This window comes from Streptomyces sp. NPDC058576 (genome assembly GCF_042718715.1).
Classification (GTDB): domain Bacteria; phylum Actinomycetota; class Actinomycetes; order Streptomycetales; family Streptomycetaceae; genus Streptomyces.
The window spans coordinates 1-92,920 of record NZ_JBHXPF010000018.1 but is presented as its reverse complement, the minus strand read 5'-3'; the positions used below and the strand labels follow the sequence as shown (position 1 = coordinate 92,920).

Sequence of the window (92,920 nt, the reverse complement as noted above, 5' to 3'; positions counted from 1 at the left end):
TGCGGGCGGGGGGGGGGGGGGGGTGGCGTTCGTAGAGGTGTTTCTGGGTGTGCTGAGGGCGGGGGGCCGGGTGGCGGGGTCCCCGGCCGTCCGCGTCGCTCAGCGCGTCACTTGACGGTGATCTCTTCGTAGACCGGGACGCTGAACGGGTTCAGCGCGACGTTGTCGACCCGGTCCGAGTAGCCGGCGCTGCCGTTCTGGTACCAGAGCGGGATGACCGGCATCTCGGTGACGAGGATCTTCTCCGCGTCCTGGAAGGTGGTGACGGCCTTCGCCTTGTCGCTCTCGGCGTTGGCCTTGTCGACCAGGTCGTCGAACTCCTCGTTGCTCCACTTGCCGTCGTTGGACGGGGCGTTGGTGTAGTAGAGCGGCTGGAGGAAGTTCTGGATCAGCGGGTAGTCCATCTGCCAGCCCGCGCGCCAGGCGCTGGTGAGCTTCTGGGTGGAGACCTGGGCGCGGAAGTCGGCGAAGGTGCCGACGGGGCCGCCGACGCAGGCCTTGTTGTTGCCCATGACGTTGTTGATGCTGTTGCAGACGGCGTCGACCCATTCCTTGTGGGAGCCGGTGTCCGCGTTGTACGAGATCTTCAGCTGGCCGCCGGGGATGCCGCCGCCGTCGTCGATCAGCTTCTTGGCCTCGGCCTTGTTGTACGTGCACTCCTTGCCGCAGAGCCCTTCCTTGAAGCCGCCGTCCGCGCCGAGGACCGGGGAGGTCCAGTCGGAGGCGGGGGTGCGGGTCTTCTGGAAGATCTGGTCGGTGATCTGCGGCCGGTTGATCGCCATCGACAGGCCCTGGCGGACCTTGCGCGCGTCGTCGGTGTCCCACTCCGCGTCGTAGAAGGGGAAGGCCAGGGTCTGGATGATGCCGGCGGGGGTGTTGATGTACCGGTCGCCGAGGTCCGCCTCGACGTTGCGGAGCTGGGAGGCGGGCACGTCGTCGACGAGGTCGAGGTTGCCCGCGGTGAGGTCGGTGTAAGCCGTGTTGTTGTCGGTGAAGACCTTGAGGTCGACGCCGCCGTTCTTCGCCTTGTCGTCGCCCGGGTAGTCGTCCCACTTGCGCAGGTTCATCGAGGAGCCCTTGGCGTAGGACTCGATGGTGTAAGGGCCGTTCCCGACGGGCTTGGAGAGCCAGGCGTCGTGGTCGTCGTAGAACGCCTTGGGCAGCGGGACGAAGGCGGAGTAGCCGAGGGTGTCGGGCCACAGGGAGAACTTCTGGGTGAGCTTGGCGGTGAAGGTCAGGTCGTCGACGACCTTCAGGCCGGACAGGGTCTCGGCGGAGGCGGAGCCGGACTCGGGGTGGACCTGGTCGTAGCCCTCGATGTACTGGAAGAAGTAGGCGTTCTTCTGGTTGTTCTTCAGGGCCGCGCCGTAGTTCCAGGCGTCGACGAAGGACTTGGCGGTGACCTTCTCGCCGTTGGAGAACGTCCAGCCGTCCTTGAGCTTGACCGTGAAGTTCTGGGAGTCCGTCGAGTCGATGGACTCGGCGATCATGTTCTGGGCCTCGCCGGTCTTCGGGTCGTAGCGGATCAGCCCGCGGAAGACCATGTCGAGGACCTTGCCGCCCTGGACCTCGTTGGTGTTGGCCGGCTCCAGCGGGTTCTGCGGGTCTCCCCAGGAGGAGCTGACGATGCCGTCGGCGCCGCCGCTGCCGCCGTCACCACCGCCGCCGCAGGCCGTCGCTGCCAGGGCGACGGCCACCGCACATGCGGCCCACCTGACCTGTGTGGCTGCGCGCATGAAGTGCCTCCTAGAGTCATCGAGTAGCTCAATGCCTCATATCACCGCATAACGGCATGCATCGCATGTGGTGTTGCCCCGTACGGGCAGGAGGGCTCGCGGACACGACGATGCCCGGCCCCCTGGGGGAACCGGGCATCTGCCATTCAGCGACGACAAGCGACTACGCCGCGTGCACGACGTCCCGCTCCTCGGCGAAGTGGCACGCCGACTCGTGCGTGGCGGGCGTGGCTCCCGCGACGAACCGCTCGGGGATCGCCAGCAGAGGCTCCTCCGTCGCGCAGCGGTCCTCCGCCTTCCAGCACCGGGTGCGGAAGCGGCAGCCCGAGGGCGGGTTCGCCGGTGACGGAACGTCACCGGTCAGGATGATCCGGTCGCGTCCCTCACGGGCCGACGGGTCCGGAACCGGGACCGCGGAGAGCAGCGCCTGGGTGTAGGGGTGCGTCGGGTGGTCGTAGATCTGCGTGTCCGTGCCGATCTCGGCCATCTTGCCGAGGTACATCACGCCGACCCGGTCGGAGATGTGCCGGACGATGGACAGGTCGTGCGCGATGAAGAGGTAGGACAGGTTGAACTCGTCCTGGAGCTTCTCCATCAGGTTGATGACCTGCGCCTGCACCGACACGTCGAGCGCGGAGACCGGCTCGTCGCAGATGATGATCTCCGGGTTGAGCGCGAGGCCGCGGGCGATCCCGATGCGCTGGCGCTGACCGCCGGAGAACTGGTGCGGGTACCGGTTGATGTACTCCGGGTTCAGACCCACGACGTCCAGGAGCTCCTGGACCCGGCGGCGCCGGTCGCCCTTCGGGGCCACCTCGGGGTGGATCTCGAAGGTCTCCCCGATGATGTCGCCGACCGTCATCCGCGGGTTCAGCGAGGTGTACGGGTCCTGGAACACCATCTGGATGTTGCGGCGCACCGCCTTCAGCGCACGCCCGGACAGCTTGGTGATGTCCTGGCCCTTGTAGAAGACCTCGCCGGCCGTCGCCCGCTCCAGCGTCATCAGGAGCTTGGCGACCGTGGACTTGCCACAGCCGGACTCGCCGACGATGCCGAGGGTCTCACCGGCGTACAGGTCGAAGGAGATCCCGTCGACGGCCTTGACCGCGCCGATCTGCTTCTTGAAGAGGATGCCCTGCGTCAGCGGGAAGTGCTTGACGAGGTTCCGCACCTGGAGGATCGGCTCGCCCTGGCTGACGGGCGCGTCGATGGCGGCTACGGCCTCCGCCTCGGTCGCGGCGTCCACGGGCTCCACGTCGGAGACGTTCGGGGTGGCGTCCACGGGCTCCTTCTTGAGCTCAGCCATGGATCGTCTCCTTCCAGAAGTGGCACGCGCTGCCGCGGCCGACGAGCTCGAGGCCATCCTGCTCGGTCACCGGTGCGAGCGGCGGAATCTCGGTACGGCAGATGTCCTGTGCCTTGGGGCAGCGCGGGCTGAAGGCACAGCCCGCGGGGATCCGCGTGAGGTTGGGCGGGAGGCCCTTGATCGCGTAGAGCTCCTGGCCCTTCTGGTCCAGGCGCGGGATCGAGTCCAGCAGACCCTTGGTGTACGGGTGCGCCGGGCGGCTGTACAGCTCGCCGACCGGGGCCGTCTCCACGATCCGGCCCGCGTACATCACGGCGATCTTGTCCGCGACGTCGGCGACGACGCCGAGGTCGTGGGTGATCAGGATCAGACCCATGTTGTACTCGCGCTGGAGCTCGGCCAGCAGGTCCATGACCTGGGCCTGCACCGTCACGTCGAGCGCGGTGGTCGGCTCGTCCGCGATGATCAGGTCGGGCTCCAGGGCCAGCGCCATGGCGATCATGATGCGCTGGCGCATACCGCCGGAGAACTGGTGCGGGTAGTCCGAGATACGGGCCGCCGCCGCCGGGATCTTGACCTGGTCCATCAGCTCGATGGACTTGGCCTTGGCCTCCTTCTTGGACAGGCCCTGGTGCACGCGGAACATCTCGCCGAGCTGGTAGCCGACGGAGAGGACCGGGTTCAGCGAGGACAGCGCGTCCTGGAAGATCATCGCGATCTTGCGGCCGCGGATCTGCCGGCGCTCCTCGGCGGACATCTTCAGCATGTCCTGGCCGCGGAAGAGGATCTCGCCCTGCGTGATCTTCCCGGGCGGCATGTCGAGGATGCCCATGATGGTCTGCGCGGTCACGGACTTGCCGGAGCCGGACTCGCCGAGCACCGCGAGCGTCTCGCCGGCGCTGACGGTGTAGTTCACACCGTTGACCGCCTTGGCCACACCGTCGCGGGTGTGGAACTCCACGTGCAGGTCACGGACGTCGAGCAGTGGACCGTCGCCACTCACGGACTCCCGCGGTGCGGGGACGTGAGCCGTCTTGTCGATGGTGGTCACGAACGCCTCCCTCAGCGCATCTTGGGGTCGAGGGCGTTGCGGACCGCATCGCCGAACATCAGGAAGGACAGCACCGTGATCGAGACCATCACCGAGGGGATGACCAGGACGTACGGCGCGTTGCGGAGCTGGTCCTTCGCAGCGGACACATCGATGCCCCACGAGACCGTCGGTTCGGCGAGGCCGATGCCGAGGAACGACAGGGTGGCCTCGGCGGCGATGTAACCGCCGAGTGCGATGGTGGCGACCACGATCACCGGAGCGATGGCGTTCGGCAGGATGTGCCGCGTCAGGATCCGGGTGGTGGAGGCGCCGAGCGCCTTGGCGGCGACCACGTAGTCGGCCTGCTTGATCGTGATGACCGAGCCACGGGCGACACGGGCGATCGACGTCCAGCCGAGGAAGGCCATCGACAGGATGACGACCCAGACGGAGCGCTCCTCGAAGGTGGTCAGGATGACCATGGCGCCGACGATGAAGGGGACGCCGAAGAAGACGTCGGTGATGCGGGACAGGATCGTGTCGATCCAGCCGCCGAAGTAGCCGGCGATCATGCCGATGACCAGGCCGGTGATGGTGACCGCGATGGTCACGACCACGCCGACGGTGATCGAGGCGCGGGCTCCGTAGACGACACGCGCGTAGATCGAGCGTCCCTGGACGTCGTATCCGAGCCAGTCGGGGGCGAAGAAGTGGCCCCAGTTCGGGTGCTGGAGGTAGTGCTCGGCCAGGTTGGCGTCCCGCGGCGAGGCGCTGGTGAACAGCCCCGGGAAGATCGCCATGACGGCGAGCAGCAGGATCAGCACCATCGAGATGAGGAAGAGCGGGTTGCGGCGCAGGTCGTGCCAGGCGTCCGACCAGAGGCTGCGCGGCTTGCCGGGCGCGGGGCCGGCGTCCGTCGCGGCGGACGTCGCGTCGACGGCGGCCGGAACGTCGGTGCTCTTGGTGAGTGCGGTGGTGTCAGGCATACCGGATCCTCGGGTCCAGGACCGCGTAGAGCAGGTCGACGAGCAGGCTGCAGACGAGATAGACGATGACGAGCAGCGTCACGACGCCGACGACGGTCGCGCCTTCACGCTTGGACAGGGCCTCGAAGACGAGCGATCCGACGCCCTTGATGTTGAAGATGCCCTCGGTCACGATCGCGCCGCCCATCAGGGCGCCGATGTCGGTGCCGAGGAAGGTGACGACCGGGATGAGCGAGTTGCGCATCAGGTGCACGCCGATGACACGGCGGCGGGGCAGGCCCTTGGCGATCGCCGTACGCATGTAGTCGGCGCGGATGTTCTCCGCGACCGAGGTACGGGTGAGCCGGGCCACGTACGCGAGTGACAGCGACGCCAGCACGATGGCCGGCATGATCAACTCGGTGTTCGTCGGTTCGAGGCTCACGTTGGGCTTGGCGATGCCGAGCTGGAACGCGAAGAAGTACTGGACGAGGAAGCCCAGCACGAAGGACGGCATGGAGATCAGCACCAGCGTCAGGCCGAGCAGGCCGCGGTCCCGGAGGGACTCGGCCTTGAGGCCCGCGATGATGCCGAGCGAGATCCCGGCGACGACCGTGAAGACGAAGGCGAAGATCGCCAGTCTGACGGTGATCGGGTAGGCGTCGGCGATGACTTCGGCGACCGGGCGCTGCGTTCCGATCTGGTTGCCGAGGTCGCCCTGGAACAGATTGCCCAGGTAGTTCAAATACTGCTGCCAGATCGGCTGGTCCAAGCCCAGATCCGCCTTCAGGGCGGCGATCTGCGAAGCATCTACGTGCTGTTCACCGGCAAGTGCTCTGACGGGGTCGCCGGGCAGTGCGTACATCATCAGGAAGACCAGCAGGGTCGACCCGATGAAGACCGGGATCATCTGGAGCAGTCGTCGTGCGACATAGCGCCCCATGGGTGCCTCCGTGTGGGGATAACTGCGGCGCGGGGGCCGCCTCTTGGCAGAGACGACCCCCGTGCCTCCGGCCGCGCCGATGGCCAGCGCGGGCGGATGACGGCCAGTTGGGGAATGACCCGCAGGCGTTACTTGGTGGTGACGCCGGTCAGTTCGAGGTCACCGTGGAAGTCGACCTTGACGTTGTCGACGTTCTTGCCGTGGCCGCCGTTGATGGCGTAGTACCAGAGCGGGATGGCGGGCATCTTGTCCACCAGGGCCTTCTCGACCTCCTGGTAGGCGGCGACGGACTCCTCCAGGGATTCCGCCTTGTCACCCTTCGCCATCAGCTCGTCGATCTCCTTGTCGGCGAACCGACCGTTGTTCGACTCAGCCTTGGAGTGGTAGAGCTCCTTGAGGAAGTTCACGTTGACGGGGTAGTCGGCCACCCAGCCACCGCGGTAGAAGCTCTTGACCTCGTTGTTGTCACGCGCTTCGAGGTCGGTCGGGAAGTCCGGCTTGGCGTCGCCCACGCAGTCGACCCCGGTGGCGTTGCGGATGGACTCGCAGACAGCGGTCACCCACTCCTTGTGCCCACCGTCGGCGTTGTACTGGATGGCGATCTTGTTCTCCGGGACACCGCCGCCGGCCTTGATGAGCTCCTTGGCCTTGGCCGGGTTGAACTTCAGGATGTCCGAGTCGAGGGTCTGGTTGCCCTTGACCTGCGGAGGCGTGAAGCTCGTCGCCGGGATGCGCGTGCCGTTCAGGACGGTCTTCGTGATGGTGTCACGGTCGATCGCCATGGACAGACCCTGGAGGACCTTGGGGTCGATGTCCTTGAACGTCTTCGAGTAGAACGCCGGGTTCAGCGACTGGATCGCCGCGTACGGCTGGTCGATCGCGCCGTCACCGAGGTCCGTCTTGTACTTCGGGAGGTCACGCGGGCCGACCTGGCGGATCATGTCCAGGTTGCCGGAGATGACGTCGGAGTACGCGGCCTCGACGGTCGAGTAGTTCTTGAACTGGATGCCCTTGTTGGCAGCCTTGTTCGGGCCCTGGTACTCGTCCCAGGCCTTGACCTGGATGAGCTTCTTGTGGGTCCACTTCTCGAACGAGTACGGGCCGTTGCCGATCGGCTTCTGGCCGAACGCCTTCGGGTCGTCGTAGAAGACCTTGGGCAGCGGCGCGAACGTCGCGTAGCCGAGCTTGTAGTTGAAGTACGGGACCTTGTTGCTCAGCTCGATCGTGAACGTGGTGTCGTCCACCGCCTTCAGGCCGGACATCTCCTTGGCCTTGGGCGCACCCTTCTCGGGGTGGACGTCCTCGTAGCCCTTGATGTCGGAGAACCAGAACGCGTTCTGCTGCTTGTTCTCGACGTTGGCGTACCAGTTCCACGCGTCGATGTAGGACTGCGCGGTGACGGCCTCACCGTTGTGGAACTTCCAGCCGGACTTGAGCTTGACGGTCCACGTCTGGGAGTCCTCGGTCTCGACGGACTCGGCGTTCGTGAGAACGATCTCGCCCTTGTCGTCGAAGTCCAGCAGCTGGGTGAACAGCGACTGGATGACGTAGGAGCCGTTGCTCTCGTTCGTGTCGGCCGGCATCAGAGGCTTCTGGGGCTCACCGACGTCGATCGAGACGTAACCGGCGGGCTGACCTGACGTGTTCTTCTTGCCTTCGTCGCTGCTACCGCCGCCACAGGCAGTCGCGGCCAGGGCGATGACGGCCGCTCCCGCGACCCACTTGGCGCTCTTGGCACCGCGCATGGGTTTCCTCCTCATGAGTCCACTTTTGACTACAAGAAGGGCACTGGAGAGATTCACCGACACCCCTGACGGTGATCGTTCAGTGCCCCGAGTGTGCTCGTGAGTCGGCACTCCCCACAGTGCGTGACCCATTGACCCGAGCTCAATGGAGCCAACTATTGAGTACGGCCGGGCTGTAAACCACACTTAAAGGGTCTCGGTTTGACAACATCAGACCCGCCTGTGTGCCCGAAATCCGGACAAAGCGATCCCAGACAGACACGCCCGAAACGGACTGTTAACACATGTTCCGGAGAGCGACCCCCGATATCCGGACACCCTGGTCAGGAAAAGGGATTGACGAAGGCCCGGCCCACCACAGTGTCCGTGGTGGGCCGGGCCTTCTGTCAATGCCTGTGCTGACGGACCGTCCGACGGGTCCCGGAGGACGCGGCGAATCTCCGCATGCGGAGCGTGCGGCTCCAGGGCGCCCGGGCCGGTACGCAGAACCGCCCGGCAGCCCTCCAGGGGGCGTCCGGGCGGTCCTCACAGGCCTGCGGGCCTGCCGGGTCAGCCGTGCTTGGCGCGCGAGGCGGTGCGGCCGCGCTGCTTGGCGTCCAGGACGACCTTGCGGATCCGCACGGTCTCCGGGGTCACCTCGATGCACTCGTCCTCGCGGCAGAACTCCAGGGACTGCTCCAGCGACAGCTTGCGGGCCGGGACCACGTTCTCCGTGGTGTCCGCGGAGGCCGCACGCATGTTGGTGAGCTTCTTCTCCTTGGTGATGTTCACGTCCATGTCGTCGGCGCGGGAGTTCTCGCCGACGATCATGCCCTCGTAGACCTCGGTGCCTGCCTCGGTGAAGATGACACCGCGCTCCTGGAGGTTGACCATCGCGAACGGCGTGACCGAACCCGAACGGTCCGCCACCAGCGAGCCGTTGTGACGGGTGCGCAGCTCGCCGAACCACGGCTCGTGACCCTCGAAGATCGAGTGCGCGATGCCGGTGCCGCGGGTCTGCGTCAGGAACTCCGTACGGAAGCCGATGAGGCCGCGGGAGGGCACGATCCACTCCATGCGGACCCAGCCGGAGCCGTGGTTCGTCATGGTCTCCATACGGCCCTTGCGGGTCGCCATGAGCTGCGTGATGGCGCCGAGGTGCTCCTCCGGCGAGTCGATCGTCATGCGCTCGATCGGCTCGTGGGTCTTGCCGTCGATCTGCTTGGTGACGACCTCGGGCTTGCCGACGGTCAGCTCGAAGCCCTCGCGGCGCATCTGCTCGACCAGGATGGCCAGCGCGAGCTCACCACGGCCCTGGACCTCCCAGGCGTCGGGGCGCTCGGTGTCCAGGACGCGGAGCGAGACGTTACCGATCAGCTCGCGGTCCAGGCGGTCCTTCACCTGGCGGGCGGTGACCTTGTGGCCCTTGCCGCCCTTGCCGACGAGCGGCGAGGTGTTGGTGCCGATGGTCATCGAGATGGCCGGCTCGTCGACCGTGATCAGCGGGAGCGCGATCGGGTTCTCGGGGTCGGCCAGGGTCTCGCCGATCATGATGTCCGGGAATCCGGCGACGGCGCAGATGTCGCCCGGGCCCGCCACCTCGGCCGGCTTGCGGGTGAGCGCCTCGGTCATCATCAGCTCGGTGATGCGGACGTTGGACATGGTGCCGTCACGCTTGATCCAGGTGACGGTCTGGCCCTTGCGCAGCTCGCCCTGCTCGACGCGGCAGAGCGCGATACGGCCGAGGAAGTTGTCGGCGTCCAGGTTGGTGACGTGGGCCTGGAGCGGCGCGTCGGCGTCGAACTCCGGGGCCGGGACGTGCGACAGGATGGTGTTGAAGAACGGCTCCAGGTTCTCGCTGTCCGGCGGGACGGTGCCGTCCTCGGGCTTGGTCAGCGAGGCGACGCCGTCACGGGCGCAGGCGTAGACGATCGGGAACTCGATCTGGTCCTCGTCCGCGTCCAGGTCGAGGAACAGGTCGTACGTCTCGTCGACGACCTCGGCGATCCGGGAGTCGGGGCGGTCCGTCTTGTTGATGCACAGGATGACCGGCATCTTCGCGGCCAGCGCCTTGCGCAGCACGAAGCGGGTCTGGGGCAGCGGGCCCTCGGAGGCGTCGACGAGCAGCACGACCGCGTCCACCATCGACAGACCGCGCTCGACCTCGCCGCCGAAGTCGGCGTGGCCGGGGGTGTCGATGATGTTGATCGTGATCGGGTCCCCGCCGTCCTTGGGGTGATACTTCACCGCCGTGTTCTTGGCGAGGATCGTGATGCCCTTCTCACGCTCCAGGTCGTTCGAGTCCATCATGCGGTCGTCGAGGTGCTCGGCGGCGTGGGCGGCGAACGCTCCGGCCTGCTTGAGCATGGCGTCGACCAGCGTGGTCTTGCCGTGGTCGACGTGGGCGACGATGGCTACGTTACGGATGTCGTGGCGCGTGGGCATGGGTGGCTTGCGCTTCTCTCGGATCGTGGGATCAGGCGTCTCAGTCGGTCTTCGAGTCCTCGTACGCCCGCCGGGCGGCACGCCACGGCTCGTCCCATCGTACGGGCCTCGGGCGCGCCGGGCTTCCCGGGCCGATCCGCGGAAGCGGTCTTCCCGTGTGATTCAGGCGATATTCAGCCGGTGTCAAGGAGCGGCCGGGCCATCGATGTGGCCGGAACGCGGCGGAGCTGTGGGGGGTGAGGAGTGGTGAAGCGATGAACGGCCCGGGTCAGGGCAGACACCACACTGCCCGCCGGCGGAACCGGCGGGCAAGGGTTTTGAGGAGCATCTGAGCTTGGCGTCGGGAGGGTGTGGTGATTGCCCGCTACTTCTTGCGGTCTGCGGGGGAACCTGCCGCTTGCCGGTTCTTGAAGCCGATGTCCTGATACCGGGGGGCCGCGAAACCGAACGCCCCGACGTTCGCGAGCTGCTGGTCGACCGCGACGAGCTGCGGGCGCTGGAAGAGCGGAATCGATCCGGCGGCGGCCCAGATCCGGGCGTCCGCCTGCTTCATCAGCTCCCGCGCGGCCTTCTCGTCCAGCTCTGCGGCGGCCCGGTCGAAGAGCTGGTCGATGTGGTCGGTGCCGACCCGGGTGTAATTCTGCTCCACGAGGAGCGATCCGTCGGTGGCGGGCTCCGGCTTGGCGTAGATCGGGCGTCCGTCGGTCGCCGGGTAGGCGGTGGCGGGCCAGGAGTAGAGCGCCAGGTCGTAGGCGCCGGAGGCGATGTGGTCCTTGAAGTAGCTCTCGTCGGGGACCTTGGTGATCTCCGTGCCGATGCCGATCTTCTCCAGCATCACGGCGATCTTGTCGCCGACGCTGCGCAGCGACTGGGAGCCGGGTCCGGAGGGGAGGACGAAGCGCAGGGTCAGCGCCTTGCCGTCCTTGCCGAGCTGCCCCTTGGCCGCGGCGGGCGCCGGGGCGGCTGTGCCGACGGGGGCGTACGCTCCGGCGGCTCCCCCGGGCTGCTTGTCCTGGGCGGCGACGGCGCCGTCCGCACCGGCGGTGCCGGCCTGGCGGAGCAGGGCGGCGCCCTGGGTGGCGGCGGTCCGGGCGGGGGCCAGGACGTGGACGGCGGAGGCGGCGCCGGCGGAGGCCGGGGCGGGGGCGCCGGGCTTGTTGTCCTCGCCCACGATGTAGAGGCCCTCGGCACGGGAGGCGGCGCTGTCCTCGGAGGCCTGGCCGGCCTTCTCGCGCTCGGCGGCGGAGTCGGCGGAGTCCTCGGGGCCCTCCTCCGCGGACTTCTTCCCGTCCTTCTCGCTCTTGGCGTCCTTGTCCTCCTCGGCGTCCTTGTCGCCCTTCTTCTCCGCGTCTGCGTCGGCGTCCTTGTCGCCCTTCTTCTCCGCGTCTGCGTCGGCGTCCTTGTCGCCCTTCTTCTCCGCCTCGCTGCCCGCCTTGGTGTCCTTGGGCGGCTCGGCCGCGCCGCCCAAGGTCCAGCCGGCGTCGGCCAGCAGGGCCTGGGCCTCCTTGGCGTTCTGCTCACCGAGCGCCCCGCTGCCGTCCTTGTAGCCGGGCTGGCCCGCGAGGGCGAGGTGGCTGCCGAGCGGCTTGGCCGGAAGGCCCAGCGGCCCCAGCACGGTCTGGGCCAGCTCCTGGCGGTCCAGGGCGCGGGCCACCGCCCGGCGGACCCGGTCGTCGGCGAGCGGGCCGGACTCGCCGTTCAGCGCGAGCTGCGTGTAGGCGGGTTCCAGGGACTTGCGGACGGCGAAATCGCGCAGGGCCTTCTGCTCCGCGGCGTACGCGACGACGGCCTTGCGGTTCTTCTCCCGGGCGACCTGCGCGATCTCCGCGGTCTTCTCGTTGCTGCCGTGCGCCTGGGCCCAGGAGCGCAGGGCCTCGGCGGGCGTGATCTGGGAGCCCGGGCCGTGGGCGAGGGGCTGGCCGTTGTTGCCCCGGTCGCGGCGGGCGAGTGTGATGCGGTCGGCGGTGGCCGCGTCGATGTCGGCGATGTGCACCTTGCCGTCGGTGAGGGCCTGGGTGCGGTCCTCGGCGGCGACCGCCCGGAAGACGAGGGTGTCCAGCTTGGCCTTGTCGCCCCACCAGCGCGGGTTGCGGGCCAGCGTGACGGTGCCCTTGGCCTTGCTGACGGCGCGCAGGACGAAGGGGCCCGCGGTGTTCTTCAGGGCGGTGCGCGCGCCGTCGTTGAAGGCGTCCGGCGAGCCGGTGATCTCCTTCGGGTAGAGCGGCGAGAACAGCGAGCGCCAGTCCGCGTACGGCTTGGAGAACGTGACCCGCACCTGGAGGTCGTCCGCGCCCCGCTCGATCTTCTCGATCCGCTCGTAACCGGAGTTGCGGGCGGTCCAGAACGCGGAGTCCTTGCCCCTGAGAGCCCGCCACTGGGCGACGAAGTCGGGGGCCCCGATCTCCCGCCCGTCACTCCACACGGCCTGCTGGTTGAGCTTGTAGAGCACCACCTGCTTCGGCTCGCGCTCGATGACCTTCGCGGACTCCAGGTAGTCCGGGTTGAGCTTCGGCTGCCCGGACTTGTCCATCGGGAAGAGGGTCGGGAGCAGGGCTCCGGTGATCCGGGTCGTGGCGCTGTCCGCGTCCGCCTGGAAGGCGTTGAAGGTGGCGGGCAGCGCGTCGACCGCCCAGTTCACCGTGGAGCCGTCGGTGACCGTCTCGCGGGCGGCGGGTGCGATGTCCTGGGGCACGCCCCGGGAGGTCTCCTCGCCGCCGGAACTGCAGCCCGCCAGCACCGGGATCGTGAGCACTCCGGTCGTGAGGAGCGCGAGCGTTCGGCGCTTTCGAACCGTCCCGCGCGGGACGCCGACGTGGGACATGGCTGATTACCTCCGGGGACGGCCCGGACCACCCTGTACCGGAATGGACCGGATAGTGCGTATGTAGTGGCATTTGCAGTTGATCACACTGATTCCTTCCGCTTACTGAAAGCGCCCCCTCGCGCGAGAGGGCGCAGACACGGCGGGCGGGAGCCGCAAGCTCACCCGCCCGGAGGAACGTTCCGCCCGACCCGGCGGCCGGGGTCCGTGCGTACCCGGCCCCATGCCCCCGAGCACCCGGTCCCCGTGCCCCCGCGAGCGGTCCGCGTGACACCGGGTGACCTTGCTCCTCGCGCGGCCCAGGATCTAGGGTGAATGCGCTTTCACGAGCCTCGTGATCGCGTCGCCCGGCGAGCAGACCGCCGGCCCGGTACCAGCCCCGCGCCGCCGGACGTGGGCTGCGGAAGAAGCGGACGGACGGTGGGTCGAGTGAGCGCCCCCACGGTGTACGACGTCGCCGAGCGGTCGGGCGTCTCGATCGCCACGGTCTCCCGGGTCTACCGGAACCCCGATTCCGTACGCGCCCAGACCCGCGAGAAGGTCATGGAGGCGGCCCGCGAGCTGGGGTACGTGCCGAGCGGCAGCGCCCGGGGCCTGGCCAGCCGGACGACGGGCGTGCTCGGGCTGTGCTTCCCGGACTTCGCGGACCAGGACGCCGAGGCCGCCGCGGCCGCGAGCGACGCGGACGACGACCAGGCCGTCATGCTCTACTCCGACCAGATCATCCGGGGCATGGAACGGGCGGCCAGGCGGCACGGTTACGCCCTGCTGATCGCCGCCTCGCTGGACGGCGGGCCGGAGAGCCTGGTGGCGAAGGTCGCCGGGCGGGTCGACGGATTCGCCGTACTGGCGCGGACCGTGCCGACCGCGGACCTGGAGGTGATATCGCGCCGGCTGCCCGTGGTGATGCTCGCCGGGCCGCGCGAGATCGACCACCTGGACCACATCGTGGTGGCCAACGCCGAGGGCGAGCGGGAACTGACCCGCCATCTGATCGAGGACCACGGGCTGCGCCGGCTGGCGTTCATCGGCGGCGAGGAGAACTCGCCGGACGCCCAGGCCCGGTTCCGGGGCTTCCAGCAGGCCTGCCGGGACGCGGGCCTTCCGGTGCCCTCCCGGCCGGAACTGCGCGCCGGGATGATGACGCAGGCCGAAGGCGCGCTGGCGGCGGGGGCCCTGCTGGACCGGTCGGAGGGTACGGGGGTGGAGCGGCCGGAGGCGATGCTGTTCGCCAACGACCAGATGGCGGTCGGCGCGCTCCAGGCGCTGGAGCGGCGCGGGGTGCGGGTGCCCGGGGACATCGCCGTGACCGGGTTCGACGGGATCCCGCTGAGCCGGATCGTCCGCCCGCCCCTGACGACCGTCCGCCAGCCGATCCGGCAGCTGGGCGAGGAGGCGGTGGAGCTGCTGGTGCGGCGCCTGGCAGACCCGGGCCGCGCCCCGGTCTCGCTGGAGCTGCCGGTCTCGGTGACGCGGCGGGCGAGCTGCGGCTGCGGCTGAGCCGGGCCGTTCCCCGCTGCCGGGCCGTCGACACCTCGGCGCGGCCCGGACGCCTGAGCCCGTACCCGGGACGCAGCCCGGACGCCTGAGCCCCGGGGCCCCGGGGAGCGGCCGGCCCCTCAGGCCGCCGGCGTCAGCCGCTCCCCGAAGAACCGCCTCCGCCGCGCGTCGAGTTCCGCCGCCTCGGCCGCCATCCCCCGGTACGCGAAGTGCCCCGCCGTCAGCACCTGGAGCTCACGCTCCCCGGCCAGCGCGTTGTGCACCGCGAACTGCCCCGGCGGCGGCACGGACGGATCGAACAGCGCGGCCGCGACCAGCGTGGGAAGCGTCAGCCGGGTCGCCGCCGTCGCCGCGTCGAAGTAGCGGAGTACGCCGCTGACCCCGGGGTGTTCGCGGTGGTGCGCCCGGACCGCCTCCCCGCTGCCCGCGCAGGGCAGGGTCAGGCGCAGCGGGTGGTTGCCGAAGGTGGGGACCGTGAGCTGGGCCGCGCCGAAGCGGCCGTCCCAGGGCAGCGCGAGGGCGCCGAGCCCGCCGCCGAAGCTCTCGCCGAGATAGCCGAGCCGGGGCCCGCCCGGGAGGCCGGCCGACGCCAGCTCCGGTACGAGTGCGGTGAGGGCGGAGGCGGCGCACCACAGGTCGGCCGCGCAGTCCCCGATGACGTACGTGTCGCGGGAGCCGATCCCGTGCAGGACATGCTCGTCGGCCAGGTCCGGGATGTCCGCCACCCGGCCCCGCTCCCCCATGCCCCGTACACACGGCAGGATCGCGGCGGCCCCGGGCAGCGGAGCGGGCAGGTCCCGGCCGGGCTCCTGGCGGCCGCCGTAGCCGTGCCCGACGACGAATCCGTACCGGACAGGACCCTCGGCGGGCAGCGCGAGCCAGCCGCCGAGCCGCACGCCGCCCACGGAGGTGAAGGCGACGCCGTGGATGCGCACACCGTCGCGCTCCTCCTCCACCGGGCCGAGGACCGGCCGTGGGTCCACCGCGCGGGCCCGCGCGAAGCGGCCCCGCCAGAACGCGTCGAAGTCGTCGGGGGCGGGCGGGGCGGGGATGCCGAGAAGGGCGTCCGGCGCGTCGTACCCGTAGGCCGGGTCGAACGCGAAGCCGTGGGAGAGCGCGACGGATGAGGCCATGCCGCGAGGGTAGACGCCGACTCTCCGGCGGGACTCCGACCCCCGGCACGACGAATCGGTCACATCGCCTGTTGTTCCACAAACAGCGCGTTTACGGTTCAACGACAGCGCCGGAACGACGACAAGTCGCCGGGATGTCGAGCACGTTGCACGAGTGTGACCCAGCACCCTCTTGCGCATTCGCGAACGACTGGCGCAGAGTGATGTATGCGCTTACAGGCAGCGCATACATAGCGCAGCATCCGGATTGCTCAAGGAGGAGCCCTCCCATGTCCCGCATCGCCAGAACCGCTCCCGCCGGCCTAGCGCTCGCGCTCGCCGTGACCCTCTCCGCCTGCGGCTCCTCCGGCGGCGACGTCGCGGCCGACGAGAAGCAGACACTCACCGTGTGGGCCATGGGGGCCGAGGGCGAGAAGCTCGCGGACGTGGCCGAGGTCTACGAGAAGGCCAACCCGAACATCACCGTGAAGGTGACCCCGATCGGCTGGGACGTCGCCCACCAGAAGCTCGTCTCGGCAGCGGCGGCGGGCACCCTGCCCGACGTGGCGCAGATGGGCGGCAGTTACCTGGGCGAGTTCGCCGAACTGGGCGTGCTGGAGCCGGTGGACACCAAGGTCTTCGACAAGAAGGCCTTCTTCCCGGCGGGCTGGGAGCAGGGCGAGGTGGACGGCACCGCCTATGGCGTGCCGTGGTACGTCGACACCCGGGTCCTCTACTACCGCACGGACCTGGCCGAGAAGGCGGGCGTGAGCGCGGCCCCGGCGAACTGGAAGCAGCTCCAGGACCTCGCGACCGCGTACCAGAAGAAGGCCGGTACGAAGTGGGGGCTGTCCATCCAGCCCAGCGGCCTGGACACCGTGCAGAACTTCTACTCCTTCCTGTACTCGGCGGGCGGTGAGATCGTCAACGAGCGGGGCGAGGCGGTCATCGACAGCCCGGAGGCGGTCAAGGCGCTCAAGGAGTACGGCAGTTACTTCGACAAGGGCCTCTCCAACAAGTCCGTCCAGCCCGGCTACGACGTGGTGAAGGACTTCGGCAACGGACGGGTCCCGATGTTCTTCGGCGGTCCCTGGCACGTGACGCTGCTCAACGAGGGCCAGCCGCAGATCAAGGGCAAGTGGGCCATCGCAGGCGTTCCTGCGGACGCCTCCTCCACCTCGATGGCCGGCGGCTCCTCGCTCGTGGTCTCCAAGGACAGCGAACACAAGGCGGCGGCCACCGAGTTCATCCAGTACCTGACCGACACGAAGGGTCAGTCCGACTGGTACGAGCGGACGAAGGACCTGCCCGCCAACACCTCCGCGTGGGAGTCCGGCGTCCTCGCCGACGACGCCGACCTGCAGACCTTCAAGAAGCAGATGGACACCGCCAAGTCCTCCCCGTCCCTGGCCAACTGGACCGAGATCACCGATCAGGTGGACCAGGCCATCGCCAAGGTGACGCAGGGCAAGGCTTCCGCCGAGGACGCGCTGAAGACCGCGCAGTCCGAGATCGAAGGCCTCGTGAAGCAGTAGCCATGAGCACCTCGACCACCACGACCGAGAAGGACGCCCGGCCCGCGAAGGCAGGGGCGACGCCCTCCCCCGCCACCGCGGGCGGCCCCCGCCGCAAGCGGACGCTGGGCGTGCAGAACGCGGCGGGCTGGCTGTTCTCCACCCCGTTCCTCGTCCTGTTCGCCGTCTTCATGGCGTTCCCGATCCTCGCCACGCTGGCGATGAGCTTCACCGACTTCGGGCTGCGCAACGTGACGCGCCCGTGGGAGGCGGAGTTCATCGGCCTCGAGAACTACGTCGAGCTCTTCGGCGACGAGAAGTTCCTCAAGTCCCTCTTCAACACGGGATACTTCGTGGTCGTCGGCGTGCCGCTGACGATCGGGATCGGGCTGGTCGTCGCCGTCCTGCTGAACAACGGCATCGACCGGGCGCGGACCTTCTTCCGGGTCGGCTTCTACGCCCCGGTGGTCACCACCATCGTCGCGGTGGCCGTCGTCTGGCGGTTCGTGCTCGACCCGAGCGACGGGCTGATCGCCGGGCTCTTCTCCGAAGTCGGGTGGACCGCGCCGGACTTCCTCGGCTCCGAGACGCTGGCGATGCCGTCGCTGATCGTGATGGCCGTCTGGCGGAACGTCGGAACGGTCATGGTGCTGTTCATCGCCGGCCTCCAGGCGATCCCCACCGAGGTGCGGGAGGCGGCGAAGCTCGACGGCGCGAGCGTCTGGCAGGAGTTCCGGTCCATCACGATCCCCCTCCTGCGCCCGACGGTCCTCTACGCCACGGTGATCACGACGATCGGCTACCTCAACGTCTTCGAGGAGCCGTTCGTGATGACCCAGGGCGGCCCGTCCGACTCGACCCTCACGGTCTCGCTGAACATGTACCGCGAAGGGTTCAACTTCTTCCACATGGGCTACGCGAGCGCGATGGCGTACGTCCTCTTCGTGGTGATCATGGGCATCACGGTGCTCCAGCTCCGACTGCTGAAGGACAACACGAAATGAGCGCCACCAGCAGCAAGGCACCGGTCGAGCCGCTGAAGTCCCGGGCCCCGAAGTCCAGGGCCCCGAAGAAGCGGAGCGCCTCGCGCCCCGTCATCTACACGCTTCTCTCGCTCGGCCTGCTGGTCATGTCGGCGCCGTTCCTCTGGATGGGGATCTCCGCCTTCAAGACGCAGAGCGAGCTGTCGGCCAGCCCACCCGTGTGGATCCCCACCGAGTGGACCCTGACGAACTTCCGGCAGCTGCTCGACAAGCTGGACCTGCCGCTGTACTTCATGAACTCGGTGATCGTGGCGGTCCTGGTGACCGTCTCGAACCTGGTCTTCTGCTCGATGCTCGGCTACGCCCTGGCCAAGCTGAACTTCGTCGGCCGCAACAAGATCTTCGGCCTGGTGCTGGGCGCGCTGATGGTGCCCGGCAACCTGATGCTGCTGCCCCTGTTCGTGCTGATGAGCAAGCTCCAGCTGATCGACAGCTACGCGGGTCTGGTGCTGCCCTTCGCCGCCGGGGCCTTCGGGGTCTTCCTGATGCGGCAGTTCATGCAGTCGATCCCGGACGAGCTGCTGGAAGCGGCGCGGATGGACGGCGCGAGCGAGTGGTACATCTTCTGGCGGATCGTGATGCCGCTGGTGAAGCCCGCCCTCGCGACGCTCTCGATCTTCACGTTCCTGGGCTCCTGGAACAACTTCGTCTGGCCGCTGATCGCGACCAACGACCCCGAGAAGTACACCCTCCCGGTCGCCCTCGCGACCTTCGCCACCGACCCCAACAAGGCGGGCGGCTCCAACGGAATGCTGATGGCCGGGGCCTTCCTGATCGTGCTGCCGGTGTTGATCGTCTTCATCGCGCTGCAACGGCACTTCACCCAGGGCATCGCCACGGCGGGCATGAAGTAGCGCTCCCGCCCAGGCACTCCACGTAACAGAGACCGCGCCCCACCCCGTGGGAACCCCGGCGCGGCCACACCCCACACCACCACCAGAAAGACATGTCGCGATGACGAACACCCCTGCCCCGAACCAGCCGGCCACGGTCTCCGTCCCGTTCCCCGAGGGCTTCCTCTGGGGCGCGTCCACGGCCGCCCACCAGATCGAGGGCAACAACACCGACTGCGACTGGTGGGTCAAGGAGCACGCCGCCGGCACCCACATCGCGGAGCCGAGCCTGGACGCCTGCGACAGCTACCACCGCTGGCCCGAGGACATGGACCTGCTGGCCTCGCTCGGCTTCACGGACTACCGGTTCTCCATCGAGTGGGCCCGCATCGAGCCGGTCGAGGGCCACTTCTCCCGCGCCCAGCTCGCGCACTACCGCCGGATGGTGGAGGGCGCGATCGAGCGCGGTCTGCGCCCGATGGTGACCCTGCACCACTTCACCGTCCCCCAGTGGTTCGAGGCGCGCGGCGGCTGGACGGCCGAGGGCGCGGTGGAGCTGTTCGCCCGGTACGTGGCTGCGTGCGCCCCGGTGATCTCCGAGGGGGTCTCCCATGTCTGCACGATCAACGAGCCGAACATGATCGCCGTCATGGCGGGCCAGGCCAAGCGCGGCGACAACAGCTTCCCGCCCGCCGGCCTGCCGACCCCCGACGACGAGACGACCGAGGCCGTCATCGCCGCCCACCACGCGGCGGTGAAGGAGGTCCGGGCCCTGGACGCGGGCATCCAGGTCGGCTGGACCATCGCCAACCAGGTCTACCAGGCCCTCCCCGGCGCGGAGGACGTCACCGCCGCCTACCGCCACCCGCGCGAGGACGTCTTCATCGAGGCGGCGCGCGGCGACGACTGGATCGGCGTGCAGTCCTACACCCGTACGCGGATCGGCCCCGACGGACCGATCCCGGCGGCCGACGACGTCGAGCGGACGCTGACGACGTGGGAGTACTACCCGGGCGCGGTCGGCGAGGCCCTGCGCCACACGGCCGAGGTGGTCGGGGACGTCCCGCTGATCGTCACCGAGAACGGCATCGCAACCGCCGACGACAGCCGCCGGGTCGACTACTACACGGGCGCGCTGAACGAGGTCGCCTCGGCACTGGAGGACGGCCTCGACATCCGGGGCTACCTGGCGTGGAGCGCGCTCGACAACTACGAGTGGGGCACGTACAGGGCCACCTTCGGTCTGATCGCGATCGACTGGGAGACCTTCGAGCGCACCCCGCGCGACTCGGCGAAGTGGCTCGGCTCGCTGGGCCGCGCGCGTGAACTCCCGCGCACGGCAGCGTGATTCCGGCGTCTCCCGATACCGGGGGACGCCCCTGATACGGGGAGCCACCTGACGGCTCCCTCCGGCCCGGGAGCCGGCGGAACCTGACGACCGCCGGCTCCCGAGCCGCCCGCACGAGCACTGTTCCCCTCTCTCCCTTCTGCCACCAGGAGCCGGACCGATGGACCGTCGCACGTTTCTCACCGCCGCAGGGACCGGGGCCGCGGCCCTGTCGCTCGGAGCCGTGACCGCCCCCGCAACAGCAGCCGCCCCCGCCGACTCGCGCCTCCTCACGACCTGGTTCCGCGACACGTACCGCTCGATCGAGGCGATGACGACCGGCCTCGGCCTGGTCACCGACAAGATCGACCTCAGCGGCGCGGGAGCCCCCGTCCCGTCCCGCCAGACATCACCGACCAACATCGGCTGCGGTCTCTGGTCGGCGGTGGCCGCCGCGGGCCTCGGGGTGATCCGCGAGAGCACGATGGTCCGCGCCCTGACCCGTACGGTCACAGCGGTCGAGAAGCTGGAGCGACACCATGGCTTCTGGCTCAACTGGTACGACGCGCACGACGGTTCGGTGCTGACCGAGTGGCCCGGAACCGGAGCCCCGGTCCGCCCGTTCCTGTCCTCGGTGGACAACGCGTGGCTGGTGACGGGCCTGCGGATCGCCGCCGACGCCGCCCCGGCGCTGCGCCCCCGCATCGACCGCATCCTGGCCACGGCGGACTGGTCGTACTTCTACACCCCGTACGACCCGGCCGACCCGGTGGCGGGCCCGGGCCAGCTCCGGGGCGGCATCTGGACGGACACGGACGAGCCGACCCCGCATCACTACGGCGCGCTCAACACCGAGCCTCGCATGGCCAGTTACCTGGGTATCGCTGACGGGTCACTCCCCGGCGACCACTACTGGCACCTGCTGCGCACGATGCTGCCGGAGCACGAGCAGGAGCAGAAGCCGGGCGGCGGTTACGTCACGGTCGACGGCGTACGCGTGTGGAACGGCCACTACACGCACCGCGGCCGGAAGGTGGTCCCCACCTGGGGCGGCTCGATGTTCGAGGCGCTGATGGTGCCGCTGTTCGTGCCGGAGCCGGAGTGGTCGCCGCGCGCGTGGGGCGTGACCCACCAGCGTTACGTACGCGGGCAGATCGACCACGGCCTGCGGGAGGCGGAGTACGGCTACTGGGGCTTCTCCCCCGCCAACGTCCCCGAGGACGGCTATCAGGAGTACGGGGTTGACGCGCTCGGCATGCAGGTCGACGGCTACGCCTCCAACACCGACCGCACGCACACCACGGACGGCGAACCGCTCCCGCCTCCCTCGGCGTTCACCAACGGAGTCGTCACCCCGCACGCCTCCTTCCTGGCCCTGCCGTACGCCGGCCGGGAGGCGGTGGCCAACCTCCGTTCCCTGGAGAGGGACTTCGGCGCGTACGAGGACGGGCTCGGCTTCCGGGACTCGGTGAACGTGTCGACGGGCCGGGTCAGCGACTTCATGCTCGCGCTGGACCAGGGCATGATCGCCGCGGCCTTGGCCCAGGAACTGCGCCCCGGCCTGCTTCAACGGCCCTTCCGCACGGGCGGGTTCCGGAGCCGGGTACGGCCACTGCTGGAGCGGGAGCGGTTCTCGGTCTGAGGCCGAACGGCACGGAGAGGCCTTGCCGGCGCGCGGGAACGCGGGCCACGAACACGTGAACAGGCACCCGGCTGTCCGAGGTGTCCGGCAGCGGCCACGTCCCCATTGCAAGGCTCCCCGCATGGTCGTTTTCCGGCCCCGTTTCGTTCACCCTGAAACAGTTTCCACAAGGCAAGAGAGGGGACAACTCCCTCCCCATCCACGGTGATACCGGACAGCAACTCTGGCTTGTTCTGGCGCGTTTACTCGTTTCAGCACGCATAAGTGTTCGTTTCGCGTGAAGAAACCGTGGCAGCGTGTGCCGCTCCGGTGAGCGCAGCGCTCACCGCGTCTACGTATCCCGTGGGGGGATCGCATGGTTTCGCGTGCTTTCGGCACGTCGTCTCGGCGTGCCCGTATCCAGCGCAGAAGCGCGTTGACCGCCGCCCTGGTGGTGGCGGCTCTCGGAGCCTCGGCCCTGCCGTCGCTGGCGGCCCCGGGCGGAAAGCCGGCCGCCGATGGGGCGGCGACGTCCGCCTGGGGGCCGGGCGGGCCCAAGGCGGAGATCCCGCCGGTGAAGGTCGGCTCCAACAAGCCGGTCGGCAATGAGACCGAGGCGGCGCCCTCGGCGAAGAAGGCGGCCTGGCTGGAGGCCGAGGAGGAGCGCGCGACGACAGGCACGCCGCCCGCACCGGCCGCCCGAGCGGCGGCCCGGGGAGCGGCGGCGGCCGCGGCCGCGTACGTTCCGGAGGGTCAGGGTTCGGTGCCCTGGCACCAGATATCCGATTTCCGGATCACCGATTCGCTGGTGGCGCGGGTGAACTACTCCACCGGCAACCTGATGCTGGCGGGCACGGACTTCGAGATCGCCGGGGTGGGGCAGAAGCTGCGCCTCGCCCGGACGTACAACTCGCTGGACGCCCCATGGGGCAAGGTGTCGCAGCGGTGGTGGCAGGAGTACGAGCGCTATCTGAACCTCGAGAACGCGGACGAGGTGGTCCTGTACGACGCCACCGGAGCGGCGGTCCGCTTCGCGAAGGAGTCGGGTGGGGCGCTCACCACCCCGAAGGGCTATTCCAAGGACCTGAAGAAGAACGCGGACGGCACGTACACGCTGACCGACCGCAAGTCCGGCTCGAAGGACACCTACGACGCCAACGGCACGCTGACCAAGGTGACCGACAAGAACAAGGGGGCCATCACGGTCGCCCAGCACCATGAGGGCGGCGAGCACAAGGGCTTCAAGCTGACCGAGACCCGCTCCGGGCGCTGGGTGGACCTGGTCAAGACGTACCCGAACCAGTGGCAGGCCAAGGACCACACCGGCCGCACGGCCGTCTTCGACCTGAACGCGGCCGGCGACCTGGCGAAGACGACGGACACCGAGGGCAAGTCCACGGTCTTCGGCTACGACTCCTCACGCCGGCTGACGAAGATCACCACCCCGAAGGGGCGGGTGACGGTCTTCACCTACGACGACCAGAACCGCGTCACCTCGATGCTCCGGGCCACCGAGTTGGGCGGCTCCGGCCACACCGGCCCGACCTGGACCTACGCCTACTCCGCCGCCACCCCGTCGGCGGCCGGCAGGACGACGGTCACCGACCCGGAGAACCACGCGACGAAGTACGAGCACGACGCGGACGGCCAGGTCGACAAGGTCACCGACGCACTGGAACGGTCGCGCTCCAAGAAGTACGACGCGAACCGCAACGTCGAGGAGGCCGCGGACGCCATGGGCGTGGGCGGGGCCTCGGGAAACGTCACCAAGTACGGGTGGGACTCGCGGAACAACCCCACATCGTCCGAGCTGCCCACCGGTGCGACCGCCACGATGACCGGCTACCAGACGATCGCCGGGTCGGACCTGCCCGAGACGATGACCACGGCGGACGACGAGAAGACGAAGTACACCTACGACACGGCGGGCAACACCAAGTCCGTCGCGGTCCAGGGAACGGGCGGTGGCAACCAGTCCTTCGACTACAACCCCGCCACCCCCACCTGCGGCGGCTTCGAGGGCCAGGTCTGCAAGGTCACCACGAAGATGACGGAGTCGAAGTCGGTCTCCACGACGTTCACCTACGACGCCCAGGGCAACCTGAAGACGGTCAAGGCACCGGCCCCGCTGGGCACGACCACCTACACCTACGACGGCCTGGGCCGCCCGGAGACGGTGAAGGACGCCCGTGGGGTCACGATCGTCTACACCTACGACCACCGTGACCGGGTGAAGAAGGTCGACTCCTCCAACTACCAGGCCGTCACCTACGAGTACGACAGCGACGGCAACCTCATCCAGCGCTCCGACGGCACGGGAGTCATCAGGTACGACTTCGACCCCCTCTCCCGCGAGACGGCCCGCACCCTGCAGAACGGCTCCGAGACGGTCCTCGCCTACACCCCGGCGGGCAACGTCGACACCTACAAGGACCCCGCGGGCCTGACCGACTACACCTGGAACGAGGTCAACAAGCTCGCCGAGCTGAAGGACCCCAAGGGCAAGATCACCACGTACGCGTACAACAAGAACGACGTCCGCACCACGACCACCTACCCCGGTAACACGGTGCAGGAGGTCACCCCGGACAAGTCCGGCCGCCCGGAGAAGATCAAGGCCACCAGCCCCAAGGGCACCCTGGTCGACCTGGCCTACACCTACGCCCGCCCGGACGGCAAGGACGGCGGCAAGATCGGCACCACGACGGACGCGGTCGCGGGGACGAAGACGAGCTACGAGTACGACAAGTCGGGCCGCTTCGCCTACGCGGCGGAGAAGAAGGGCAGCACCCTCACCTCCTCCTGGCAGTACTGCTACGACCTCGCCGGGAACCTGACCTCGCAGGGCGTCGACAAGGGCTGCCCGCGCGGCACCACCTACACGATCAACGACGCCCAGCAGATCACCGCGAAAGACGGCTCGGCCACGAACTGGTCCTACGACAAGATCGGCAACGAGACCGCCGCCGCCTCCACCCCCGAGTCCGTCCGCACCGGGATGAAGTGGACGGACTACTCGCAGATGACGTCGATCACGACCGGCGGCAAGACGTACGCGGGTCAGTACGGCTCCACCGACCAGTCCGAGCGCATCAAGCTCGGCGACACCTTCTTCCACAACGGACCCCTCGGGCTGTCCGCCACCTCAACGGCCGGGGTGGACACGGGATTCAACCGCGAGCCCGGGGGCACGCTGAACTCCATGACCCGTGGGGGGAAGAACCACTACTACCTGACCGACGCACTCGGCAGCGTCGTCGCCCTGACCGACGAAGCGGGCACGAAGGTCAACACGTACGCCTACAGCCCCCGCGGCGTCCAGCGAGCCACCACCACCGAACAGGTCCCCCAGCCCTACCGCTTCGCCGGCGGCTACCAGGACCCCACCGGCCTCTACCACTTCGCGGCCCGCTACTACGACCCCAACATCGGCCGCTTCACCAGCCCCGACCCCTCCGGGCAGGAAGAGAACCCCTACCTCTACGCCGAAGGCGACCCCGTCAACCGCATCGACCCCACCGGGCTTCTCAGCCTGAGCGGTGTCGCAGATGCGCTCGGCCCTGTCGGCGACATAGCCACAGGAGCCGTCCACTTGGCCCAAGGAGACACCAAAGCCCTGTGGGGCGATGTCGCAGGTGTGGTTGCCGGTGGCCTGGCAGGAGGCTTGTGCGGAGCGGCAGTAGCCGCCAGCGCCGCCCCTACTCTGGGTGGATCCCTGGGAGCCACTGCTGGTTGTTACGCAATCTCCTGGAGCGCAGGGCAGATAGCTTCTAACGCGGTTGGCGGGTAACTAGAATTCTGGGTGGGAGAGGGGAATCCCCCTCTCCCACCCAGAGCACAGAAAGGAATACAGCATGTCAGATCCACACGTCGGATGGACAATGGAGCAGCGAGCCGCCGTCAAGCGGTATGTTCAGTTCGCTGCAGTGTTCGCGGTTTTGGGTATTGCATTTTCGATCTTCCTTATCGCTTCCGGAAATACTGGAGGATGGGCACTCCTGGGGATCCTTGGATGCATTTCCGTAGCGGGGTATTTTTTCATTCAGAGAGGGAAGACCGGGCGCAACTGAAAGTCGCACCGGCAGGTACAGGATCCGCGACAGGACGAGCGCAACGCAGTGATCGGCAAGTCGGTCACCCTAGTCCTCTTCCTGGGAGCAGGCGTGGTCTGTCTCATCGCGGCCGGAGCGTTCAAGGAGGTGTGCTTCCAGGATGGCGGCCGTCCGCGCGAGACGATCAGCAAGGGATCGCCGCATGACCAACGAGAAGGCAACGATAAGTAAGGTCTTCGGACTCCTGGTACTCGCCCTTACCGCGTTCATGGTGATATGCGTTGCCGTCATGCTGGCCACGGGGGCGAAATTCGTCCCGGTGATGGCCGCTCCCGTTGTTTTCCTGGGCATCGGAGTGCTGATGTACAGGTCCGGAAGGACGTCGGGGTAAGGCGCCGACGTCCCGCCCCAGCGGCCACGAAGACCGGCAGGGCCAGTTCCAGCGCGCCGAGGACGGCGAACGCCGCGAACACGGCGTACACCGGCAGCCCGACGAAGGCCAGGACGACCCACCCGACCTGGGCGACCACCGTCCAGCGGATGTTGGCCAGGCAGACGTCCCGGTACTCGGGGGCCTCCCGGGCGGCACGCGCCCACTGGAACACCATCGCGATCCGCATCACGACATACCCCGCGACCATCGCCCGCAGTTCGAGGTGCCCGCCCTCGTCGACGGAGTGGAACATCGCCGGGAGGCCGAGCGAGAAGACCACGACCCCGATCATCTGGAGCATCGTCAGGACCCGGTAGAGCCAGTCGTCGGTGGCAAACGCCGAGGCGAACCAGCTGAAGCTGATCCAGGCGACGCTGATCGCGAACATCGCCATGACGAACGCGGTGACCGCGTGCCCCATGTGTCCCTCGGCCAGCAGCTCGGCGAACTGGGACGACGCCGTACCGACCGCGACGACGAAGGTCAGGTCGAACAGCAGCTCCAGCGGTGAGGAGACCCGCCCGTCCTCCCCGGGGTCACGACCGGTCATCGGGACGAGCCGGCGTCGCGGTCGGCTGGACCCCTCGGACCTGCCGCTCCGGTCGCGCATATCGCTTTCGGGATGTTCTGACAGGCGCGCCATCATTCCCACGCCAGGCTGCCGCGACGGGGAATCACACGCCGTCACGCGGGGCGAGATGCGGGTACTCCCCCGCGAGCACGGCGTCCACCGCCGCGAGCGTCGGATCGACGATGTCCCGGTCGTGCGCGGAAGGGTGGCCCGCGAACAGCCCGCACGCGCCGTCACCCCGGGGATCGGTCCCACCGCACCACACCAGCTCCGCGAGCGTCGCCCGGTCGCCCCTCCAGCGGGCCCAGACGGCGGTCTGGTTCGCGTCGTTGTCCCACAACGCCATCGCATGGTCGCCGTTGTGGCCGGCGGCCAGCTCGCAGAGCAGGTGTCCGGCTTCCGGGCGGCTGCCGCCGCCGGCAGCGGCGAGGCGGAGCACGAAGTCCGGGGGTGGCAGCAGGGTTACGGCGGTGCACTGCTTCATGGGGCGGGAAACCTCCGGTCGCCGTCAGGGCGCGTCTGTGTCGGGTACGTCGGGGGCGTCGTCCTCGGAGACGAGTCGCCGGACCTCGCTGAGGACGTGTGCGGCGATGAGGTCGCCGAGCGGGTCGGTCACGGAGAAGGAGTGCGGCCCGGGGTGGTGATCGAAGAACGCGCACGTGGTCACCGTGCGGGTCGCCAGTTCGCGGAGCACGGCAGGGCACAGCCGCAGCGTGTCGAGCCGATGGACGCGGTGGGCGCCGGTCCCTGACCAGAGGAGCCACAGGTCCTGGTCGTCCGGGGTGTCCGCCGCCCACAGGTGCCCGGCGTGCTCGGCCGACTCGTCGTGGTCGCCCAGCTCGCACAGGAGGAAGTCCTCCGGCTCCACGGCATCGGGTGGGTGCTCGGGCCCGCCCTCCATCGTCGCGAGCGCCAGCAGCGCTTCGGCGTACGGGACGTGGGTCACGGCGGTGCATTGCAGCACGTGGTCAGGCCCCTTCCGTACGGGGCGGGAACGGGTGGTCCGCCGAGGCCTGCGCCGTCCACCCCCACAGATCCACGGGCCACGCGCCGAGGGTGACGCGCAGCCCCGCGAAGGGGTCGACCACGGTGAGCAGGGCCGGGCGCCCGGATTCCAGCGCGCCCATGGCGTGGTCCTGACTGCCGTGGTCGCCCGCCCACGCCCGGAGCGCCTCGGGAGCGTCGGAGCCGTGGAAGGCGACCGGCCGGACGTCCCTGGCCCCGAGCCACGGGGCGGCCGGGGGCAGATTCCGCCCGTGCCCGTCCGCCAGCCGCAGCGCCTGCCGCCGGAGCCAGCGGAGAACGAGCCGACGGTTCGGCAGCGCGACCCCGCCGAGCGGGAGAGCCCGGCCGCCGACCGTCACCGTGACGGCCGCGACGTAGTCCAGCACCCTCGCACGGCCCGCGCCCGGAAGGGCCGCCCTCACAGCACTTCTCCCCGGCTGCGGGCGTTGAGGCGCGCGGTACGGGCCCGAAGCTGCTCCATGAGCAACGCGGGCCGTACGTAACGGGGTTCGACCTCCCACTCGCGCCCGCCGCCGACCGGCCGGAGGGACCAGTACGGGCCGGCGACACCCTGGAACTCGCCCACGCGGTCACCGCGACTGGTGTCCGCGAGCAGAGTCCCGGGGGCGGGGACGTGTGGGGGCCGTTCCGTATTCGCGCTGGCGTTCTCGCCGTACACCGATCGCTCCTCTCTGTAGCCGAACGACTACCGGGGCGACTCAGCGTGGCCTAGCGTGGATACGTCTTCAACGTTTCGGACCTGGGGGATACGTTGGTCAATCGCAAGGAAGTGAACCCTGACGGGGGCCCGGAGGCCGCCTACGGAGCACGTCTGCGTAGGGAGCGCGAAGCACGGGACTGGAAGCAGGACGATCTCGGCGCGCGCATCGGTTACACGGGGCGGCACGTTTCCGGGGTGGAATTGTGCCACAAGTCCCCAACTCGCCAGTTCTCGATCGCCGTTGACGTGGCGATGAACTACACGGGAACCGCTGATTCGTTCGAGCGCGAGTGGCGGAAGATCAAGCACGGGGTGCTGTTGCAGGGCTTCCCGGAGTACGTGGCGCTGGAGGGCCGGGCGGCGGAGATCCGGCTGTTCGAGGTGGGCGTCGTCCCGGGGCTGTTGCAGACCCGGGAGTACGCGGAGGCGCTGGCGCGCGGGGCGGTCGACCGGGGCGTCATCACCCCCGAACAGGCCGATCAGCGCGTCTCGTTACTCATGGAGCGCCAGGGTGCGCTGTTACGCACCGTCCCGCCGATGCTGATCGCGGTGCTGGACGAGAGCTGCATCCGCCGCCCGATCGGCAGCCCTGCCGTGATGGACGCTCAGTTGCAGTATCTGGTCGACTTCGCCACGCAGTCCCACACCATGCTGCAGATCGCCCCGTACAGCATCGGTGAGCAACGGCCCTTCAATCGGGCGGTGAATCTGCTGACCCTGCAAGACCGGTCCGTGGTCTCCTACGTCGAGTCCGAGACGCAGGGCCATCTGGACCGCGAACTCAGCTCTGTCATCCCGATGGTGAGGTCCTACCATCAGTTGCAGGCTGTGTCTCTGTCGCAGACAGATACCGTGGACATGATCCACCAGCATCGAAAGGGCACCCCGTGACGACCGAATCCACGACCCCTCAGTGGGTCAAGTCCTCTTACAGCGACAACGGCGGCACCTGCGTCGAGTGGGCCCCGACCACCGCGTCCGCCACCGGCATCGTCCCCGTACGCGACTCGAAGAACCCGGGCGGCCCGGCCCTCAGCTTTCCCGCCGCCGCGTTCGCCGCGTTCGTGGCAGGCCTTCAGGCCGGGGACTTCGGCGCCGCCTGATTCCCCAGGCTCCCGTGGGCGAGGCCGGTAGCCATTCGGTGGCTCCTGGCCGAAGTTGAACCTCTACGGCAGCCCTCGCCCACCCCACGCAGCCCGGTCCCGACCCGCAAGGTGACGACCGGGCTGCGTGCTGTGCGCCGGCGCACTCGCCGCTCCTCGTTCACTCCCCGACGGTCCCGCCCGGCAACGGCTCCGGAGCCAGGACCTTGGCCACGAAGCTCGCGAGCTGTTCCCGCATCCTCTCCCGCGGAACGCGCTCTACCCCGGCCAGGTGCTCGACGAGGTCGGCCCGCGTGGCGGCGAGCAGGGCGTGGGCGGTGAAGTCGCCGTCGGCCAGGCCGGGGATCTGCTCCAGTACGGCTCGGAGCAGGCCGTGCCACCGCTCGTAGTGCCCCGCCCGGTACGGGCTGCTGCCGCTGCCGCTCTCCTCCAGGGCCAGCGCGAGGCGTCCGTTGTCGAGCTTGAAGCACAAGAGGGCATCGAGCAGGGCGAGTACGCGATCCCGCGGTGGGGTCGCGGGCCCCAGAGGTGGCGGTCCGGTCTCGACGGCCTGCCCGATCGGTTCGAGCCGCGCCTCGTACAGCGCGCGCAGCAGCCCGGCGCGATCGCCGAAGGCCCGGAAGAGCGTGCCCTTGCCGACGCCGGCCGCTGCCGCGACGTCCGCCATGGTGACGTCCTCCGGACTCGCTCGGCGGCCGAAGAGGGCATCGGCAGCCGCGAGAACCGCCTCCCGGTTGCGGATGGCGTCCTTGCGGGACGACTGGCGTTCGGACATGCCGCTCCCTCCGTTTGCAAAACGGACCCACGGTCCATATCTTTAAATGGACCCATGGTCCGGATTCTACGACTGGAGGACACCCATGCCCGCACCAGCCTCCCCGGCGGATCTCTTCCGCCACAGCCTGCGACTGCTGCTCGACAAGGACATTTCCGCGTGGGTAGCCCTGTGGGCCGAGGACGGAGAGATGGAGTTCCCGTTCGCTCCTGACGGCTGGCCCCGGCGTCTGGAGGGCAAGGAGGCCATCGCCGCCTACATGCGCCACTACCCCGACCACATCGACCTGCACGACTTCCCCGAGCTGCGGATCCACCAGACCACCGATCCGCAGACCATCGTGGTCGAGATGCGCGGGGTCGGCCGTCTGGTGGAGAGCGACGCTCCCTTCGACATGACCTACATCGCCGTCGTGACCGTTCGAGGCGGGCACATCACCTCCTACCGCGACTACTGGAACCCCCTCGCCGTCCAGGAGCCCGGCGCCGACTTCACCGGGAGCAGCCGATGACGACCGCCCGCACCACTCTGGTCATCGGCGCGACCGGCACCACCGGACGGCGCACCGCCGCGCAGCTGACGGCCGCGGGACACCGCGTCAGAGCCGCCAGCCGTCGGGCGACTCCGGTCGCCGGGGCCGAGCAGGTCCCCTTCGACTGGTACGCCCCCGCGACGCACCCGGCCGCTCTCGACGGCGTCGACCGCGTCTACCTCGTACCGCCCGTGGGCGACTCCGACCCCGCGGCGACCATGCTGCCGTTCCTCCACGAGGCCCGCGCCGCCGGCGTGCACCGCGCGGTGCTGCTCAGCTCCTCGGCCATCCCGGAGGGCGGCCCGGCGGTGGGACAGGTGCACCAAGCCCTGCCCGATCTCTTCGAGCAGTGGGCGGTGCTGCGGCCCTCGTGGTTCATGCAGAACTTCACCGGCACGCACGCGCACGCGCACAGCATCCGCGACGAGGGCATCATCTGGACCGCCACCGGAACCGGCCGGGTCGGCTTCGTCGACGCCGAGGACATCGCGGCCGTCGCCGTACGCGCTCTGACCGACGAGCAAGCCCCCAACACCGATCTCGTCCTCACCGGACCCGAGGCGCTCGGCCACGACGACATCGCCACGATCATCGCCGAGGTCACCGGCAGGCCCGTGGTCCACCGACGCCTGTCCTACGAGCAGCTGCGCGACCGCCTCTCGCTTCAGGTGCCGGTGGAGTTCGCCGCGATGCTGGCCGGCATGGACCGTGCTATCGCCGAAGGGGCGGAAGACCGCGTCACCGGCACCGTCCACCGTCTCACCGGTCGGCCCCCGCGTACCTTCCGGTCCCTCCTTGAGAAGGAGATGCGCTACAGCGGCTGATGTTCCAGGAAGATCAGGCCCGGCCACGGCAGCGAGTGGGTCATCGCGTCGCCTTTCGCAGGGCAGGCTCCAGAGCTTGCTTCACGAGGTCCGGTGCGCCCGAGAGCATGACCGTCGTCCATCCGCGCGTGACCGCGATCGTCATCATGCGGTCGGGCGAACGCAGGTCACTGTCCATCACGGTCCGCTCGTAGCCGTAGGTCTGGCCTTCCACACCCCTGACCTCGACCGCGCGCGTCTTCACGAGCAACTCGGCGTTGCCCTTGCCGCCCAGGACGAGGAGTTCGGTGTACTCGGGACAGGCGGTCAGTGCGGCGAACGCCTCGTTCATACGGCCGTGCATCAGAGCGGGCATGCGGCTGTAGAGCCGCTGGCTCAGGAACTTGCCGTCCCGGCTGAATCCCCTCGTCGCGCTGTCCTTCGTGCCGATCAGCTCGTCGATCGGGCCGTCATGGCCGTAAGGCTCCAGCGCCTCGCAGTCCTTGGGGCCGGCCCCGACCCCCCGCCGACGCCGCACACCTTGAGTCGCCACCGCAGCGCCCGGGCCGGTCCGCCTCGCCGCACTCCCGCTCATCGCACCCCGACTCCCGCCACCCGCCGGTCCGGCGCGGGGGCCGAGCAGGCGCGGATGACCTCGCTCCGCCGCTGTCCCCTCCACTCTGCAATCAGGAGCCGCATCCGCGCAGGGTCTCGGAGAAGATCGGAGGACATCGGAGGAGATCGGAGGCGACAGGCTCACGGGCCCGCGCCGGGTAGCCGTCGGATCTGGTTCTCAGGGTCCGGCTCTCGGACCTGACTCCGGGACCTGGCTCTGGGACCTGACTCTCGGACCTGGTTCTGGGACCTGACTCTCGGACCTGGTTCTCAGATCTGGTTCTCGCCCCCGTCGACGTACAGGTTCGCGCCCAGCATAAAGCTGCTGTCCGGCGACGCCAGGAAGGCCACCGCTCCGGCGACCTCCTCCGGACGGCCGATCCGGCCGATCGCCACATCCGAGCCGAGCTTCGCCTTGAACGCGTCCGCGTTCTCCGGGCCGACGAGTTCCTCGATGCCGTTCGTGTCGACCGGTCCGGGCGAGATCGCGTTGACGCGGACGCCCCGGCCGACGAGTTCGTTGGCCCAGGTCCGCGCGAACGACCGGACCGCGGCCTTCGAGGCCGCGTACGCGCCGAAGGCGTGCGTGCCGTGGTCGGCGGCCGTGGACGCGTTGAGGATGACCGACGCGCCTCCGTTGAGGAGCGGCAGCGCCTTCTGCACGGTCAGGAAGGTGCCCTTCACGTTGACCGCGAAGATGCGGTCGAACTCCTCCTCGGTGGTCTCCTCCAGCGGCACGAACGAGGCCGTGCCCGCGTTGGCGAACAGCACGTCCAGGCCCTGACCGCGTTCGCGCACCGCCTCGTACAGCCGGTCCAGGTCGGCCGGGTCCGTGATGTCGCCGCGCACCGCGGTCACCGACGAGCCGATGTCCTCGGCCGCCTCCTTCAGCTCGGCCTCGCGCCGCCCCGTGATGAAGACGTGCGCTCCCTCCGCCGCGAGCCGTGCGGCCGTCGCCCGGCCGATGCCACGCGTCCCGCCGCCCGTGACGACCGCCGTCCTGCCTTCGAGCCTGCGTGTGCCGCTTCCGAATGTGCTCATGACGCAACCCTCTCCCACATCTGTTCCGGTCGGGACAGAATGAGACCCTAGCACTTCTGTTCCGATCGGAACAGAAAGGTAGGATGCAGGGGTGAAGACGATGAGCGGGGCGGTGCGGAGGCAGTGAGCAAGGCAGGCGGCGCGCCCCTCGGCCGACCGCGCGGCTTCGACGCGGACGAGGCGGTGGAGCGGGCCATGGCCGTGTTCTGGGAGCACGGTTACGACGGGGTGAGCCTCACCGACTTGACCCGGGCCATGGGCATCACCAAGACCAGCATGTACGCGGCCTTCGGCAACAAGGAGGCCCTGTTCCGCAAGACCCTGGAGCGGTACGCGGAGGGTCCGGGCTCCTACACGACCCGCGCCGCGCACGAGGCCACCGCGCGCGAGGTCGCCGCCGCCTACCTCAACGGCTCCGTGCAGACCTCGACCCAGCCCGACCGGCCGGCCGGCTGCCTGGCCGTGCAGGGCTTTGTGGCCGCGGGCCACCTGGGCGACAACGCCTGCGAGGCGCTGACCGGGTGGCGCGAGGGCAACCGCGCCCACCTCCGCGATCGCTTCCGCCGGGCCATGGACGAAGGGGACCTGCCCGCCGACGCCGACCCGGACGCGCTGGCCGGCTATCTCATGACCCTGGCCAACGGCATCGCCGTCCAGGCGGCCGCCGGCGCGACCCGCGACGAGTTGCAGGACGTCGCCGACACCGCGCTGCGGAACTGGCCGTCCGCCTGAGCCGCAGCCCGGGCCCCCTCCGCACCACCGGCACCACCGGGGCCGGCCGGTCCGGGCCCGGCCTTCAGGCCGCCTTTCTCCTGGCGCGGGCGCGGCCCACCGACTGGCCGCCGGCCCCAGGGCGAGGCCGACGTCCGCGCGTGCGAGCAGACGCAGCCACCCGGGTCAGACACCGACACCTTCGCTGCCGACAGGTCGCCGTAGAGCCGCTCCCACGACTGATTCGTCGCCATTCCCCCCATCCCGCCACCGGCCCACCACACCCCGCCGGGGCGGCAGGCTTTCCCGCCGGGCCGGCCCCCTTGGCAGCATGTTGACATGACCTTGACACTTGCCAGTCCGCGCCCGAGGCTCGGAATCCCCCCATGGACCGCTGACGACAATGAGGTGTCACCCCCATGCGATCACGCCCCATCGGATTCCTTCTCTCCACCCTCGCCGGCGCGGCCCTGGCGTTCGGCGGCACCACCGCCACCGCCTCCGCGAGCCCGTCCCCCGCCCCGGCCGCCGGCTCCGCGTCGGCCGGCGCCGCCCGTGCGGCCGACGGCTGCTACACCTGGAGCGGAACCCTCCGGGAGGGGTCCAGCGGTGAGGCGGTACGCCAGCTCCAGATCCGGGTCTCGGGCTATCCCGGCACCGGGAACCAGATCGCCGTCGACGGGGCGTTCGGCCCGGGCACGAAGGCGGCCGTGCAGCGCTTCCAGTCCGCGTACGGGCTGGCCGCCGACGGCATCGCCGGATCCGCGACGTTCAACAAGATCTACCAACTCCAGGACGACGACTGCACCCCGGTCAACTTCACCTACGCCGAGCTGAACCGCTGCAACTCCGACTGGTCCGGGGGCAAGGTCAGCGCCGCCACCGCCCGCGCCAACGCGCTCGTGACCATGTGGAAGCTCCAGGCCATGCGGCACGCCATGGGCGACCGGCCGATGACCGTCAACGGCGGTTTCCGCAGCGTCTCCTGCAACAGCGCGGTCGGCGGCGCGGCCAACAGCCGCCATCTGTACGGCCACGCGGCGGACCTCGGCGCGGGCTCCCAGGGCTTCTGCGCTCTCGCCCAGGCGGCCCGCAACCACGGTTTCACCGAGATCCTCGGCCCGGGCTACCCCGGCCACAACGACCACACCCACGTCGCCGGGGGCAGCGGCCGCTTCTGGTCCGCGCCGAGCTGCGGCATCTGACGCCACAGCGGGCTCATGACGTACGGGGCCTCCGGTCGGCGGACCGGAGGCCCCGTACTCGTGCCCGTGCCTCCTGCCCGGACTACCGGCCCCATCCCCGCCACCACGGCCCGGCGCGGCCGGCAGAACGCACAGAGCGCCGTTGACGATCCGGCTACTGCGCGGAGCCGCGGTTCTCCGCGACCCAGTCGTCGTTCGTCTGCCAGGCGTACAGCGTGTGGTCCTCAAGCGATACGTAATAGGAGCCGCAACGGCCCCTCGCGCTGCTCGCGGCCCCCGAGGCGAACCAGGACGCGCTGATCTCGGGGTCCGGGGCGCTCGCGCCGCCGAGCGGTTCGCACGGTGCGGGGAGGCGGCCGTCGTGGAGCGTGGCCTTGAGGATGCGCTCGCCGCCGGTGGTCCGCATGGCGTACTCGACGGACGCGGCATCGTCCGGCAGCCAGCGGGGAACGGACTCACGCTCCTCCTTGGCCTTCTTGCCCGTGGCGTAGGACGAGGTCTGCTCGTGGCGTCCGTCGTACCACTCCCCGGCCGCGGGTACGGCCACCGCGGCCGCGACTCCGAGGACCGCCACGGCGCCGACGACGCCTATCAGAACGCCACGCATGTTCTCTCCCGTTCGACTACGAGCAGATCTCTTCTGTTCACCTCAATCTTCGACCGCCCATGCGCCGGAAACGTCAAACTATGGGGCATTTAGATGTACATCTCTGGTCGCACCGACCCCTAGGCCTATGCGTCGTCCTCCCGCCAGTCCTCGAGGCCCATGTTGCCCAGCGCCAGGTTGACCACCATGATCCCGGCGACCTCGGCGTCCACCCGGAAGGAGTGCCCGACCTCGTCCTCCAGAGGGACCACCCGGACGGTCTGTCCGGGCTCACGCATGGTGGCGGCGTCCGCGATCAGCACCACGTCGGAGATCAGCTCTTCCGGATCCGCGCCCGGGCGGACCTGGGCCATCACCTGCTCCGGGGTGGCGCCCGCGAAGGCCGGATCGTCGACGAAGGTGACGTATTCGGCGAAGTCCTCGATCACATCCAGCGACGCCCCTCGGCCACGGCGCACCGTCTCGGTCACGGAGGCCCAGGCCGCGTCGTCGGTGAAGTCGGTGCGGACGAGGAGATCGGCCTCCTGGACCAGCACAGGCAGCTCACGGTCCGGCGGGGTGTAGCGGGGCGGGGTGTCCAGCGCTTCCAACGCCAGGCCCGCGGGCTCGTACTCGTCCTCCTCCTCCGGGTCCGGCGCCTCCCCGTCCTCCCACTCGGCGGGCGCCTCCTCGGCGAACCCGTCAAGGGTGAAGGAGAGTCCCCGGTGCAGCGCCAGGTACGCCATGGCCGTCTGCCGCGGGGTGATCCAGAAGGCCTGCCCATCGCTGCCGCTGAAGGCCAGCAGCGGACGCGCCTCCGCGTCACGCGCGGTCCGGGCGTCGGTGAGCACCACCAGGTCGGGTATCCATGCCCCGGGGCGGTCGAAAGCCGCAGCGATCTCCTGGGGGGTGGCGCGGGTGGAGCCTCCCCAGCCGGGCTCCTGAGCCACGATCAACCGCCGGGGAATGGCCGCCCCGGCTTCGGCCGCACCGCCTGCCCCGGGCGGGCGCATACCGGGCAGCTCGCCCATGCGCTCAAGGACGTCGTTCCACGCATCGCCGTCGCTGCCGTCGTCGGTACGCAGCAGCAGGATTCCGGGCACGCGGATCGCTTCGTCGCGGGGCGGGAGGGGAAAGGGGGGACGCATCGGCGGACACCTCGTCAGGTCGGTTCCTCAGGGCGGGAGAAGACACCTCAGGTCTAACATCCGCCTCTGACAGAACGGCCGTGGAAGGCGCACGGTCGCGGCAGCCACCGCACGCCGTGCGGCGGCCCTACGCTGCCCCCGTGCACAGCATCGAGCTGCTCCCGGACGGGGCGACCGACCGAGCCGTACGGGGCGTGTGGCAGGCCCTCGCGGACGAGGGCCTGCCCAGTCAGACCGCGCACCGCCACCCGACCAACCGGCCGCACCTCACGCTCGCCACGGCCGAGACGTTCCCCGCGGAAGCCCGCACCGCGCTGGCGGAGGCCGTCGCCACGCTCCCCCTTCCCCTCCACCTGACCGGGCTGCTGCGCTTCTCCGGCCGGGTCGAGGTGCTGGCCTGGGCGGTCCGGCCCGACGCCGCCCTCCTGGAGCTGCACGAGACGGTGTGGCGGATCCTGCGGGGCACCCCCGGAGGCGACCGGTCCAACCCGCTGCTCTCCCCGGCTCGTTGGGTGCCGCACATCACGCTCGGACGGGGCCGTGGCGCGGTGTGGCCCGGACCCGACGGCCGGTGGCTCCCCTGGGGAGCCACCGGGCCGGGAACCCTGCCGGGATGGTGGGCCGGAGCCCGGTCCTACGACTCGGTGAGCCGCACGACGACCGGCATCGGACCGAGGACGCCCTGAGCCCCCGCCCGTACGCGCGGGGCGCCCAGGACGCCCTGAGCCGCCGCCCGTTCGCGCGGGGTGGGGCGGCGGAGCGCCGTACCGGACGTCAGCGCACCAGCCGGACCAGCTTGTGGTTGGCGAACTCCTCCATGCCGAACCGGCCCAGCTCCCGGCCGAACCCGGACCGCTTGACCCCGCCGAACGGCAGCTCCGCCGCGGTGCCGGACGGTGCGCCGACGAACACCATGCCGGTCTGCAGGCGCTGGGCCACCCGCTCGGCCTGGGCGTCGTCGTCGGTCTGGATGGAGGCGCTGAGACCGTAGGGCGAGTTGTTGGCGAAGTCCACGGCCTCCTCCTCGGAGCCGACCTTGAACAGCAGGGCCACCGGCCCGAACAGCTCTTCCTTGTAGGCCCGCATGTCGGGGGTGATCCCCGCGAGCACGGTGGGCTCGTACCAGGCGCCGGGGCGGTCGATGCGCTTGCCGCCGGCCAGCACCGTGGCCCCCTTGGAGATCGCGTCCTGGACCTGCTCGTCCAGGGTCTCGACCGCCTTCTCCGACGAGAGGGGCCCCATGAAGGTGCCGGGGTCGGTGGGGTCGCCGACGGTGATGCCGCGGACCGCCTCGGTGAAAGCGGTCGAGAAGCCGTCGTAGTGCTCGTCGAGGGCGATGATGCGCTTGGCGGCGTTGCAGGCCTGGCCCGCGTTGCCCATCCGGCCGATCAGCGCGTTCTTGACGACCTGTTCCATGTTCGACGTACCGAGGATCAGGTACGGGTCGGAGCCGCCCAGCTCCAGCACGACCTTCTTCAGGTTGCGGCCCGCGATCTCCGCGACGGCCGCTCCGGCCCGCTCCGAACCCGTCAGGGAGACGCCGTGGATCCGGTCGTCACCGATCAGCGTCTCGATCTGCTCGTTGGTGGCGAAGATGTTGACGTAGGCGCCCTTGGGCAGGCCCGCGTCCAGGAAGATCCGCTCCATCGCCAGCGCCGACTCCGGACACTGCGGGGCGTGCTTGAGCAGGACCGCGTTGCCCAGCATCAGGTTCGGCGCGGCGAAGCGGGCCACCTGGTAGTACGGGAAGTTCCACGGCATGATCCCCAGCAGGACGCCGACCGCCTCCTTGCGGATGACGGCCCGGCCGCCGGAGGCGACGTCCAGCTCCTCCGCCTCCAGGAAGCCCTCGCCCCGGTCGGCGTAGTAGCGGTAGATGGACACGACGATGGCCAGCTCCCCGAGGGCCTGCTTGACCGGCTTGCCCATCTCGCGGGTGATGATGGCGGCGAGCCGGTCCTTGCGCTCCTCGTAGAGGTCCGCGACCCGCCGCAGGACATCGGCCCGCTCCGCCGCCGGCCGGGCGGCCCAGGCGCGTTGCGCGTCGTCGGCCAGGGCGAGCGCGTCGCGCAGCTCCCCGTCGGTGGCGGTGGGGTACTCCTGTTCCGTTTCACCGGTGGCAGGGTTGACGACTCGATAGGTACTCATGACTTCCTTTCGCGGAGAACTCCCGGACAAAGTCCTGCGAGACGGAAACGGTCGCAGGACAACCGGGCGGACATTCAGGTACCCATCCGGCAGATGCGAACACCTCGACACTCCCATCCCGCTCGCGGTTCCGCTCGGCCGGAGGCCGGAGCGGCTGGGAGGACTCCCGCTCGTCGCGGCAACGCCGTTTCTGGTACGCCGTGGAGGACCGCGCGCACGCCGTGACGAGGGCCGTTGCCGGACTCATTGACAGCGGCGTGCCGCGCTGTCACCGTCTCGACTGACGGCGGCAGTCGCGGACCGACGCCCCACCGGTCCGCCGTACGCACTCCCCACCACCCCCACAGCTCCCTCCCCCACTGTTCGGCCGCCGCAGACTGGGAGCGCTCCCACAGAAGGGCCGCACTCATGAGAAGCACGACCGGCACGAGACGCCTGATGCGTACGCTCGTCGCGTCGGCGTTCGCCTGCCTCCTGCTCCCCCTCGGCGCGGGCCACCAGGCCACCGCAGCACCCGCCACCGCTGCGGCCGACCCGATCGGCATGACCAGCGGGTTCTATGCGGACCCGAACTCGACGCCCGCCGTCTGGGCCGCGGCGCATCCCGGTGACGGCCGGGCCGCCGCCATCCGGGACAACATCGCCTCGCGGCCGATGGCCCGCTGGTTCGGGGCCTGGAGCGGCGACATCGGTGCGGCGGTCGGCTCCTACGTGGGCGCGGCCGACGCCGCCGACAAGCTGCCCGTCCTGATCGCGTACAACATCCCCGGCCGCGACGCCTGCGGCGGCCACTCCGGCGGCGGCGCGGGCACCCCGAGCGCGTACCGCACCTGGATCTCCGCGTTCGCCTCGGCCATCGGCTCACGGCCCGCGCTGGTCGTCATCGAGCCGGATTCGCTGGGCGACTTCAGCTGTCTGAGCCAGGCCCAGATCGACGAGCGCAACGGGATGCTCCGGGACGCGCTCGACCGGTTCAGCGCGCACGCGCCCAACACCTGGACCTACCTGGACGCCGGAAACCCGGCCTGGATCGGCGCGGCCACCATGGCGCAGCACCTGGAGGGCGCGGGCGCCCGGCAGGCGCACGGCTTCACGCTGAACATCTCGAACTACTACGGCACCGGCGAGAACTCCGCGTACGGCAACGCCGTCAACGGCTCCCTGTCCGCGTCCTACGGCTACACGAAGCCGTACGTCATCGACACCAGCCGCAACGGGAACGGCTCCAACGGCGAGTGGTGCAACCCCGGTGGACGCCGGACGGGGACGGTCAGCCAGACGGGCGGCGGGGCCGAGATGCTGCTCTGGCTGAAGACCCCGGGCGAGTCGGACGGCGACTGCGGGGTCGGCGCCGGCTCCGCGGCCGGGCAGTTCCTGCCGGAGGTCGCGTACAAGATGATCTACGGGTACTGAACCTTCCCGCGCACATCCCACCTGGCCGTCCGTCTCCGTCAGACGGGCGGCCAGGAGCGCAGAGCGGCGTCGGTCATCGCCTGGAGTTCGTCGCCGCAGACTCCGCTCGCGGCCTGCACGGCGATCCCGAAGGCCAGGGTCGTCACATAGCGGGCCAGCACCCCCGGGTCGGCGTCCGGCGGCAGATCGCCCTCGTCGACGGCCCGCCGGAACCGCTCCTGGACCCGGCGGCAGCTGTCGTTCCGCCAGTCGGCGAGCAGTTCGCGGACCTCGCGCCCCGAGTCGCTCGCGACCAGCGCGCCCTGGACCCCCAGACACCCCTGCGGACCGGACGGGCGGGTGGTGGTCCGCAGGGTGCCGGCCAGGATCTCGGTGGCGACACCGAGGGCGGTCGGCTCCTCCAGGGCCCGGACCAGGTAGTCGCTCGGGCCCGTGGCGTAGCGCTCCATGGCCTTGCGGAACAGCTCCTGCTTGTTGCCGAAGGCCGCGTACATGCTGGTGGCGGAGATACCCATCGCGTCCGTCAGCGCGGCCAGGCCGGCGCCCTCGTAGCCGTGCTCCCAGAACACCAGCATCGCGCGCTCCAGCGCCGCGTCGGCGTCGAACCCCCTCGGCCGGCCGCTCGGGCTCTTCTTCCTCGTCTCCACGCCCTCATCCTACGCTTTCTGTAGTGATCGATGCGGAAGTGCTACGGTGAAGTTCTGCATCGATCACTACAGAATCTGGGGCACGCCATGACCGTCACCCTGATCACCGGAGCCAACAAGGGCATCGGTTACGAAACCGCCAAGCAGCTCCTCGCGTTGGGCCACACCGTCTACATCGGCGCCCGTGACGTCGAGCGCGGCGAGAAGGCGGCCGCCGAACTCGGCGCGCGGTTCGTCCAGCTCGACGTGACCGACGACGCGTCGGTGAAGAGCGCACTGGCGGCGATCGGCGCGGCCGAGGGCCGGCTCGACGTCCTGGTCAACAACGCGGGCCTCCTGGGACACGGGGACGTCGACGGCCCCAAGGCCCTGCGGGTCTTCGACACCAACGCGGTAGGGATCGTCCGCGTCACGGAGGCGGCGCTCCCCCTGCTGCGCGAGTCCTCGAACGCCACGGTCGTCAACGTCTCCAGCAGCGCGGGTTCGTTCTGGGCGGTGAACAACCCCGACCGGGTGGAGTCCACGCTGCCGCTGGCGCTCTACTCCGCCTCGAAGGCGGCGGCCACCATGCTCACGGTCCAGTACGCCAAGTCCGAGCCGGACATCAGGTTCAACGCGGTCGAGCCGGGCCCGACCGCCACCGACATGACCGCGGCGTTCGGCATCGGACGCTCCCCCGAGGAGAGCGCCCGGGTCGTCGTACGCTTCGCGACCCTCGACGCGGACGGCCCGACGGGAACCCTCCAGGACGAGAGCGGGGTGCTGCCCTGGTAGGCGCCCGTCGGGCCCCGCCCCGGGGGGCGGCGATCAGGCTCCGGAGCCGGCGATGGCGGTGACGCGGATCTCCACGCGCATGGCGGCGAGGCCGAGGACCGTGACGCCGGTCTCGGTCCAGATCGGCGCACGGCCGCCGAGGCGGCGGCGGAACTGCTCGGCCATGACCCGGTTGTGGTCCTCGCCGATGACGTCGTCCCCCGGCGCGACCTTGTGGTACGAGTTCACGTGGATGACGTCCTTCCAGGTGGCTCCGACCGTGGCGAGCGCGCGCTCCACGTTGTCGAAGGCCTGGACGATCTCGTCCTCCAGCGAGTCGGGGATGACCAGGTCGTCGTCGACTCCGGCCTGGCCGGAGATCTCGACCCGGTCCCCGACGCGGACGGCGCCGCTGTAGCCGAGGGCCGCGTGCAGCTTCTCGCCGTAGCCCGGAACGATGCCGAAGGTGACGGTGCTCATGATGCTTCCTCTTCCCGCGCCCCAGGGGGTGCGTTTCCGCTTCTATGACTTCACGCGTAAAGTGATAGTAGCAAGCGATGACTTCAAGCGCAAAGTCATCGCGGATCGCGTCGAAGGGACAGAGAGACCGATGAGCAGCACGAAAAGGCCCGTGGGCGACACGGACGGGCACGGGGACGGGCAGGCTGACGCGCCCGCGGACGGCGACCGGCCGCGCTGGCTCGACGAACAGGAGAAGGCGGCGTGGACGGGGCTGATCTCCCTGGTCCTGCTGTTGCCCGGCAAGCTGGAGTCGCCGCTGCGGCAGGAGCACGGCCTCACCCTGTTCGAGTACCTCGTGCTCAGCCATCTCTCCGAGGCGCCGGGGCGCAAGCTGCGGATGGGCGAACTCGCCTTCCTCGCCAGCGGGTCGCTCTCCCGGCTGTCCAACGTCATCAAGCGGTGTGAACAGCGCGGCTGGGTCGTCCGGACCCCCGACCCGGCCGACGGGCGTTACACCCTCGCCGAACTCACCGACGCGGGCTTCGGCCTCGTGCGCCGGGCGGCCCCCACCCACCTGCGCTCCGTGCGCGGCACCGTCCTCGACTCCCTCAACACGGCCGACCAGAAGGCCCTCGCCCGCATCGCGGAGAAGATGCGGATCGTCCCCGACGACTTCGGCTGACCGCCGTCACCGCCCCCTGGCCCCGTCCGTGACCCGGTCGAGGTCGTAGAGGTCGGCGACGCAGCCGCCGGGCCAGTACTGTTCCCCGCCCTTGCTGAACGGCTCCAGCATCTGACTGATCACCAGGCGCTCGTACGGCAGGACCCGTTCCCCGGCCGCCGCGCCCTCGCGCAGCCGCCGGTCCTGGGCGTCCCACTTCTCGGCCCGGGCCCGCAGTGCGGTGTCCAGGTTGGTCAGCGCGATGGCCGGGCCGACGCAGACCAGGACGCAGAGTGCCGCGCACACGGCCTTCGCCGGGGCGGTGCTGCGGGCGTACCGGCGCAGGGCCAGGCCCAGCAGGGCTCCGACGCCGACGAGGAGGAGCACGTACAGCAGGAGGTAGTCGTTCCACAGCCGGTTGGCACTCGGGTCGCTGACCCGGTCGTTGAACACCGGGTAGGCGATGACCGTGCAGAGGTAGCCGGAGACCAGGAGGGTGACCACTCCGGCGGCGGTGAGCAGCGGCCAGTGCGCGGGCGGGCGGGGCGTCGTCCCGTCCCCCCTCCGGCACAGCAGCCCGAGCAGGACGCCCACCGCGACGCCGCCCACGTACTGCCAGGTGGTGACCACGGTGACGGTGATCTCGGCGAACGCGCGCAGCGAAGCGGCGAGGGAGTCGGGGGCGAGCAGGGAGGTGGTCTCCGCGCCGAAGCGGTCCCTGCGGGTCGTGGAGCCGGGCGAGGTGAGGAGGACCAGGGCCCCGGCCGCCGTCCCGGCGATGCCCCCGGCGCACCACAGTCGGACGAACCCCCGCTCGGCGGCGGGGACGACCCGGCCGGAGACGAGGAGCGCGGCGAGCAGCACCATCACCACGACGATCGCCGTCTCCTCGGACAGCGTGGCGAGGAAGGCCGCGGCGAGCACCGCGACGGCGAGCGCGCCTACCCGCCCCCGGCGGGTGCGGGCGAGCAGGAGCGGGATCAGGGCGGCGCAGGCGAGGACGGGCGGCAGCGTGTGCGAGACGGACGCGGCGGGCCAGTAGAACGTCTTGTACGTGTTCGGCGTGACGAACAGGAACAGCGCGGTGGCCATGGCCGCGAGCAGGAGCGGCAGCCCGCGCGGGGTGCGCAGCCCGGCCCGGCGCAGCGCCAGGACGGCCAGGATCCACAGCACCACGAGCACCAGGACCCCGCTGATCAGAGGGAACCACTGGTGGCCCGCGACCTGGAACTTCGCGTACGCGCCGACCAGGAGCGCGTTGGCGACCCGCCCGTTGTCGTCGAAGTAGAACTTCCCGACCAGGCCGCTGATGCCGTCGTCCCGTACGCGCGGCAGGAAGCACCAGTCGTCCGCGCCGGGCCTCACCCACCGCCCGAACCAGGACGCGGCGGTGAGCAGGGCGAGCGGCGGGAGCGCGAGGGCGGTCACCCACACGGCCGTCCAGGGGCGGCCCGAGGGGCTCTCGGCCCGGTTCGGTCCGGCCCGGTCCGGCGTCGTCGCGTTCTGCGGGTCCGCCGGGGCGGCGGTTACGGGAAGGTCGTCGGACATCGCGGGCCTCACCGGTCCTGGGGCGAGCGGGTGGGCAGCGGTGCGGGCGCCGGGCGGCCGGGCAGCGGCTCGGCCGGACTCTTCGGTCCCCCCTCGCCGTCCGCCACGGCGGCCGCGGCCTTGGCCTGGCCCGAGGTGATCGCCCACCGCGCCAGCAGGAAGGAGATCGGCGTGACGATGACGCCGGCGGCCAGCGCGGCGAGGTTCTTGTCCATCCCGAGGCCGCTCACCGCTCCGTAGAGCAGCGCCCCCGACGCCACCAGGTTGACCACGCTGGAGAGCGGATAGCGGACGAACGCGTGCCAGGTCGGCCGCGTCCGGCAGGTGACGTAGGAGTTGAGCAGGAAGGAGCACACGATGCTGACCGTGTAGCCGATGACGTGGGCGGTCAGGTAGGGGATCCAGCGGTTCAGCGAGGCGTAGATCCCGAGGTAGACGGCGGTGTTCACGCAGCCGATGAGGACGAAACTGCCGAACTGGCGGACGGTACGGGACCGGCCCGGGGCGGCGGCGGAGCCCGGAGCGAACGTGGCGGAGCCGGAGCCGTGGACGGTGGCGGCGGAGCCCGGGCCGGCGGTGGGCGTCACGGCGTGTTCGGCCGGGCGGCCCGCGGTGAGCGCCGGGTCCTGATCCCTGGTGAGCCGCACGCGCGGCGGCGGGCTGTCCAGCAGCGCCCGGCAGGTCGCGTCGGTCTCCCGCACCACGTAGGGCGGACGGTGTTTCGCCTCGTGGTAGATGCGGCCCACGTACTCGCCGATGACCCCGAGCGTCACCAGCTGGATGCCGCTGAGGGCGACGACGGCGATGAGCAGGGTGGCGTAGCCGGGGGTGTCCACACCGTGCAGGACCACCCGCACGACGGTCCACAGGGCATAGACCAGGGCCGAGACGAAGACCCAGAAGCCGGTGTAGATCGCGAGGCGGAGCGGCCGGTTGTTGAAGGAGAGCAGTCCGTCGATGCCGTAGTTCAGCAGCCGCCTGCTGCCCCACTTCGACCGGCCCGCCACCCGCTCGCTGTTGCGGTAGCGGAAGGTGACCGTGTCGAAGCCGATCCAGGAGAAGATCCCCTTGGAGAAGCGGTTGCTCTCGGGGAGGGACAGGACGCTCTCCACCGCCCGCCTCGACAGCAGCCGGAAGTCTCCCGAGCCGTCGATCAGCTCCACGTCCATGCAGCGGCGGACGAGCGCGTAGTAGGTGTGGCTGAGGGTGCTGCGGATCAGGCCTTCGCCCGCGCGGTCGCGGCGCGGGATGACCTGGTCGTAGCCGTGCCGGTGCAGTTCGAGCATGCGGGGGATCAGCTCGGGCGGGTGCTGGAGATCGGCGTCCATGATGACCACCGCGGCCCCCTGGGACATGCGGAGGCCGGCGAGCATGGCGGCCTCCTTGCCGAAGTTGCGGCTGAAGGCGGTGTAGTGGACGCGCGGGTCACGCGCGGCGATGGCGCTGAGCAGCAGGCGGGTGCGGTCCCGGCTGCCGTCGTCCACGTAACAGATCTCGAAGCTGTCCCCGAGCGGGCCCAGGACGCCGACGAGGGTGGCGTGGAAGGACTCGATCACCTCGGCCTCGTCGAAACACGGCACGACGACCGACAGCTGAAGGCCAGTCACTCGCCACCTCCGGACTTCGGGCCTCTCGCGGGACCGTGCCTGACCGGCGCGGTGCCGTCGGCCTCCGGCGCCGGGGCCCGGGGCGCGCCACGTCCGCCCCATCTGACGACGGGCTGCGGTCTCCGTCCCTCCGTACACGCGCGGGCGGACCGCTTTCCCGCGCCCTTTCATGCGAACAGCCGACGCGGGGCGGCGGAACGCCCCTGCGGACGGCGGGCGCGGTTCGGCGGAACGCCGGGTCGCGGGGGCGAAAAAGCACACATAGCCTCGCAAAGGTGACGTCTCCTCGACTGCCAGGGACCACCGGCCGACGCGCCGACCTGTCCGCCACGCCGCCCGCCGTGCCGTTCGCCACGCCGCCCGCCGTACTGCTCGCCGCACTGTCCGCCGTGCTGCTCGCCGTGTGCTGGCTGGTGCTCCCGGCCGCCGGGACCGCCCGCGCCGACGACCCCGTCGAGCTGTCCCGGGACGGGCAGATCACCGACCGGGTCGGGGCGCTGGGCGACCGGGCGGGGCAGGTGGAGGACGCGCTCGACCGGTTGTACGACGAGCAGCGCGTCCAGCTCTTCGTGGTGTACGTACGCGACTTCTCCGGCCGGTCCGGACAGACCTGGAGCGACGAGACCGCCGACCGCAACGGCCTGGGCCAGAACGACGTGCTGCTCTCCGTCGCCACCCACGACCGGCAGTACGCCTACTCCGTCGACGCGGACGCACGGCTCACCGATGGACAGCTGCGGGACGTGGCGGGGACCGCGATCGAGCCCGCGCTGCGGGAGAACGACTGGGCGGGGGCCGCGATCGGCGCGGCCGACGGCTACGCCTCGGTCCTGGCCGGACGCCCCGTGACCGCCCCCGCGATCACCCCGGGGCCCGCCGATCCCGGAACGGGCGACTCCGGCTTCACCGGCGCACGCGACTTCATCCTGCCGGTGGCCGTCCTCGCCGGCGTCGCCGCGGTCGGCGTCTACGCGTACGCCCGGCGCAGACGGCGCACGACGACCCGCACCACCCCCGCCGCCACCGGGTGGGGGAGCACCGCGGGGGCGAGTGGTGCGCCGGAGCCGCCGACGCCGCTGCCGGAGCTGGACGCGGAGGCGAAGCAGGTGCTGGTGGACACCGACGACGCGGTGCGCACGAGCGAGGAGGAACTCGGCTTCGCCACCGCCCAGTTCGGCGAGGAGGCGGCGAAGCCGTTCACGGAGGCGGTCGCAGGGGCGAAGGACGAGCTGACGCGGTCGTTCCGGTTGCGCCAGCAGCTCGACGACGCCTTCCCCGAGGACGACGCGACCCGCCGCCGGATGCTGGAGGAGATCCTGCGGCGGTGCGCGACCGCGAACGAGGGCCTCGACACCGTCTCCGAGGACTTCGACCGGCTGCGCGCCCTGGAACGTACCGCTCCCGAGGCCCTGGCCACCGTGGACGCCACGCACCGCGACCTCACCGGCCGGGTCGCGGCGGCCGAGTCGGGCGTCGCGGCGCTGCGCGAGCGGTACGGGGAGGGCGCCGCCGCACCCGTGTCGGCCGATGTCGAGGAGGCGAAGGACCGGCTCGTCTTCGCGGGCTCGGCCGTGGAGCAGGCCCGTACGGCGGTCGAGGGCGGCGAGAACTCCCGGGCCGCGGTGTACATCCGGGGAGCCGAGGGTGCGGTGGGCCAGGCGGCCACGCTGCTGGACTCGGTGGAGCGGCGGGCGGCGGAGCTGGCCGAGGCGGCGCAGAAGCTGCCCGCCGCGCTCACCGAGACGGATACGGACCTCGCGGATGCGGGCGGGCTGCTCGAAGGGACCGCCGAGGGCGCGTCGACCGCCGATCTGCGCGGCCGGATCGCCCGCGCCGAGGCCGTGCTCACGGACGTCCGGGGCGCGATGGCCGCGGGACCGTACGACCCGATCGACGCGCTGCGCCGGGTGGAGGAGGCGGACGCGGCCCTGGACGAGGCGCTGGCGGGGGCCCGGGACCAGGAGCGCGGCGAGGCGAAGGCCCGGTCCCTCCTCGATCAGGCGATGCTCACCGCCCGGTCCGCGATCGGGGCTGCGGCCGACTACATCACGACCAACCGGGGCGCGGTCGGCAGCGAGGCCCGTACCCGGCTGGCCGAGGCACAGCGCCGGTGGGAGCGGGCCCGGGAGCTGTCGGCCACCGACGCGCAGGGGGCGCTGGCCGAGGCACGGCAGGCGGACGCGCTGGCCGGGCAGGCGACGGCCCTGGCCGAGCAGGACGTCCGCGGCTTCCGCTCCCCGCAGGGCCCGGGCGGGATGGGCGGAATGGGCGGCGGGGGCGGCGGCATGGGCGGGGCGGTGCTCGGCGGCATCATCCTCGGCGGGCTGTTCGGTGGCGGCGGCCGGGGCGGGGGTTACGGGGGCGGGTTCGGCGGGGGGTTCGGCGGCGGCCGGGGCGGGGGCTTCGGCGGCGGGCCGGGCAGTTTCGGCGGGGGCGGGACCCGGGGCCGCCGGGGCGGTGGCGGCCGCTTCTGACCCAACCGTCCTCACTGTTCACCCGTACCAGCGATCACGACTTCCAAGGAGCCATCCCATGACCAAGCAGACCATCCTCGGCCGCGTCACCCAGCTCGCGAAGGCCAACATCAACGCCCTCCTCGACCAGGCCGAGGACCCGCAGAAGATGCTGGACCAGCTGATCCGGGACTACACGAACAACATCGCGGAGGCCGAGCAGGCCGTCGCGACCACCATCGGCAACCTCCGGCTGATGGAGCAGGACCACAAGGAGGACGTCGAGACGGCGTCCGAGTGGGGCGGCAAGGCGCTGGCGGCCAGCCGGAAGGCCGACGAGCTGCGCGGGGCGGGGTCGGTCGCCGAGGCGGACAAGTTCGACAACCTGGCGAAGGTGGCGCTCGGCCGTCAGCTCCAGTCGGAGCAGGAGGCGAAGACGGCGGAGCCCACCATCGCGTCGCAGTCGGAGGTCGTGGACAAGCTGAAGACGGGGCTCGACCAGATGAAGGTCAAGCTCGGCGAGCTGAAGGCCAAGCGGGACGAGCTGGTGGCGCGTTCGAAGTCGGCCCAGGCGCAGAACCAGATGATGGACGCCGTGAAGAACATCGACGTCCTCGACCCGACGAGCGAGCTGGGCCGCTTCGAGGACAAGGTGCGGCGCGAGGAGGCGAAGGCGCTGGGCAAGCAGGAGCTGGCCGCCTCCTCGCTGGACGCCCAGTTCGAGCAGCTGGACAGCGTGGGCGACAGCGCAGAGGTCGAGGCCCGGCTGGCGGCCCTGAAGACGGGCTCGTAACCGCTTCGGGCCACCGGGGTCAGTACATGCTCAGCAGCTGCTCCACGGAGAGTTCGGCGGCCGGCGCCCCGTCCGGCAGGGCCAGTTCGAACCAGACGGTCTTGCCGCGCGGGGTGCGTCGCGAGCCCCAGGCGGCGCTGAGCAGGCCGACCAGCTGGAGCCCGCGGCCGCCCTCGTCGGTGTCGCGGGCGCGGCGGCGGCGCGGCTGGACGAGACCGGCGTCCCACACCTCGCAGACCAGGGTGCGGTCGCGCAGCAGCCGGAGCCGGATCTCGCCCTCGCCGTAGCGCAGGGCGTTGGTGACCAGTTCGCTGACGAGGAGTTCGGTCGTGTCGACCAGGTCGTCGAGGTCCCAGGCGAGCAGTTGGCTCCGGGCCAGCTCACGGGCGCGCCCGACCGAGCGGGGTTCGCGCGGCAGCGTCCAGTCCCCGACCGCCTCGGCGGGAAGCCCTTGGATGCGGGCCATCAGCAGGGCGATGTCGTCCTCGCCGTGCCGGGTGTCCAGGGTGGTCAGGACGTGGTCGCAGGCGTCCTCCAGCTCCATCTGCGGGCCGGTGAGGACGGCCCGCAGCGCCTCCAGCCCCTCGTCAAGAGGCTGGTCCCGGGACTCGACCAGGCCGTCGGTGTAGAGGGTGAGCAGGGCGTTCTCGGCGAGCTCGACCTCGACCTCCTCGAACGGCTCACCGCCGACGCCCAGCGGCATGCCCGGCGGTACGTCGATGAGCCGGGCGGGCAGGCCGGGCTCGACGACGGCCGGGGGGAGGTGCCCGGCGTTGGCGAACGTGCAGCGTCGGGTGACCGGGTCGTAGACCGCGTACACGCAGGTCGCGAGATACACCTCGGAGAGGTCGGCCTCGCGGGACTTCTGCGCGGCGCGGGAGGGCCACTGCGCTCCCCCGCTGCCGCCGAGCCCCTCGCTGCGCTCGCCGGCGCTCGGGGAGCCGAGGCCGCGGGCGACCTCGTCGAGAGCGGAGAGCACTTCGGCCGGCTCCAGGTCGAGGAGGGCCAGGGTCCGCACGGCGGTGCGCAGTTCGCCCATGGCGACGGCGGCGCGCAGGCCGCGGCCCATGACGTCGCCGACGACGAGGGCGGTGCGGTGGCCGGGCAGCTCGATCACGTCGAACCAGTCGCCGCCGACCTCGGTGGCGGTGTTGCCGGGCAGATAGCGGCAGGCGATGTCGAGTCCGGCGGCCTCGGGGTCGCCGGGCGGCAGCAGGCTGCGCTGGAGGATCAGGGCGCGTTCGTGCTCGCGGCGGTAGAGGCGGCCGTTGTCGATGCAGACGGCGGCGCGGGCGGCCAGTTCGGTGGCCAGGGCCCGGTCGCGCTCGCCGAAGGGCTCGCTGCCCTTCGTACGGGAGAACTGGACGAGGCCGACGACGGTGTCGTGGGCGACCATCGGCACGGCGAGCGTCGACTGCACGAAGCCCATCTCGTCGCCGGGGACGTCCTCGACCCGGCCGGAGCGCAGCGCCATGGCGCAGGGCGAGCCGAACGGGAAGCGGTGGACGGAGCCGAGCGCGGGCGGCAGGTCGTCCGGGCCCGGCGGCCCGCTGCCCGCCACCGCGGTGGGCAGGGCGTCGGCGACGGCGCTGGCGTGGGCCACCCGGCGCAGCTCCGCCGAGCCTCCGGCGGACTCGCGGTGGGCGGGCGCCCAACTGCCGGGCGCGGCCTCCTCACCGGTCAGGAGGCCCTGGTAGAGGTCGACGGCGGCGAGGTCGCAGAAGCCGGGGACGGCCACGTCGAGGAGCTCGCGGGCGGTGGTCTCCAGGTCCAGGGAATTGCCGATGCGGGCGCTGGCCTCGTTGAGGAGGGCGAGGTTGCGGCGGGCGCTGGCGGCCTCGCGGGCGGCGATGTGCCGGCGGGTGACGTCGGTCGCGAGCCCGGCGACCCCGACGGGGCGGCCGGCGCCGCTGTGCACTCGGTAGAGGTTCATGGACCAGTGGCGGCGCTCGGTGCCGCCGGGGGCGGTGCCGACGAGCTGGAGGTCGGTGACCGACTCCCCGGTCTCCAGGACCCGTTTCAGGGTGGCGGACAGCCGGTCGGCCTCGGCCCGCGGCAGATAGTCCTCCACCGTGCGGCCCCGGTGGTCCTCGGCGACGCCGCCGAAGACCGTGGCGAAGCGCTGGTTGGCCCGGACGACGGCGAAGTCCGTACCGAACAGCACGAAGCCGAAGGGAGATTGGCCGAATATGGCTTGTGACGCGGCGAGGTCGGTCTCGATGCGCCGCAGGGCCCGGACGTCGACGACGATGCAGAGCGCGGCCCGCTCCCCGCTGCCCGTCAGACTCGGCATCACATAGACCTCGGCGACGCCGTGCGCCCCGCCCTCGCCCGGCATCCGGAACGGGACGAGTCCCGTCCACTCCTTGCCGTCGAGGATCTCGCCGACCCGCCGGTGGCCGTCCGAGCGCAGCTCGGCGGGCATGAAGGCCTCCACCGGGTCGCGGCCGATCGCCTCGGTCGAGGTCATGCCGAACAGACCGGCGGCCCGGCTGCTCCACTGCTCGATCAGACCGTCGGGGCCGATCGAGAAGGAGGCGACCCTGATGTAGTCGTAGATCGAGCCGGGCGGGCTGCTCTGCCACACGACATCGCCGGCCGTCCCGACCACATCGCCCGTTGTCCCAGGTATTTCGCTCACGCGACCGTCCCCTCCAGCTCACGCACCGGACCGGTCCTGCCCGCAGTATTCAGCACTACGGCCCCGACCGACACGGCGTTCACGATCACAGCAAGGTCTCAGTCCCTTTCAGCCAGGTTCTGCCCGACCTCTGGTGATCGCTGTGCTTCCCTCCACTCTCCTAACCAGGGAGAGCCAGCTCGAACCACACGGTCTTGCCACTCTTTCCGCGGCGCGTCCCCCAGCGACGTGCGGAACAGGCCACGAGCTGGAGTCCGCGGCCCCCTTCGTCGTCGGGTCCAGCACTGCGTTCGGTGGGTGGATCCGGAAGCGGATCGGAGACTTCCACCAGCAGGCCCGGGGGTGCGGGAGGGTGGTCGGCGGGAAGGCGGCCGTCGAGCGGAAGGTCCCCGTCGGGGTGCGTGACGACCAGGCGTACGCCGATGGGGCCGGAGGCGTACCGGAGGGAGTTGGTCACCAGCTCACTGACGAGCAGGACCGCCAGGTCGCCCACCGCCGCGTCGAGCCCCCAGGAACCCAGCGCGCCCCGGACGGCGTGCCGGGCGGTGCGCACGGAACCGGGCTCCGCCGCGAAGGTCCACTCGGCGCAGTCGCCTTCGGTATCGATCACGCCGATCACTTCCCAGGGACGACCACGGGCGCACCCCCTTGGCAAATGGGGACTAAACAGCCCATACCCACCATTTATTGCTCACTACCGCGCAACCGGGCGTTTGGTGCAGACGGGCGTACGCGTGCGCACGATGATGCGCGCACACGACGGCCGGGGTCAGCTCAACGCGCCCGCGGCCCTGAGGTCATCGAAGAGCAACTGGTCCACGGGCGGCACGAGGGCCCGGTCGGCGAAGGAGAACCACGCCACCTCCTCGATCTCGCTGCTCGCGGCGAGCGTGCCGCGATAGTCGCCGTAATAGCAGCTCATCCGCACGACGGCGGCGCCGGGCCGGTCGTCCACGGGGGCCTCGTACGTCCCGGCGTGGACGACGGTCTCCCGGATCAGGCCGACCGTCAGCTCCTCCTCGATCTCCCGCAGGAGGGTCTGCAGATCGGTCTCCGCCCCCTCGCGCTTGCCGCCCGGGATGTAGAAGACGTCCTTGCCCCGGGGCCGCGCGCAGAGAATCCTGCCGCCCTCGATCCGCACCCACGCCACCGTGTCGATCAGCACCGACGCCACTCCGCCATCACTCCGCCCCGCTCGCCGCACCTCCGGCGGCTTCCGCGCCCCCGGTCGGGCGGGACCCTACCGCCCGGGCGGCCGATGCGCGCACACGGGCGTACGCGGGCGTGGAGGCGCTCCCGGAAGGCCCGTGGGGCCCTGGGAGGCCGAACGGCCTCCCAGGGCCCCACGGGGCCGCCCTTCACGTCAGGGCCTGCCGCCCTGACCCACGCGCTCCACCCGGTAGACCTGGTGGCGGTGGCGGTCGTCGAGTCCGTCGGCGACCTTCTGCGCCTCGGCCTGCGTGGCGTACCTGCCCACGCGGTAGCGGTTGCCGCCGTCGTCCTGCCGTATCACCTGCCAAGGGAGGACGGCGCCGCTCTCGCTCATCGTGTCGCTCCCCCGCATATCGCCCCTCTTCCCACCGGCGTGCACGTCTCTAAGGATCCCCAGGAAACCGCAGTACGCATATGCCCGAGCGTACGCCTGACCTTCACTCAGTGCAGGCGGCTTTGCACAAAGAGATACACATCCGGCCATCAGGAAAGGGGCGCATCCGCAGAATGCGCCCCTCATGCCCCCACCGCCCCGGCCGACACACCTCACCCGGCCCGACGAAGCGTCACCCCACCACCCCGGCCCGACGGGGCGTCACCCCACGTCATCCGGGCCTCATCTGACCGGCAGGTGGTACGCGACGCGGTACCGGTCCGCCGGCACCACCACGTCGGCCGTCTCCACGGCCCGGCCCGAGGCGTAGTACGTACGCCCGATGACGATGACCACATGGCCGGGCACACCGCCGAGCGCCAGGAGCTCCTCCGCCAGCCCCGGGCGCGCGCCCACCTCCTCGGCGACGTTGTCCACGACGACGTCGATCGCGGCCATCCGGTCGACCACCCCGCAGCCGCCCAACGGGCCCTCCTCCGGCAGCATCACGGGCGTCCGGCCCGTGACGGCGAGCGGCTCCCAGGAGGTGGAGAGCATGATCGGCTCGCCCGCCTCCCGGAAGACGTAGTGCGTGCGCATCACCCGGTCACCCGGCTCGATGCCCAGCCGCTCGGCGACCTCGGGGCTCGCCCCCTCCTGCTCGCTGCGGGACTCCCAGGTCCCGCGCGCCCCCTCGGCCGTCTGCTCCTGCCGGAACGGACTGGCCCCCTTGTCCGGCCGGTAGCCGGAGCGGGCGATCATGCGGGGCACGGGGCGCTCGCGCACATACGTGCCGGAGCCGGAGCGCCCCTCGACCAGCCCCTCCGCCATCAGGACCTTCCGCGCCTCCAGGGCGACGGTGTCCGAGACCCCGTACTCCTCCCGGATGCGGGCCTGCGACGGCAGGCGGGTATGGGGCGGCAGCGCGCCGTTGACGATCTTCTCCCTGAGATCGCTCGCCACGCGCAGATAGGCGGGCTGCTCACCGAAAGTCACAGGCCACTCCCAACAGGTTGACAGTCTGCGACAGCCTGACAACCGTGGGTTGTGCACCGCAAGCATGGGCCAGAGTTTCACCCAATGTGATGATCTTGTGGGGGTTCACGCATACCCCCAGGCCCCCGCATCATGCCCACCGACGCGGCAGCCGAGTCCGACAACTCCCGGGCTCTTGACCATTTTTGGTCCAGACCAATACCTTCCTGTGCACAGCACGGCTCCCGACTTTCCTTCCGCCTTCCTTCCGCTCTGCCTCCGCACCGGATCACGCACAGGAACGAGCCCCATGCCTCGAAGAAACCTGTCCCGTATGACCATCGCCGGCGTCGCCCTGGCCCTGCTGGCAGGCGTCGCACCCGCGGCCACCGCCAGCGCCGGCCCCGACCGGAACGACGGCGGCGACCGCGGCAAGGGCCACCACCGCCCGGCGTACAAGAGCATCGGCTACTTCACCCAATGGGGCGTCTACGGACGCGACTTCCAAGTCAAGGACCTGGACACCAGCGGGGCCGCGGCCAGGCTGACCCACATCAACTACGCCTTCGGCAACGTCAGCGCCGAGGGCACGTGCTTCACCGGCAACATCCCCGGCCAGGCCGACGCCTGGGCGGACTACGCCCGTCCGCTCGACGCCGCGAACTCGGTGGACGGCGTCGCCGACACCGACACCCAGCCGCTCGCGGGCAACTTCAACCAGCTGCGCGAGCTGAAGGCCAAGCACCCCGGCCTCAAGGTCATGATCTCGCTGGGCGGCTGGAGCTGGTCCACCCACTTCTCCGACGCGGTCCGCACCGAGGCCTCCCGCAAGGCGCTCGTCGCCTCCTGCGTCGACCTGTACATCAAGGGCAACCTCCCGGTGGACGGGGCGCGCGGCGGCGACGGCGCGGCGGCCGGCCTCTTCGACGGCATCGACGTCGACTGGGAGTGGCCCGGCTCGCCCGCCAACGAGGGCACCGTCTTCCGCCCGGAGGACAAGAAGAACTTCACCGCCCTGATCAGCGAGTTCCGCAGCCAGCTCGACGCCCACGCGAAGAGCGAGGCGAAGGCCGAGGAGAAGGCGGCGAAGGGGAAGGGCCACGGGCACGGCAAGCCGAAGCCCAAGCACTACGACCTGTCGGCGTACGTCCCGGCCAACCCGAAGGCCATCGACGCGGGCTTCGACGTGAAGCGCCTCATGAAGGACTTCGACTTCGTCAACATCCAGGGCTACGACTACCACGTCTCGGGCGAGAAGAAGACGGCCCAGCAGTCCGCCCTGTACGCGCGGAACGACTTCAGCGTCGACCGGACCGTGCGCGACTGGGTGCGGCGCGGCGCGCCCAAGCACAAGATCGTGATGGGCATGCCGACCTACGGCCAGGGCTGGACCGGAGTGACCGGCGGCGGTACGGGCCTGGGGCAGCCGGCGACGGCCCCGGCTCCGGCCACCTGGGCGGCGGGCTACGAGGACTACAAGGTCCTCAAGAAGCTGGCCGCTGCGGGGACGTACAAGGTCCACCGTGATGTGAAGAACGGCCACGCGTGGCTGTTCGACGGTACGACGCTGTGGACGTACGACGACCCGCAGGTGCTGCGCGCCAAGGCCTCGTACATCCGGGACAAGGGGCTCGGCGGGGCGATGTTCTGGTCGCTGGACGGCGACACGGAGAACGCCGAGCTTCTCACCGCGGTCGACCGCGCGCTCAACCGCCGCTGACACCACCGGCATCGCCGAGATCCCGCCGAACGGCCGAAGGGGCCGGGACGGTCGCACGACGCGACCGTCCCGGCCCTTCTCACGGTGTTCGGTGGTGCACCGCCGGGGCGGGACCGGTCAGAACTGGAGCGCCCAGCTGTTGATCCGGCCGGTGTCGGCGTTCGCGTTGTCGCTGACCCGGAGCTTCCAGGTGCCGTTGGCGACCTCGGAGGAGGCGTTGACGGTGTACGTGGTGACCACGTTGTCGCTGCTGCCGCCCGAGCCGTACGCCTTCACGTTGTAGACCGAACCGTCGGGCGCGACCAGGTCGATCCTCAGGTCACCGATGTAGGTGTGGGAGATGTTGACCGGGACCTGGAGCGCGGCCGGGGCGTTGCCGGTGATCCCGGTGACGGTGACCGGCGACTCGACCGTGGCGTTGTCGTTGATCGCGTAGCCGGTGGTGTTCTCGAACTTCTTGCCGGGCGGCGGGGTGGTGCCGCCCGCGCCCACGTACAGCAGGCGGTTGGGCGAGCCGGTGCCGGGGTTGGTCACGACGCCCGGGGTGGAGGCCGCGACGAGGCCCGCGGAGACCTGGGCGGGGGTCGAGCCCGGGTTGTCGGCGAGGTAGATGGCGGCCGCGCCGGCGACGTGCGGGCTGGCCATCGACGTACCGGAGATGGTGTTCGTGGCGGTGTCGCTGGTGTTCCACGCCGAGGCGATGGAGGAGCCCGGGGCGAAGATGTCCACGACCGCGCCGAAGTTGGAGAAGCTGGAGCGGGCGTCGGTGTTGGTCGTCGAGCCGACCGTGATGGCCTCGGCGACGCGCGCCGGGGACTTGGTGTTCGCGTTGGTGGACTCGTTGCCCGCGGCGACGGCGTAGGTGATGCCGGCGGCGATGGACCGCTGGACGGCCGCGTCGAGGACCGCGTCGGCGCCACCGCCGAGGCTCATGTTGGCGACGGCGGGCTTGACGGCGTTGGCCGTCACCCAGTCGATGCCGGCGACGACCTGCGCGGTGGTCCCGGAGCCCTGGTTGTTCAGCACCCGGACGCCGACGACCTTCGCCTTCTTGGCGACGCCGTAGGCGGTGCCCGCGACGGTCCCCGCCACGTGCGTGCCGTGGCCGTGGCCGTCCTGCGCGACGTTGTCGTTGTCGATGGCGTCGTAGCCGTTGGCGGCCCGGCCGCCGAAGTCGCTGTGGCTGATGCGCACCCCGGTGTCGATGACGTACGCGGTGACGCCCTCACCGGCCTTGTCGGGGTAGGTGTAGCGCTGGTCCAGCGGGAGGCTCCGCTGGTCGATGCGGTCGAGGCCCCAGGAGGGCGGGTTGTTCTGGGTGGCGGAGACCGTGAAGGTGCGGTTCTGCGAGACGGACGCGACGGCCGGGTCGGCGGCGAACTTCTTCGCCTCCGCGGCGGACGCCTCGACCGCGTAGCCGTTGAGGGCCGCGCGGTAGGTCCGTTCGATGCTCGCACCGTACTTCTTCGCGAGGGCCCTGCCCTGGGCGGAGTCCGACTTCGCGGCCGAGTCCTTCAGCGTGACGATGTAGCTGTCGCTGATGGTGCCCGGAGCGCCCGCGTTCAGAATCACGCCTTCGGGAGCGCGCTCGGCCGCGGTCGCCGGGAGCGACGCGGTGCCGAGTGCGACGGCGGCTGCGGTGGCTATGACGGTCGCCGCGGCGAGTCTTCGACGGGCGTGGGGGGTGTGACGCATCACTGACATGTGAGGGGTCCTCCTCATCGGCGGTGCTCTGGTGGGGGGTGGTACCGGAGCCGAACGGCCAGCTCCCGACAGGGGCATGACAAATCAGCCGTCCGAACGCCCCGCTTTCTGCGTCGTCCGGTGTGCGGCATGCCCTGCTGCCAGCGAAAGATTGACCGATCCATGACGAACTCACAAGGGTGCCTTGGGGTGCGCCATACGCACGCCATTCACCTGCCATATGCCTGACATCCTGGCGGACATGACGACCTATCACTGCCCGGTGGACGGGACCCGGTCCGAGACCACCGCCCTGACCTGGTGCTGCCCGGTCTGCCGGGGACCGTGGGACCTGGACTTCACCCCCGCCCGGGGCATCACGCCGAACGCGCTTTCCGGGCGGGCCGATTCATTGTGGCGTTACAAGGAATTCCTGCCACTCGCCGACCCGGCGATCTCCCTGGGCGAGGGGCGCACACCGCTCGTCGGGCTCACGGACACCGTCTCGGCGAAACTCGACTACCTCATGCCGACGCTCTCCTTCAAGGACCGCGGCGCGGTGATGCTCGCGGAGCTGGCCCGGCGGCTGGGCCCGGACCGGGTCGTCGCGGACAGCACCGGAAACGCGGGCACGTCGGTCGCCGCCTACTGCGCGCGGGCCGGGCTCGCGTGCACGGTGTACGTCCCCGAGGGCACCTCGCCCAAGAAGACCGAGCAGATCCGGGCCCACGGCGCGCACCTGGTGGCCGTACCCGGCGGCCGGGAGGCGACGGCCCTGGCCGCCCGGGCGGCGGCGGACGAACCGGGGGTCTTCTACGCCTCGCACGTCTTCAACCCGTACTTCCTGCACGGCACGAAGACGTACGTGTACGAGCTCTGGGAGGACCTCGGGGGCCGGCTGCCGGACGCGCTGGCCGTCCCGGTCGGCAACGGCACCCTGCTGCTGGGCGCGGCCCTGGCCACCGCAGAACTGCACGCGCTCGGCCTGATCGAGGCCCGCCCGCGCCTGATCGCCGTCCAGGCCGAGGCGGTCTCCCCGCTGGCCGCCGCCTTCCACGCGGGCGCGGACGACCTGCTCCCGGCCGGCGCCGGCGGCCCGGCCGCCCCCACGCTCGCGGAGGGCATCGCGATCCCCCGCCCGCCGCGCGCCCGGCAGATCCTGGCGGCGGTACGGGCCTCGGCCGGCACGTTCCTGACGGTGCCCGAGGCCCGCATCCGCGAGGCCCAGCGGGACCTGGCGGCCCGCGGCTTCTACGTCGAGACGACGGGCGTGGCCTGCTGGGCGGCGGTACGGGAAGGGGGCGAGGCTGTGGCGGGCAGCGTGGTGGTGCCGCTGTGCGGGGCGGGGCTGAAGTCGGGGATGGCGGGGTAGGGGCGGCCGGGCGGTGAGGGCGGCCCGGCGGCGGCCTGACGTGGCAGCGGCCCGGCGGCCGCAGGCGGCCCGGGTGGCGGAGCCGAGGCGGTGCGGCGGCCCGGCGGTCAAGGGCGGCCCGAGGTGGCCGCCCGGCGGCCGAAGGCGGTCCGAGAGGCAAGGCAAGCGACGGCCCCGGAGCGGCCGAAGGCGGCCGGCGGCACCCCGAGATACGAGGCAAGCGACGGCCCGGGGCGGCGGCCCGGCGGCCGCAGGCGGTCCGGGATGGCGGACCCACGGCACCGGCCCGGCGGTTCGGGATGGCGGCGGCCCGGCGGCCGAGGGGCCTCCCCCGATGGCTGGATCTGCTCCATCCGGCGGGCAGGCGGACGCCCCGTGCGGGGCCTTCGCGTGCCGTGACGGCCGACCGTACGGCCCCCTCCCTACCTTCGTACCGTGAGCCTCCCGCGCGTCTCCGCCCTCGTCCTCGCCCCCATGGTCGTGGCCGCCCTGATCGCACCGCTGCCGCCCGCCGCCGCCACGGCCGGGCCCGACCCCGTACCGCCGACCGGCGAGGCCCGCCCGGCCGGCTCCCCCGGCCCCGGTGCGCGTCCCCCGGCCTGCGGGGACGCCTCCGACCCCGCCTGGGCGCCGGCCTCCACCCGCTTCGGGGAGGCCGACGGCTACGACCCGTACGTCGGCAACGGCTATCTCGGCCACCGGGTCCCCGCCACCGGCGCCGGATACGCGTCCACTGTCGAGAAGACCGGCTGGCCGCTCTACACCCCCCGCTACGACGGCGCGTTCGTCTCCGGGCTGTACGCGGCGGACAAGACCGTCGCCGAGGGGCGCGAGGTGATCGCCGCGCTGCCGAGCTGGACGAACATCGACGTGGGCGTCGGTGAGGAGACCCTCGGCCCGGACACCCCGGTCGGCCGAATCTCGCACTACCGCCAGACGGTCTTCCTCTCCTGCGGCCTCGTCCGCACCTCGCTGCGGTGGACGACCGCGGACGGCCGGGCGACCGATCTCGCCTACGACGTCCTGGCCAACCGCGCGGACGCCCACACCGGTGCCGTACGCCTGCGGATGACCCCGCGCTGGAGCGGCACCGCGACCGTCACCGGCCGGCTCGACGAGCGGGGCGCGCGCCGGATCAAGCTGCGCGAGGACGGCACGTTCCGCACGCTCGGCACCGGGGTCGAGGGGGCCCTCGCGCAGACGATGCGGCGCGGCGCGGGCGTGGTCGAGACCCTGCGTCCCGGCTCTTCCCCGCTCGCGACGCCGGTGCGCGCGGGCCGGACGTACACCTTCGAGAAGTACGTCGGCGTCGACACCGCCCTCACCTCCGCCGCCCCGGCCGAGGACGCCCGCGAGGCCGCGCACCGGGCGGCGCGGCGCGGCTGGGACCGGGTCTTCGCCGCGAACGAGGCGGCCTGGCGCGAGGCGTGGTCCGCCGATGTGCTCGTCCCCGGCGACCGCGAGCTGCAGGGCTGGCTGCGCTCCGCCCAGTACGGGCTGCTGGCGAGCACCCGGCGCGGGTCCGCGAACAGCATCGCCCCGGCCGGTCTGACCAGCGACAACTACGCGGGCCTGGTGTTCTGGGACGCCGAGACGTGGATGTTCCCCGGGCTGCTCGCCACCCGCCCGGAGCTGGCCCGCCCGGTCGTCGAGTACCGCTACCGCACCCGGGGCGCGGCCCGTGCGAACGCCGAGAAGCTGGGCCACGACGGGCTGTTCTACCCCTGGACCAGCGCGAGCCGGGGCCGGCTGGCGTCCGAGTGCCACAGCGTGGACCCGCCGCACTGCCGGACCCAGAACCACCTCCAGGGCGACGTCTCGCTGGCCGTCTGGCAGTACTACCTGGCCACCGGCGACCGCGACTGGCTGGCGGCACGCGGCTGGCCGCTCCTGAAGGGCATCGCCGACTTCTGGCGCTCCCGGGCCACGGCGAACCCTGACGGCAGCTACTCCGTCAACGACGTGGCGGGGCCCGACGAGTACAGCAACGGCGTCGACGACGGCGTCTTCACCAACGCGGTCGCCGCCACCGCCCTGCGCAACGCGACCCGCGCGGCCCGCCTCCTCGGCCACCGCCCGCCCGCCGCCTGGAACGAGGTCGCGGACGGGCTCCGTATCCCGTACGACGCGGAGCGGAAGGTCTTCCTCCAGTACGCGGGCTACAACGGCTCCACGATCAAGCAGGCGGACACGGTCCTGCTGACGTACCCCCTGGAGTGGCCGATGGAGCCGGGCGCGGCGGCGGCCACCCTGGACTACTACGCCGCCCGCACCGACCCGGACGGCCCGGCGATGACGGACTCGGTGCACGCGATCGACGCGGCGGCGATCGGCGAGCCGGGCTGCTCGGCGTACACGTATCTCCAGCGCGCGGTACGCCCCTTCATGCGGGGCCCGTACGACCTGTTCTCCGAGGCGCGCGGCGACAAGGCGGGCTCGGAGGATCCGCTGTCCGGCTTCCCGGCCGACGACTTCCTGACCGGGAAGGGCGGCTTCCTCCAGGTGTTCACGCACGGACTGACGGGGCTCCGGCTCCGCGAGGACGGGGTGCGCCTGGACCCGACGCTGCCGCCCCAACTGCACGAGGGCGTCACGCTGAAGGGCCTGCGGTTCCGGGACGCGACGTACGAGGTCGAGGTCGGCCCCCGGACGACCACGGTCCGCCTGACGTCGGGCGCCCCGTTCACGGTGCACACCGCGGAGGGGCCGCGCCGCCTGGCCGCCACGCTGACCCTGCCCACCCGGCGCCCGGACCTGACCCCGACGGCCGATGTGGCGCGCTGCCGCCCGGTGACGGCGACCTCCGAGGCCCCGGGCCTGTACGCGGAGGCGGCGGTGGACGGGAGCCCGGCGACGTCCTGGTCCCCGGACGGCGCGGCGGGCTCCCTGACGGTGGACCTGGGCGCGAGGCCGCTGAGGATCACGGAGGTGGCCCCGCGCTGGAGCGACGTGACGCCCGCTTCCCACACGGTGGAGACCTCCCTCGACGGCCGCTTCTGGCGCCCGTACCTGGCGGGCGACACGGCCCGCAAGGTCCGGCTGACGGTCCGTTCGCAGGACCCGGAGAAGCCGGCGGGGGTGACGGAGCTGCGGGTGACGGCGGACGGACGGTAGGGCTCGCCTCCGGTTCTCCCGAAGAGGTGCCGCCTCAGCCCTCCGGGCAGGGCGGCACCTCGTCGCCGCGCCGGTCGCGGGTGTACTCGGCCCCCGACTGCTCGTACCAGTTCCGCGAGGTCCGGGAGTTCGAGCTCTTGCAGGTGAAGGCGGGGAAGTAGACGCTCCGGTAGTCGGAGGTGTCGGGCAGCTGCCCGGTCAGTTCGAAGGGCTTGCCCCCGGGTCCGCTGATCGTCATCTCCGCCGTACCGCCGCCGACTTCGTAGTGCACGCGGTAGCGCCACCGGCAGTGGCCCGTGCGGGAGGTGGCATGGACGATGAACGCCTCGGTCTCGTTCTGGTTCAAGGTGATGTGCTTGGCCCCGGGACCGGTGAAGAACGGCTGCGCCTCCTCGGCGCCCTTGCCGGCGGTCTTGAGGCGGGGCCGCGGCTCGTCCACCGCCACCTCCAGGGGGATCACGTCCATGACCCCCTGGGAGGGCAGACTGACCAGGCTGCCGCCGAGGGGCGCCGCGCACGAACCTCCCACCAGCTCGGGCACGATGTCGGTGATCCGGACCTGCTGGGCGGCCCGGCCCTGGACCGTGATCATCCAGTCCGACTCCCCGGCATCGACGACGTCGTGGTTCTGCCCCCACGGGGTGCCCGCGGAGAGTTCGTCGAGGAACCCCGGGCCCACGCGGTCACGCAGCACGTAGAACCCGGTGTCCTTGACGTCCTTCACGTCGACCACGTCGATGGCGTTCTGCGGCGAGAGCCGGTCCGGCACCCGGTCCAGCGGAAGAACCGTCTTCACGGACGCGGCCAGCACGTCCTGGAAGGTCACGGTCACCACGGCCAGCACGATGCCCAGCAGCCAGGCGGTCGGGCTCCTCAGATACCGCAGCCGGCCCGTCGCCTCCTCCTGCTCCTCGGCCTGGGGCGCGCGACGCCCACTCCCCCGGCGTACGCTGGCCCGGGTGAGCGCGCCGGTCCTGCGGGTCACACGTCGGTTATTCGCCATCGACCGGCTGCTCCTCGCGCTCGTCGACACGCGGGACCTCGTGGTCCTCGCGCCGCTTCGTCAGCAGAATCACTCCCAGGCACGCGAGCCCCGTCGTCCACCCCCACGCGGCGCCGAACCGGACGGCGTCGCCGAGAGCCACCTCCAGGCGGTCGGCCGACGTGGTGCCCGTCCCTTCCGCGAGCCATCGCAGCACCCGCCCGTCCACGAACGCGGCGACGACGGCTGCCAGCACCGTCGCGTACCAGCCCTTCATGACCAGGTCGACCCGTGCCGCCGGGCTCCACCGTCGTACCTCGGCCGCACGCCGTGCCAGCGAGCGGAGCGCCACGGCCAGCGCCAGGAGGAGGACCGCACAGACCACCAGGGTCGCGATCCAGCCGCCGGTCAGCTCGGTCCTGAGCGGGCGCAGGCGCAGCGCCGGATAGAGCACACCGCTCAACTCGTCGACCCGTGCGGGCGGGCGGTAGGAGTCCCACAGGTCCGGATCGAAGGTGACCGACGCCCCCTGGGTCAGGGTCCCCACCTGTGTGTGGCGCAGGACCGGTCCCCCCGCCACGGCCAGCAGCACGGCCGGGATCAGCCCTGCGCACACCAGGTGCCGCCGCCCCCGCGCGGTGATCAGCGGCGGCTGACCCGCCTTCTCGGCGCTCTCGGCGCCCTTGGCGGCCCCGGCGGATTCGGCGGCCTCGTCGGTCTTGAGGTACGTCCGCAGGGGCTCCCATCGCCGGTACCGCCACACCAGGAACCAGACGACGACCGGGAGCCAGAGCGTGCACAGCGCGAACTGGGCCGCCGCCGCGGCAGGCGCCTCTCCCACCGCGGCGTCCACCAGCCATTGGCCGTAGGTGGGCAGGAGCGTCGGGCGCGGTTCCGGATCGAGCGCCGCCCCGAGCAGCGTCGCCGCCCCCGCGGCGAGCAGCGCGGCTCCGATCAGCGCGACCACGGTACCCAACCTCGGTCTGAGTCCCGGACTCCCGCGCAGTACGCCGTAGGTGAGCAGACCGCTCAGCACGACGAAGCCGAGCTGCGGCAGCCAGCCTTCGACGTGGTGCAGGTCGCGCACCGCGAAGCCGTCGAGCGAGAGCCCCAGCACCCGGACGTCCCCGACCGTCATGCCGGGCCCGGCCGCCGTGGCGAGCTGTTCCTTCGCCGGTTCGAGAAAGAACAGCACGGTCGCCTGGTTCCAGACCCCGTAGGCGGCCAACACCATGGACACGCGGCGATTCACCGTCGTATTTCCCCCGAGTCGCCTGTGCCGTACGTGAGTTGCGCCAGCAAGTCTGCCGTACCGGCACAGCCGCACGAAGACTTTTACGTGCAGGACCTCTGCGTGCTGGAAGCCTCAGGAGCCCTTGGAGGTTCCGGCCAAGGCCGTGCCGTTCAGCGGCTCATTCGCCGGACATCTGTCCCCGCCCCGGCAGCCGGGTCTCCCCCGCGGCCTCCGCCTCGGCCTTCGCGTCGCTCACCGCGACCGCGGCCTGCTTCGCGGCCTCGTCGGCGGCGGCGACGGCATCCAGCGCGAGCGTCGAGTTCGGCTCGATCTCCGGAGCTCCGACGTCGTCCTTGTCGCTGTCGGCGACATCGGCGGCGGTACCGTCCGCGCGCCGCGCGGACGGCGGGGCACCCGTGGCGGACGACTGGTCGCCGAACGCGGTGGTGACGGTGCGGATCGCCTCGGTCAGCTCGCCCGGGATCACCCAGAAGGTGTTGTTGTCGCTCTGCGCCAGATGCGGGAGCGTCTCCAGGTACTTGTAGGCCAGGACCTTCGCGTCGGCGTTGTTGCGGTGGACGGCCTGGAAGACGAGCTCCACGGCCTTCGACTCGCCGTCGGCCCGCAGGATCATGGCCTGCTGCGTGCCCTGGGCCTCCAGGATGTCCTTCTGCTTCGTGCCCTCGGCGGTGAGGATCTTGGCCTGCCGCTCGCCTTCGGCGTGCAGGATGGCCGCGCGCTTGTCCCGCTCGGCCCGCATCTGCTTCTCCATCGCCTCTTTGATGGTGTTCGGCGGGTCGATGGCCTTGATCTCGACGCGGTTGACCCGGATGCCCCACTTCCCGGTGGCGTCGTCGAGGACGGCACGGAGCCGGGCGTTGATCTCCTCGCGCGAGGTGAGCGTCCCCTCCAGGTCCATGGAGCCGATGACGTTCCGCAGGGTCGTCACGGTGAGCTGGTCGATGGCGTGCAGGTAGTCGGCGACCTCGTAGGCCGCCGCCCGCGGATCGGTGATCTGGTAGTAGAGGACGGTGTCGATGTTGACCACGAGGTTGTCCTCGGTGATCACCGGCTTGGGGTCGGACGAATACACCTGCTCGCGCACGTCGAGCTTGGTGTTGACCCGGTCCGCCACCGGCAGGACGAAGTTCAGGCCGGGCTGGAGCGTTCTGCGGTACCGGCCGAACCGCTCGATGTTGTAGCGGCGCGCCTGCGGAACGATCCGCACGGTGGCGGCCACGAGGAACATTACGACGAGCGCCGCCACGAGAATGAGGACGACCACCGGATCCATGCTTCCTCCATCGCTGCTTCGCCAGGTAGGCAGCGCCACACCTTCGACGCCGCGTGTTCAGCCGGTCACGGAAGGAGCTCGCGGGGGTACACGACAGCTGTGGCGCCCTCGATCTCCATGACGTCCACCAGCGCTCCCACCGGGATCACATGGCTTTCGTCGAGAGCGCGAGCCGTCCATTCCTCGCCGGAGAGCTTGACCAGGCCGTGGGTGGCGGTCACCTCCTGCATGACCTCGGCCCGCTTGCCGATCAGCGCGTCGCTGCCCTCGCGGGTCAGGGGCCCCTGCGCGATGTGCCGCATCGCGACGGGGCGGACGAGAGCGAGACCCGCCACCGCCGCCAGTCCGAGCGCCACGAGCTGGCCGAGCAGGCCGACACCCACCCCGGCCACGACGGCGGCGACCACGGCCGCGCCGGCGAGCAGCCCGAAGACCAGCGTCAGGGTGAAGAACTCCGCGGCGCCCAGCGCCGCGGCGGCGAGCAGCCATGCGAACCACGGCATCGAATCAGCCTCCCCAAGGGGACTTATTCAGCTACTTACCCCTTCAGCCCCAGGGCGGAACCGTCGGGCCCGTTCGATTCCCGATCGACCGGCTCACGCCAGGCCCGGAGCGAGCCCCCGCCGGGTCGCCGGCTCGGCTCCCGCCCCGCCACCGCTTGACATGCCGCAACCCGCGCAAATAGCTTTGCTTTGAAAGCAAAGCTATTTAACGGGGGCTGCGCTGCCGCTGCCCGAGGCTATCGGAGGGTCGACTCATGACGGTGGAAAAACCGGCCGACGCACCACCACCGCCGCAGTACAGCCCCAAGCGCTGGGCGACGCTGGCGGTGACCCTGTTCGCCGTCTTCATGGACATGGTGGACAACACCGTCCTCAACGTCGCGCTCCCCGCGGTCCAGCGCGACCTGGACGCCACGTCCTCGCAGCTGGAATGGTCGGTGGCGGGGTACACGCTCGCCTTCGCGGCCGCGATGATCACCGGTGCCCGCCTCGGCGACCAGCTCGGACGCCGGCGGATCTACCTCATCGGCCTCGGCGGCTTCGTCGTCACCTCGGCCCTGGCCGGCGCCGCCGTGAACATGGAGATGCTCATCGCCTCCCGCATCCTCCAGGGCGCCGCGGCGGCCCTGATGGTGCCCCAGGTCCTGGCGATGCTCCAGGTCGACTTCCCCAAGTCCGAGCGCCCGCAGGCGATGTCGATGTACGGCATGTCGCTCGCCCTCGGCGGGATCGGCGGCCCGCTGCTCGGCGGCGTACTGCTGCAGGCCGACCTCTTCGACCTCAGCTGGCGTCCGCTGTTCTTCATCAACGTGCCGGTCGGACTGATCGCGCTCGTCGCCGCCTACCTCCTCACCCGCGAATCGCTCGCCGACTCCCGGGAGACCTTCGACGTCCGGGGCACCCTGATCGCCACGACCGCACTGGTGAGCCTCCTCTACCCGCTCATCCAGGGCAGGGAACTGGGATGGCCCTGGTGGACCTTCGCGCTGATGACCGCCTGCCCGGTCCTGCTGTGGCTGTTCGCCCGTTACGAGCGCCGGGTCGCCGACCGCGGCGAGTCCCCGATCATCGACCCGGACCTGCTGCGCCACCGCAGCTCGCTGGGCGGACTGCTCGTCGCCGTCCTGTTCTTCTGCGGCATGGCGTACCAGGTGGTGCTGACCGTTCACCTCCAGACCGCCGAGGGCTACTCCCCGCTGCGTACGGCGGTGGCGCTGGCCACCTTCACCGTGGGTGTGGGCATCGGATCGGCCTTCGCCCCCCGGCTCATGCCGCTCGGCCGCCGGGTGGTGCTGATGGGCTGTGCGGTCATCACGGTGGGCATGGGCATCGTGGCGTGGACCGTGAACCGCTACGCGGGCGGGCTGGAGTGGTGGCACATGGTGCCCGGCATGGTCATCTCCGGCATCGGCCTCGCCATGGTCGCCGGAACCCTCCTGACCATCGTGCTGGCCACGATGCCCCGGTCCGCGTCGGGCGCCGCCTCCTCGCTGATCAACACGGCCATCCAGCTGGGCGCGGCCACCGGCGTGGCGATCGTGGGCACCGTCTACTTCACGCTGTTGGAGGACCGGCACTCCCCCCTGGACGCGGCGGTGACCGGTCTGCTGACCGTCGTCGGCCTCTACGCCCTGGCCGGACTGCTCGCCTTCGTCCTGCCCCCGGGCCGGGTCGAGGTACACGAGGTGGAGCCCGACGAGGACGAGGACGCGCCCGAGGACCGCGGCCCCCTCTCCGGCGCCACGGCGGCCGTCGGCACCAAGTCGGCCGCGGGCACCTGAACCCGTCCGGCGACTCGCTGCCCCACTCCAACGGCCCCGCCGCGCACGCTCGCGGCGGGGCCGTTCACGACAGCGGTGCCGCGGCTGCGCGAGGCCCTGGATCCGGCGGTCGGCCCCGGTTCACGGCGTTCCGGCGAGCGCTTCCTCATAGCCGTGGATGACCCGTACGACGGTGGCGCGCTCCTCGGGACTGAGACCGTCGAGCACCTGATGCCAGGCCCTGGCGCTGCTGGTCAGCCAGGCGTCGACGGCCTCGCGCGTGGTGGGGTCCTCGCTGATCGAGACGATGCTGCGCCTGCCGTCGCCGGGGTCGGGGCGGCGGTCGACGACGCCTTGGCGCTGGAGGTCGCTGACCATCAGACTGACGGTGGTCGGCGCGACTTCGAGGCGGGCGGCCAGGTCCTTGACCGGCGTGGGCCCGTCGAAGAGCAGGCAGGACAGCAGGGACAGGTGCCGGGGCGCGAGCCTCAGGGAACGGAGCTGCTCCGGCACCGGTGTCTTCTTGGCCCGCGAGATGAGCCGCGGCATGGTGAGCAGCATCGCGCGGACCGCCTCATCCGTGGTGAGCCGGCCCGCCGCGCCCCGCTCCCCCGCCACCTCTTCGGCCTCCGCCACGGTCACCTCCAGTCCAGGCCGGACACGCTACCCGAACGCCCGCGCCCACCCGCTCCCAGGCGGCGGGCGAGTTCATCGGTGAGGGCGGCCCGGTGCCGGTGGAGTGCTGCCGGGTCGTGCCGGTGGAGAGCTGCCGGGTCGTGCCGGTCGAGAGGTGACCGCTCCAGCCACTTGCCCCTCGTCTGTCGCAACGCTCCGGGCAGGGACTCTCGCGGTCATGGAGCCTGGGGAGGCACAGCGATGGCGATCTTGCCGCGAGGGCGTGAGCGGCCGTCGTCGGTGGTGCCGCCCTCCAGCAGTGTGTGCGCCTGGGCGATGTCGGCCAGCGGGAACACGGTGCCGATCACGGGCCGGAGCTTGCCCTGGTCGACGAGGCGGCCGAGCGCTTCGAGCCGTGCCCGGCCCGGGTCGACGAAGAGGAAGTGGTAGGTCGCGTTCACCCCCCATGCGGCCAGGAGGTTCTGCGGCTGCGGGATGTCCACGACGGAGACCACGCGGCCCCGGTCGGCGAGGACCTCCGCGCTGCGGCTGAGGGTGTCGCCGCCGACCGTGTCCAGCACGACATCCACCCCGCCCAGCGCCCGGACCTGCGGCACGTAGTCACCGGTCGAGAAGTCGATCACGGTGGTGGCCCCCAGCCCGGTGACGAACGCGTGGTCCCTCGCCCGCGCGGTGGTGATCACCTCGGCCCCCAGCGCGGCGGCGACCTGGATGGCGGCGGAGCCGACCCCGCCGGCTCCGCCGTGCACCAGGACCCGCTCGCCGGCCCGCAGCCCGGCACGTTCGGCCAGTGCCTGCCACGCGGTCATGCCCACGAGGGCGAGCCCGGCGGCCTCGACGTGCGAAAGCCGTGCCGGCTTGCGGGCGACCAGGGCCTGGTCGACCACGTGGTACTCGGCGTAGGTGCCCTGCCCGGCGAAGATCGGCGCCAGATACCAGACCTCGTCGCCCGGCTGGAAGTCGTCCGCACCGGGGCCGTTCCCGACGACCACGCCGGACACGTCGTTGCCGATCACGGCAGGCAGCGGCAGCTGGTCGCGGTAGTCGCCGCGCCGGGTCTGCAGGTCGAGGGGGTTCACGGAGGTGGCCAGCACGCGCACCAGCACCTCACCGGGGCCGGGGGCGGGAATGGGCAGCTCGCGGGTGGCGAACGCGGTGTCCGCGTCGCCGAAGCGGACGAGTTCGGATGCACGCATCGAAGGGGACATGCGGCCACCATACATCGTCATATCGCGAATCATAAATATGTTGATGCCGATACGATGGCCGCGTGTTCTCGGAAGCGGAGTTGCTGGCGGTGTTCCGGGCCCTGTCCAACCCGGCCCGTCGGCAGATGCTGGAGTGGCTGAAGGAGCCGATGAGCTTCCCCGGTCAGGAGCCCGAGGACGTCGAGATCGGTGTCTGCGTGACCGACATCCAGCGGCGTGCGGGGCTGGGGCAGTCGACCACCTCGCAGTACCTCACGATGCTGCGGCGGGCAGGGCTGGTGGTCGCCACCCGGCGGGGCAAGTGGACCTACTACCGGCGCGACGAGGCGAACATCGCCCGCCTGCTGGACACCCTGCGCGACGTGTTCTAGGAGTCCTGACCGCGGGCCGGCCCGCCGGTCCGGGCACGGACTCCGCACGCCGGCGGCGGACCCGTCGGCTCGCGGACCCTGAACCCGCGAACCCGCCCCCGTGACAGCACGCGGACGGGTTCCGGTCCGGCGGCAAGTCGGCCATGGCAGGTGGCAAGCCGTCGCGGTCGTCGAAACTCCTGGTGCGGATACCGCCCGGGCGCCACCACGCGAACCGCGCACGAGAAGAAGACTGCTTGCCTCCGTCCGACCTGGGAAGGGGACCGCCTTCGACTCCGGTCGAGGGTCCGCGCCCTCCCCGCCCGCCTCAGGTGCCAGGCATGACGGCTCCGGAGGGCGATGCGCGGACGACCGCGCGGCCGGAAGACTGGGGCTGTCCCACGGACGACGAGGAGGGCTTCGTATGCCTGGTGCCGGTGCGATGGCCGCCGCGTCCGGAGGCGCGCCCGACGCCGGGGCGACCCAGGTCGCGACGACGCGGTTCCTCACCCGTCGCCGGAGAGGGGTGTCCTTCCGGCGCGCACTACTCCTCGTTCTTGACGCTCCACTCGACAAGCGGGTGCAGAACATGCATCAGGCCGGCGCCTCGCTCGGTGGGCCGGTACGTGATCTGGACCGGTGTCGTCGGCACCACGACCCGCTCGATCAGTTGGTGGCCTTCGAGCTCGCGCAGACGCTGGGACAGCAGGTGGTTCGAGATTCCAGGGATCCGCGCCCGGTAGTCGACGAAGCGGCGGGTGCCCCGCATCGCCGCCAGGAGCACCGCGGCGCTCCACTTCTTGCCCACGATCTCGACCGACCGCTGGAAGCTACGGCACACATCGTCATCGATGTGCTCGTAGTCGGTGTCCGAGCGACTCCGGCCCTCGGCGGCGGAGGACTCATGAGGCGGGCGAGAAGTGGCCATGCAGTCAGCTTATCAAAGCAGGTCATTTTTGATGACCTGGTCACACCTCGTTTGTTGCCCATGGTCATCACCGTGCAGCCTGGTGCCATGAACACCCACCCGACCCCGCACGACGTGCTGTGAACTACGGGCATGGGCTGAGATTCGGGCTACGCCTACCCACTGGCGCCGGCCATGGCCCCGACCGGCTGACCCAGGTGGCGGGCCTGGCCGAACAGACGGGTTTGGACCTGCTGGTCGTTCCGGCCGGAACCGCGGGCGATGACCTCGAACCATGGACCGTGTCGTCCTGGCTCGCGGCGACGACGGCCTCGCTCGGGCTGACGGTGGAAGCACGCCCCACCCGGCATCCGGCCATGCTCGCTCGCACCGTCGCGAGCTTGGACCGGCTCACCGACGGCAGGGTCGAGCTGGCTCTCCACGCCGACCCCGCGGAGGCCGGGTGCGGAACCGCGGAGTCCGAAGCGGCACTCGGAGAAGCGATCGCCGTCGTTCGCGAGGTGTGGAACGTCCTCGACCCCGGCCTCGGCCGGTTCACCGGCCGTTTCCACCGTCTCGCGGGAGTGCAGAAGGCTGCCCCCGCGCACGACGTGCCGATCGCTGTGGAGGGCCGAGGCCGGGGCCTGCTGCGACTGGTCGGGCAGCAGGCTGACGTATGGTCGACGGCCGACTGCGACAGTGCGGCGCTGGCGCGGGGCAACCTCGTGGTCGACGAGGCGGCGCGAGGGGTGGGTCGCGATCCCCGCGAGATCCGCAGGCGGGTATCGATCCGAGGCCGCTTCGGCCGGCGCACAGGCAGGTTCACCGGAACACCCGCGGACTGGGTGGGTGACCTGCTGCCCCTGGTCGTCGAACAGGGGGTGGGCACCATCGTGCTCGACACCGACGAGCGAGAGGTCGCAGCCTGCTTCGCGAGCGAGGTCGCACCCGCGCTACGGGCAGCCGTGGACGCGTTGCTTCCTCGCGGCTGGTCGGACGCACGGGTGCGGCGATCCGCCGTGCTCGCCAGACGTCGGCCGGGGATCGACTACGAGAGCGCTCCGTCGGACATGGCCGAGGTCGTCGAGCCGGGTGATCTCGCGTACGCGCGGCTGCGATCCGGATACCTGCGCGGCGGGGCGCCCGGGATCATCCTGCGGGCGGCGACGAACGAACAGGTCGCACTGGCGCTCGCGTTCGCCCGTCGACACCCCGGCGTGCCCCTGTCTCGCCGAAGCGCCGGGCACGGGGTCTCCGGGCGCTCCACCAATGACGGCGGGATCGTCATCGACGTCTCACTGATGAACGCGATCGAGGTGCTGGACGAGAAGACACGCCGGGTGCGCATCGGACCGGGGGCGCGCTGGGCCGAGGTAGCGGCCGCACTGGAGCCCTACGGCTGGGCGTTGAGCTCGGGCGACTACGGAGGCGTTGGAGTGGGAGGGCTTGCTACGGCGGGGGGCATCGGGTATCTCGCACGTGGGCACGGCCTGACGATCGACCGTCTGCGGGCCGTGGAGATGGTGCTCGCGGACGGCTCCGTCCTCCGGGCCGGTGACGCACAGAACTCGGAGCTGTTCTGGGCGGTTCGGGGAGCGGGCGCGAACTTCGGGATCGTCACCGCCTTCGAGTTCGAGGCCGACGACGTCGGTGCGGTCGCGTTCGCGGAGCTCACCCAGGATGCGAGCGATACCGAGCGCTACCTCGTCGAGTGGGGCCGGGTGGTCGAGGGCTCCCCGCGGGACCTGACCAGCTTCCTCATCGTGCCGCCCCTGCGGGGCGGGCTGCCGGCGCTGGCGGTGAGCCGCACCATGGTCGACGCCGCGGACCCGGAGACCGTACTCGCCCGGCTGGAGCCGCTGGCCGCGATCTCTCCCGTCTACGCCCAGGAGGTCGCCGTCACGTCCTACGCGGCCGTGATGGACAACGCGAGCGACGACGCACCGGTTTCCCGCGGTGAACCGGTCTCCCGCAGCGGTCTGCTCCGCCACCTGACACCGCAGTTCGCCGCGGCGGCCGCTCGCGTGATCCGCACCGGCGCGATCAGATGGTTCCAGCTCCGCTCGGTCGGCGGCGCCGTCGCCGACGTCCCCCGGGACGCCACCGCCTACGCCCACCGCGACGCGAACTTCTCGCTCGTGGTGATGGGCGCCACCGACGAGGCGGTCGACACGGCGTGGGCCCAGCTGAGCCCGTTCCTCGACGGCCTCTACATCAGCTTCGAGTCCAGCCTCCGGCCCGAGCGTATCGCCGAGGCATGGCCTCCACGGACCCTCTCCCGTCTGCGTGCACTGAAAACCGTCTACGACCCGGAGGGTGTGTTCGGCGACAACTTCGCGCTCACGCCCTCCACGAGCGACCCCGGAGGAAGCAACCCATGACCGACTACGGCCACGCACTGTGGTTCGGCAGCTTCGTCACCCCCACCGCCCGCCCGCCTCAGGCGCCGGTCGAGCTGGCCCTGACGTCCGAGCAGGCCGGACTCGACCTGGTCAGCTTCCAGGACCACCCCTATCAGGCGGCGTTCCAGGACACCTGGACCCTGATGTCGTACGTCGCGGCACGGACCGAAAGGATCCGGATCAGTAGCAATGTGCTGAGTCTTCCGTTGCGTCCCCCCGCCGTGCTGGCTCGCGCCGCCGCGAGTCTGGACCGGCTCACCGGCGGGCGGGTCGAACTGGGTATCGGCGCGGGTGCGTTCTGGGACGGCATCGTCGCGATGGGAGGCCGCCGCCTCGAACCGGCCCAGGCCGTGCGGGCGGTGGAGGAAGCCGTGGACGTGATCCGGGGGTTGTGGGCCACCGACGAGTCCGGCCCCCTCCGGATCGAGGGGGAGTTCTACACCGTGAACGGCGCGAAGCGCGGGCCGACACCTGCCCATAGCATCCCGATCCGCATCGGCGCCTACAAGCCGCGCATGCTCCGCCTGACCGGCCGGATCGCCGACGGTTGGCTGCCCTCTCTCCAGTTCCTCCCCGACGGTCCCGCGTCGCTCGCCTCGATGAACGAGCAGATCGACGAGGCTGCCTCCGCCGCCGGTCGCGAGCCCGCAGCGGTCAGCCGCTTGCTCAACCTGAGCGGCCGATTCACGACCGGCGGCAGTGGTGGGCTGTTCCAGGGGACTCCTGAGGACTGGGCCGAACAGATCGCCGACCTCGCCCTGCGGTACGGCGTGTCCGGCTTCATCCTCGCCTCGGACGAGCCCGCCGATCTCCACCTCTTCGGTCAAGAGGTCGCGCCGCGCGCCCGGGCGCTCGTCCAGTCCGAACGCTCGGCGTGACGCGGCTCGCCCGTGGTCAGCACGGTGTCGCCAACCCGCCCATCGCAGCTCCGGCGCCGTTGTTCGGACGCCACGAGGAGACCGCGGCTCTCGACGCGCTTCTCTCGCAGGCCCGCGACGGGACCGGTGGCGCGCTCGTGCTGTGGGGCGAGCCGGGCATCGGCAAGTCCGCTCTGCTTCGCCACGTGCACGACCGGGCGGCGGACTTCGTCCGGCTGAGCTACTGCGCCACCCGGCCCGAGTCGGACCTCGCCCACGCGGGGCTGCACGGCCTGCTGCAACCGGTTACCGATCGCGTCGAGCCGTCGGCGACGGCCCAGGCCGCTGCTCTGCGTGCCGCGCTCGGGTCGAGCGGTGAGCCGGCGAACCGCCTGCTGGTCGGGGCGGCGGTGCTGTCGCTGCTCGGCGGACTTGCCGCGCGGCAGCCCGTACTCGTCGTGGTGGACGACGGACAGTGGCTCGACGAGGCCACCGCGATGTGCCTGGGAATCGTTGCCCGACGCGTACGGCCGCATCCCATCGTGGTCGTGCTCGCCGATCACAGCGCTCCCGCGGCCCGACCGTGGGAAGGTCTGGCCGAAATGCGGGTCGGCGGCCTCACCGACGAAAGCGCGCGGCAACTTCTGCTCACCATGACCCCGCTCGCCGACGATGCGACGCTGCGCAACACGGTCGGGGCGGCGGGGGGCAACCCCTTGGCCCTGCACGAAATGGCCACGCTCAGGTGTGACGCCGACGAAGCCGGGCATGCCCTGGCCGGGCGGCCGGCTGTCGGGCCGCGCCTCCAGCGGGCCTTCCGCGCCGGGATCGAGGCCCTCAGTCCCCCGGCGCAGCTGCTGACCGTGGTCGCGGCGGCCGAAGAGCGCGGCGACCGCGTCACGGTGCAGCGTGCCGGTTGCGCGGCGGGGGCCGATGACGCTGCCTGGGAGGAAGTCACCACCGCGGGTCTGTTCCACGTGGTGGGCAACCGAGTTGGCTTTCGGCACCCTGTCGTGAGGAGAGCCGTCTATGAGGGCTGCGGTGCCGCGGCGAGGCGGAAGGCTCACCAGGCCTTGGCCGCCACGATGCCGGACGAGGCGGAGGAGCGCCCATGGCACCTCGCCGCAGTCGCCCACGACCGCGACGAGAACGTTGCGACGCTGCTCGAACGGACCGCCGCCCGTTCCCGTCTCCGCGGGGCCACCGCGCCGGCGGCACGGGCGTTGCAGCGGGCCGCCGAACTCTCGGCCGTACCGATCGACGCGTCACAGCGACTCGCAGAGGCGGCCAGGGCCGCGTGGGACGCCGGCTGGGCGGCCACGGCGGAGCGCCTGCTCGACGAGGCGGAACGGCTGGCCCCCGGCCCGCACGTCGCCCGGCGAAGCCAGGGTTTACGGGGAATCATCGAGCTCGCCCGAGGCCTGCCGGAACTGGCGCACCACTACCTGACCACCGACATGCACCAGGTCTCGGATCCGGGCGCGGCACTGGAGTTGGGGACGCTGGCCATGCGCGCCGCCTGGTCCGCCGGACGCGATGACCTACGGGCCGGAGCGCGTGAGCTTCTGCTCGGACTCGACATCGAGGGCCGGGCCGGATTACCCGGCCCGTTGGCCTGGTGGAGCGACGACGCGTCCGCCGACGCGTCGCCGGCGGACGCCTCCGCAGCCGCCGAGGCCATCGCGCGAGCCCCGACGACCACCCTGCCGTTGCTGCCGCCGACCCCCCTCGCGCTGGCCTGGGGCATCGACCAGCCGATGGCGGACGTGCTGCGCCATCGAATGCCGCACGTGCGGCGGCGTTGCGAGCATGCGCGACTCGCCTTCGCCCTGGCCCAGACCGCGATGCTCGAAAACGTGGCCGGCCGCTGGGCGGAAGCGGAGGCCTCGGCCACCGAGGGCCTGCGACTGGCCGAGGGTATGGGCGCCGACCACATCGCCTCCCACTGCCGCACCAGCCTGGGTTGGCTCGACGCCGCGCGTGGTGACGAGCGCGCGGTGGCGGAGCTCACCGCCAGCACCCTGGAGACGTCACTCCCCCGGGGCGTCCGCGCGCTGAGCGCAGCCGCCTACTGGAACCGCGGCATGTCGTCGCTGTTCCACGAACGTCCCGAGGAAGCGCTGGACACCCTGGTGCGCCTGGCCGAGCCCGGCCATGGCGCGGAGCACCCGACCTTCGCGCTCCTGGCCGCTCTCGACACCGCCGAGGCTGCCGTACACGTCGGAAGACACGACCTCGCGGAGGAACGGGTGCGCGCGCTGGAAGCCTGGGCGCGGCGCACCGGAGCGCCGTGGGCACGCTGCGCCGCCCACCTCGCTCGCGCGCTCCTGGGAGGCCCCGGCGCGGAGAGTTCCTTCCGGGCCGCGCTCGACGTGCCGGGTGCCCGATCCCACCCTCTGCTCCACGCACGCGCTCAGTTGTTCTACGGCGAGTGGTTGCGACGGAGCCGTCGGCGGATCGACGCGCGCGTCCGGATAGGGGCCGCCCTGGAGGTGTTCGGCCGGCTCGGGGCCCAGCCCCTGCACCGGCGCGCGCAGCGCGAGCAGGACCTTACCGGGCCGCCGGGACGTCGGGGGACCTCGGACACCTGGGCGGTGAGCCGGCTCACCGCCCAGGAGGAGCGCGTAGCTCAGTTGGCCGCCGAGCAACTGACGAACCGTGAGATCGCCGTACAGCTGCGGATCAGCCACCGCACCGTGGGCCACCACCTCGGGAACGTGTTCGCCAAGCTCGGCATCAACACGCGGACCGAGCTCTGCCGCACCCACGTCGGTTCCAGGGCGCGGTGAACGCGTGGAACAGCGACGACATGCCGCGGTTCCAGCAAGGAGACCCCGCGGGGGACGGTCGCCGTGCCTCCGGCTGACGAGGCGGACGAGGCCGGCCGGACCGACGTCACCCTGCTCACCGCGCGCGCCGTGGAGCCCGGCTACGAGCAGGACTTCCAGGAGTGGTTCGGGCGGGTGACCACCACCGCCTCCACCTTTCCCGGCCACTTGGGGGACGGGTTGTTCCGACCTCCGACAGCCGCCGGGCCGTGGGTGCTGATCCATCGATTCCGCGATCACGAGTCCGCGCGGGGCTGGACGACATCGCGGGAACGAGCAGCGCTGTTCGACAACTGTGAGGGTCATCATCAGACCGAGGTGGCCCGGCGGGAACTCGCGGGAATGGAGACCTTGTTCACCGCTCCACACGGCGCGACCGTGCCGGCGCCGCCCCGGTGGAAGATGGCGCTCGCCGCCCTCGCGGCGGTACTTCCGATTTCTCTGATAGGCAACGGCCTCCTGGGGCCGGCACTCAGTGCATGGCCGCTGCTGGCGCGCGTGTTCGTTCTCGCTCTGCTGTTCAGTACGTTGATGACGTATCTGATGATGCCGACCGTGACCCTCGCCCTTCGCCGTTGGCTCTATGCCACAACCTCGACAACGCGCGAGGGACCGCCACGACAACGGGGCCCGGGAGAACAGTGATCCGGCGGGGCTTCTGTGCGCTGGGGTTCTCAGCGGGTCAGCTCGAGTGTCCTGCGGATCAGTTCGAGTGCCTGGTCCACGCCTTGGTCGGCCACGTGGACGAAGTCGACGAAGACATGGTCGACGGTGGTCTCGTCTCCCGTACGGAGGATGATGTCCGCGATCTCCGGCACGGTCGACCCGGCGGTGGGGTTGATCCTCAGGATGGCGTCGATGCCGGCCGGGTCGCGGCCTTCGGCCTCGGCGATGCGGCGGACCTGCCGCAGCGGTTGGTCGATCACGGTGGCAGGGTCGAATGCGGAGCCTCGGACGGGCACCGCGACCGGAAGTATGCCGTCCGCGCGGCGGGCCGCCCGGCGTTGGGCGGCCGGGGCGAAGCCGGACAGATAGATCGGGGGCCGGGGGCGTTGGAGCGGCTTGGGTCCGATATGGGCGGCCGGGAAGGCGTAGTGCCTGCCGTCGTGTCGGGCGACGGGCTCGGTGGTCCACACGGCTTCCAGCACGTCCAGGCACTCGTCCAGTCGCGCTCCCCGCTCCTTCCAGGGAACGCCGACGCCCTGGTACTCCTCGGGCGACCAGCCAGTGCCGAGGCCGGGTACGAGACGACCCCCGCTCACCACGTCGACACCGGTCAGCGACCGGGCGAGAAGCAGAGGGGAGTACCAGGGTGCGATGAGCGCGGAGGTGCCCAGCAGCACCCGTTCGGTGGCGTTCGCGGCGACACTGAGCGCCACGAACGGGTCGAGCATGGTGCGCAGCTGCCACGGAATCGTGTCCGTGCCCATATAGCCCACGCTGGGATGCACGGCGGCCAGTACGCGGTCACCCACCCAGAGGCTGTCGGCGCCGAGTTCCTCAGCCTGCCGGGCGAAGTCGGCCAGCTTTCCGAGCTCCTGAGCCATGGCGCCGTACTGAGGAAGCGAGAACCCGATACGCATGCGAACTCCATTACTTCAGGAATGAGCTTCGGCCGGCTGCTTCGCGGGGGAGACCCTGCTCGCGTGCCCTCGGCGATGCGTCACGGTCGTGTGCGCGGTGCGTCCGATTCGGCAGAGTCCGACGCACCGCGCACGCGGTCACGCTGTCCGGGACGGCGTCAGGTCAGGAAGACCGGAGGATTCTCGCCTCGCAGACGGTAGTTGGGGCGGGGCCGCTCCAGCCGGATCGACTCCAGCACGGTGTAGGCGTGGTACTTGGTCTGGGTGGTGGCGCCCGCCAGCCGCTCCCACCAGAGCCGGCCGTCACTGGTCTTCTTCTCCAGGACGTGATGGGTGGCGTAGTTCGCCATGGAACTGATCCAGTTCTCCGTGCCGACGAAGATCCTCTCCCAGCCGGTGCTGCTCACGATGTCGGCGAGCGCGTCGGAACGGCTGAACCGCTCGACCGCCTCCGTCGCGCCCTCGAGAACATCGGCGAAGTACTCCACGCACAGCGTGACCTGCTCGTAGGTGCCGTAATGCATGTGGTGCCCGCCGACGAAGAAGTCGAAGTCGTACTCAAGGATCTGCGACTGCGCCTCGTACCAGCCGGAGATGTTCTGCGAGGCATCGCAGTGCATGAACGTGACGCTTCCCGGACTGACGATGTCCACAGCAGTGAGCACCTTCTGCTGTGGTGCGTAGATGAAGATGTTGCCGGGGCAGTGGTTCTCACCCTTGTAGGAGAGCTCCAGGGTCACACCGCCCACTTCGAGAACGAACTCGTCGTCGAAGGTCGTCGTCGGCAGGGGACGCCGCGGGTCGGGAAAGCGCTCCAGGAGTTCCTTGGTGATGCGGTGGGCGACGATCTCGACGTCGGGACCGAACACGGAGGCCGCGCCGATGTGGTCGGCGTGCCAGTGACTGTAGATCACATGCGTCACCGGCTGGTCGGTGACGTCCTCGATCGCCGCCAGCATGTTCTCGCCCAGTGTCGGTGGTGCGTCGATCGCGACCACGCCCTGTTCGGTCACCACGAACCCGGCGTCGTAGCCGGCGCTGGTGACCCAGTAGAAACCGCCGCGCAGTTCTTCGACGTGGTAGCCGTACTTCTGGAAGTGCTCACTCTGGAAATAGGGGGGATAGTATCCCTCGGGGTCCACGGGGTCGTCTGCCCCCGCCCGGGGGAACCCATAGTGGTCAATCCCGTAGAAGCTCTGGGTGTCTTCGGCACTGATGGGTATCTGACTTTTCTGGCACATCGCGGTACGCCTCTCTGGCTTTTGGGGAAATCTGTCGAACGGGCGGCTCATCCCGGTTGCGTGAATCGAAGGATCGCCTTGGTGACGTGGCCAGAACCCGCGTCGTCGAACGCCGTGTTGATGTCGGAGAACTCGTAGAAGGACAACAGCCGGTCGATCGGGAACCGGCCCGCTCGATAGAGATGGGCAAGGTCGTTGATCAGCAGCGACGAGACGGCATCTCCCTGGATGATTCCCTGCAGCGACTGACCGAGCGTGAGCCGGCCCGCGTCCATCACGGCGCCGGCCCCCTCGTGGAACGCTACGAAGCCGAATCGGCCCATCGGTGCCAAGGCACCGACTCCGGCGTCGAGATTCTCCGGGCGGCCGCTCGTGTCGAGGACGTACTCCAGACCACGCTTCTCGATGGCGCGGAGCGCGCCGACAAGATCCTCGACCTGGCCGGGGTTGACGGTGTGCGTCGCTCCCAGATCGCGGGCCAGTTCGAGCCGGTCGGCGTCGACGTCGACGGCGACGACGGTGGTGGCACCCACGACGCGAGCCGCCATGACCGCTGCCAGGCCCACCGCGCCCACGCCGAACACGACGAAGGAGGCGCCCGCCGGGACGGCGAGGGCCTTGAGGACGGCGCCCGCGCCTGTCTGCAGACCGCACCCCAACGGAGCCATGACGTCGAGAGGCAGATCGCGGGGGACCTTGATCGTGTTCCGTTGATGGGCCAGAGCGTGGGTGGAGAACGAGGACTGGCCGAAGAAGTGACCGTGCGGCTCGGCACCATGGGCGACGTGCAGGCCGTTCGAGCCGTCCAGGCGGGCCCCGGCGAAGTTCGCCTGCCAGACGTTGTCGCAGTAGGCCGCGTGCGAGGACATGCACGGCTTGCAGTGGCCGCACGAGTGGTACGAAAGGACGACGTGGTCGCCGGGCTCGACCGTGGTGACAGCGGCCCCCACACGTTCCACGATTCCCGCACCCTCGTGCCCCAGCACGACGGGTAGCGGCGTCGCCATGCGTTGCGCCCGCACATGAGCGTCGGTCGCGCATATTCCGGTCGCGACCATGCGGACCAGTACCTCGTCGGGCCGGGGGTCTTCGATCTCGATCTCGCGGAATTCGAACGGACCGTCCGGCGATTCGAGGACGGCGGCTCGCGCGGTCGTCGTCATGCGCCGTGGGTTTGTCGCGAAGCGCCGCCGGCGCCATGGTGACAACAGGCAGACCTCATCAAATGACTCCCAGATCGGTGTTGAGGGCCTCACATACCCTTGAGCAGGTGCGAACGTACTGCGACGGCCTGCGCTCGCGCATCGGTCGCCCTATCGGTCACGGCCCGTTTCTCTCCGGGGCTTTCGCGATCGGGGCTGAGTGACGGCCGGTCACGACTCCGCCGGGAGACCAATCCGAACCCCTGCCACCGCGCACGGGAAATGGCGGAATACCGTGCCTGGCGCAGCCGTTGCCTTCCGGTATGAGCGAATCAAAAGAGGCAGTGGCAGTCGTGGCAGCGGCCTATGGAGGCCCCGAGGTTCTTTCCGTGACCACCGTCGCGGTCGCGGAGCCGACGTCGGATCAGGTGCGCATCTCGGTCCGTGCGGCCGGTGTCAATCCCTTCGACTACAAGGTGTACAGCGGCATGTTCGGTACCGATCCGGAGAACCTGCCGCTGCGGCTCGGTGTCGAGGCGGCCGGCGTGGTGACCGCGGTCGGTGCCGACGCGGTCGGCCCCGCGGGTCCCATCGCGGTCGGTGATGAAGTGATCGCGTATTCCGCGCCGGGCGCCTACGCCGACGAAATCGTCGTACCGGCCTCCTCCGTGGTGCCCAAGCCCGCGACCCTGTCCTGGGAGCAGGCCGGCGGGCTGTTGGCCGCCGGTGTCACGGCCGTCCATGTTCTCGAAGCGATCGGCCTGGCCAAGGGTGAGACGGTGCTGGTCCATGGCGCCTCGGGAGGGGTCGGCCTCGTGGCCGTGCAACTCGCGGTGGCACGTGGCGCCACTGTGGTGGCCACAGCGAGCAAGGCCAAGCACGATCTGCTACGGGACCTGGGAGCGACGCCGGTCGCTTACGGGCCGGGGCTGGCGGATCGGGTGCGCGAGATCGCGCCGGAGGGCGTGGACGCGGCAGCCGACCTCGTGGGCACCGACGAGGCCGTCGACGTCTCCGTGGAACTGGTGCCGAACCCCCTCCGTATCGCCACCATCGCCGGCTACGAGCGCGGGAGCCGCGCTGGAATCAAGCTCCTGGGTGGCGCACCCGGCGCGGACCCCGGCACCGAGATCCGGGAAGCCGCCCGCCTGCAGCTCACGGAAGCAGCGGCGGCCGGCCGACTGCGCGTCGTCGTCGAGGGCAGTTACCCGCTGCGTGAGGCAGCCGCCGCCCACCGCGAGATCGCAGCCGGCCACACCACAGGAAAGATCGTCCTGGTCCCGTAACGACGCTGCGGACCGCAAAGGCCGCCCTACCTGCTCCGTCGCAGGTCAGGCGGCCTTTCGCGGGACGTATCAGACGTTGAAGCGGAACTCCACCACGTCCCCGTCCTGCATGACGTAGTCCTTGCCCTCCATACGGGCCTTGCCCTTGGCGCGGGCCTCGGCGACCGAGCCGGTCTCCACCAGGTCGGCGAAGGAGACGATCTCCGCCTTGATGAAGCCCTTCTGGAAGTCGGTGTGGATCACACCGGCCGCCTCCGGGGCCGTGGCGCCCTTCTTGATGGTCCACGCGCGGGCTTCCTTCGGGCCTGCCGTGAGGTAGGTCTGGAGGCCCAGGGTCTCGAAGCCAACGCGGCCGAGGGTGGCGAGGCCGGGCTCTTCCTGGCCCATGGACTGGAGCAGTTCGAGGGCCTCGTCGTCGTCGAGCTCGATCAGCTCTGACTCGATCTTGGCGTTCAGGAAGATCGCCTCGGCGGGGGCGACCAGGGCGCGCTGCTCGTTCTTGAAGTCCTCGTCGACCAGCTCGTCCTCGTCGACGTTGAAGACGTACAGGAACGGCTTGACGGTGAGCAGGTGCAGCTCGTGGAGGAGCCGGCCCCTCTCCGTGGATGCCGTGATGCCCGCGGCGAAGAGCGTCTGGCCGGACTCCAGGATCTTCTGCGCCTCCTCGACCGCGGCGAGGACCGCGACCTTCTCCTTCTGGAGGCGGGACTCCTTCGTCAGGCGCGGGACGGCCTTCTCGACGGACTGGAGGTCGGCGAGGATCAGCTCGGTGTTGATCGTCTCGATGTCGTCCTTCGGCGAGACCTTGCCGTCGACGTGGACGACGTTCTCGTCCTTGAAGGCGCGGATGACCTGGCAGATCGCGTCGGACTCGCGGATGTTCGCCAGGAACTTGTTCCCCAGGCCCTCACCCTCCGACGCGCCCCGGACGATGCCGGCGATGTCGACGAAGTCCACCGTCGCCGGGAGGAGCCGCTGGGAGCTGAAGATCTCCGCGAGCTTGTTGAGGCGCGGGTCCGGGACGCCGACCACGCCGACGTTCGGCTCGATCGTGGCGAACGGGTAGTTGGCCGCCAGCACGTCGTTCTTGGTCAGGGCGTTGAACAGGGTCGACTTGCCGACATTCGGCAGACCGACGATTCCGATCGTGAGCGACACTTTGGCGACTTCCTGGAGTGAGGAGGGGGTCAGGGCCGTCCGGGTCCGGCTCGGCGTTTCGGGCCGGGACAGCCGGGTCCCGGAGTGGGACCGATTCTCCAGTTTACGGGGCCGCCCCACGGGCCCGAACAGTGCGGTTTGCGGGCCCGCACCGCCCGTCCGAACAGTGCGGCTTTCGGCCGTGTGGCATCGAACGCAACCCCAAGGTCGGCCAAAGCGCGTGTCCAACGCCTGATTCCCCGCCTCCCGCGACCTACGTTGTGCAGGTGGAGCAGCACAGGACACGTCCCCCGCAGCGCAGGCAGCCCCCGCAGGCCGCGCCCGCCCCGCCCTCGCCGGGTGGTTCCCCCGGTGAGAGTTCCGCCGTGTACCGGGTACGGGTGCGCAGCGTGCCGCCCGTGGTCCTCGCGTTGCGGCGGTTCCCCAACCCGCGGCTCACCGGGATCGGGGCAGGGCTGTTCGCCGCCCTCACCATGTTCGTGCTCGCCTGCGTCGACCGGCTGCTGTTCGACAGCTCGGAGCTCGTCTACGGGCTGCTCTTCCTGCCCGTCAGCGCGCTCACCGCATTCTGGGTCCGGCCCGCCGACCTCGTCACCGCGCCGATCAGTGTGCCGATCGCCTTCGCCGTCGGGGTGTTCCCGATCTCCGGGGGGTCCGAAGGCTTCGGCGGGCAGGTCATGGGCCTGGTCACCGCCCTCGCCGTGCACGCCGGGTGGCTGTACGGCGGAACGCTCGTCGCGGGCCTCATCGCCACCGTACGCAAGGTGCGGCTGATGCGGGCCCGGCGACGGTACGTCCTGGCCCAGGGGCGCGGGCCCGCCGGTGACCGGGCGCCCCGGGCCGCGGGCGGCCGGCCGGCCCCCCGCCCCCACACCCCCACCGCCGCCGGCCCCGCCCCCGCAGCGGCCGCGGCCGCTGCCGCGAAGCCCGTACGGGCCGGGGCCGGCCCGGCGGTGGTCCGGCGCCCTCAGCGGCCCTGACGCCCGCCGGGCCGGCCGAGGTCAGTCCTCGCGAGCCCGGCTCAGCGCCTGCCACCCCCGCTCGGTCCCCGGCCGCCCCGCTCAGTCCCCGCGCGGGGCCCGGCCGCCCCACTCGGTCCCCGGCCGCCCCGCTCGGTCCCCGGCCGCCCCGCTCAGCCCTGGCCCGGTGCCGAGCCCGCCGCCGCCATCGCCGCTCCCACGATGCCCGCGTTGTTCTGGAGCTGCGCCGGGACCATCTCGGCCCGGACCTTATCGATCAGCGGCAGGAACTTGTCCGCCTTGCGGCTCACGCCGCCGCCGATGATGAACAGCTCGGGCGAGAACAGCATCTCCACGTGCAGCAGGTACTTCTGGACCCGGTGCGCCCAGTGCTGCCAGCTCAGGTCCTCGTCCTCCTTGGCCTTCGTGGAGGCGTGCTTCTCCGCGTCGTGGCCGTGCAGCTCCAGGTGGCCCAGCTCGGTGTTGGGGACGAGCCTGCCGTCGGTGAAGAGCGCGCTGCCGATGCCCGTACCGAAGGTCAGCAGGATGACCGTGCCCGTACGGCCCTTGCCCGCGCCGAAGGTCATCTCGGCGACCCCGGCCGCGTCCGCGTCGTTCAGCAGGGTGACGGGCTGACCGATCCGCTCGCCCAGCAGCGTGCGGGCATCCGTGTCGACCCAGCCCTTGTCGACATTGGCCGCGGTGCGCGTGATGCCGTCCGTGACGACCCCGGGAAACGTGATGCCGACGGGGCCCGACCAGTTGAAGTGGCCGACGACCTCGGCAACGCCGTCGGCCACGCCCTCGGGCGTGGCCGGGTGCGGTGTCAGCACTTTGTGGCGCTCCTGCGCCAGGTCTCCGCGGTCCAGGTCCACGGGAGCGCCCTTGATCCCGGATCCGCCGATGTCCACGCCGAAGATCTCCATGGCACCCACGGTACGGGCAGGCCGGGCCCCTTGCGCGGCTACTCGGCGGAAAGGGCGGCGGCCTCGGCGCGCAGGTCGCGGCGCAGCTCCTTGGGGAGGGAGAAGGTGATCGACTCGTCGGCCGTCTTCACCGTCTCCACGTCCGCGTAACCGCGCTCCGCGAGCCATTCCAGGACGCCGTCGACCAGGACGTCCGGGACCGAGGCCCCGGAGGTCAGGCCGACCGTGGTCACGCCCTCCAGCCAGGCCTCGTCGATCTCGCTCGCGAAGTCGACCAGGTGGGCGGCGGGGGCGCCGGCGTCCAGGGCGACCTCGACCATGCGGATGGAGTTCGAGGAGTTCTTGGAGCCGACCACGATGACCAGCTCGGCGTCCTCGGCCAGCTTCTTCACCGCGATCTGGCGGTTCTGCGTGGCGTAGCAGATGTCGTCGCTGGGCGGCGAGAGGAGGTTGGGGAACTTCGACTTGAGCGCGTCCACCGTCTCCATCGTCTCGTCGACGGAGAGGGTCGTCTGGGAGAGCCAGACGACCTTCGACTCGTCGCGGACCTCGACGTTCGCGACGTCCTCGGGGCCGTCGACCAGGGTGATGTGGTCGGGGGCCTCGCCGGAGGTGCCGATGACCTCCTCGTGCCCCTCGTGGCCGATCAGGAGGATGTCGTAGTCCTCCTTGGCGTACCGGACGGCTTCCTTGTGGACCTTGGTGACCAGCGGGCAGGTCGCGTCGATGGTCGCGAGCTTGCGCTCGGCGGCCTCCGCGTGGACGGTGGGCGCGACTCCGTGCGCGGAGAACATCACGATGGAGCCCTCGGGCACCTCCGCGGTGATGTCCACGAAGATCGCACCCTTCTTCTCCAGGGTCTGCACGACGTACTTGTTGTGCACGATCTCGTGGCGGACGTAGATCGGGGCCCCGTACTGCTCCAGGGCCTTCTCGACGGCGATCACGGCACGGTCCACGCCCGCGCAGTAGCCACGGGGTGCGGCGAGCAGGACACGGCGGGCAGGGGTGGCAGTCATGCGTCCCATCGTAAGGCCGTGGCGAACAGGCGCGAGGACGGCCGGATCGGGACACTGGTCGCGGTGCGGGTGCGAGAAGTCGCGGACAGTCATGAAGGGGTGGTGACCTCGGTGTCGGAGAGCGGTTCCGGGAGCGGTACGGGTACGGGGAGTGGGCCGGGCGGCGGTACGGGGGGAGGTTCGGGCCGCGGTAAGGAGGGAGGGTCGGGCAGCAGTACGGAGACGGGCGGGCTGCGGCGGACGCTGGGCTTCCGGGATCTGGTCGTCTACGGGCTCCTCTTCATCGCCCCGATGGCCCCCGTCGGGGTGTTCGGGACCCTGGATGCGAAGTCCGACGGCGCGGTCGCGCTCGTCTACCTCGTGGCCACGGTGGTCATGGGCTTCACCGCCTTCAGTTACGCCCAGATGGTGCGGGTCGCCCCCTTCGCCGGTTCGGTCTTCACGTATGCCCGCAAGGGACTCGGCGAAGGGCCGGGGTTCATCGCCGGGTGGATGGCGATGCTCGACTATCTGCTGATCCCGGCCGTCGCCTATCTCTTCTCGGGGATCGCGATGAACGCGCTCGTCCCGGAGGTCTCGCGGTGGGTGTGGACCGCGATCGCGGTGCTCGTGACCACCCTGCTCAACCTGTGGGGCGTACGGGCGGCCGCCCGCGTCGGGTTCGCCGTGCTGGCCATGGAGATCGTGGTGCTGCTGGTCTTCGTGGTCTCGGCCGTGGTCGTCCTCGTACGGGACGGGGCGCAGCGCGGCTGGCTGACGCCGCTGACCGGGGACACCGGGTTCTCCATGGCGGCGGTGCTGGGGGCCGTGTCGATCGCCGTGCTGTCGTATCTGGGCTTCGACGCCATCGCCTCGTTCGCCGAGGAGGTGACGGGCGGCTCGCAGAAGGTGGCGCGGGCGGTGCTGTTCTGCCTGGTGCTGGCCGGGGTCCTGTTCGTCGCGCAGTCGTACCTGGCGGCGCTGCTGGAGCCGGTGAGCTCGGCGGAGCTGGCGGCGGACCCGGCGGCGCAGGGGTCGGCGTTCTACGACGCGGTGGACGCCTCGGTGGGGACCTGGCTGCACGATCTGGTGGCGGTGAGCAAGGCGATCGGGGCCGCGTTCGCCGCGCTGGCGGGACAGGCCGCCGCCGGGCGGCTCGTCTTCGCGATGGCCCGGGAGCGGCGGCTGCCGCCGTTCCTCGCGAAGGTCGACCGGACGTCGGGCGTGCCGCGGGTGGCGATCCTGGGGGCGGCGATCGTGACGCTGGTGGCCGCGGTGTGGGCGGCCCGGCGCGACGACGGGCTGGACCATCTGGTCTCGGTGGTGGACATCGGCGCGCTGACGGCGTTCATCCTGCTGCACGCGTCGGTGGTCGGCTGGTTCGCCGTACGCCGGATGGCGGGGCCGCCGGTGTGGTGGCGGCACGTCCTCGTGCCGGTGGTCGGCGCGGGCATCCTGGTCGCGGTCATCGTGGAGGCGACGACGTCCGCCCAGGTGGTGGGCCTCTGCTGGCTCGGGGTGGGGCTCGTGGTATTGGCGGTGCAGGGGACGGGCCGCCGGAAGGGCGCGGAGGGGCCGGGGGGCGCGTAGGGGGCGGGGGGCGCGTAGGGGGTGAGCCCCCTGTTCCGTACGCCGGCCGAGTGCCGGGGGCCCGCAGTTGTTCCGTACGGCCGGGTGCCGGGTGGGGCCCGCGGTTGTTCGGGTACGGCCCTGCGCCGGGTGGGGCCGCGGTTGTTCCTTACGGCCATGTGCCCGGTGGGGGCCGCAGTTGTTCCGTACGGCCGAGTGCCCGGTGGGCCCCCGTTGTTCGGGCACGGCCCTGCGCCGGATGGGCCGCGGTCCGCCGCGCGGGGCGGGGTTCCTGTCGGTGGCTGCCGATACGCTCGCCCGTATGGCTCTCAACACGTCCGCGGAAGCGCCGCTGCCCGTCGGTGAGGTGTCCCGGCTCATCGGCGGGTGGATCGACCGGCTCGGCGCCATCTGGGTGGAGGGGCAGATCACCCAGCTGTCGCGGCGGCCGGGAGCCGGGGTCGTCTTTCTTACGCTGCGCGATCCTTCCCACGACATCTCGGTGAGCGTGACCTGTTTCCGGCAGGTCTTCGACCGGATCGCCGACGTCGTGACCGAGGGCGCGCGCGTCGTCGTGCTGGCCAAGCCCGAGTGGTACGCGCCCCGGGGGCAGTTGTCGCTGCGGGCCACCGACATACGGCCGGTCGGCATCGGCGAACTGCTCGTGCGGCTGGAGCAGCTGAAGAAGTCGCTCGCCGCCGAGGGGCTCTTCGCGCTGGACCGGAAGAAGCCGCTCCCCTTCCTGCCGCAGCTGATCGGGCTGGTCTGCGGGCGGGCCTCCGCCGCCGAGCGCGACGTCCTGGAGAACGCCCGCCGCCGCTGGCCCGCCGTGCGCTTCGAGGTCCGTAACACCGCCGTCCAGGGGGTGAACGCGGTCGCCCAGGTGGTGCAGGCGGTCGAGGAGCTGGACGCGCTCGACGAGGTCGACGTGATCGTGGTGGCCCGGGGCGGCGGCAGCGTCGAGGATCTGCTGCCGTTCTCCGACGAGCAGCTGATCCGGACCGTGGCCGCCTGCGGTACGCCGGTGGTCTCCGCGATCGGGCACGAGCCGGACTCCCCGCTGCTGGACCTGGTCGCCGATCTGCGCGCCTCCACGCCCACGGACGCGGCCAAGAAGGTCGTCCCGGACGTGGGCGAGGAGCTGGAGCGGGTGCAGCAGTTGCGGGACCGGGCGCTGCGCACCGTTCGGGGGCTGCTGGACCGCGAGGAGCGGGGGCTCGCGCACGCGCTGGGCCGCCCCGCGATGGAGCGGCCCCAGCGGCTGGTGGACGAGCGCGAGGCCGAGGTGGACGCGCTCCTCGGGCGCAGCCGCCGAGTGCTGGGCCATCTGCTGGACCGGGCCGACTCCGAGCTGTCGCACACGCTCGCCCGGGTCGTCTCGCTGTCGCCGGCCGCGACCCTGGAGCGGGGATACGCGGTGCTCCAGCGGCCCGACGGCCATGTGGTGCGCTCCCCCGACGAGGCCGGGGCCCCGGGCGAGCCGCTGCGGGCGCGGGTGTCGGAGGGCGAGTTCACGGTGCGGGTGGACGGGTGAGCCGGCGGGACGGCGCCCGGGGCAGTGCCCACGATGACGTAGCAGCTCACATTTAGGGTGGATCACATGACGGACGACGGTACGGCGGCGGCTGCCGCCACGGGCACGCTCGGGTACGAGCAGGCGCGCGACGAGCTGATCGAGGTCGTGCGCCGGCTGGAGGCGGGCGGCACGACGCTGGAGGAGTCGCTGGCCCTGTGGGAGCGGGGCGAGGAGCTGGCGAAGGTCTGCCGGCACTGGCTGGAGGGCGCCCGCGCCCGGTTGGACGCGGCGCTGGCCCGCCCGCAGGACAGCGCCGACGAGGGCTGAGCCGAGAGCCTCACGCCAAGTAGCTGCATCATGCAATGGTGTGTAATGGATCACTCGGTTCCGGTTTTAGTTGAAAGTTAACCTAACTCTGGCGTACCTTCGAGCTCTCCCCACCGCGTTCGTTCGGAAGGTTTGCACCAGATGTCCCTCGTTCTCGACCCCGCCGCCCAGGACCTCCTCTTCCGTGAGGCCCGCACCGCCAACACCTTCACCGACGAGCCGGTGACCGACGAGCAGGTCCAGGCGATCTACGACCTGGTCAAGTTCGGCCCGACCGCCTTCAACCAGTCGCCGCTGCGCGTCGTCCTGGTCCGCTCCGCCGAGGGTCGCGAGCGCCTGGTGCAGCACATGGCCGAAGGCAACCGCCCGAAGACCGCCACGGCCCCGCTGGTCGCGATCCTGGCCGCCGACAACGAGTTCCACGAGGAGCTCCCGGCGCTGCTCCCGCACTTCCCGCAGGCCAAGGACATGTTCTTCGCGGAGCGCCCGGTCCGTGAGTCGGCCGCCGGCCTCAACGCCGCGCTCCAGGCCGCCTACTTCATCATCGGCGTCCGCGCCGCCGGCCTGGCCGCCGGCCCGATGACCGGCTACGACGCCGCGGGCGTCCAGAAGGAGTTCCTGGACGACGACCACGCCCCGCTGATGGTCGTCAACATCGGCAAGCCTGGCGAGGACGCCTGGTTCCCGCGCAGCCCGCGCCTCTCCTTCGACGAGGTCATCACCACCGTCTGAGCCGAGCACGCGCGGCTCCCGCACACGCGAAGGGCCCCGGAACACCTGGTGTTCCGGGGCCCTTCGCGTGGTCGCGTCAGTTCGCGTGGTCGCGTCAGGAGGCCGGCGTCGCGGGCGGCGGCGTCGTCCTCAGGGCGGCGGCCATCTCGACCAGGCTCTCCTTCGGCGCCGAGCCGGTCACCACCGTGGTGTGGCCCTTCCCGGGCAGGACGAGGGCGTCGTACTTCGCGCCCTCCCAGACCTGCCACTCCTTGCCCGCCACCGTCTCGGTCCGGCCGGTGTCCTTCGCCTTCTGGCTGACGTCGGGGACGTACGTGCGCGCCGCGGTGGTGGACTGCTCGACCGCGACGTACCTGCGGTCCGGGTCGAGGAAGCCCAGGTGCCAGGCCTTGCCCTCGGCGTCGTCGTACCTGACCGAGGTTGCCTTCCACTTCTCCGGCAGGCCCTCCGGCGCGGCCACCGGGTAGGGGGCCGCGGTCCGCACCGTCGCCAGCTCCACGGTGAAGTCGACCGCCTTGATCGGGTCGGCGTGCTCGTCCTTCGGAATGAAGAGGTATATGACCCCCGCGCAGGCGGCGATCACCAAAGTCGACAGGAACATGTCCCGGACTGTCTGCTTGCCTCGCTTGCTTGCCACGGGATCCATGGTGGCACGCGGCCTGACTCGCCCGGCCGCAGGGTGCCTGTCCCGGCCGCGACTCCGCGGTGCTCATGCGTGACCCGCTCTGCTCATTTTATCGACCTACCGATAGAGTCACAGCACCCTCATATCCGGTCGTCGCCGTACAGAAAGGTGCGCTCCGATGTCCGAGCATCATCTGCCGTCCCAACTGGAGGTCTCCCCGGAGGCCCCCGACCGCAACCTGGCCCTGGAGTTGGTCCGGGTCACCGAGGCCGCTGCCATGGCGGCCGGGCGCTGGGTGGGCCGCGGCGACAAGATCGGCGCCGACGGCGCCGCCGTGAAGGCCATGCGGACCCTCGTCTCGACCGTCTCGATGAACGGCGTCGTCGTCATCGGCGAGGGCGAGAAGGACGAAGCCCCCATGCTGTTCAACGGCGAGCGGGTCGGCGACGGCACCGGCGCCGAGGTCGACATCGCGGTCGACCCGATCGACGGCACCACGCTCAACGCCAAGGGCATGCCGAACGCCATCGCCGTGCTGGCGGCGGCCGACCGCGGCGCGATGTTCGACCCGTCCGCGGTCTTCTACATGGACAAGCTGGTCACGGGGCCCGAGGCGGCGGACTTCGTCGACATCAACGCGCCCGTGGCGGTGAACATCCGGCGCGTGGCCAGGGCGAAGAACTCCGCGCCCGAGGACGTCACCGTCGTCATCCTCGACCGGCCCCGCCACGAGGGCATCGTCAAGGAGATCCGGGAGACCGGCGCGCGGATCAAGTTCATCTCCGACGGCGACGTCGCGGGCTCGATCATGGCGGCTCGCGAGGGCACCGGCATCGACCTGCTGATGGGCGTCGGCGGGACGCCCGAGGGCATCATCTCGGCGTGCGCCATAAAGTGCCTCGGCGGCGTCATCCAGGGCAAGCTCTGGCCCAAGGACGCGGCGGAGCGGCAGAAGGCGCTGGACGCGGGCCACGATCTGGACCGGGTGCTGTCGACCGACGACCTGGTCAGCGGTGACAACGTGTTCTTCGTGGCGACGGGGATCACCGACGGCGAGCTGATGCGCGGTGTGCGGTACCGCGCGGAGACGGCGACCAC

The 92,920-nt window shown here is 70.8% G+C and carries 79 protein-coding genes; 35 read left to right on the top strand and 44 right to left on the bottom strand.

Annotated features, from left to right (window positions below):
* Positions 1-107: 107 nt before the first annotated feature.
* The 8 genes from ACFWRV_RS15670 to ACFWRV_RS15635 form a co-directional block, all read right to left on the bottom strand.
* Positions 108-1,736: an ABC transporter substrate-binding protein gene (locus tag ACFWRV_RS15670; protein ID WP_384334140.1), complete on the bottom strand. Its 1,629-nt coding sequence runs from the start codon at positions 1,734-1,736 to the stop codon at positions 108-110.
* A 163-nt stretch (positions 1,737-1,899) separates the two neighbouring features.
* The gene (locus ACFWRV_RS15665; protein WP_384334136.1) at positions 1,900-3,042 is read right to left on the bottom strand and encodes an ABC transporter ATP-binding protein; all 1,143 of its coding nucleotides are present in this window, start codon (positions 3,040-3,042) and stop codon (positions 1,900-1,902) included.
* Entirely contained in the window at positions 3,035-4,093 is a 1,059-nt protein-coding gene (locus ACFWRV_RS15660) for an ABC transporter ATP-binding protein (protein ID WP_384334133.1), read from the bottom strand. Before ACFWRV_RS15660 ends, ACFWRV_RS15665 begins: the two co-directional genes overlap by 8 nt.
* Before the next feature lie 11 nt (positions 4,094-4,104).
* The gene (locus ACFWRV_RS15655) at positions 4,105-5,061 is read right to left on the bottom strand and encodes an ABC transporter permease (protein WP_384334130.1); all 957 of its coding nucleotides are present in this window, start codon (positions 5,059-5,061) and stop codon (positions 4,105-4,107) included.
* Positions 5,054-5,983, bottom strand: coding sequence for an ABC transporter permease (locus ACFWRV_RS15650; RefSeq protein ID WP_384334127.1), 930 nt, complete (start codon positions 5,981-5,983; stop codon positions 5,054-5,056). Before ACFWRV_RS15650 ends, ACFWRV_RS15655 begins: the two co-directional genes overlap by 8 nt.
* A gap of 128 nt (positions 5,984-6,111) precedes the next feature.
* Complete coding sequence (locus tag ACFWRV_RS15645; RefSeq protein ID WP_384334124.1) at positions 6,112-7,728, bottom strand: ABC transporter substrate-binding protein; 1,617 nt, start codon at positions 7,726-7,728, stop codon at positions 6,112-6,114.
* Between the two features lie 549 nt (positions 7,729-8,277).
* On the bottom strand, positions 8,278-10,152 hold the full coding sequence (gene typA, locus ACFWRV_RS15640) for a translational GTPase TypA (RefSeq protein ID WP_371625727.1): 1,875 nt from the start codon (positions 10,150-10,152) through the stop codon (positions 8,278-8,280).
* Between the two features lie 364 nt (positions 10,153-10,516).
* Positions 10,517-12,973: an ABC transporter substrate-binding protein gene (locus ACFWRV_RS15635; protein ID WP_384334121.1), complete on the bottom strand. Its 2,457-nt coding sequence runs from the start codon at positions 12,971-12,973 to the stop codon at positions 10,517-10,519.
* 429 nt (positions 12,974-13,402) lie between these two features.
* Here ACFWRV_RS15635 and ACFWRV_RS15630 point away from each other — a divergent pair, with 429 nt between their 5' ends.
* A complete protein-coding gene (locus tag ACFWRV_RS15630) occupies positions 13,403-14,473 on the top strand; it encodes a LacI family DNA-binding transcriptional regulator (RefSeq protein WP_384334118.1) in 1,071 nt (356 codons plus the stop codon).
* Positions 14,474-14,592: 119 nt separating this feature from the next.
* On the opposite strand, the gene ACFWRV_RS15625 is transcribed toward ACFWRV_RS15630, so the two are convergent.
* Positions 14,593-15,606 (bottom strand): acetylxylan esterase, encoded by a 1,014-nt coding sequence (locus ACFWRV_RS15625; protein ID WP_384334115.1) that lies wholly within the window; start codon positions 15,604-15,606, stop codon positions 14,593-14,595.
* Positions 15,607-15,875: 269 nt separating this feature from the next.
* Between ACFWRV_RS15625 and ACFWRV_RS15620 the strand changes: the two genes are divergently transcribed.
* From ACFWRV_RS15620 to ACFWRV_RS15595, 6 genes are all read left to right on the top strand, one after another.
* Entirely contained in the window at positions 15,876-17,120 is a 1,245-nt protein-coding gene (locus tag ACFWRV_RS15620; protein WP_384334112.1) for a sugar ABC transporter substrate-binding protein, read from the top strand.
* A 2-nt stretch (positions 17,121-17,122) separates the two neighbouring features.
* The gene (locus ACFWRV_RS15615; protein ID WP_384334109.1) at positions 17,123-18,103 is read left to right on the top strand and encodes a carbohydrate ABC transporter permease; all 981 of its coding nucleotides are present in this window, start codon (positions 17,123-17,125) and stop codon (positions 18,101-18,103) included.
* Positions 18,100-18,996: a carbohydrate ABC transporter permease gene (locus ACFWRV_RS15610; protein WP_384334106.1), complete on the top strand. Its 897-nt coding sequence runs from the start codon at positions 18,100-18,102 to the stop codon at positions 18,994-18,996. Before ACFWRV_RS15615 ends, ACFWRV_RS15610 begins: the two co-directional genes overlap by 4 nt.
* Positions 18,997-19,096: 100 nt before the next feature.
* Positions 19,097-20,323 (top strand): glycoside hydrolase family 1 protein, encoded by a 1,227-nt coding sequence (locus ACFWRV_RS15605; RefSeq protein WP_384334103.1) that lies wholly within the window; start codon positions 19,097-19,099, stop codon positions 20,321-20,323.
* Positions 20,324-20,483: 160 nt separating this feature from the next.
* Positions 20,484-21,944, top strand: a complete 1,461-nt coding sequence (locus ACFWRV_RS15600; protein WP_384334100.1) for a glucoamylase family protein — start codon at positions 20,484-20,486, stop codon at positions 21,942-21,944.
* A gap of 433 nt (positions 21,945-22,377) precedes the next feature.
* Positions 22,378-25,713 (top strand): RHS repeat-associated core domain-containing protein, encoded by a 3,336-nt coding sequence (locus ACFWRV_RS15595; RefSeq protein ID WP_384334219.1) that lies wholly within the window; start codon positions 22,378-22,380, stop codon positions 25,711-25,713.
* A 549-nt stretch (positions 25,714-26,262) separates the two neighbouring features.
* On the opposite strand, the gene ACFWRV_RS15590 is transcribed toward ACFWRV_RS15595, so the two are convergent.
* From ACFWRV_RS15590 to ACFWRV_RS15570, 5 genes are all read right to left on the bottom strand, one after another.
* Positions 26,263-26,958, bottom strand: a complete 696-nt coding sequence (locus tag ACFWRV_RS15590; RefSeq protein WP_384334098.1) for a low temperature requirement protein A — start codon at positions 26,956-26,958, stop codon at positions 26,263-26,265.
* A 124-nt stretch (positions 26,959-27,082) separates the two neighbouring features.
* A complete protein-coding gene (locus ACFWRV_RS15585; RefSeq protein ID WP_384334095.1) occupies positions 27,083-27,463 on the bottom strand; it encodes a hypothetical protein in 381 nt (126 codons plus the stop codon).
* 24 nt (positions 27,464-27,487) lie between these two features.
* Positions 27,488-27,943 carry a hypothetical protein gene (locus ACFWRV_RS15580; RefSeq protein WP_384334092.1) on the bottom strand — a complete coding sequence of 152 codons (456 nt, stop codon included), beginning with the start codon at positions 27,941-27,943 and terminating at the stop codon, positions 27,488-27,490.
* A 4-nt stretch (positions 27,944-27,947) separates the two neighbouring features.
* The gene (locus tag ACFWRV_RS15575; protein ID WP_384334090.1) at positions 27,948-28,406 is read right to left on the bottom strand and encodes a hypothetical protein; all 459 of its coding nucleotides are present in this window, start codon (positions 28,404-28,406) and stop codon (positions 27,948-27,950) included.
* Entirely contained in the window at positions 28,403-28,663 is a 261-nt protein-coding gene (locus ACFWRV_RS15570) for a hypothetical protein (protein WP_355471319.1), read from the bottom strand. Before ACFWRV_RS15570 ends, ACFWRV_RS15575 begins: the two co-directional genes overlap by 4 nt.
* A 93-nt stretch (positions 28,664-28,756) precedes the next feature.
* Here ACFWRV_RS15570 and ACFWRV_RS15565 point away from each other — a divergent pair, with 93 nt between their 5' ends.
* Together ACFWRV_RS15565 and ACFWRV_RS15560 are read left to right on the top strand one after the other, a co-directional pair.
* Entirely contained in the window at positions 28,757-29,596 is an 840-nt protein-coding gene (locus ACFWRV_RS15565) for a DUF5753 domain-containing protein (protein ID WP_384334088.1), read from the top strand.
* Positions 29,593-29,808 carry a DUF397 domain-containing protein gene (locus tag ACFWRV_RS15560; RefSeq protein WP_384334086.1) on the top strand — a complete coding sequence of 72 codons (216 nt, stop codon included), beginning with the start codon at positions 29,593-29,595 and terminating at the stop codon, positions 29,806-29,808. The genes ACFWRV_RS15565 and ACFWRV_RS15560 overlap by 4 nt, the downstream gene beginning before the upstream one ends.
* 160 nt (positions 29,809-29,968) lie before the next feature.
* On the opposite strand, the gene ACFWRV_RS15555 is transcribed toward ACFWRV_RS15560, so the two are convergent.
* A complete protein-coding gene (locus tag ACFWRV_RS15555) occupies positions 29,969-30,583 on the bottom strand; it encodes a TetR/AcrR family transcriptional regulator (RefSeq protein WP_384334083.1) in 615 nt (204 codons plus the stop codon).
* A gap of 85 nt (positions 30,584-30,668) precedes the next feature.
* Between ACFWRV_RS15555 and ACFWRV_RS15550 the strand changes: the two genes are divergently transcribed.
* Together ACFWRV_RS15550 and ACFWRV_RS15545 are read left to right on the top strand one after the other, a co-directional pair.
* Positions 30,669-31,094, top strand: coding sequence for a nuclear transport factor 2 family protein (locus ACFWRV_RS15550; RefSeq protein ID WP_384334080.1), 426 nt, complete (start codon positions 30,669-30,671; stop codon positions 31,092-31,094).
* A complete protein-coding gene (locus ACFWRV_RS15545) occupies positions 31,091-31,939 on the top strand; it encodes an NmrA family NAD(P)-binding protein (RefSeq protein ID WP_384334078.1) in 849 nt (282 codons plus the stop codon). The genes ACFWRV_RS15550 and ACFWRV_RS15545 overlap by 4 nt, the downstream gene beginning before the upstream one ends.
* Positions 31,940-31,979: 40 nt before the next feature.
* On the opposite strand, the gene ACFWRV_RS15540 is transcribed toward ACFWRV_RS15545, so the two are convergent.
* Both ACFWRV_RS15540 and ACFWRV_RS15535 read right to left on the bottom strand, forming a co-directional pair.
* Positions 31,980-32,456 carry a hypothetical protein gene (locus ACFWRV_RS15540; RefSeq protein ID WP_384334075.1) on the bottom strand — a complete coding sequence of 159 codons (477 nt, stop codon included), beginning with the start codon at positions 32,454-32,456 and terminating at the stop codon, positions 31,980-31,982.
* 347 nt (positions 32,457-32,803) lie between these two features.
* Complete coding sequence (locus tag ACFWRV_RS15535; protein ID WP_384334072.1) at positions 32,804-33,574, bottom strand: SDR family NAD(P)-dependent oxidoreductase; 771 nt, start codon at positions 33,572-33,574, stop codon at positions 32,804-32,806.
* Between the two features lie 123 nt (positions 33,575-33,697).
* On the opposite strand from ACFWRV_RS15535, the gene ACFWRV_RS15530 reads away from it, so the two are divergent.
* Both ACFWRV_RS15530 and ACFWRV_RS15525 read left to right on the top strand, forming a co-directional pair.
* Positions 33,698-34,306, top strand: coding sequence for a TetR/AcrR family transcriptional regulator (locus ACFWRV_RS15530; protein ID WP_384334069.1), 609 nt, complete (start codon positions 33,698-33,700; stop codon positions 34,304-34,306).
* Positions 34,307-34,704: 398 nt separating this feature from the next.
* On the top strand, positions 34,705-35,490 hold the full coding sequence (locus tag ACFWRV_RS15525; protein ID WP_384334066.1) for a D-Ala-D-Ala carboxypeptidase family metallohydrolase: 786 nt from the start codon (positions 34,705-34,707) through the stop codon (positions 35,488-35,490).
* Positions 35,491-35,644: 154 nt separating this feature from the next.
* On the opposite strand, the gene ACFWRV_RS15520 is transcribed toward ACFWRV_RS15525, so the two are convergent.
* Both ACFWRV_RS15520 and ACFWRV_RS15515 read right to left on the bottom strand, forming a co-directional pair.
* Positions 35,645-36,097, bottom strand: a complete 453-nt coding sequence (locus tag ACFWRV_RS15520; protein WP_384334063.1) for a hypothetical protein — start codon at positions 36,095-36,097, stop codon at positions 35,645-35,647.
* Positions 36,098-36,222: 125 nt separating this feature from the next.
* Entirely contained in the window at positions 36,223-37,224 is a 1,002-nt protein-coding gene (locus ACFWRV_RS15515) for a DUF6924 domain-containing protein (protein WP_384334060.1), read from the bottom strand.
* A 140-nt stretch (positions 37,225-37,364) separates the two neighbouring features.
* On the opposite strand from ACFWRV_RS15515, the gene ACFWRV_RS15510 reads away from it, so the two are divergent.
* Positions 37,365-37,910, top strand: coding sequence for a 2'-5' RNA ligase family protein (locus tag ACFWRV_RS15510; RefSeq protein WP_384334057.1), 546 nt, complete (start codon positions 37,365-37,367; stop codon positions 37,908-37,910).
* Positions 37,911-37,998: 88 nt separating this feature from the next.
* Here the strand turns inward: ACFWRV_RS15510 and ACFWRV_RS15505 are convergent, their stop codons facing one another.
* Positions 37,999-39,372 (bottom strand): NAD-dependent succinate-semialdehyde dehydrogenase, encoded by a 1,374-nt coding sequence (locus ACFWRV_RS15505; protein WP_384334054.1) that lies wholly within the window; start codon positions 39,370-39,372, stop codon positions 37,999-38,001.
* Between the two features lie 408 nt (positions 39,373-39,780).
* Between ACFWRV_RS15505 and ACFWRV_RS15500 the strand changes: the two genes are divergently transcribed.
* Positions 39,781-40,785 (top strand): glycoside hydrolase family 6 protein, encoded by a 1,005-nt coding sequence (locus ACFWRV_RS15500; protein ID WP_384334051.1) that lies wholly within the window; start codon positions 39,781-39,783, stop codon positions 40,783-40,785.
* 38 nt (positions 40,786-40,823) lie between these two features.
* On the opposite strand, the gene ACFWRV_RS15495 is transcribed toward ACFWRV_RS15500, so the two are convergent.
* A complete protein-coding gene (locus ACFWRV_RS15495; protein WP_384334048.1) occupies positions 40,824-41,432 on the bottom strand; it encodes a TetR/AcrR family transcriptional regulator in 609 nt (202 codons plus the stop codon).
* Between the two features lie 87 nt (positions 41,433-41,519).
* Here ACFWRV_RS15495 and ACFWRV_RS15490 point away from each other — a divergent pair, with 87 nt between their 5' ends.
* Positions 41,520-42,206, top strand: coding sequence for an SDR family NAD(P)-dependent oxidoreductase (locus ACFWRV_RS15490; RefSeq protein ID WP_384334045.1), 687 nt, complete (start codon positions 41,520-41,522; stop codon positions 42,204-42,206).
* A gap of 33 nt (positions 42,207-42,239) precedes the next feature.
* On the opposite strand, the gene ACFWRV_RS15485 is transcribed toward ACFWRV_RS15490, so the two are convergent.
* Positions 42,240-42,665 (bottom strand): Rid family hydrolase, encoded by a 426-nt coding sequence (locus ACFWRV_RS15485; RefSeq protein ID WP_384334042.1) that lies wholly within the window; start codon positions 42,663-42,665, stop codon positions 42,240-42,242.
* A 130-nt stretch (positions 42,666-42,795) separates the two neighbouring features.
* Between ACFWRV_RS15485 and ACFWRV_RS15480 the strand changes: the two genes are divergently transcribed.
* Positions 42,796-43,329, top strand: a complete 534-nt coding sequence (locus ACFWRV_RS15480; protein ID WP_384334039.1) for a MarR family winged helix-turn-helix transcriptional regulator — start codon at positions 42,796-42,798, stop codon at positions 43,327-43,329.
* A 6-nt stretch (positions 43,330-43,335) separates the two neighbouring features.
* Here ACFWRV_RS15480 and ACFWRV_RS15475 read toward each other — a convergent pair whose 3' ends face one another.
* Positions 43,336-44,856, bottom strand: a complete 1,521-nt coding sequence (locus ACFWRV_RS15475; protein ID WP_384334036.1) for a DUF6056 family protein — start codon at positions 44,854-44,856, stop codon at positions 43,336-43,338.
* Positions 44,857-44,864: 8 nt separating this feature from the next.
* Complete coding sequence (locus ACFWRV_RS15470; protein ID WP_384334033.1) at positions 44,865-46,463, bottom strand: glycosyltransferase; 1,599 nt, start codon at positions 46,461-46,463, stop codon at positions 44,865-44,867.
* A gap of 368 nt (positions 46,464-46,831) precedes the next feature.
* Between ACFWRV_RS15470 and ACFWRV_RS15465 the strand changes: the two genes are divergently transcribed.
* On the top strand, positions 46,832-48,937 hold the full coding sequence (locus tag ACFWRV_RS15465) for a TPM domain-containing protein (protein WP_384334216.1): 2,106 nt from the start codon (positions 46,832-46,834) through the stop codon (positions 48,935-48,937).
* Between the two features lie 58 nt (positions 48,938-48,995).
* Positions 48,996-49,709, top strand: coding sequence for a PspA/IM30 family protein (locus tag ACFWRV_RS15460; protein WP_384334030.1), 714 nt, complete (start codon positions 48,996-48,998; stop codon positions 49,707-49,709).
* 19 nt (positions 49,710-49,728) lie between these two features.
* Here ACFWRV_RS15460 and ACFWRV_RS15455 read toward each other — a convergent pair whose 3' ends face one another.
* From ACFWRV_RS15455 to ACFWRV_RS15435, 5 genes are all read right to left on the bottom strand, one after another.
* Positions 49,729-52,296 (bottom strand): SpoIIE family protein phosphatase, encoded by a 2,568-nt coding sequence (locus ACFWRV_RS15455; protein ID WP_384334213.1) that lies wholly within the window; start codon positions 52,294-52,296, stop codon positions 49,729-49,731.
* 214 nt (positions 52,297-52,510) lie between these two features.
* Positions 52,511-52,969: an ATP-binding protein gene (locus ACFWRV_RS15450; protein WP_384334027.1), complete on the bottom strand. Its 459-nt coding sequence runs from the start codon at positions 52,967-52,969 to the stop codon at positions 52,511-52,513.
* Positions 52,970-53,119: 150 nt separating this feature from the next.
* A complete protein-coding gene (locus ACFWRV_RS15445; protein WP_384334024.1) occupies positions 53,120-53,524 on the bottom strand; it encodes an NUDIX domain-containing protein in 405 nt (134 codons plus the stop codon).
* Between the two features lie 189 nt (positions 53,525-53,713).
* On the bottom strand, positions 53,714-53,914 hold the full coding sequence (locus ACFWRV_RS15440) for an SPOR domain-containing protein (RefSeq protein ID WP_384334021.1): 201 nt from the start codon (positions 53,912-53,914) through the stop codon (positions 53,714-53,716).
* Between the two features lie 264 nt (positions 53,915-54,178).
* Positions 54,179-54,931, bottom strand: a complete 753-nt coding sequence (locus tag ACFWRV_RS15435) for a GntR family transcriptional regulator (protein ID WP_383262517.1) — start codon at positions 54,929-54,931, stop codon at positions 54,179-54,181.
* 289 nt (positions 54,932-55,220) lie between these two features.
* Here ACFWRV_RS15435 and ACFWRV_RS15430 point away from each other — a divergent pair, with 289 nt between their 5' ends.
* A complete protein-coding gene (locus ACFWRV_RS15430) occupies positions 55,221-56,630 on the top strand; it encodes a glycoside hydrolase family 18 protein (protein WP_384334017.1) in 1,410 nt (469 codons plus the stop codon).
* 117 nt (positions 56,631-56,747) lie between these two features.
* Here ACFWRV_RS15430 and ACFWRV_RS15425 read toward each other — a convergent pair whose 3' ends face one another.
* On the bottom strand, positions 56,748-58,334 hold the full coding sequence (locus ACFWRV_RS15425) for a S8 family serine peptidase (RefSeq protein ID WP_384334014.1): 1,587 nt from the start codon (positions 58,332-58,334) through the stop codon (positions 56,748-56,750).
* 241 nt (positions 58,335-58,575) lie between these two features.
* Here ACFWRV_RS15425 and ACFWRV_RS15420 point away from each other — a divergent pair, with 241 nt between their 5' ends.
* Both ACFWRV_RS15420 and ACFWRV_RS15415 read left to right on the top strand, forming a co-directional pair.
* Positions 58,576-59,685 carry a threonine synthase gene (locus tag ACFWRV_RS15420; protein ID WP_384334011.1) on the top strand — a complete coding sequence of 370 codons (1,110 nt, stop codon included), beginning with the start codon at positions 58,576-58,578 and terminating at the stop codon, positions 59,683-59,685.
* A gap of 435 nt (positions 59,686-60,120) precedes the next feature.
* Positions 60,121-62,799 (top strand): glycosyl hydrolase family 65 protein, encoded by a 2,679-nt coding sequence (locus ACFWRV_RS15415; RefSeq protein WP_384334008.1) that lies wholly within the window; start codon positions 60,121-60,123, stop codon positions 62,797-62,799.
* 34 nt (positions 62,800-62,833) lie between these two features.
* Here the strand turns inward: ACFWRV_RS15415 and ACFWRV_RS15410 are convergent, their stop codons facing one another.
* From ACFWRV_RS15410 to ACFWRV_RS15395, 4 genes are all read right to left on the bottom strand, one after another.
* Positions 62,834-63,802: a hypothetical protein gene (locus ACFWRV_RS15410; protein ID WP_384334005.1), complete on the bottom strand. Its 969-nt coding sequence runs from the start codon at positions 63,800-63,802 to the stop codon at positions 62,834-62,836.
* A complete protein-coding gene (locus ACFWRV_RS15405) occupies positions 63,792-65,015 on the bottom strand; it encodes a hypothetical protein (protein ID WP_384334210.1) in 1,224 nt (407 codons plus the stop codon). The genes ACFWRV_RS15410 and ACFWRV_RS15405 overlap by 11 nt, the downstream gene beginning before the upstream one ends.
* Before the next feature lie 178 nt (positions 65,016-65,193).
* Positions 65,194-66,309 (bottom strand): SPFH domain-containing protein, encoded by a 1,116-nt coding sequence (locus tag ACFWRV_RS15400; protein ID WP_384334002.1) that lies wholly within the window; start codon positions 66,307-66,309, stop codon positions 65,194-65,196.
* A gap of 65 nt (positions 66,310-66,374) precedes the next feature.
* Positions 66,375-66,812 carry an NfeD family protein gene (locus ACFWRV_RS15395; protein WP_384333999.1) on the bottom strand — a complete coding sequence of 146 codons (438 nt, stop codon included), beginning with the start codon at positions 66,810-66,812 and terminating at the stop codon, positions 66,375-66,377.
* A gap of 254 nt (positions 66,813-67,066) precedes the next feature.
* Here ACFWRV_RS15395 and ACFWRV_RS15390 point away from each other — a divergent pair, with 254 nt between their 5' ends.
* The gene (locus tag ACFWRV_RS15390; RefSeq protein WP_384333996.1) at positions 67,067-68,593 is read left to right on the top strand and encodes an MFS transporter; all 1,527 of its coding nucleotides are present in this window, start codon (positions 67,067-67,069) and stop codon (positions 68,591-68,593) included.
* Positions 68,594-68,713: 120 nt separating this feature from the next.
* On the opposite strand, the gene ACFWRV_RS15385 is transcribed toward ACFWRV_RS15390, so the two are convergent.
* Positions 68,714-69,208 (bottom strand): MarR family winged helix-turn-helix transcriptional regulator, encoded by a 495-nt coding sequence (locus tag ACFWRV_RS15385; RefSeq protein WP_384333994.1) that lies wholly within the window; start codon positions 69,206-69,208, stop codon positions 68,714-68,716.
* Between the two features lie 215 nt (positions 69,209-69,423).
* Positions 69,424-70,416, bottom strand: a complete 993-nt coding sequence (locus ACFWRV_RS15380) for a zinc-binding dehydrogenase (protein ID WP_384333991.1) — start codon at positions 70,414-70,416, stop codon at positions 69,424-69,426.
* Positions 70,417-70,478: 62 nt separating this feature from the next.
* On the opposite strand from ACFWRV_RS15380, the gene ACFWRV_RS15375 reads away from it, so the two are divergent.
* Positions 70,479-70,787: an ArsR/SmtB family transcription factor gene (locus ACFWRV_RS15375; protein ID WP_384333989.1), complete on the top strand. Its 309-nt coding sequence runs from the start codon at positions 70,479-70,481 to the stop codon at positions 70,785-70,787.
* A 523-nt stretch (positions 70,788-71,310) separates the two neighbouring features.
* Here ACFWRV_RS15375 and ACFWRV_RS15370 read toward each other — a convergent pair.
* Positions 71,311-71,694: a winged helix-turn-helix transcriptional regulator gene (locus ACFWRV_RS15370; RefSeq protein ID WP_384333986.1), complete on the bottom strand. Its 384-nt coding sequence runs from the start codon at positions 71,692-71,694 to the stop codon at positions 71,311-71,313.
* A 119-nt stretch (positions 71,695-71,813) separates the two neighbouring features.
* On the opposite strand from ACFWRV_RS15370, the gene ACFWRV_RS15365 reads away from it, so the two are divergent.
* The 4 genes from ACFWRV_RS15365 to ACFWRV_RS15350 all read left to right on the top strand — a co-directional run bounded on the left by ACFWRV_RS15365 (position 71,814) and on the right by ACFWRV_RS15350 (position 78,405).
* Complete coding sequence (locus ACFWRV_RS15365) at positions 71,814-74,054, top strand: LLM class flavin-dependent oxidoreductase (protein ID WP_384333983.1); 2,241 nt, start codon at positions 71,814-71,816, stop codon at positions 74,052-74,054.
* On the top strand, positions 74,051-74,953 hold the full coding sequence (locus ACFWRV_RS15360; RefSeq protein ID WP_384333981.1) for an LLM class flavin-dependent oxidoreductase: 903 nt from the start codon (positions 74,051-74,053) through the stop codon (positions 74,951-74,953). Before ACFWRV_RS15365 ends, ACFWRV_RS15360 begins: the two co-directional genes overlap by 4 nt.
* Complete coding sequence (locus ACFWRV_RS15355) at positions 74,950-77,721, top strand: AAA family ATPase (RefSeq protein ID WP_384333978.1); 2,772 nt, start codon at positions 74,950-74,952, stop codon at positions 77,719-77,721. Before ACFWRV_RS15360 ends, ACFWRV_RS15355 begins: the two co-directional genes overlap by 4 nt.
* Positions 77,722-77,784: 63 nt before the next feature.
* Positions 77,785-78,405, top strand: a complete 621-nt coding sequence (locus tag ACFWRV_RS15350; protein ID WP_384333975.1) for an antibiotic biosynthesis monooxygenase — start codon at positions 77,785-77,787, stop codon at positions 78,403-78,405.
* A gap of 29 nt (positions 78,406-78,434) precedes the next feature.
* On the opposite strand, the gene ACFWRV_RS15345 is transcribed toward ACFWRV_RS15350, so the two are convergent.
* From ACFWRV_RS15345 to ACFWRV_RS15335, 3 genes are all read right to left on the bottom strand, one after another.
* Positions 78,435-79,343, bottom strand: coding sequence for a TIGR03619 family F420-dependent LLM class oxidoreductase (locus ACFWRV_RS15345; protein WP_384333972.1), 909 nt, complete (start codon positions 79,341-79,343; stop codon positions 78,435-78,437).
* Between the two features lie 158 nt (positions 79,344-79,501).
* The gene (locus tag ACFWRV_RS15340; RefSeq protein ID WP_384333969.1) at positions 79,502-80,485 is read right to left on the bottom strand and encodes an MBL fold metallo-hydrolase; all 984 of its coding nucleotides are present in this window, start codon (positions 80,483-80,485) and stop codon (positions 79,502-79,504) included.
* Positions 80,486-80,631: 146 nt separating this feature from the next.
* On the bottom strand, positions 80,632-81,747 hold the full coding sequence (locus ACFWRV_RS15335; protein WP_384333966.1) for an NAD(P)-dependent alcohol dehydrogenase: 1,116 nt from the start codon (positions 81,745-81,747) through the stop codon (positions 80,632-80,634).
* A gap of 332 nt (positions 81,748-82,079) precedes the next feature.
* On the opposite strand from ACFWRV_RS15335, the gene ACFWRV_RS15330 reads away from it, so the two are divergent.
* On the top strand, positions 82,080-83,012 hold the full coding sequence (locus ACFWRV_RS15330) for an NADP-dependent oxidoreductase (protein ID WP_384334207.1): 933 nt from the start codon (positions 82,080-82,082) through the stop codon (positions 83,010-83,012).
* 69 nt (positions 83,013-83,081) lie between these two features.
* Here ACFWRV_RS15330 and ychF read toward each other — a convergent pair whose 3' ends face one another.
* On the bottom strand, positions 83,082-84,170 hold the full coding sequence (gene ychF, locus ACFWRV_RS15325) for a redox-regulated ATPase YchF (RefSeq protein WP_384333963.1): 1,089 nt from the start codon (positions 84,168-84,170) through the stop codon (positions 83,082-83,084).
* A 365-nt stretch (positions 84,171-84,535) separates the two neighbouring features.
* Here ychF and ACFWRV_RS15320 point away from each other — a divergent pair, with 365 nt between their 5' ends.
* The gene (locus tag ACFWRV_RS15320; protein WP_384334204.1) at positions 84,536-85,150 is read left to right on the top strand and encodes a DUF6542 domain-containing protein; all 615 of its coding nucleotides are present in this window, start codon (positions 84,536-84,538) and stop codon (positions 85,148-85,150) included.
* 152 nt (positions 85,151-85,302) lie between these two features.
* Here ACFWRV_RS15320 and ppgK read toward each other — a convergent pair whose 3' ends face one another.
* Both ppgK and ACFWRV_RS15310 read right to left on the bottom strand, forming a co-directional pair.
* Positions 85,303-86,055 carry a polyphosphate--glucose phosphotransferase gene (ppgK, locus tag ACFWRV_RS15315; protein WP_384333960.1) on the bottom strand — a complete coding sequence of 251 codons (753 nt, stop codon included), beginning with the start codon at positions 86,053-86,055 and terminating at the stop codon, positions 85,303-85,305.
* Between the two features lie 38 nt (positions 86,056-86,093).
* On the bottom strand, positions 86,094-87,083 hold the full coding sequence (locus tag ACFWRV_RS15310; protein ID WP_384333957.1) for a 4-hydroxy-3-methylbut-2-enyl diphosphate reductase: 990 nt from the start codon (positions 87,081-87,083) through the stop codon (positions 86,094-86,096).
* Between the two features lie 282 nt (positions 87,084-87,365).
* Here ACFWRV_RS15310 and ACFWRV_RS15305 point away from each other — a divergent pair, with 282 nt between their 5' ends.
* The 4 genes from ACFWRV_RS15305 (at position 87,366) to ACFWRV_RS15290 (ending at position 91,197) form a co-directional block, all read left to right on the top strand.
* Positions 87,366-88,643: an APC family permease gene (locus tag ACFWRV_RS15305; RefSeq protein WP_384334201.1), complete on the top strand. Its 1,278-nt coding sequence runs from the start codon at positions 87,366-87,368 to the stop codon at positions 88,641-88,643.
* Positions 88,644-88,944: 301 nt separating this feature from the next.
* The gene (gene xseA / locus ACFWRV_RS15300; protein WP_384333954.1) at positions 88,945-90,156 is read left to right on the top strand and encodes an exodeoxyribonuclease VII large subunit; all 1,212 of its coding nucleotides are present in this window, start codon (positions 88,945-88,947) and stop codon (positions 90,154-90,156) included.
* A gap of 66 nt (positions 90,157-90,222) precedes the next feature.
* Positions 90,223-90,465: an exodeoxyribonuclease VII small subunit gene (locus tag ACFWRV_RS15295; RefSeq protein WP_065489494.1), complete on the top strand. Its 243-nt coding sequence runs from the start codon at positions 90,223-90,225 to the stop codon at positions 90,463-90,465.
* A gap of 141 nt (positions 90,466-90,606) precedes the next feature.
* Complete coding sequence (locus ACFWRV_RS15290) at positions 90,607-91,197, top strand: malonic semialdehyde reductase (RefSeq protein ID WP_384333951.1); 591 nt, start codon at positions 90,607-90,609, stop codon at positions 91,195-91,197.
* Between the two features lie 94 nt (positions 91,198-91,291).
* On the opposite strand, the gene ACFWRV_RS15285 is transcribed toward ACFWRV_RS15290, so the two are convergent.
* On the bottom strand, positions 91,292-91,843 hold the full coding sequence (locus ACFWRV_RS15285; RefSeq protein ID WP_384333948.1) for a DUF4245 domain-containing protein: 552 nt from the start codon (positions 91,841-91,843) through the stop codon (positions 91,292-91,294).
* A gap of 157 nt (positions 91,844-92,000) precedes the next feature.
* Here ACFWRV_RS15285 and glpX point away from each other — a divergent pair.
* A partial coding sequence (gene glpX, locus ACFWRV_RS15280; protein ID WP_384333945.1) for a class II fructose-bisphosphatase occupies positions 92,001-92,920 on the top strand: 920 nt, incomplete at its 3' end.

Coding starts and splice junctions, on each gene's coding strand:
- ACFWRV_RS15460 (WP_384334030.1), top strand. CDS start 48,996: ATGACCAAGCAGACCATCCTCGGCCGCGTCACCCAGCTCGCGAAGGCC.
- ACFWRV_RS15405 (WP_384334210.1), bottom strand. CDS start 65,015: ATGGTGTTGGCCGCCTACGGGGTCTGGAACCAGGCGACCGTGCTGTTC.
- ACFWRV_RS15410 (WP_384334005.1), bottom strand. CDS start 63,802: ATGGCGAATAACCGACGTGTGACCCGCAGGACCGGCGCGCTCACCCGG.
- ACFWRV_RS15475 (WP_384334036.1), bottom strand. CDS start 44,856: ATGTCCGACGACCTTCCCGTAACCGCCGCCCCGGCGGACCCGCAGAAC.
- ACFWRV_RS15655 (WP_384334130.1), bottom strand. CDS start 5,061: ATGCCTGACACCACCGCACTCACCAAGAGCACCGACGTTCCGGCCGCC.
- ACFWRV_RS15345 (WP_384333972.1), bottom strand. CDS start 79,343: ATGCGTATCGGGTTCTCGCTTCCTCAGTACGGCGCCATGGCTCAGGAG.
- ACFWRV_RS15545 (WP_384334078.1), top strand. CDS start 31,091: ATGACGACCGCCCGCACCACTCTGGTCATCGGCGCGACCGGCACCACC.
- ACFWRV_RS15635 (WP_384334121.1), bottom strand. CDS start 12,973: ATGTCCCACGTCGGCGTCCCGCGCGGGACGGTTCGAAAGCGCCGAACG.
- ACFWRV_RS15555 (WP_384334083.1), bottom strand. CDS start 30,583: ATGTCCGAACGCCAGTCGTCCCGCAAGGACGCCATCCGCAACCGGGAG.
- ACFWRV_RS15585 (WP_384334095.1), bottom strand. CDS start 27,463: ATGAAGCAGTGCACCGCCGTAACCCTGCTGCCACCCCCGGACTTCGTG.
- ACFWRV_RS15500 (WP_384334051.1), top strand. CDS start 39,781: ATGAGAAGCACGACCGGCACGAGACGCCTGATGCGTACGCTCGTCGCG.
- xseA (WP_384333954.1), top strand. CDS start 88,945: ATGGCTCTCAACACGTCCGCGGAAGCGCCGCTGCCCGTCGGTGAGGTG.
- ACFWRV_RS15505 (WP_384334054.1), bottom strand. CDS start 39,372: ATGAGTACCTATCGAGTCGTCAACCCTGCCACCGGTGAAACGGAACAG.
- ACFWRV_RS15335 (WP_384333966.1), bottom strand. CDS start 81,747: ATGACGACGACCGCGCGAGCCGCCGTCCTCGAATCGCCGGACGGTCCG.
- ACFWRV_RS15480 (WP_384334039.1), top strand. CDS start 42,796: ATGAGCAGCACGAAAAGGCCCGTGGGCGACACGGACGGGCACGGGGAC.
- ACFWRV_RS15550 (WP_384334080.1), top strand. CDS start 30,669: ATGCCCGCACCAGCCTCCCCGGCGGATCTCTTCCGCCACAGCCTGCGA.
- ACFWRV_RS15645 (WP_384334124.1), bottom strand. CDS start 7,728: ATGCGCGGTGCCAAGAGCGCCAAGTGGGTCGCGGGAGCGGCCGTCATC.
- ACFWRV_RS15625 (WP_384334115.1), bottom strand. CDS start 15,606: ATGGCCTCATCCGTCGCGCTCTCCCACGGCTTCGCGTTCGACCCGGCC.
- ACFWRV_RS15610 (WP_384334106.1), top strand. CDS start 18,100: ATGAGCGCCACCAGCAGCAAGGCACCGGTCGAGCCGCTGAAGTCCCGG.
- ACFWRV_RS15485 (WP_384334042.1), bottom strand. CDS start 42,665: ATGAGCACCGTCACCTTCGGCATCGTTCCGGGCTACGGCGAGAAGCTG.
- ACFWRV_RS15620 (WP_384334112.1), top strand. CDS start 15,876: ATGTCCCGCATCGCCAGAACCGCTCCCGCCGGCCTAGCGCTCGCGCTC.
- ACFWRV_RS15440 (WP_384334021.1), bottom strand. CDS start 53,914: ATGCGGGGGAGCGACACGATGAGCGAGAGCGGCGCCGTCCTCCCTTGG.
- ACFWRV_RS15600 (WP_384334100.1), top strand. CDS start 20,484: ATGGACCGTCGCACGTTTCTCACCGCCGCAGGGACCGGGGCCGCGGCC.
- ACFWRV_RS15390 (WP_384333996.1), top strand. CDS start 67,067: ATGACGGTGGAAAAACCGGCCGACGCACCACCACCGCCGCAGTACAGC.
- ACFWRV_RS15400 (WP_384334002.1), bottom strand. CDS start 66,309: ATGGATCCGGTGGTCGTCCTCATTCTCGTGGCGGCGCTCGTCGTAATG.
- ACFWRV_RS15285 (WP_384333948.1), bottom strand. CDS start 91,843: ATGGATCCCGTGGCAAGCAAGCGAGGCAAGCAGACAGTCCGGGACATG.
- ACFWRV_RS15525 (WP_384334066.1), top strand. CDS start 34,705: ATGCGATCACGCCCCATCGGATTCCTTCTCTCCACCCTCGCCGGCGCG.
- ACFWRV_RS15420 (WP_384334011.1), top strand. CDS start 58,576: ATGACGACCTATCACTGCCCGGTGGACGGGACCCGGTCCGAGACCACC.
- ACFWRV_RS15370 (WP_384333986.1), bottom strand. CDS start 71,694: ATGGCCACTTCTCGCCCGCCTCATGAGTCCTCCGCCGCCGAGGGCCGG.
- typA (WP_371625727.1), bottom strand. CDS start 10,152: ATGCCCACGCGCCACGACATCCGTAACGTAGCCATCGTCGCCCACGTC.
- ACFWRV_RS15360 (WP_384333981.1), top strand. CDS start 74,051: ATGACCGACTACGGCCACGCACTGTGGTTCGGCAGCTTCGTCACCCCC.
- ACFWRV_RS15535 (WP_384334072.1), bottom strand. CDS start 33,574: ATGAGCACATTCGGAAGCGGCACACGCAGGCTCGAAGGCAGGACGGCG.
- ACFWRV_RS15650 (WP_384334127.1), bottom strand. CDS start 5,983: ATGGGGCGCTATGTCGCACGACGACTGCTCCAGATGATCCCGGTCTTC.
- ACFWRV_RS15490 (WP_384334045.1), top strand. CDS start 41,520: ATGACCGTCACCCTGATCACCGGAGCCAACAAGGGCATCGGTTACGAA.
- ACFWRV_RS15605 (WP_384334103.1), top strand. CDS start 19,097: ATGACGAACACCCCTGCCCCGAACCAGCCGGCCACGGTCTCCGTCCCG.
- ACFWRV_RS15665 (WP_384334136.1), bottom strand. CDS start 3,042: ATGGCTGAGCTCAAGAAGGAGCCCGTGGACGCCACCCCGAACGTCTCC.
- ACFWRV_RS15520 (WP_384334063.1), bottom strand. CDS start 36,097: ATGCGTGGCGTTCTGATAGGCGTCGTCGGCGCCGTGGCGGTCCTCGGA.
- ACFWRV_RS15310 (WP_384333957.1), bottom strand. CDS start 87,083: ATGGGACGCATGACTGCCACCCCTGCCCGCCGTGTCCTGCTCGCCGCA.
- ACFWRV_RS15380 (WP_384333991.1), bottom strand. CDS start 70,416: ATGTCCCCTTCGATGCGTGCATCCGAACTCGTCCGCTTCGGCGACGCG.
- ACFWRV_RS15515 (WP_384334060.1), bottom strand. CDS start 37,224: ATGCGTCCCCCCTTTCCCCTCCCGCCCCGCGACGAAGCGATCCGCGTG.
- ACFWRV_RS15590 (WP_384334098.1), bottom strand. CDS start 26,958: ATGACCGGTCGTGACCCCGGGGAGGACGGGCGGGTCTCCTCACCGCTG.
- ACFWRV_RS15290 (WP_384333951.1), top strand. CDS start 90,607: ATGTCCCTCGTTCTCGACCCCGCCGCCCAGGACCTCCTCTTCCGTGAG.
- ppgK (WP_384333960.1), bottom strand. CDS start 86,055: ATGGAGATCTTCGGCGTGGACATCGGCGGATCCGGGATCAAGGGCGCT.
- ACFWRV_RS15430 (WP_384334017.1), top strand. CDS start 55,221: ATGCCTCGAAGAAACCTGTCCCGTATGACCATCGCCGGCGTCGCCCTG.
- ACFWRV_RS15615 (WP_384334109.1), top strand. CDS start 17,123: ATGAGCACCTCGACCACCACGACCGAGAAGGACGCCCGGCCCGCGAAG.
- ACFWRV_RS15295 (WP_065489494.1), top strand. CDS start 90,223: ATGACGGACGACGGTACGGCGGCGGCTGCCGCCACGGGCACGCTCGGG.
- ACFWRV_RS15395 (WP_384333999.1), bottom strand. CDS start 66,812: ATGCCGTGGTTCGCATGGCTGCTCGCCGCCGCGGCGCTGGGCGCCGCG.
- ACFWRV_RS15305 (WP_384334201.1), top strand. CDS start 87,366: ATGGCCCCCGTCGGGGTGTTCGGGACCCTGGATGCGAAGTCCGACGGC.
- ACFWRV_RS15425 (WP_384334014.1), bottom strand. CDS start 58,334: ATGTCAGTGATGCGTCACACCCCCCACGCCCGTCGAAGACTCGCCGCG.
- ACFWRV_RS15670 (WP_384334140.1), bottom strand. CDS start 1,736: ATGCGCGCAGCCACACAGGTCAGGTGGGCCGCATGTGCGGTGGCCGTC.